This is a genomic window from Pseudoroseomonas cervicalis (assembly GCF_030818485.1).
GTDB classification, from domain to species: domain Bacteria; phylum Pseudomonadota; class Alphaproteobacteria; order Acetobacterales; family Acetobacteraceae; genus Pseudoroseomonas; species Pseudoroseomonas cervicalis_A.
Window position 1 is genome coordinate 3,442,086 of record NZ_JAUTAJ010000004.1, and the last position, 109,754, is coordinate 3,551,839.

A 109,754-nucleotide genomic window follows, 5' to 3' on the forward strand; every position below is an offset into this window, starting at 1 on the left:
GCCCGCCGTGTCCCTGGTCGGCTACCTGCATGCCTATGGCGCCGACGAGATGACCGGCGGCGTCCAGCAGGGCGACGGCCAGGTGGAGACGCTGAACGATGAGATCGCCGCAGCCGAATGGCCGGCCCCGCCGTCGCGCCCCGATCGCATCACCATCGGCGGTCAGCGCTGGACGGTGCAGGGCGCCTGGCCCGTCTATGACGGCGAGCTGCTGATCGGCTGGAAGATCTGGGTCAGGGGGAACGGATGAGCGACATCGTCTTCGAAGCGGTCGAAGCGCTTGTCGACGCCGAGTGGACCGGCACGCCCGTGGCCAAGCCCAACCGAGCCTTCGCCAAGCCGCAAGGGCCATGGATCCGCTTCGAGGTCACCGGCGACATCTTCCAGCAGCAGAGCATCGGCGCCGGCGCCGTGGCGCGCGAGAATCTCTGGCGCGAGACCGGCAGCGTGCTGGTGCACCTCTTCGTGCCGGCCGGTGACGACACCAAGCCTGGCCGGCGGCTCCTGCGCCAGTTCGTCGACCTGCTGGTCGGGCAGGAACTCGGCGCCATCGAATTCACCGACGCCTCGTTCGGAATGGGTCACGCGCCCGAGGATGACGGCAACTGGTGGATCCTGCCGGCTTCGATCGGCTGGACCCGCGACGAATAGGACCCTGCACATGGACAGCCTGATCATCGTGCGCCCCTTCCGCGGGCGCTTTCGGCGTTTCGAGCCCGGCACCGCGAAGGAGCCGAACGCCATCACCGTCGAGGAAGTCGGCAGCGAGGCCGCCGCCGCGCAGCTGCTGAAGGCCGGCTACCTCGCCGAGCCCTCGAAGCCCGCCGAGAAGCGCGCCGCCACGGCCGCCGCGGTCGCCGCCGAGCCGGCCGCCACCCCCAGCACCTGAGGTAGCCCAGCCATGGACACCAGCCGCCTGCGCCTGACCGGCGTCCGCGCCAATGCCGATGGGTCCGCGCCGGCCAGCCCGCGCATGCGGCGCGCCCGGATCACCGGCGAGAACCTGCGGCTTGAGCCGCAGTATGAGGTCTCCGATGAAATCCGGGACGACCGGATGGAGGCCGATCCCGCGCTCTCCGACCTGGCGAATGACGGGACGCTCAACTTCGAGGTGCATTATCCGCCCGATCGCTCGCTGATGAGCGAGTGGCTGCAGTCCGCCTTCTACAACGCGTGGTCGCTGACGCCGCAGCACTACAACGACGGCGTCGAGGATGCCGTCATCACCTCCGTCGCCTCCTCCACCGGCACGGTGACGGTGATCGACGAGAGCGCCGCCGGTGGTTTCGCCGGCACCGCATACAAGGCTGGGCACCTGGTGCTGTTCTCCGGCTTCGACACGACGCCGGCGAACAACGGCATGCGGAAGGTGCTGAGTTCCACGGCCACCTCCGTGGTCTACGGGCCCGATGCCGGCATGTCGCTGGACAACACCCCCGACGCCGAGGCCCGGATGAAGGTCGTGGGCTTCGAGGGCGCAGCGGGCGACATCACCGCGACCAGCACCGGTCTGGGCAGCACCACGCTCGACTTCACCACCCTCGGCCTGGCGGTCGGGCAGTGGATCAAGATCGGCGGCACCGGCTCGGCCTTCCGCTTCACCCCCGAACCGCTGAACGGCTGGGCGCGGATCATCGCCATCTCGGCGAACGCCCTGACCCTGGACAACCTGCCGCCTGGCTGGGCGCCCAGCAGCGGCACGGGCAAGACGATCCGGGTCTGGTTCGGCGACTACATCCGCAACGGAACCACGCAGTTCGCGACGGTGATCGAGCGCGGATTCATGGGGCAGAACCCGCCCAGCTACATCGTCAACCCGGGCATGGTGGTTGGGCAGCTGCAGCTGACGATCGCCGCGCGCCAGAAGCTGACCGGACAGCTGACCTTCCAGGGCATGGATGGCGGCCGGTCCAGCCTGGTCAGCCTCGACGACACCCCCGACCCGGCGCCTGCGGTCGAAACGCACCCGATCATGACCGCCTCGGCGAATTGCGGGCGGATCTTCGAATCCGGCGCGGTGCTGACCCGGCCCAATTTCGTGCGCAGCCTCGGCATCACGCTGAACAACAACACCCGTACGGTGGATGAGGTCGGCACGCTGGGCTCGCCGGATGTGGGTGAGGGCTCGGCCACGGTCGGCGCGACGCTGGAGACCTATTTCGGCGATGGCGCGCTCTACGCCAAGGCGATGGCCGGCACCCCCACGGCCATTTCCGCCCGCGCCATGAAGGCGAACAAGGCCATGGTCTGGACTATGCCACGCCTGACGCTCCGGGGCTTCCCGACCAGCCCGGGGCGGAACCAGGACAGCCTGCTGTCGCTCACCGGAATGGCGAGCCGCGACAGCCTGACCAACTGCCATCTGCAGATGGATCGCCTCGAATACGTCGAGGCCTGACAGCTCCGGCCGCGCAGCCGGAGACGCCGCGCGGCGAGAGGCGGTGGATGCGTCGGGCGTCCACCGCCTTGCCCCCGACAGCCCGACAACCCGACAGGAGAAGATGATGGCCAAGCTGGACAGCCTGCGCGTCAACGCGCGCGCCATGCGCGAGGGCGAGTGGATCGATCTGCCGGAGGGCTTCGACGGCCTGCGGCTGCTGGTGCGCGCCCAGGGCCGCGCCTATCTCGACGGCCGCGCCAAGCTGATGAAGGAGGCGGCCGAGCCCTATGGCGGCAAGGAGGAGCTGATCCCGGAGGAAGTCCTCGACGAGGTCTCCGCCCGCGCCGCCGGCCAGCATCTGCTGATCGATGTCGAGAACCTCCACGGGGCGCACGGCCCGGTGACGGTCGAGCAGTACCGTGACCTCATGATCGAGCCCGATCGGCTGCCGCTGGTGACCGCGGTCTTCATCGCCTCCGGCCAAGTCGGCCGCAAGCTCGACATTGACCAGAAGGTCGCGGAGGGAAACTCCGGGACGTCCTCCGCTGGCGGCTAGACCAGACGGAGGAGACCGCTTCCTGGCTCGCTGATGCCGCGGAGGAGGAGGGCTTCGGGGAGCTGGCCAGCACGGCGCACGCCAAGGTCGCCAGTGGCCCGAAGCTCCTGCCCTGGCTCGCCTGGGTCATGGCCTGCTGGGAGCGGCTGAACCCTGACCGCCACTGGCGGCCGCAGGGAATGGATGTGGCGGCTCCGGGTCGCATCCCCTGGACCGTGGTGCGGGACTGGTGCCAGCACCATGAGTACGGGCCCGACCGGATGGACTTCCTGGACCGGTGCCTGATGGCCATGGACACGGTCTTCATCGAGCATTGGCAGGCGGAGCAGGCGGAAGCCCGCCGGCAGCGCGAGGCGGAAAGGTCGACACCATGAGCGGCACCCGCTTCGAGCGCGACATCAGCCTTTGGCTCGATCGTAACCTGTCAGATCGGGCGCTCTCGAAGCGCCTGGCCGCCTACGCCCGCCGCCGGCTGGATGAGACCATTGCCAGCGGGCAGGGGTCGCGGGCGTACAAGCGCTATGTCGACGGCGTGCTGGGCGCCAGCGAGGACCAGGTCCGGCCGGATGGCCGGATCGTCTACGAGTTCACCTACCTGGCCGACGCCACGGTCTTCGCGCTGGGCTACCTGATGCAGCGCTCGCCGGTAAAGAGCGGCCGCTTCCGCAGCAGCTTCTACCTGGGCATCTCGCGCGGCCAGGGCGGTCGGGCGCAGCGGGAGGTCACCGGCGGCCGCTTCATCCCGGCCGCCACCTTCAACCCGCAGACCATGAGCGCGGATGCCTTCGAGGTGGTGATCGGCAACACCCAGCCTTACAGCCGCAAGGTGGACGTGCAGCTGGTGGGGCTGCGGCGCCTGCGCTTCGAGGTGCCGGCGGGCATGTTTGAGGATGCCGCACGGGCCGTGAATGGCCAGTTCGGCAACAGCGTCCGCGCCCGCCGGGTCTACACCATGCGCTTCCCGGGCCAGTACCGGCTGCAGCAGCCGCAGTACCGCAAGGATGCCCCGCACCGCATCAAGCGGGGCGTGGGCGATTTCGTCGAGAGCCCGGCTCTCATCATCTCGATCCTGTAGGGGCACCCATGGCGCAGCTCGATCAGCTCGGCGTGTCGGCCCGCTTCGAGAATGGCATGTCGGCCGGCGCGAAAGCCGCGGCGGCCGATATGGAGCGGCTGGCGAAGGCTGGCGCTGACGTGGATGGTGCGCTGGCGAAGACCAGCGAGCGGGTTACCCGTGTGGGCGCCACGGCGGAGCAGCTGGCGCGGAAGTTCCTGGAGGCCGAGCGGGCGACGGCGCGCCTCGCTGCGGCCAACCGCGCGACCGCCGGCGCCATGCGCGACAACGATGCGCTGCTGCAGGCCGGCAGGATCAGCCTCGAGCGCCACGCCGAGATCCAGGCCGGCATTCTGGCGCGCCAGGCGGCCGACCAGGAGAAGTACAACCGGAGCATTGCCACCGCGGCAGCCAGCTCAGCCGCCGGCATGGCCGCGCAGGCGGCCGAGATGGAGCGCCTCCGGACCCGGTACGATCCGCTCTACGTCGCTGCGCAGCGTTACGAAAGCGCCCTGCAGGATATTGCGCGTGCGGAACAGGCAGGTATCCTGAGCACGCGCACGGCCGCCCAAGCCCGTGCCGATGCTACCGCGCAGATGCATGGCTTCGCGAACGCTGCGGCCCAGGCCACGCGGGAACAGCAGAACGCCGCAGCGGCACAGGCCGAGTTCAATCGCGTGCTGCAGGTGGGCGGATCCGGGTCCGATCACGCATCCCGCGCTGCTGATGTCGCCGCCTACGGCAACGAGCTGGATCGGCTGCGCGCCAAGTACAATCCGCTTTTCGCGGTCAGCAAGCAGTACGAGGCCACGCTGGAAGAAATCGCCCATGCCGAGAGGGTGGGCGCCATCTCGACGCGCGAGGCGGCGGCGGCTCGCGAGCGCGCCACAGCTTCCTTCGCGGCGGCCACGGCGCCGGTACAGCGCCAGACGCAGCAGGCGGAGGCCACGGTGCGGAGCCTGCGGCTCCAGGCGCATGAGGCCACGAACCTTAGCTACCAGATCCAGGACGTTTTCGTTCAGCTGGCTGGCGGCCAAAACCCGTTCCTGATCATGGCCCAGCAGGGCCCGCAGGCGACCGGCGCCGTCGGCGGTGTGCGGCGCGGCCTCGAGCTGCTGTCCGCCGCCATCACCCCGGTGCGTGCCGCGACGATTGCCCTCACCGCCGCGGCCGCAGCCACGGCGCTCGCCTACAATGCCCAGGAAGGCTCTCTGGTCCGAGTGCAGACCCGCATGCGGGCGACGACGACCGATTACGTTGCCATGGGCCGGGTGATGGAGGCCCAAGCCCGCCGCGCCGCCGCCACGGTGCCGGGCCTGAGCACCGCCAGCGCGCGCAACGCCATGGTCAGCTTCGCCGGCGCCGCGCCGCGCAACAGCGGCTTCGATTTCGCCGACATCACCCGCCAGGCGGCCGACTTCGCCCGCGTGATGGGCACCGATGTGGATGCGGCGGTGGGGCGCTTCACCGAGGGCATGCGGGACCCGGTCGGCCTGGTCGACAGCCTGGCCAAGCAGGGCTTCCCGGGGATGACCGAATCCTTGCGCCTGACGGCTCTGCGCCTGGCCGAGGGCGGTCAGCGCGGCGACGCCTTCACGCTGGTGCTCGGCCGGATCGCCGCGGCGACCTCCGGCGCGGCGCGCACCGGCATGTCCCCGCTGGAATCCGGCCTGGATCGGCTGAGCAAGCGCTTCCGCGACATGTGGGGCGTGGTGGCGGAAGGCCTGGCCGGCGCCGGTGCCGATTTCCTCGACTGGCTGGAGCGCAGTAACGGACGGGTGGAGAACGGTGGGATCTTCGACCCGTCCCTGGGCAACTCGACCGGGCTGAGCCGCATGCTCTTCGGCCACCCGGCGCAGCGCACCGATCCCGCGGCGGTGCCGGCCAACATGCAGCCGGTCATTGCCCAAGCCGCCGGGCAGGCGGGGGTTGATGCTGCGCTGCTGGCCCGCGTGATGACGCTTGGCGAGCGCAGCCGGCAGAATGCGGACGGGACCTGGCCGACCAGCCCTAAGGGCGCCGAGGGCCCTCTGCAGGTCATGCCGGGCACCTTTGCGGAGATGGCGCGCCGCTACAACATCAGCGGCGGGATCAACGACCCTCAGGCCAATGCCACCGCCGGCGCCTACTACCTGCGGGAGATGCTCAACGCCTTCAACGGCGACGTGAAACTCGCCCTGGCCGCCTACAACGCCGGCCCCGGCCGCGTGAACGAGGTGCTTGCCGGCCGCGCGGAGCTGCCTCGGGAGACCGTGGGATACGTCCGCAGGGCAGCGGCTGGCTATTCGGGCACCGGCCTCGGGCCCACTGCGCCGCGGCCGGGCATCGCCTTCCCGACCGGCCTCGATATGTCCGGCGCCGATGCCGGCCGCTCGATCCAGGACGCTGTCCTGGCGCCGGCGGCGTTGGAGCGTCTGCTGCGCCAGGCGCGTGGTGCGGAGCCTCTGCCCGGGCAGAGTGGCACACTGGCCAACCGCCGCGCCGGGCTGATCACGACCATCGGGCAGGCCCAGGACGCCCGCCTGCTGGGCGCGACGGCCGAGGAACAGGAGACGCTGACGGCGGCGGTGCAGCGCTGGCGCGCCGAGCTGGAGGCGGCGAAGACCCCGCACGAGGCCATGCTGCAGCGCCTGCAGCAGCAGAATGCGTCCGCGCAGGAGACCAACCCGACGCTGCGCGCGATGGCTGATGCCATGGCCGAGTATGACCAGGCCATCCGCGCCGCGGGCCAGACGCCGGACCCGGCCGAGCGCCAACGCTACATGGGCGAGGTGCTGCGCGGCCTGCGCGGGCCGGTCAGCCAGGCCATCGCCGACACCCGGCAGCAGGTCGAGGCCGAACAGGCCCTGGCGAATGCCACGATGGAAGGCGCCGCCGCGGTCAGCCGCGCGGAAAACCTGAACCGCGCCCTGGATCTGGCCCGGCGCAGCGGCTACGCGACGGCCACGGCGGAAAGCGACATCGTGAAGGCCCTGGCCAGGGGCTATGACGACCTCACCGCCGCGCAGCAGCGCCGCGTGTCGGCGCAGAGCCTGCAAGGCCAGAACAACCAGATCGAGTACCTGACCGCCGAGCGAGGCCTGCGGGGGCTCAGCAGCCGCGAGCGTGCGCTGGAGCAGGCGGCGCTCCGGCAGCGCCTGGCGATCCAGAACCGTGGCGGCGATCCCGACAGCGGCCGCTCCGAGCTGGAGATCCTGAACGCCAGGACGATTGCCGGCATGGAGTACGATGCCGGTCGCGTGGGGGACGCCTTCGAGAGCGCCTTCGGCAAGGCCACATCGCAGGTGGAAGACTTCCTGGTCACGGGCGGCAAGGCGAGCGATCTGCTGAAGGCCATGGAGCAGGATCTGGCGCGCCTGGCCTACCGCGCCCTGCTGATGAACCCGCTGGAGAAGGCGGCCTCCGGGGTGCTCGGCCAGGCAGGCAACTGGCTGACCAGCCTCTTCGGGCCGACCACGATCACGGGGGTGAACCCCGCCGCCGGCACCTATGGGGCCAGCCCCAATGAGATGGCCCTGGGGGGCATCATGACGTCTGCCGGCGCCGCGCCACTGCAGCGCTACGCCGAGGGCGGCGTGGCCTACTCGCCGCAGATCGCCCTCTTCGGGGAGGCCAGGAAGCCGGAGGCCTATGTGCCGCTGAACGATGGACGCTCCATCCCGGTCACCGTCCAGGGCGGCACCGGTGGGGGGTTGTCGATCTCCCAGACATTCCGGATCGACGCCCGGGGCGCCGATGCTGGAGCGGCAATCCGCATGGAAGCCGTCGCGCGGCGGGTGGCGCGGGAACAGCAGAACCAGTTGATTGCCCAGGTTGGGCGAGGGGGTGCGATGGCCAAGGCCATGGGGCGGCGATAGTGGCGATCCTCCAGTTCCCCACCGGGATCGCGCGCCCGGCGGGCCTCTCCTGGCTGCCGCGGGCCAACACCCAAAGCCATACCAGCCCGCTCGATGGCACCACCCAGACGCTGCAAATGCCGGGCATGCGGTGGGTGGTGACCCTCACCTGGGAGGACCTCAAGCCCGAGCACTGGCGGATCCTGGGCGCCTTCATCGCCCAGCTCGGCGGCCAGGCCGGCCGTTTCACCTATGGTCCATGGCATGCGCCCCGCACCGCGCCGGGCGTCGGCGCGCCCGTGGTCGATGGTGCCGGCCAGGCAGGCGACCTGCTGGTCACCCGCGGCTGGCCGAACTTCACACGGGTCTTCAACACCGGGGACTGGCTGTCCTACCCCGACGCGCAAGGCAGGCCGATGCTGCACCAGGTGGTCGCCAACAGCAGCAGCAACGGCACCGGGCAAGCTGCGACCCGCTTGGCGCCGCCGCTGCGCCGGCCAGGCGCGGACGGCGCGGCCGTCGAGGTGGTCAACCCGGTCGGGGTTTTCATGCTCGCCTCGGACGATGATGGCGAGATCAGATTCCGGAAGCCGGTGCGCGCCTCGACCAGCCTGCAGCTGGTCGAGGCGCTGGTTTAGAGCGGGATTGGCGTGCTGGCCCCGTTCGGGCAGCGGACTGACAGGGTGTAGGTGGTCGTCTTCCGCTGGACCAAGCCCTGGGGCAGGCCCGTGATCGTGGCACGCTCTGCAATGACCGCAGGCTGGCCGCACTGTTCGGCCAGAATGGACCGGACGAAGGCGTGCCGCTGGTCTCGGTCGTTGAGGTCGTAGCCGATATCGAAGCCGGCAAACATATTTACAATCAAAAGCTTGGGGTCGGACGGGTCAGGCATCACGCGGACCCGCCCGCTGCCCAGCTCCATGCCCGACGACATGCCGCCGGTGGGCCCGCATGCGGCCATCGCAAGGCACATCAACAGCGCAGCTCTTCGCACGGCACCCTCCCTGTCAGGGCGCCAACGCTAGCCTTTACCCTGGAGTGGCTCAATGGCCCGAGGAATGACCGCGGCAGCCCGCGCAGCGTCGCAGGGCGAGGTCGTGTCCCGATGTGTGGCGGCCTACCTGGATTTCCCCAGCGCGCCGGTTCGGGTGAATGGCAGCCCCGCCACCATCTTCATCGGCGGGCATGAGTACCTCGGCGTCGGGGCGCTCGGCTCCATCTCCATGGCGGAGGAGGGGGTTGAGCTGCAGGCCTACGGCATGACCTTGCAGCTCTCCGCGATTCCGCGTGACGCGGCCATTGCCAGCCTCGCGGAGGCCTATCAGGGACGGGAGGCGATTGTCTGGGAGGTGCTTTTCGATGCCGCCTGGAAGGTGATTGCGGACCCCATCACGATCTTCCGGGGCCGTATGGACCAGATGAACTTGGCCCTGGGTTCTACGGGTAAGGTCGAGGTGAAGCTGGAAAGCCGGCTGCGTGACTGGGAGCGGCCGCGCCTGCGCCGCTACACCAGCGAGGATCAGCGCCGGGAGCACCCCGCCGATCTGGGTTTCGAGTTCGTCTCGAAGACTACCGAGAAAGAGCTGATCTGGCCGGCGAAGAGCTTCCGCGCATGACCCGCCCCATGCCGACCCGGCCGAGGGTGCAGGACTGGCCGGAGCGCCTGGCGGAGCTGATCGAGGCGCGGCGCGAGATGCCCTTCACCTGGGGGCTGCACGACTGCTGCACCTTCGCGGCCGACGCAGCGGTAGCCCTGACCGGCTCCGATCCCATGGCGCAGTTCCGGGGCCGCTACAGCGACGAGGAAGGCGCGGCCGCCATGGTTGGGCAAGGCGGGCTGGAGGAGAAGGTGGCGGCCGAGCTGGCCGCCTGGGGCGCCCGGGAGATCCGGCCCGCCTTCGCGCAGCGGGGGGATTGGGCCTTGGTCATGGTCGGCAACGACCTGATGAGCGGCGTCGTCATCGGGGCCGAGGTCGCGGTGCCCGGGCCGGATGGCCTCCGCTTCGTGTCTCTGCAAGCAGCGCGCCGCTGCTGGGGAATTTGAGATGCCAGCAGCTATCATTGCGGTCGGCGCTGCGGCTGCGGGCTGGGGTGCTGCGGCTGGCATCCTGGGGGCCGCCGCGGCCGGCACGTTCAGCTTCATGGCCATCGCAACGGTAGTCGGCACCGCAGTGTCCTACGGCCTCTCCGCCGTGTTCGCGGTGAATGGCGAAAAGCGGACCAACAACAGCCAGGACCGCAAGCAGATCATCCGCTCCAGCGTCGAGCCGCGGCAAATCGTCTACGGTCGGGCGCGGGTCTCCGGGCCCATGATCTACGCCTCCAGCTCCGGGCCGGATCTGCGCTACCTGCACCTGGTGATCCCGCTGGCGGGTCATGAGGTCGACCGGATCGGCACGGTCTGGATCAACGATGTCGCCGTGAACGATGGGGATCTGGACGGCGACGGCAACGTGGTGGCCAATGGGCACCAGCTGAACGGGAAGTGCCGCGTCCGGAAATACAGGGGCGACCAGACATCGGCGGATCCCAACTTGGTGGCCGAGAGCACTGATGGATGGTCGTCCAGCCATGTGCTTCGGGGGGTCGCCTACCTCTACCTCCGCCTCGAATACAGCCAGGACGCCTACCCATCAGGCCTGACCGGCATCTCGGCCGAGGTCTTCGGTCGTAAGGTCTATGACCCCCGGACAGGCGCCACGGCCTACAGCACCAACTGGGCGCTTTGCGTGCTCGACTACCTCAAGGCCGATTTCGGCCTGGCCTGCAAGCCGGACGAGGTCGACGAGGGCTCTTTCGCGATCGCGGCCAATGTCAGTGACGAGCTGGTGCAGCTGAATGCGGAGGCCACCGAGTGGCAGTCCCGCTACACGATGGACGGCGCCATCAAGCTCGATGAGACGCCGATGGACATCATCGAGAAGATGATGACGGCCGGCGGCGGTGCGCTGGTCTATGTCCAGGGGCGCTACCAGCTGCACGCCGGAGCCTATGTGGCGCCGACCGACGTGCTGACCGTGTCCGATGTGGCGGGCGATATGGAGATCGTCACCAAGCCCAGCCGCAGCGCCCTGTTCAATTCCGTGAAGGGCACCTTCATCGATCCCGGCCAGTCCTGGCAGTCCAGCGAGTTCCCTGCATTCGAGGCGAGCTTCTACATCGGCCAGGACGGGGAGAAGATCTGGAAGGAGGTCGAATTCCCCTTCACGATCGACGGCACCCGCTGCCAGCGCCTGGCGAAGCAGCTGGTGCTGACCGAGCGTGAAAGCCTGACCATCAGCGTGCCGGTGAAGTACCGCGGCCTGCGCTTCAGCGTCATGCAGAACGTCGCGGTGCAGATGCCGGACCTGGGGTGGAACAACAAGCCGTTCCGCGTGAAGGACTGGACCTTCGATCCGGTGACGGGTGGCGTCAGCCTTGTCCTGCAGGAGGACGGCGCCGGCAGCTATGGCTGGCTCTATGACGATGCGGCCAGCATCCCGCCATCGCCCGACACCGACCTGATCAACCCGCTGAACATCCCGGCGCCGACCAATCTGCAGCTGCAGCCCACCACGGGGATGAATGCCGACGGTGCGGCGGTGCCGGCGCTGCTGGTGACCTGGACGCCCGCGCAGCATGCCTTCGTCACCTCGCACGAGGTGCAGTGGCGGGTGGCGCCGAATGGCCCGTGGAGCAGCGCCGAGGTGCCAGCGCCGACCGCGCGCTATTCCATCATGCCGGTGGTGGTGGGGCAGGCCCTGGATGTGCGGGTGAGGGCGATCGGCGGCATCGTCCGCGGTCCATGGACCGGCATCGCCACGGGAGCAGGCGAGCGTGACACAACGCCGCCAGGGCCGCCTGGTGGTGCGTCCGTCACGGCAGCCATCCAGCAGTTCGTCATCCGCTGGATCAACCCCCCGGACAGCGACCTGGCGAAGGTTGAGGTCTACGAGTCCACCAACGACAGCTTCGGTGACGCCTACAAGCAGGGCGAGAGTACCTCTGACTTCTTCGTCCGGAACGTCGCCGCAGGCTCGACCCGCTGGTTCTGGTTGAGAGCGTTGGATCGCAGTGGGAATGCCTCGCCGGTTGTCTATGCAGGCACGGGAACAGCCCGAGCGACCCAGACGGCCGATATTCAGCCGGGCGCGGTGAGTGGGCTGGACTTTGCCGAATGGGACGGCCCCGGCGTGCGGGATATCACCTTCGGTGATGGCACCTTCCCGCTGCTGACCGTGGTCACCATCAGGGTCTCCGCATCAGGCGACCCCACCAGTGACGGCGGCGAGAACCCGCAGATCACGTACCCCAAGGTGCAGGTCACCTTGCGGCTGGACGGTACGATCGTGGCGGAGGGCGTGATGCCGGCAAGCGGGTCGATCGTGCTGCCTTGGGGCGCGCCTGCGGTTCCGCCCGGGACGCACACACTGAACATCGCGGTCAGCACGATCGGCGGCGCCGTCGTGCACAAGGTCTTCGCACAGATCCAAACCGCCAAGCGGTAACCCCTAGACAATCTGGAGTACCTGCATGTCGGGATCGTTCCCGCCTGGGGCGACGCTGCGCATCCGCAGCGCGCCTGGGCGTGTCCAATTCGGCAACAGCGTCACGCTCTGGCTCGATCTGCGCGACAGCGTAGGACAGCCAATCGACGTGATCGCTGTCGGGATGGCTTACACGCGGCCCGACCTCTCGGATTTCGAGAGCCGGGATGTGCCGCTGGTGCCGACGAAGACCGGTCCAGGCACGTGGTTGGCGACCTTCATCCCAGAGATGCAGGGGACGTTCCGCGTCTGGGCCTTTGTCCCCGGCGGGCCTGCGCAGACCGAAACCACAATCGATGTCATGACGGGAGGCGAGCCTTGAGCGAATCTGTCGCGCAGGTCAATGCCATCAGGTCCATATCCGGTGCGACCGCAGCAAGCGTATCGGAGCAGGTCGCCAGCGAGCGTGTCCCTGAAATCGCTGCCGCGATTCTGCCGGAGGCCGCGGCGGATGCTGTGCGGGTGGCTATCGAGCCCGCGCAGAACGAGATTGAGCAAGCGCGGCAGCAGGTCGCTGGCGATGCCACCGCGGCGGCGGCGAGCATGCATGAGGCACAGCAAGGCGCGCTGGATGCTGCCCTGGCGCGCCAAGCCGCTGAGGCTGCCGCGGCGGCGGTGGTGGACACCGTGGCCAATCCTGCCATCCGCATCCCGACCGTGGCGCAGCTGCTGGAGTACCTTCCGACGCCTCAGGTTGGCGACCGGGTCGAGGTCTATGCTGATCCGCCCTATCCGCTGACAGCGAATCCCGACGGCTCCAACCGCAACGGCTTCTGGCGGTGGAATGGCTTGGCACTGGACTTCGAAGGGCTGTCGGCGAACGCGATCCGTGCGGTGGTGCAGGATGTCGTCAGCACGCTGATGTCGGCGCCCAACGGGCTGCTGGACGCGCCTGATCTGCTGCTGGCCCAGCGCGACGCCATCGGACGCTTGCTGATGGCAGTCAAGCCGGACGCGACATTGCTGGCTAAGCTGGGCATTCAGCCCGGCCAGGGCCTGCGCCTGGACTACCTGCCCAGCGAGCAGGGTACCGTCACGCGCCTCCGGCTCGGCGACGCCGACGGGCGCCTGCCGATCGGCGGTGCTGTGGTCGACGCCACCTATCAGACCGTCGAGGGCGACATCAGCGCCACGGTGGACGCTGCCGGCCGCATGCTCGGCTATCACGACCGAGCGGGTGTGCAGTGGGCCAAATATGGGCTTGATGCCGAGGGCATCAGCGTGACCCATGGCCCTGGCCCGCGGACCAAGATCGCGCTGGGGGCGGATGGCAAGATCCCGCTCGGCAACACCGTGCTGGACAGCACATTTGCGACCGTGGAGGGCGACATCTCCGCGCAGGTGCAGCTGGATGCGCAGGGCCTGCGGCGGGTCATCAGCATCACGGACAAGGATGGCAACGTCTCGGGCCGCTATGCGGGCGGCGCGGTGTCGGCCGAGGTCGAGGCAGCGCGCGGCACGCGGCCCAGCCTGGCGGCTCGGCTCAGCGTCGGCATCATGCCCTCCGGCGCGATCCCGTCCGGCCACATCTATGGCGCCGCCTACCTTCGCGAGACGCGCCAACGACTCATGAAACTGGAGATCGGCGACACGGACGCGGGCGCTCTGCTCACCGTAGCGCTGATCGGTGATTCCTTCACTCAGGCGTCGCCACGCTATTCTGGGCCGCTCATCCAGCGCCTGCGGACGCGCTACGGGAACGCAGGCGCTGGCTGGGTGTCGTTTTCGTGGTCCGGTTCCAGTGTTGGCAGTTCCGCACTGGGAAATATCGTCGACACCGATGTGCCGATCCGCTTTTTCGGATCGCTCTCCAAGCACATCAACGACAGCGAAAGCCCCGACAGCGCGGATCTGCGCATGTCGGTGGACGGCTGCGCGATCGAGGTCGACGTGCCGGCCGGCCAGACGCGCGCGCGTCTCGCGTATCGGGGGACCGGCGGCGTTGCGGCCTCCGTCCGGTATCGCTGGGGTGCGGATGCCTGGACGGTCATCGACATGTCCACGACCACAGGCCCGACCTGGGTGGACTTGCCGCCGCCTCCGGTTGGCGGCGGCACGCTGCGGTACGAGTGGGTGTCTGGATCGACCGTGACCTATGGCCTGGAGCTGCGCAACGCGTCGCCAGGCGTGCGCGGTCACAAACTCGGCGTCAGCGGCAGCTATCTCCAGCAATGGGCAACGATCAATGAGGCCGGATGGGTCACCAATCTGGCGCAGCTGGAGCCGCATCTGGTGACGCTGACGTTCGCGACCAACGATCAGCGTTTTTACTCGCCCGCTGAGTACGCCGGCTACATGCAGACGATGATCAGCCGCATCCGCGCCGCGCGCCCGGCGGCGGACATCCTGATCGTCTCCCCCGAGGCCAACGTCGCCGAGCTCGAGCGGCCGTGGCCTATGGGCGGCTACCGCGACGCCGCGCTGGAGATGGCCGCCGCCAACGGCTGCGCCTGGCTCGATTTGCAGCCGCTGTTTGGGCTCAGCCCCGCAGATTACGCCAGCGGCAGCGCGCGCCCCTGGCTCAATCCTGACGGTACGCACCCTGACCCGCTGACCGGCGGCCGAGCCATCGTCGCCGCGCTCCACCGCCTCCTGACCTCCGCACCCTGAGAGGATCCCCGCATGGCCAATATGCTTTTGCAGACGCTGCCCGGCGTCGCGACCGATACCAGCCTGCCCGTCCTGCGGCGGGATCGCGTCCTCGCCGATGCTCGCGATGGCGTGCTCTGGCTGAACGACATGGCTTATCCCTGGTGCTACTCCGGCCTACCCCCGGCCGATGGCGCGGCGGTCCGTGACATCGCCGAGCGCGGCACGGATGGCTCTCTGGTGATCGGCGCCGGCGCTCCGCCCACCTATGCCGGCGGCGGGCTCGATTTCGATCTCGCGACAGGCCCCGGCCACTATATGCGGGTGCCGCCGCGCGTGGCTGCGGCGCTCTGGTCGGCCGGCGGCTCTGGTTTCGCGGCGACGGCAACGATCGCGAGCGGCGCCGTCACCGCCCTCAATCTGTCCTCGGGCGGCATTGGTGCGGTGGGCGGCTACACCGGGACGCTTCCGCTCCTGCTCTCGGGCGGCGGGGGCAGCGGTGCGGCAGGCACGGCGACGGTGGCCAATGGCGTCGTCACCGGCCTGACGCTCTCGGCCGGCGGCACCGGCTACACCTCCGCGCCGGCCGTCACCCTGCTGGGCCCGCAGTACTACATGGTGATGATGTATGTCCGTCTGCCGCCGCTCGCGCAGTGGCCGACCTCCGGGACGCTGCTGCCCTTCCTCAGCTGGGGCAAGTATAACGTCGCGCCGGACCTCGTCAGCATCGGCATGCTGCAAGGTGCCGGCGGGCTGCTGACGCTGCGCCGCCAAACGGCCATCAACGTGCAATCGGGGCTCAACCTGCAGCCTGTGGCCGGCGATTATGGGGCGGTGGTCCAGATTGCGTTCTGGCGCAACGCTGCTGGGGTGGGCGCCCGTCTCCGCTCCGCCAATGGCACGGTTCTGGCCTCTGGCGCTGTCGGGGCCAACAACGCCGCGGATTTCTCCGCGCTCGCGGGGCGCTTCGGCATCGATCCGGGCGACTGGTGGACCGGGTCGCTGCCGCAGAATCATGGCAACTGGCGCGCCTACCGGCTGATGGTCGAGGATCTGGCCGTGAGCCGGCGCGACCCGGGGACCGTGCTCGACTCCGATTACACGCGCACTATGGCGCGCGGCGTGTTCAGCTGACGCCGCCATGCCTGACAGCCAAGGCGGAGGCCTCAGCGCTATCGGCGCCAAGCCGGCCATGACGGTGGGCCAGCTGGTGACGGGGCTGACGGTGGTGCTGCCGCTGGTGGCCTTCGGGTGGACCGCCTGGTCGAGCATCAGCTCAGCCAACACCCAGGCGATCCAGCTGCAGGAGCGGCAATCTCAGACCCTCCTGCAGCTCAGCAACCAGCTCGCTGAACAGCGGCAGATGACGCATCAATTTGTCGGCCAGGCCGGCGAGATGCGCAGCATGATCGTCGAGCTGCGCACCCAGACGGCTGTCCTGCAGCGCGACAGCGACCGTCAACGCGAGGACACGGACCGGCGGTTTGAGGCGACCCGCCAGTCCATCCAGCAGTTGCGAGACCTGATTGCCCGCATGGCCCTGCAGCCGCGCGGGCAGTCGGACTCTCCACCGATCGCCGACACGGCGCCGCTGCCCAACAGCGACACCGGCCTGGTCTGGCGTCCTGTCCTGCGGCTGCCGCTGGACTGAGTTCCGCGCCCGGCCGGCAGCCGGGCAAATCCTCACATAGGAGGCGCATATGCGCTTTCTCGTGGACCGGCTCCGAGAGCCGGGCACGCTGCGTTCGCTCGCGGTCGTGCTGTTCGGGCTCTGGGGTGTTGCGCCCAGCGACCCGGTGGTCGAAGCGGCCATCCAGATCGGCATCATCCTGCTCGGCCTCGTCTCGGCAGTGATGCCGGAAAAAACTTCGGAAGCGGCCGAAGCGGTGGCCCAGGCGGCCGGCGCGGCACGAGAGACCGCGGCCAAGGCTGCCGTGGCGGCTAGCGAAGCCAAGGCCGCGACCTCTCAGGCCACGCAGCTTGTGGGCAGCGCCCGCGCTCTGGCCGAGGCAGCGAACGTGCGGATGCTGCCGAGCCAGCCCGGGCCGGGCCCGGAGTACATGGGCCGATGACCCTCCTCGCCCGCTTGCTCGCCATTCTGGGTCCAGGGCGGGAGGCCTCACCCGCCGCCAGCACCGCCCCGGCAGCCCAGCCTGTCGCCGCCACTCCGGCGGTCCCTGTCCATGCGGTTGGGGATGCCCCGGCCGCGCCTCCCGAGGTGTCCCCAATGGATCGCTTTCCTGCCCTGATCGAGGGCGTACTCGGCCGCGAGGGCGCCTATTCCAACGATCCAGCCGACCGCGGCGGTGAGACCATGTGGGGCATCACCATCGCCCGCGCCCGCGCCGCCGGCTACAGCGGCCCCATGCGCGACATGCCTCGGGCCACGGCGGTGGAGATTTACCGCCTGTACTACTGGCGGCAGCCGGGCTTCGACCGCATAGAGGAGATCGACCCGCCCCTCGCTGAGCGGCTGCTAGATGCCGGGGTGAACTGCGGCACCGGACGCGCCGGCCAGTGGCTGCAGCGCGCCCTGAACGTGCTCAACAACAGGGGGCGGGACTATGCCGACCTCACGGTTGACGGCGTGTGTGGCGCCATGACGCGGGCCGCACTGTCGGCCTTCATCGCCCGGCGCGGCGCGGAGGGCAGGGCGGTCCTGCTGGAATGTGTGAAGACCTACCAAGGGGCGCACTATCTCGGCCTGGCCGAGGCAGACCAGTCGCAGGAGACCTTTCTATTCGGCTGGATCCGGTCGCGCATCCTGGGGCTGCACTGAAGGCGGTTCGGGTTGTCCGGGCAACCTGCCACCGCTAGATTCCCGTCTCCCGCTGCGTAGGGCGGTGACGCCGGCGTCGCAGAATGGCGGCAGCTAGGCCGGGGTTAGACCGGCGCGCAGCAAGAAAGCCCGCCTCGGCCACAAGCCGAGGCGGGCCTTTTTTGCGTCTGGTCGGCGCACGCTGAGTGGTGGCTTTTCCCCAGCCTTGGGGAAAAGTGTCGGCCTGCGTCCGGCGCCGCCGCCTCAACGTGGGAATTTCCCACGGTTGGGCCCCTCAGGTCTCGCCTCCGAGCCGCCCGCTCCTGGGAGATTCCCAGGTTATGCCGCCAGGCCCGCGCGTCGGATCGCTGAGTATGAGCGCGTTCCGGGAAATCCCGGAACGGAACAAATTCAGCCTGTTAGCGTGAAGCTGGGCGGCGCCGACGAAATCCGTCGACGCTCTGCGGCTGCGCCACCTCGTGGTGGAAATCTCCCACCATGCCGCCCGCGCCGCGCCACGGTGGCGCGCCTAGTAGTTTCCACCCGCATTCCCCTCTATCCGACCTCACCCAAACCAGTATCGCGGTGGCGGAAACTGGCCTTTGTTTTTTCTGTGCCTTCTCAAAATTCCTAATCTGGGGGCCGTGGGTTCGAATCCCGCCGGGGACACCATTAAAATCAATAATTTGGCTGACTCTTTCTGGTCTGCCAGATGCCCTTGCTTCGCGTTGCGGACCCCAGGCGGACCCGCCGAGCGACTGCATCAGGATTGCTGCGTCGCGCCATGCTCGCGTCGGGGAGTGAAACGAAAGAAATCCGACAGCTCCGCGGATCGTACCATGCCGCTGGTGGTGGAGCTTTGACGCGATTTGGCGGTAAATGACGTCTCAGCAGTATCCGATCATCCATCAAGCATCTGCAGTTGATCTGGTGAGGTCATGATATGGAAAATTCCAGTGGTCGACGGATCGGTTGGTGGGGAACTGGTGAAGCGCTGGTATGGATTGCTTTTCGCCATTTCATTGAGGGCGGAAAATGGACCATTCTGGAAGAATTTCGGCCGAATTATGATTGGCGTATTAGGCCCTCGTTGCCCGATAAGCCGGGATTGATTGATATTGATTGGGTGATCACTGCGCCAGAGCTGAAACAAGCCCTCTTGACAGGGCCGGACGGCTTCGAGCCGACGTCAAAGACCGACGCCATGGCCCGGGACGCTGCATTGAGGCTTCTCGACCAGACCGGCTTAGCTGCCGCCGACCTCGTCGAGGCGTTGGAACGTGATCTCAATAAGATTCAGCGAGCAGAGGAGGCCTTGGAGCGCGCGACTTCGCGCCTGATTGCTGCCCTCGACGCAGGATTGGTGCCTGCAAGGGGTCGTCCTGCACTCTCTTATTTGGGTGAGAGCAAGAAGGGCCCGCCTGAGCTCATTGCGCCAGAGAGTTTCGGTGGTGACTTTGCCCTCAGTATAGATATCGAGGGAGACACAATTCCGCCAGTTGATGATTATGAAGGTCTTCATTGGACGGGCGTGGAAATTAAATCAGAAGAACTGATTAGAGAATTTCCGAAAGAAGAATATATTCTGAAAAATAATATAAAAAATAATAATGAATATTCTGAAAATAATAATTCTGATATAATAGAGAAAAATACAAAATCAGATAAGGAAGTTTTTGTCTGGATTCGGGAATGGGCAACCGCTTTTTGCCATGAACGCGGGAGGCCTCCTTTTCGGGACAAAGATGCGGTCGCTGAAGGACGCTTGAAGGGCTTCTCCGCTCGGTCTGTCCAACGGGCCTACAAGAACCTGCCGCCCCAACTGCGCGTGCCACCGCGCAAGCCCAAGCAGTCAGCGAGCACACCGGGAACTGCTCGCTGACTGCTCGCTGACTGCTCGCTGACTGCTCGCTGCACGGCTTCGACGGATTGGCTCATCGGCAATTAGCACTGGCCATGGAGCGCGTGACGCTCCGAAGCCAGAAAGGGCAGCCGATGACACCGAATATGACGCCCAGCTATTTGACTGAGTCTGAGTTCTGTGAGCGCTATCACGTGGCGCCTCGCACCGCGCAGCGGTGGCGGGTCAGCGGCGAGGGCCCTTCCTTTGTCCGGATGGGTCTGCGGCGGATTGCCTACCGGCTGGAGGACTGCGAACGCTGGGCAGCCGAGCGCACTTTCGCCCATCGTGCCGCAGAGTTGGCAGCGCGCCCAAAGCAGCGTAGCAGCCGGGCCGGATCGAGCCGTCATGTCTAACGCGATGCCTCTCGGCCGGCATAGCAGTCTGGCTAGCGAGCGGGCCCACTGCTCGCTGTCATCGACCGAGAAGGTCAGGATCTGGTCGCTGCCAAGCGAAGAGATCTCCCCGGAGGAAGCGCATCAGCTGCCGTTGGGAGCGACCAACGCTGCAATGCTGCGTGGCGGACGGGATGCCAGCCACGAGCCTTCAGACAACGCGTACGCTGAGCTTCTTCTATCGATGAAACTGCGCGAGGCTGGAGAATCTATCCTCGCGGCGGAGGTCGAGCCGGAGGCTGCACCCAATCCTCCATGTCCTCTTTCGAAGGCTGCCGATGGCGGCCAGGCGCAGGGAACTGACGGGAACGCAGGGAACAAGCCTGCTTGTCAAGGATCTCACGGGCCCCATGCCGCGGTTCCGTTGGGGAACGGTTGGGAACGCGACCATGGCGGCTGCAGCTTGACTATAGCGGTGGCGGCTGCAGGCGGATACTTGGCGAAGGTTTGGAGGCAGGATGGTACTTGCCGGCCCTATGACAACGTGCGGTTCTACAACCTCCACCCCCATCCTATCGCGGATCTTGCCTCCCTGGCCGAGACGCTGCGCGGGCTGCTACCCTTGCGCTATGCCTGCGTTCTTCGTGGCGCCACGGTCAACGGCGAGATCATGAAGCAGGTCCGCCGGCTGTTGCATCCGGATCAAAAAACCGGGGAGGCGCCGACCTTGCGCGAGGTTCCTCGCCGTTGGGTTGCGCTGGATCTCGATGGCATTCCGCTGCCGGAGGGTACCGACCCCCGGGACCTTGTGGCGTGCGCCGAGGCGGTTCGTCCTCGTTTGCCGCATGCGTTTCGGGATGCGGCCGCCATCATTGGCGCCACCGCATCGCATGGCATCAAGTCTGGTGCCCGGCTGCGTTGGTGGGCATGGCTTTCGCGGCCAGTCATCGGTGCCGAGCTTGTGCAGTGGTTTGTCGGCTTCCCCGTTGACGCTGCGACCTTCCGGCCGGTTCAGCCGATCTACACGGCGCGGCCCTTTTTCGCTGGTGGACGGGAGGACCCCATTCCCGAGCGCTTGGCGATGCTGCCCGGCGCACGAGAGGTGGTGCAGGTGCCGCTGCCGGCGATGCTGCGGCCGGTCAAGATCGCGGCGCCGGCCGTAGTATCATCTTCAAGAGAATTCCGCGGTGGAGGAGCGGCGGCGCTGCAATATGCGAGGCGAACCCTCGCTGCCGCACCCATTGGCACACGGCACGAAACCGCGAAGCGGATGGCTGCCTTCCTGGCTCATCTCGCCCGCACTGGCGAGGTGAGCGCCGACGATGCTGTGCGCGCCGTAGCTGACGGCATCGAAGCCGCTGGTGAACGCCGTGCCGAAGGCGAGGCATTAGCCCGATGGGCACTGGGCCACATCGGGGGTGGCGCATGAGCAGGTCGGAGCGGCTGGCCGCCCCCCAATCAGCAGGCTTGGCGGTCGGCGAGGACACCATGGAGGATCGTCCGCATCACTTGGTGGCGCCCCCACTCGACGTTGAGGATCCGACGCAGATGACGAAAGGCTCGGCGCCCACGCTGGACGACGGGTTGCCTAGCCTACCGGCCGCCCTAGAGTTGGCTCAGGCTCAGGCTCAGGCTCAGGCTCAGGCTCAGGCTCAGGCTCAGGCTCAGGCTCAGGCTCAGGCTCAGGCTCAGGCTCAGGCTCAGGCTCAGGCTCAGGCTCAGGCTCAGGCTCAGGTCGGTGATCATCATGCCCACTGCGATCCTGCAGAAGTGGCATCGATGCCGGAGAGCGAACTGCCGACAGAGCCGCTGGATCTGCAGGCTGAAATTGCCAGCCTCGCTGCGCTGACACGGCTCGACTACGTCAGTAGGCGTGTCTCGGCCGCCAAGCGCCTTGGCATCAAGCTTGGTGACCTCGACGCCGAGGTGAAGCGTGCTCAGCAAAAGGAACGCGTCGATCGGGCGGCAACTGCCCGCGCGCTGCCGCGGCCTGGCCCGGGCGAGGTTCGCTGGCCGACTGGCATAGAATTCAAGGCGGACGGGCTCTACCTCGATCAGGGCAAGGATGCTGCGCCGATCTGGCTTGCCGCCCCCTTCGACGTTTGGGGCGAGGCCCGCACGCTGAAAGGCTCGGGTTGGAGTTTGGCGATCCGGTGGCGTGATGGGGATGGACGGATGGTGTCCTGGATCATGCCACGCCGCCTCCTCATGGTCGCACCAGGCGAGCTGGAGGCACAGATGATGGATCGGGGGTTGCGGATTGCCGTCGATCCCGGCGCTCGGCTCGCCTTACGGAAGGCCCTGGGCGAGGTGGTGGCAGGAACGATGGTGACGGCGGTAAGCCGTGCGGGATGGCATGCCACGCCCGGCGCGCCGTCGGCCTATATGCTGCCCGATGGCGAGACGATCGGCGAGACAGGCGAGATGCTGATGCTTGCCAGCGTGGGCGAGGAAGCTGTCTTACGCTGCAGCATCGCAGGGACCCTCGCCGGATGGCGAGCCCATGTCGCCGCGAAGGCTGTCGGCAACCCCCTTGCCACGTTTTGCATTGCCTGCGCCTTCGCGGGCCCGTTGCTGCTACCGATGGGCGAAGTCTCTGGCGGTTTCCATCTCTCTGGCGGCAGCAAAGGCGGTAAGACGACGGCATGCCAGGCGGCGGCATCGGTCTGGGGGCCCCCACAAAAGGGCGGAGTGCTGCGGGACTGGAACAGCACCGCCAATGCCGTCGAGGCGATGGCAGAGGAAGCCGGCGACGGTCTGCTGATCCTGGATGAAATTCACCAGGCTGATCCGCAGACCGTGGTCGGCACGATCTATGCCCTGGCAGGCGAAGGCGGCAAATCCAGGTTGAAGGAGGACGCCACCGCCAGGCAGAGACGCACCTGGCGGACCTTTCCTTTGAGCAATGGTGAGGTGGATTTAGCGAATGTCGCGGCGAAAGCCGGTCAGCGCTTGCCGGCAGGCGCTGCCGTGCGGCTGCCATCGCTTCCCATCGAGGGAGGTGGCACTGCATGGCCCAACCTGCACGGTGCGCCCGACTTTCCTGCCTTCATGAAGGACCTCCATGCTGCAATGCGGGCGCATTACGGACATGCGGCCAGGGCCTTCATCGAGCGGCTCAGCAGGGAATGGCCGGCCAGGCCTGAGGCGCTGCGGGCCGAACTGGAAGCAAGCCGTGCCCATTTCATGGCGCTTTTGCCCAAGGACGCTGAGACGCAGGCCCAGGACGTGGCGCGACGCTTCGCCCTCGTCGCTGCTGCCGGCGAGTTGGCAACAGCATGGCAGGTGACTGGATGGCCGTCGGGCGTGGCGAAAGAGGCCGCAGAAGCGCATATGCGGATATGGCTGGCAGCTCGACAGGGCGGTGCCGCGGCAGAAGATGCCGAGGCAGTGGAACGGGTCCGGCGGCTGATTGCCGAGCACGGCGATACGCGGTTCCCCGCCTCTAACGAGGATGGAAGTGCCAGGATCGACGACGCTCGCCCCACACATCGGCGCGCCGGCTTTCGAAAGGTAGTAGGCGGCGAACTTTGCTTCCTGGTGTATGCCGAAATCTGGCGCGAGGAAGTTTTTGCAGGAGCCGATGCAACCGCTGCGGCACGAACCCTCCTACGCCGAGGCTTCCTGGTGCAAGGAGAAGGCGGCAAGCTGCAGCGCAACGAACGTGTGCCGGGCTTTAGCAAGCCGTCCCGCTTCTACGTCATTCGCGCCGCGATCATGTCTGGAGAATGATCTGCCGCACGGTCTCCGTCGCGTTCCCTATGTTCTCTGCTCGATCCCTGGCAGGGGAGCTGGAACAGCCCAAGCGGTTCAAGGCTGTAACCGTGTTCCCTATCGTTCCATCTGCGGCAACTCGGCATGGACCCGAAGGGGTGTGTAGGTTTGCCCCAATAGCAACGGGCAATCGCGGCATGCTAGAATCAACGATCGGCTGCGCAAGAGGTGCGGTACCCATCATCGCTTGGTTGGAAAGGTGCGATCCATGGCGGAGGCGCGGCATACAACACCGGCGAAGAGCCACATGACGCTCTCGGAAGCCAAGGCGCTACCGCGCCGCGGAAGGTCGCCGGTGAAGCCATCAACGGATGATCAGGAGGCGGTCGCACGCCTCTGCGAACTGCTGATCGGCGGCATGAGCATGGGTCAGGCGTGCGCTCGCGCCGACTGTCCCAGCAAAACATCTGTCTATGCTCGAATGGCCTCGGATAGCGCCTTCCGGACGACTATCGCGCGCGCACGCGAGGCGCAGCAGCATGCGATGATCGACGACACCATTGATCTTGCCGACAGTGCTACGCCTGAGAACTGGCAGGTGGTGAAGCTCCGCATCTGGGCACGGCAGTGGCGAGCGGCAAAGCTGGCGCCGAAGACCTATGGGTTATCGGCTCAGTCCCTCTCCCAGGCGGAAGCCAACCCGCTGGCACTGCTCATTCAACAAATGCAGGGACGTGCAATGAAGCCGTGCATCGACGGGGGCGATGAGAAATAATCTGAACATTTCTTATCAAAATGGCCGAGCCCTGAGCATTGGTGGGGCGCATCTCCCGCAAGTTCTCCCGCCGCCAATGCCTGCAGGGCGGTGTGTAAAAAACGGAATTGAGGAAGTAATTGCTCTGACTGGGAGGTAGGCGCTCAGCAGCGTGCTCGCAGTGCCTCCCATAGTTCGCCGGGGCCGAGCAGCGTATGAAGGATCCTGCCCCGGACATTGTCTGAATTGAGGGCCTGCTTGCTCATCGCCTCATGCGCCGACATGGCGTCCATGATTGCGTTCAGCAGTTCCTCACTAAGATTCGGCGAATTGCCGAATTGCTCTTTGGTATTTGCGCTCGCTTGGCTGCGAAGCAATTCCGACTCCAGCATCTTCCCCTTGAGGACCGTGTCGACATAGGCGACCGCGTCGCCCTCGGTGATCTCGCCGTCGAACAGGTCGTTCATCGCCAGGATGATGTCGCGGAGCCGCTGCTTGTGCTTCTCCTGCACCTGTCCGGAGCCCGCCTGCGTCACCGGCGCCAAGGCAGGACCAGCCTCGGCGCCGGCGAGGTTGAGCTTCTGCTGGCCGAGGTCCCGCATCCGATGATGCGTCAGCTTCAGGGTCGAGAGGTCCAGGCCTTCCCGCTCCCGGCCGTAATCCAGCAGCGGCAGCAGCATCTTGGCGAAGAGGTAGAGCTTCTCGTAGTCGGTGTTGCCGTAGTCGAACATTTGGCCAAGGAATTCATAGACCCGGATGTAGCTTCCGAGGTCCCGCTTGAAGAGCACCAGGGCATCCATCTCGTCCTTGGCGGCCTGCCAGGAGGCCGAACGCTCGGGCTCGGACGCGAAGCGCGCCCGGGCCTGCTTGTAGCGAGTCAGTAGCCGGTTGCTGGGCGGGCCGATCGCCGCATCCAGATCGCTTTGCGGCGCCCTCGGATTGACGGCGACGCGGGCGACGCGGCTGACCTCGAACTGGTCATAGTAGCCCGTGGCATCCAGCTTGTTGCGCAGGTCAAGCACGACATTGGGATTGCTGACATCCGCCAACTCGGCCGTGGTGTGATAGAGGCGGAAGGCCTCCAGGATCTTCTCCGGCTCGTTGACGAAGTCGACCACATAGGTGGTGTCCTTCCCCGGATGCGCGCGGTTCAGCCGGGAGAGGGTCTGCACCGCCTGGATGCCGCCCAGCCGCCGATCGACATACATTCCGCAGAGCAGCGGCTGGTCGAAGCCGGTCTGGAACTTGTTGGCGACGACCAGAAGGCTGAACTCGGGCGTGGCGAAAGCATCGCGCAGATCCCGGCCGCGCAGGCCCGGATTCATGCTGGCTTCCGTCAGCGGCTCGGCATCCGTCTCCGGGTCCATGACCTCGCCGGAGAAGGCGACCAGCAGGCCGATGGCATAGCCCTTGCGGGCAATATAGGCCTCCATCGCCTTGGCCCAGCGCACCGCCTCCTTGCGGCTGGCGGTCACCACCATCGCCTTGGCCTTGCCGCCCAGCAGATGCGCCACGTTCTGGCGGAAATGCTCCACCACGATCTCGACGCGCGCCGCGATGTTGTGGGGGTGCAGCCGAACCCAGCCCATGATGCCCTTCTTGGCCTCGCTGGCATCCACCTCCTTTTCGGTCAGCTCCTGCCCGTTATGGGTGAGCTGGAAGGCCAGCTTGTAGGCCGTGTAGTTCTGCAGCACGTCGAGGATGAAGCCCTCCTCAATCGCCTGGCGCATGGCATAGATGTGGAAGGCCTCCGGCAGATTGCCCTTGCCTGCCGGCTGCGAGGGGTCGGGGCGGCGGCCGAACAGCTCCAGCGTCTTGCCCTTGGGCGTGGCGGTGAAGGCGACATAGGTGATGCCGGCATCCTGCCCGGCGCGCGCCGCCATCTTGGCGGCCATGATGTCCTCGGCGTCGAACTCGCCGCCATCCTCCAGCGCCGCCTGCTCCTCGGGGCTGAGGACGGATTTCAGCTCGGCGGCGGCGCGGCCGGTCTGGGAGGAATGCGCCTCGTCCGCGATCACCGCGAAGCGCTTGCCCTTGCTGGCGGAGAGCCGGCGCACCTCGTCCAGCGCGAAGGGGAAGGTCTGGATGGTGCAGACCACGATCTTCTTGCCGGCGGAGAGCGCGGCCGCCAGCTCGCCGCTCTTGGCGCCGCCATCGCCGGTGACGACGGCCACGACACCGATGGTGCGCTCGAAGCTTTCGATCGCCTCGCGCAGCTGCTTGTCCAGCACGGTGCGGTCGGAGACCACCAGCACGGTGTCGAACAGCTTCTTGTTCGTGCCGTCATGCAGGTCGGCCAGGAAATGCGCCGCCCAGGCGATGGAATTGGTCTTGCCCGACCCGGCCGAGTGCTGGATCAGGTATTTGCCGCCCGGTCCATCCTCCAGCACCTGCGCCACCAGCTTCCGCGTGGCGTCGAGCTGATGGTAGCGCGGAAAGATCCAGCCCTTCAGACGCTTCTTGTCGTCCTTCACCGGCACCAGGTAGCGGCCCAGGATCTCCAGCCAGCTGTCGCGCTGCCAGACCTCTTCCCAGAGATAGGCGGTGGGTGCGCCCTGCGGGTTGGGCGGGTTGCCGGCACCCATCTCATGGCCGCGGTTGAAGGGCAGGAAGCGGCTGTTGGCCCCCGCCAGCTGGGTGCACATGGCGACCGCGCTGTTGCTGACGGCGAAATGCACCAGAGCGCCGCCGGGGAAGCTCAGCAGCGGCTCTGTCAGGTTGCGGCCGGGCAGGCGCGGCAGGCGGTCATACTGGTACTGGTTGATCGCATCCGTCACCGACTGGGTGTAGTCGGATTTCAGCTCGGCCGTCGCCACCGGGATGCCGTTGAGGAACAGCACCAGATCCAGGCTGGCCTCGCTGTGCAGCGAGTAGCGCAGCTGCCGCACCACCCGCAGCCGGTTGGCCTGGTAGCGCGCCTGCAGCTCGGCATTCATCCCCAGCGCCGGACGGAACTGGCAGAGCGACAGGCGCTGCCGCAGCCCGACGACATCCAGCCCGTCCCGCAGCAGCACCAGCGTGCCCTGCCTGTCCAGCGCGGCGCGCAGCCGGTCCGCCAGCGTGGCGGCCGCGGCCGGGCCGTGCGTCTTCTCCAGGCTGGCCCAGGCCTCGGGCTGGGTCTGCCGCACCCAGGCCACCAGGTCCTCGGGGAAGAGCGCGCGGGCGCGGTCGTAGCGGCTGGCCGCGCCGTCCTCGTAGAGCCAGCCATGGGTGGCGAGATGGGCGCAGATGCCGTCCTCGAAGGCGATTTCCTTGTGGATGCTCACGGCGCTCCCAACTCCGCCTGAAGGACCTGCAGGGAAAGATTGTTGATGGTGAGCCGCCCCTCCCATACCCCAATGTCGACAGAAGGGCTTGTCAAGCGCTTCGGTAATGCCGACAGCTGCGATAGCTGAACACAATAGCTCTCCAGCCAAGCGTCTCCTTGAGCTACCATAGGTAGTCGGGCGCCTTTTGCTGCAATGGTCAAGACTTGGCCGTCAAACATAAAGGTAGCGACATCTTCTTCCGACGCGCTGCCGGCCAGTGGGCGAAGCTGCTGTGCGGGCATACGAAACCAGTCCCGCTCAACCTTACAACGGGGGCGAGACTCGTAAGCTTTGCGCTCCTGTTCCCAAGGCAGAAGATGCTGCCAGGAGTGTCCCAGCTCAAGCCACAGCGTCGGTTTAGCCGGTTGGAAGCTGCGTCCAACTGCATACGCCAAGAGAGCAATTCCCTGCTCCAGGGATGCCACTTTAAGAGGTGTCTCCAAGCGTATCCTGCTCAGGCTTCGCGTATCCTCGCGGATGCCACTTACAAGAAACACAGGTACAAGATGCCGGTTCACAACCTGCGCTGCTTCAAGCTCTAGGTTTCCGAGGTCGTACCGGTAACCTGGCGCCTGATCTGTCATCGCCAACCAGTCTTCCTCGAAGCCAAGCTTTTCGAAAACTGCACGCATTTCAATGCTCATGTGGTCTCCATATCGGACGCACCGAGCTGTCTTGCTTCCCAATCTTTATAGGTGGTGCCTGTACCTTCGAGGTGCCACGCACTGGGTCCGCTGGTACTGCGGCCGTTGACTACGGCAGCCGCTGCGCTAGGGCTTTTAAAGGCGTAGTTTTGAGTAAAGACACGCAATGCGCCTTGGGGAGCAAGAATACCTGCATTAACCAATTCCGCGTGCAGTGGCGCATAGGAGGCCGTCTGGCCATTCTGCCCAATCCAACTTTCCCGAGCCAAGGATCCTGCTTGCACCACAAACTCCCCATCGATGAGGAGCGCCGTCGCCTTAATGCCATGCCTCGGCGTTTCCAATGTGAATCGCACCGGTGGAAGGGTCTGCATCGAAAATTGCGGCGACTGAAGAGGAACAAATGGGGCTGGGCTATCCAAGATGACCGCAGGCCTGGCGCGCTGGATGAACATGTCCACCCGCACCGCCGGCAGCACGATCAGCAGGTTCTCGAGGAAGGCTTCCATCTTCGCCACATCGGCCTCGCTGAGCGAGGGGCGGGGCGGGCTGGTGCCGTTGTCGAGCGGCACGCGGCCGATGGCGCGGGCCTCGGCGATCAGCCGGGCTTCTAGGTAGCGCACATGCGCCTTGTTGAGCTTGTTGCCGGCGGTGGTGACCAGCACGGCGCTGGTCCACCAATCCTTCGCCGTGTCATGCGCCTTGATGCGGGCGCTGATATCCTCGCCCTCGCCGACATAGGCGCGCGGCTCACCCTCCTGCTCGCCGATCAGCAGATAGATGCCGGCATAGCCAGCTTCCGGGCGCTTCAGCGCGGCGGCGATCTGCGTGCGCGGCGCCATCAGCACATGGCCGGTCCAGTTGAACAGCTCGGCCGTCAGCATGCCGTCCGGCCGGCCGTCGATGTAGTAGAGTTCGAGGGAGCGGCCGGGGGTGGCGGTCATGCGGCGGTCGCCTGCCCGGCGGCTGCATGGTCGCGGACGTCGATCTTGCCGGTGACGGCGGCGGAGATCAGCGCGGCACGGCGTTCTTTCAGCAGGGCGATGGCGCGTTCTGATTCGGCGGTGAGCGTTCCTAGTTCTTGCAGCCTGCCTTCCAAAAACTCAGCTATCGAATCCTGCTCTTGCCTAGGCGGGAAGGCAAAGCGATGAGCGCGTAGCTTTTCAGCGGTGAGGTGATCAATCGTTGTTTGATTGCCGCCGGCGACGAAAACGCCGAGCCGAGTTGCAAGCTCCATCATGAAATATAGGAAGGCTGTCGTATCGCTGTTGCGATCGAGTGGACGCACTCGGTGCAACGCCTTCTGGTAATAGCATTCAGGAATCTCGCCGCGCCAGATGGCGGATCGCCCGACGTAGCTGCCCCCTTCATTCACAAGGAGATCGCCTGATTTAAGTAGGTATCTCTGTCTTGCATCAGGCGGAAAATCCATCAGCGGCAGGTCATCCACATTGATTGCACCCCATTGGACATCAAACACACGTATGTAAGGGCGTAGGTCGTCACCTTGCGCCCTCTCCTCGTTCAACATGCGGCCAAGCTGCACTTCGTATCTGTGCCCAAGTCTGGTGACTTCCCAATGTGCCGGCACCTCCCCCAGCCACTCCACCCCTGAATCCTTCATTGGCATCGTGGGGTCCAGGCCCTTGGTGACGGCCTGGGAGATGACGGCCTGCCGCTTCTCCTTCAGCAGCGCGATCAGCCGCTCCTGCTCGGCCACCAGCGCGTCGATCTTGTCGGTTTCGCGGTCGAGGAAGGAGATGATATTTTGCATCTCATCTTCAGGCGGCAGTGCAACTCGCACATCGAAAAAGTCACCTGTATTGATTCTTAGGAAGGCATTTCCCATACCGCGGCAACGAGTGAACAATTCACCTGCTGCCTGCTCAGTTCGCAATAAATCGCAAATAAATCGTTGTTTTTGCTGATCTATTACTTCAAAAACGGCATAATCAGGGCTAATCATGCCAGAATAGGGCGATAGACCAAAAACCCCGTTCCATGCCTGCATCTTGTTCATGACAAGATGGCCAGGAAGAACAGTTTTGTATTTTCCATAGTTATCAGATTCAGACGCACCTTGAGTTAGGTCGGACCGCCGCACTACCCCCAAGGATTTGGATAATCCAAGTAGTTCAGAATCACCTTCGCCTACACGAACGTCAATTTCTTTAAGCAAAAACTTTAAGCGTTTGATTGTCCAGTGCGTCGGAACTAGCCCCAGCCAATGAGCGCTGCTCTCTTTATAGCTTGCATAAGCTCTAGCATTCATGCTGCCAGCCCCTCGATCATCGCCCGGATCCGGTCCGTCACCCGCTTCAGATCCGCATCGATCTCCGCCAGCGGCCGCGGCGGCTCGAACACATAGAAATGCCGGTTGAAGGGGATTTCGTAGCCCACCTTTGTCTTCTCCGCGTCAATCCAGGCATCCGGCGCGTGCGGCAGCACTTCCCGGGCAAAATAGGCCTCGACCTCCTCCGAGAGGGGAACATTCTCGGTGTCGCGCAGCGCGCTGTCCGGCTGCGGCTTTCCTTTCTGTTTTCCCTTCTGGCCCAGCACCACCTGGCCCGCGGCGTCGCGCAGCGGGCGCTCCACCGTGATCGTGCGGTAGCCGAAGGCCTCGTTGCGGAACAGCCGCGCCATCGGCGCCAACTTCACCGCGCCGCCCTCCGGTGCGACCGGCGGCGCCTCGCCGGCGCGCACCACCACGCGGCTCACCCGGCCTTCGACATCGGTCACCGTGGCCAGCTGCGCCTCCGCCGCCTCGCCGAACAGGCGCGTGACCTCGTCGATCAAATCGTCGCCCATCTGCTTGCGCTTGGAGCCGAGGCTTTTCCGCATCTTGCTCCACATGGCGGAGGCGTCGATCAGCTGCACCAGCCCGCGCCGCCCGGCCGGCTTGCGGTTGGACAGGATCCAGACATAGGTGGCGATGCCGGTGTTGAAGAACATGTCGGTGGGCAAAGCGATGATCGCCTCCACCAGGTCGTTCTCCAGCACATGGCGGCGGATCTCGCTCTCGCCCGAGCCGGCGCCGCCGGTGAACAGCGGCGAGCCGTTCAGCACGATGCCGATGCGGCTGCCGCCCTCCTGGCGCCTGGCGCATCTTGCTCAGCAGGTGCAGCAGGAACAGCAGGGAGCCGTCGGAGATGCGCGGCAGGCCGGGGCCGAAGCGGCCGGCATGGCCGAGCTGCTCGGCCTCCTTGCGCACCTCCTTCTCCACCTTCTTCCACTCCACGCCAAAGGGCGGGTTGGACAGCATGTAGTCGAACTTCTTTCCGGCATGCCCGTCCTCGGACAGGGTGTTGCCGGGCACGATGTTGCCGACATCCTGGCCCTTGATCAGCATGTCCGCCTTGCAGATGGCGTAGCTCTCGTCGTTCAGCTCCTGGCCGAACATGCTCAGCGTGGCCTGCGGGTTGTGCGCCATCAGATGCTCCCCCGCCACCGAGAGCATGCCGCCCGTCCCGGCCGTGGGGTCGTAGATGGTGCGCACGGCGCGGGTGCCGGGGGTCAGGATGTCGCTGTCCTCGATGAACAGCAGGTTGACCATCAGCCGGATGACGTCGCGCGGGGTGAAGTGCTCGCCCGCCGTCTCGTTGGAGATTTCCGCGAATTTGCGGATCAGCTCCTCGAAGGCCAGGCCCATATCGTGGTTGCTGACCTGGTCGGGGTGCAGCGGGAAGGCGGCGAAGCGCTCGGTCACCTGGTAGAGCAGCCCGGCCTTGCGCAGCCGGTCGGTCTGCTCGGTGAAGCGGAAGCGCTCGAAGATGTCGCGGACGGGCGCCGAGAAGCCGCGGATATAGGCGTCCAGATTGGCGCCGAGATTGTCCTGGTCGCCCATCAGGGTCTTCAGGTCGAAGGGCGAGGTGTTGGCGAAGGGCACGCCCGTGATGCGCCGCAGGAAGGCCTCGGGCTCGATCCCCATGGCCGTCTTGGCCTGCGCCTCGGCGAGCACCTTTTCCTTGGTGGGCGCCAGCACGCAGTCGAGGCGGCGCAGCACCGTGAAGGGCAGGATGACCCGGCCGTATTCGGAGGGCTTGTAGTCGCCGCGAAGCAGGTCAGCCACGGACCAGATGAGGGCGGAGAGGGATTGCGACTGGCTCATCTGAACAGACTCATATGGATTATTGGACATTATGCCGCAGCCGGACGGAGCGGAAGCACCCCCCCCCCCCCCGCCTTGCCTGCTTGTCGGCGCTGGGCAGGTTATCGAGGGGCGCGCTGCCGGCGGGGCGCCCCCTTCGCCTGCCGGGCTGCCATCAGTGCGTGCGGTCCGTCCTGATTCGGCCCGGCGATCGCCAGCGCCACCGCATCCGGCTGCTGCCCCGATGGCCACCTTTCCCCCTGCGCCTGCACATGCGCCCCCCAGGCCTCCAGTGCCGCGGTGCGCTCCGGCATGAAGTCGTTGCGCTGATAGACGGCAGCGACGCCGCTGATCGTGCCGCTCGAATGGTTCAGCAGCTTGTCGGCCACATGCGGCGGAAAGCGCTCCCCGGCCAGCCAGGTGACACCAGCTCGGCGAAAGTCATGCAGCACCCAGGGCGGCATCGTCTCGGCCTGGCACCCTGTCACCGTCGCCAGCTGGGCCCGTTCGGCGGCGATCGCCGCGTCGAGAGTCCGCTTCACCCAGCTATGCCCGCTGATGGGTCGCATCCCCTTGGCCGTCGGGCTGCCGAACACGAGCTGGTCAGGGTCGGGAAGCATGGCCGGCGCCCCGCGCGCGAGGTCGAGGACAGTGCGCAACAAAGCCCGTGCCGGCGCGCTGAGCGGCACGACATGCCCGCGGCCATTCTTCGTGCGGCTGCCCGGTTGGGTCCAGACGGATAGGTCGGGCGACACCTCGCGCCACCGCATGCCGCAGACTTCGTCGCGTCGGGCAAGGGTTAGCAGCAGAAAACGCATCGCGGGCCCGTAAGGCGCGGCCATTGTGCCAGCGGCTCGCCAGATTTCACCCACTTCTTGGCCGGAAAGGACTCGCTCGCGGCTACCCGCTCGCTCAGGCATGGGCAGGCCGGCGAAGGGGTTGGTCAACAGTCGGCGCCGTTTCACGGCCCAGCCATAACACGCTGATCCGTAGCGTAAGACGAGCCCGCCGGTCGTCGCCTTGCCGGCCTTGGCCAAACGGTCGATCACGCCCAGCACCGCCGCATGATCCAGCGCCTTAGCGGGCGCTTCGAGATGCGCCTTGAAGGCGTGGCGCAAGGCGCGGGTGGCTTCTGCCCGATAGCTTGCCCGCCGCGTCGCCAGGTGCAACGTCTCCCAATCCTCGATGAGGAGGTCGAGCGTGAAGGCCGCCTCTGTTGCTGTGAGGGCCGCCTCCGCCTTGCGTTTGGCATGATCTGCGGCGCGAGCGGCTCGTTCAGCCGCAGGATCTCCCCCGGCGGCCACTTTGCCAAAGGTCGCCCGCGCGGCGGTACGGGCCTGCTCCACCGTCAAGGCACCCCAGAGGCCAAGCTTCTCTCGCTGCCGCTCGCCCGTCGCCCGGTTGGTCCAGCAGGCGTAGAAGGTTTTCGCCCCCGCGGTCGCCCTGAGCCGCAAGCCCGGAACCTCGACGTCGGAGAGCCAGGCCTCCCGCTTTCCAGGGGGAATGGCAAAGGCAGCGACGGCCTTTTCTGTCAGCTTCGGCATCGGCACCAGCCCTCGATCTGCGGACCCGCTGCGGACCCGGAAAGCGGGTCCGCAATGGCGATTCATAGCGGCTTCAGGCGGTTTGGTAAGAGGGCTGTTTGAGAATCTTGTAGCTATGTGGAGGGTTCTGGCGGTCCGGGGTCCGCAATGGCGAAATCGGACACCCTATTCCTAATCTGGGGGCCGTGGGTTCGAATCCCGCCGGGGACATGCCTTCAGGCAAGCAATCCGTCGACATCATCGGGCATTGCCGGAATTGGCGGCCAGCGGCCCCCGAAGCTGCTGTCGATCGCGCTTCGGCGCCCGCCAATGCCCGGCGGCCGGCCCTGGCCACAGGCTTTCCCTGGCCCGGCAGCGCGGGGCGGAAGCGCGGAATGGCTCGCGCGGAAACCCTGCGGATGCCGGCTTCCCTGCATGCGCCGGCCTGGCGGCACGGCCGGAGGGCGGCGAGCCAGGCGGCCGCCACACCGCAGGCGGTGGACATGGCTGTTGATGCCTCGCCCTCCAAGGCATAGGATGCCGATATGTCGAAGGATGTCAGCCTCGCCCCTGCCGGTCGCGCCACGCCCAACCTGACGGATCGCGCCTATTGGGCCGGGACCATCAAGATGGCGCTCAGCCGGTTCTTCGTGCTGCAGGTGCTGCATGACGGCCCGGCGCATGGCTATGACATCGCGCGCGCCGTGGAGCGGACGACGAAAGGCTGCTGCTCGCCCTCCGAGGGCGCGCTCTATCCGACGCTGCGCGAGTTCGAGCAGGGCGGCTATGTGACCTCCGCCGCCGAAATCGTCTCCGGCCGCGAGCGCAAGGTCTACACCCTGACCGGGAAGGGCCGCGATGCCTTCAGGGTCGGGCTGGAGGCCTGGATGGACGCCACCGCCGCCCTGACCGAGACCGGCCGCGCCGCCGCGGCGCGCGACCAGGGCCAGAAGCGCTGCGGCTGCTGAGCTTCGCTGTGACTGGATGCATCGCCCACCGAGGCATTTGGAAGGGGAGCGCCCGATGAGTTCCTGCTGTCCCGCAAAGCCGCCCCGCGCCCCGGCCGGCCAGGGCCTGCCTGGCCCCGTGGACCTGCCCGTGGCCGTCATCGGCGGCGGCCCGGTCGGCCTGGCCGCGGCGGCGCATCTGCTGCAGCGCGGCCTGCGGCCCGTGGTGCTGGAGGCGGGGGCCTCGGTCGGCACGGCGCCGCTGGACTGGGGACATGTCCGGACCTTCTCGCCCTGGCGGTACAACATCGATGCCGCCTGCCGCGCGCTGCTGGAGCGGCAGGGCTGGAGGGCGCCCGAGGCCGGGGCCTTCCCGACCGGCCGCATGCTGGTCGAGGAGTATCTGGCGCCGCTGGCCGCCCTGCCCGAGATCGCTGCCAGCCTGCGGCTGAACACCCGGGTGACCGGCATCGCCCGGGCGCGCCTGGGCAAGGTGCGCGATGCCGGCCGCGCGCAGCAGCCCTTCGAGCTCCGCTTCGAGGCCGAGGGCCAGGAAGGACGGATGCTGGCGCGCGCCGTCATCGTCGCGACCGGCAGCTGGGGCCATCCGAACCCGGCCGGTGCTTCCGGCCTTCCGGCGCTTGGCGAGCGGCAGGCGGCGGACCGCATCCGCCATGGCATGCCCGATGTGCTCGGCGCCGAGCGCGGCCGCTATGCGGGCAAGCGGGTGCTGGTCGTGGGCTCGGGCCATTCGGCCATCGGCACGCTGATCGACCTCTCCCTCCTCGCCACGCAGGCGCCCGGCACGCGGATCCTCTGGGCGGCCCGGAGCGCCGAGCTGACGCGCGCCTATGGCGGCGGCGCGGCCGACCAGCTGCCGGAGCGGGGGGCGCTGGGCCAGCGGTTGCGGCGCCTGGTCGAGACGAGGGCCGTGGCGCTTCTCGCGCCCTTCCCGGTCGATGCGGTGCGCCGCGGCGCCGACGGCGCGCTGCGGGTCGCGAGCCTGGAAGGCGCGGTGGCGGAGGCCGACGAGATGGTGGTGGCCACGGGCCTGCGGCCGGACCTCGGCATTCTCGGCGAACTTCGTCTCGACCTGGATCCGGCCCTGGATTGCCCGCGCGCGCTGGCTCCGCTGATCGATCCGAACCTGCACTCCTGCGGCACGGTCCGTCCGCATGGCGCCTTCGAGCTGCAGCAGCCGGATGGTGGGCTGTTCCTGGCGGGCATGGCCAGCTATGGCCGGGCGCCGACCTTCCTGATGGCGACCGGCTATGAGCAGGTGCGCTCGATCGCCGCCTTCCTGGCAGGCGACCTGGACGCGGCGCGCCGTGTCGAGCTGGACCTGCCGCAGACCGGGGTCTGCAGCAGCGACCGGGCAGGGCCGGATGGCCCGGGCGCCGGCACCGCCGGCTGCTGCGCCCCCGCGCCCCCCGAGGCCGCCGGCTGTCCGGCCCCGCCGACCCCGCCTGACCGGTCATCCTGCCGCGGGACCGCCAGCCGGGACGCGAAGCCTGCCGTGGAAGCCGCTGGATGAGCCAGGCCGCTTCGCCGGCAGCGGCCGCTCCCCCTGACCCGGCGGCAGGCCGCAGCCGGCTCACGGTCGTCTCCGCCATCGGCATCGGCCAGATTCTGGCCTGGGGGTCCTCCTACTACCTGCTCGCGGTGCTGGCCGGTCCGATCGCCGCCGACACCGGCTGGCCGCTGACCTGGATCATGGGGGCGCTGTCGCTGGGCATGCTGGTCTCCGGCCTGGTGTCGCCGCGCATCGGCCGCCTGATCGAGCTGCGCGGCGGCCGCCCTGTCCTGGCCGCCAGCGCCGTGCTGCTCGCCGCGGGCCTGCTCCTGCTCGGGCTGGCGCCGAGCCTGCCGGTCTTCATGCTGGCCTGGGTCATTCTGGGGCTGGCCATGGGCGCCGGGCTCTACGATCCCGCCTTCTCCAGCCTGGGGCGGCTCTATGGCGAGCAGGCCCGCTCCGCCATCACCCAGGTCACCCTGTTCGGCGGCTTCGCCAGCACGGTCTGCTGGCCGCTCAGCGCCCTGCTGGCCGAGCAGTTCGGCTGGCGCGGCGCCTGCCTGACCTACGCCGCCATCCATCTGACGATCGGATTGCCGCTCTACCTGTTCGGCGTCCCGCGCGAGGCCGCCAGGCCCGCCGCCCCCGCCAGGGCCGCCGCGGCGCCCCTCCGGGTGCAGGCCAGCCAGCGCTATGCCTTCGTCATGCTCGCCGCGGGCTTCACCCTGGCGGCCGTCATCATGACGGTGCTCTCGGTCCATCTGCTGGCGCTGCTGCAGTCGCAGGGCCTGGCGCTGGCCGCGGCGGTGGCGCTGGGCACGCTGATCGGCCCGGCGCAGGTCGGCGCCCGCATCCTGGAGATGGTCCTCGGCAGGAAGGCGCATCCGATCTGGAGCCTGGTGGCCTCGGCCGTGCTGGTGGCGCTGGGCCTTGGCATGCTGGTCGGCGCGCCCGGTGTCGTCGCGGCGGGCATCGTCCTGTACGGCATGGGCAGCGGCATCCGCTCCATCGCCCGCGGCACGGTGCCCCTGGCCCTGTTCGGCAGGGAAGGCTACGCCGTGCTGATGGGGCGGATCGCCATGCCGACGCTGATCGCCCAGGCCGCATCGCCCTTCCTGGGCGCCTGGCTGCTGGACGGGTTCGGCGCCCCGGCCACGCTGGCCGTGCTGTGCGGCGCCGCGGTGCTCAACATCCTGATGGTGCTGGCGCTGCTGCCGGTGGCGCTTCGCCGCCGGTAGCGGAGCTGCCGGCCTGCAGGTCAATGCCGGCCATCGCCGGGTCGGGGCCGGCGCTCACAGGAACCCGCAATCCCGCAGGAAGATCCCTGTTCTGGGGCCAGGGCGGTATCGGCCAATCGGAGGCGCCTGGTCCGGCCCCTGCCGGGGCCACCGGGGATCATCGTCAGCGGCGCTTCGACCACCTGCGGAGACATCCGCCTCCTCGGTCACGGCCCCGATCGGCGATTCATGCGCTGTCGCGGCTGCATCAGGACTTTCTCGCCCAGCCAAGGCAAGAAGCTGTCCACGGCCGGCTGTGCCCTATCCCGCGGCGCCTGAGGCACGCGCCAGATCCTTTCGGCCGACCTTCTCCGCCCGTTCCTTCCGCTCGCTGTAGCGGTCGGTCAGATGCGCCGAGACATCGCGCGTCAGCAGGGTGAATTTCACCAACTCCTCCATCACGTCGACGACGCGGTCATAGAGCGGACCCGGCCGCATCCGGCCCGCCTCGTCGAACTGCTCATAGGCCTTCGGCACCGAGGATTGGTTGGGGATGGTCACCATCCGCATCCAGCGGCCGAGCAGGCGCAGCGTGTTGACCGAGTTGAAGCTCTGGCTGCCGCCGGAGACCTGCATCACCGCCAGGGTGCGCCCCTGGGTCGGGCGGATCCCGCGGCTCTCCAGGGGCAGCCAGTCGATCTGGTTCTTCATGATGCCGGTGATGGCGCCGTGCCGCTCCGGGCTGCACCAGACCTGGCCCTCGGACCACAAGGACAGCGCGCGGAGCTCGGCGACCTTCGCGTGATCCGCGGGCACGCTGTCCGCCGCCGGCAGATCGCGCGGGTCGAAGACCTGCGTCTCGGCGCCGAGGCGGCGCAGGATGCGCTCGGCCTCCAGCGTCAGGAGGCGGCTGTAGGACCGTTCGCGCAGCGAGCCGTAGAGCAGCAGGATGCGCGGCGCGTGCTGGCTGGCGCCGGGAATGCCGAGCCGCGCGCGATCCGGCCCTGGCAGCAGCGCGTCGGCGATGTTGGGCAGCGAGAGGTCGAGGGTCATCAGCGTCTCCTCTGCGTCAGGACCGGATGGCGGGCGCGGGCGGTCGCCGCCGTCACGGCGCCACCACCGGCAGCCAGAGCGCCAGGGCGGCCAGCACGGCCAGCAGCACCGGTGGCGTGATGACCAGGCCGACCCGCATGTATTGTCCCCAGGTGATGGTGGTGCCCTTGCGCGCCAGCACATGCAGCCAGAGCAGCGTCGCCAGGCTGCCGATCGGGGTGAATTTGGGGCCGAGGTCGCAGCCGATGACATTGGCGTAGATCATCGCCTCGCGGATGGCGGGCGGGATGCCCTGCGCCTGCTCGATGGCCAGGGCGCCGATCAGCACGCTGGGCATGTTGTTCATCACCGAGGAGATCAGCGCGGCGCCGATGCCGGTGCCGAGGGTGGCGGCCCAGAGGCCATGCCCGGCCAGCCAGACCAGCGCCTGCGCCAGATGGTCGGTCAGCCCGGCATTCCGCAGCCCATAGACCACCAGGTACATGCCGAGCGAGAAGATGACGATCTGCCAGGGCGCATCGCCCAGCACCTTGCGGACGGAGACGACGGCGCCGCTGCCGCCGCGGTGCCAGCGGCCGGCCAGCACCAGCAGCGCGAGGGCCGCGGCGCCGGTCACCGCGGCCACTGGTACGCCCAGCGGCGCCAGGACGAAATAGGCCAGCAGCAGCACCGCCAGCAGCGGAAAGGCGGCGCGGAAGACAAGAGGGTCGCGGATGGCGGTGGCGGGCCGCTCCAGCTGGTCGAGCCGGTAGCGGGCGGGCAGGTCGCGCCCGTAATAGGCCCAGAGCACGGCGAGCGTCGCGCCCAGCGCCACCAGATTGACCGGCGCCATGACTGCGGCATAGCGGTCGAAGCCGATGCCGAAATAATTGGCCGAGACGATGTTGACCAGGTTCGAGATCACCAGCGGCAGGCTGGTGGTGTCGGCCACGAAGCCGCAGGCGACGATGAAGGCGAGCGTGGCGCCCGCGGAGAAGTTCAGGCGCAGCAGGATGGCCATGACGATCGGCGTCAGCAGCAGGGCGGCCCCGTCATTGGCGAAGAAGGCGGCGATGACCGCGCCGAGCACCACCACCAGCGGGAACAGCCGCCGCCCATTGCCGCCGCCCCAGCGCGCGACATGCAGCGCCGCCCACTGGAAGAATCCCGCCTCGTCCAGCAGCAGCGAGATGATGATCAGCGCGACGAAGGTGAAGGTGGCGTCCCAGACGATGTCCCAGACCACCGGCACGTCGGCCCAGCCGATGACGCCGGTGAGCAGCGCCAGGCCCGCGCCGCCGAGCGCCGACCAGCCGATGCCGAGGCCGCGCGGCTGCCAGATGACCAGGACAAGCGTGAAGACGAAGATGGCCAGGGCCAGCATGGAGGCTTCTCTCGGGCGTCAGGGCGTGGCGGCGCCACCGCCGCCCGGGGGCGGCCGGCGGCGCGGCTCATCGCCGCCAGGATGGGGGAGGGGCGGGGGCCGGTTTCAGATCAGGCGGCGGCCTTGCTCGTCGACGACCTTCTCGCCGTCCTCCTTGGCGAAGGCGGCGCGCTGCGGCTGCGGCAGGATGTCCAGCACCGCCTCGGATGGCCTGCAGAGCTTCACGCCGAGCGGCGTCACCACGATGGGCCGGTTGATGAGGATGGGATGCGCCATCATCGCGTCGAGCAGCTGCTCCTCGGTCAGCGACGGGTCGCCAAGGCCGAGTTCCTCGTAGGGCGTGCCCTTCTGGCGCAGAAGCTCGCGCGTCGGGATGCCCATGCGCCGGATCAGCTCGGCCAGCCTCTCCCGGCTCGGCGGGGTCCGCAGATATTCAATGACTTCGGGTTCCTCGCCGCTGTTGCGGATCAGGGCCAGGGTGTTGCGGGACGTCCCGCAGGCCGGGTTGTGGTAGATGGTCACGTCGGGCATGGGGCGGCCTTCTCGGGCGGGCAGCAGGGAAGCAGGTCGGCGATGAGGGGCTGGCACAGATCGGCGCGGCCGCCGCAGCAATCCCTGACCAGGAACAGCATCATGCCGCGCAGGCGGCCCAGATCGGCGCGATAGACGATGGACCGGCTGTGTCGCTCGGCGCGAAGCAGCCCGGCGCGGGCCAGCACGGCCAGATGGGTCGACATGGTGTTCTGCGGAACATCGAGCTGCCGGGCGACCTCGCCAGCGGCGAGCCCGTCCGGCTCGTGCCGCACCAGCAGGCGGAAGGTCTGCAGCCGCGTGCCTTGCGACAGGGCGGACAGGCAGGCCAGCGCTTCAATATCATCCATATATCGAGTATGGTGGATATATGATCGCTGTCAAGCCGGGCAATGTCGTTCCGGCCGATCGGACCATGGAAGGCCGCGGGCATCCCCCAGGGCGGAAGGAGCCGCCGTCCCAGGGATCGCAGCGCTGCCGATCCCCATGTCCCGGGCCCGGCCGGGGGGGCTGGCGGCGCAGGGGCCATTGTCCAGCCCCGGCGCCGGCGCCGCTATCGGGCCTTGCCCGGGTTGCGCTAGGACATCCCGCGATGCCCCTATGGCTGGCCGCCATGGCCAAACCCGGCTCAGGCATCGGGCCGCGAGGATGACATGATGAGCTCCCCTGAACTGAACCGCCTGATCGAAGCGCTGCGGCAGCCCGCCCTGCGGGACGGGCTGGGCGCCGAGCTGCAGCGCTGCGGCAGCGCGGAGGAGGCCGCGGCGGTGCTGCGGCGCGCCGGCTACGACATCTCCGCGCGGGAGCTGGAGGAGGCCGCCGCCGAATTGTCCGACCAGGCGCTGGACCAGGTCGGCGGCGCGGGGCTGTTCTCCGGCTGGGTGCGCGAGGGCGTCTCGGTCTGGGATGTGCGCCGGGGCGGCTGAGGCCCCGCCAGCGCGCCCGGGCGCGGCCCCCGCCCGCCGCCTCCCTCAGGGCGCGATCGAGGAGGCGCCGGCGGCGGCGATATCCTCCTCGCTCATGCCGCGCCGCCAATGCGAGAAGGCGACGCAGCGCCCGGCGGGCAGCCCCGCCTCCTGCAGCAGGTGGCGGCGCAGCGCGCGGAAGGCGGCGAATTCCGCGCCGATCCAGCAGAACGCCTCCTCCCGCGCCTCCGGCAGGGCCAGGCCGCGCGCCGCCTCCAGCAGCAGGCGCGTGCTGCCCGGCGCGGCGCCGTCGCGGTGCAGCCAGCGGATCTCGACGCCCGGCGGGTGGCGCAGCGGCTGTTCCTCCGCCGGCCCCGCGATCTCGATCAGCGCCACGCCGCGGGCCGTGGCGGGCATGCCCTCCAGGATGCGGGCGATGCCGGGCAGGCCGGTCTCGTCGCCGGCCAGCAGCGACCAGGCGGCCGGCCGCGGGCCCTGCGCCGCCGGGCCGAGCAGCCCCACCACATCGCCCGGCGCCGCCCGGGCCAGCCAGCGCATCCCCGGCCCGTCGCCGCCATGCCGCACGAAGTCGATCTCCAGCCGGCCGGCCGCCGCGTCGATGCGGCGGATGGTGTAGATGCGCGAGGCCAGCCGGCCCGAGCCCGGCCACACCACGCGCCCGCCATCATCCAGCATCGGCCATTCCGGGGTGGCGGCGCCGCCGGCCTGGAACAGCAGCCGGCAATGCAGCTGGTCCGGCGTGTCGTAGCGGGCCAGGTCCTCGCCGCCGAAGCGGATGCGGCGCAGGCCGGGCGTGACGTCGTGGATCTGCCGCACGGTCAGGATGCGCAGATCCGGCGGCAGCACGGCGCCGGCGGCATCGCCGGTCCAGGCGATGGCCAGCCGCTCCTCCCGCGCGACGAAGTCGATCAGGCTGGTCAGGTCGTGCTTCAGCCGGTTGAAGGCGGCGCCATCCGGCGCCTCGACGCCGAGCTCCAGCCGGTCCGGCCCCGGGCGCAGCCATCCCGTCCCGCCGAGCGGCGAGGCGATGGCATGGCCCCCGGGACCTGGCTGCAGCGTCAGGTGATGCGCCGCCAGCGAGGCCAGGATGCGATCGAGATAGGCGGCGATGCGGGGGAAGGGGATGCTGGCGCGGGCGCGCAGGAGGGGCATGGCGAAGTTCCAGGGGCAGGGGGGCGGGTCCGGGATCAGGCGAGGCTCACCCAGAGCGGGCCGGGCAGGGGCCGCGCCAGGAAACGCGTGTTGATCAGGCCGAGCGTCTCGCCGGGGTCGAGGTCGCGGAACAGCGCGGGGTGCAGCCAGCCGGCCGCGGCCTCGACGAAGAGCAGGTTGAGCGGGCGGATGGCGACCAGCCCGCTCCAGATGCCATGCACCCGGCGGTCGCGGATGGCGGGCAGCGGCGCCAGGCCCGGCCGGGCGGCCAGGCGGCGCAGCCCGTCCTGCGCCGGGCCGGGCGGCAGGCCGGGGCCGATGGCGGGGCGCATCATGGGCGCATAGGCGCCGCCGGTGGCGATATAGACCTCGGGCGCCTCGGCGATCAGCTGCTCGGGCGAGAGCCTGGCGAACCAGCGCGCCGCCGCCGCCTCGGGCGGGCGGCCGCCGGCGAGCGCCAGCAGCGCGCCCCAGATGCGGCTGCCGGCGGCCCAGCAGCATTCGTCATAGGTCGATTGCAGCTCCAGATAGGCGCGGCGCGGCGCGACGCCGGCGAGCCGCGCGGCGATGCGCGCCAGCCGCGCCCGGACGAAGCCGAGATAGGCCTCCGCCTGCGCCTCGGCGCCGAGCAGCGTGCCCCACATCGCCAGCGAACGTTCCAGCGCCGCCATCGGGCCGAGCGCGTCGCCCGCGGCATCGGGCTGGTTGGCATCGGCGCTGCTGAACACGGCCGGGATGCCGGCGACGGCCAGCTGGCGCAGCAGGCTGCCCCCGGCCAGATCCGGCTCGGCCTGGGCGGTGGCCACCACCAGATCCGGCGCCAGGGCCAGGAGGCTCTCCAGCGAGCGGGATTCGGGCGTGGCGCCGCCGACCACCGGCAGGCTGCCGCCGCCGGGGCGGGCCGCGTAGCTCTGGCGCAGCGCCTCGCTGTCCAGCAGCTCCGCCCCCGCCCAGCCGGCGACCAGGCTGGCGGGATCGGGGTGCAGCAGCGCCATGCTCATGATGTCGCGCGCATCCAGCAGCAGGATGCGGCGCGGCGGGCGCGGCAGCGCCACCCGCCGGCCGAGCATGTCGGTGACCGACAGCCCGTCCCGCGGCGCGGCGGCGAGGAGGGCGGGCGCTGCCAGCAGCGCGGCGAGCTGGCGGCGGCCGAGCCGCCGGGCGGGCGCGCTCACCAGCGGTAGCGCAGGCCGCCCAGGACCCGCGCGCCATTGCCGTACTGGCAGTAATAGGTGGAGCTGCAGCTGGCGTAGTAGTCGCGGTCGAACAGGTTGGTGACGTTCAGCGTCGCCTGCGCACCGGCCAGGGCGGGGGCGAGCTTGCCCAGCTCGTAGCGCGCCGCCAGGTCGACCAGCGTGTAGCCGCCGGCGCGCACCGTGTTGGCGTCGTCGCCATAGCTGCTGCCGACGACGCGCAGCCCGGCGCCGAGCGTCAGCCCGTCCAGCGCGCCCTCCTCGATGCCGTAGCTGGCCCAGACCGAGCCGTAATAATCCGGTGCCGCCTGCGGCCGCTTGCCCAGCGCGGCGCTGTTGGTGGAGCGCGTCACCTCGGTGTCCAGCAGCGTCAGGCTGCCGATCAGCTCCAGCCCGCGGGCGATGCGGCCGCGCGCCTCCAGCTCCACCCCGCGCGAGCGGATCTCGCCCTGCTGCACCTGGAAGCCGGGGATGGCGCCGGGGGTCAGCCCGTTCTCCTGCCGGATCTCGAACAGCGCGGCGGTGAGCATCGCGTTGATGAAGGAGGGCTCGTATTTGACACCGGCCTCCCATTGCCGCCCCTCGGTCGGGCGGAAGGCGCGGCCGGCGGCGTCCACGCCCACCACCGGCTCGAAGGAGGTGGCGTAGCTGACATAGGGGGAGAGGCCGTTGTCGAAGCGGTAGAGCAGCCCGGCGCGGTAGCTGGGCGAACGGCTCGACTGGTCGCTGCTGGTGCCGGCCAGGCGGTTGTCGGTGCGCTGCTCGGTCCAGTCATGCCGCGCGCCGAGCAGCAGGCGGAAATTCCCGAGGCTCATCTGGTCCTGCAGATAGACGCCCAGCTGCTGCAGCGTCTGCCGGCTGTCGATGATGCGCGTCAGCGCGCCGACGGGAAGGCCGTAGCGCGGCGCGGTGACGTCGAGCGAGGCGGCGGTGCCGTAGCGATACTCCCAGGAGCTGACCGAGCGCTGCAGGTCGAAGCCGAGCAGCGCGCGGTGCGCCACCGCGCCGGTGGTGAAATCGATCTGCGCGCTGTTGTCGGCGGCGATGCCGTCCACCTGCTCCAGCGAGCGCAGCGCCTGGCGCGGCATCAGCCCGGCGGCGCTGACGGGGCCGGCCATCTGCAGGCTCTGGAAATCGAGGTCGATCGCCGAGTAGCGCAGCTTCGAGGTGACGCTGACGGCCTCGTTCACGCGGTGCTCCAGCGTGTAGCCCAGCGCGTATTGCGTGCGGTCGTAGCGGTCGAAGGACGGGTCGCCGACATTCAGCCTGCGGTCCAGGTAGCGGCCGATCCCCGGCGCGGCCAGGCCGCGGGCGTAGATCGAGTTGAAATAGCCGCCCTCGGGATCGTGCTGGTAGAAGCCCTGCAGGGTCAGCCGCGTCGCGGCGCTGGGCTGCCAGGCGATCGCCGGCGCGATGGCGATGCGCTGCTCCTCGACCTTGTCATACTGCGTGTCGGCGCGGCGGCCGATGCCGCTGACGCTGTATTGCCAGACGCCCTCGGCATCGAGCGCGCCCTGGCTGGTCAGCCCCGCCTGCGCCCGGCCATGGCTGCCGGCCTCGAGCCGCACCTCGTTATAGGGGCGGGCGCTGGGGGCGCGGCTGATCTGGTTGACCAGCCCGCCCGGATTGGTCTGGCCATACAGCACCGCGGCCGGGCCGCGCAGCACGTCGAGGCTGTCGATCAGGAAGGGATCGATGGCGGGCAGGGCGAAGGCCTGGCCGCGCGGCAGCCGCAGCCCGTCCAGGAAATCCACCACATTGGTCGAGGTGCCGAAGCCGCCGAAGCCGCGCATGAAAATACTGTCGTAGCGCGAGGTGGTCTCGATGCCGGCCAGCACGCCCGGGGTATAGGCCAGCGCGTCGCGGCCGCTCTGCGCGTTCTGGTCGTCCAGCTGCCGGCGGGTGACAGTGCTGACCGAATGCGGGGTTTCCGCCGCCGGGCTGTCGGTCTTGGTGGCGCTGGTCGTGCTGCCTTCCAGATAGCTTTCGCCGGTGCGGCCGCGCAGGCCTTCCACCGCGATCTCCGGCAGCAGGATCGGCGCCGCCGGCGCCTGTTGTGCCCGGGCCGTGGCGGCGAGCGCCACCATGGCCACCGATGCCAGCAGCATGGCGCGCCGCTGCGCGCCCCTTGCTTCGCTCATTCCCTGCCTTCTCCGCTCCCGCCGATCGCGCGGGCGATTCATGCGAATGGTTATCATTCGCGAGTCGGGGGCGGCTTATACGGTAAACGGGACAGGTGCGTCCAGTTTTTCCATATTGACCACGGCAAGCGGCTGACGGGAAGCCTCCGGCATGGGAGAGGCGCCGGACGGGGCCGCCCGCGGCCGGCGGCGCAGGGAAGGAGCGATGCATGGGGAGGATGTGCCGGGGCAGGCCGGGCGGGATGGCGGGCCGGGCGACGGGCCGGGGCGTCGCCGCCGCGCGGGCCCGATGAGCGGCCAGCCCGCCCCGCGCGCCCGCACCGGCCGCCCCTCCAAGGGCGAGGCCGCCGAGATGTCCGGCCGGATCATCGACGCCGCGGCGCAGCTCTTCGCCAGCCAGGGCTTCACCGCCACCTCGATGGAGCAGGTGGCGGCCGCCTGCAATGCCGGCAAGGACACGCTGTATCGCCGCTTCCCCTCCAAGGCCGCGCTGTTCGGCGCGGTGCTGGAGCGGCTGCGCGCGCGCGTCCTGCTGCGGCTGCGGACCGAGATCGCGCCGCCCGGCCCCGGCACCCCCGCCCTGGCGCGGCTGCGGCAGCTGGCGCGGCTGTTCCTCACCCTCAACCTGGATGCCGAGCTGCTGGCCTATCGCCGCATCGCCTTCACCGAGGGCATGGTGTTCGGCGCCGAGCGCCAGGCGGCGGAGGCCGCCGACCCGATCCTGGAGGAGCTGGTGCGCGCGGTGGCCGAGGCGCAGCGCGACGGGGCGCTGCGGGCCGGCCCGCCGCAGCCGCTGGCGCAGCACCTGCTGCACAGCATCGTCTACGGGCCGACCAATGAGGCGATGCTGGGCCGCGCGACCTACGCCACCGAGGCCGCGCAGGAGCGCTATTTCGCGCAGATGTGGGAGCTGTTCCTGCATGGCGCGGCCGGGCGGGGATAGCGCGCGCCGGCAGGGGATGCCGAAGGGGGCGCCCGCGGGGCGGGCGGGGCGCGGCGGCGCGCCGGCTCAGGCCAGCGCGCCCTCCAGCAGCGCCGCGAAGGCGTCGATCGCCTCCTCCCGGCTGTAGCGGCCCTGCACCAGCGCCGCCGCCAGCGCCTCGCCCGCCGCCACCAGCCCGACGCAGCGCCGCGCCAGAGCCGCCTCAGGCTGCGCCGCATGCGGCTGCAGCACGGCCACGAACATCCGCGCGCAATGGTCCTGCAGCTCCTGCAGCACCGCCGCCTTCTCCTCGCTGCCGGCGAGTGCCGCGCCCACCGCGTGGAACTCGCCCGTGGTGTCGGCGGCGCAGTCGATGAAGGCCTCGGCCAGCAGGCGCAGCGTCTCGGCACGGCCGCGCGGGGCCGCGCGCATGGCGTCGCGGAAGCCGTTCACCCGCTCCAGGTCGATCATCCGGTACAGCTCGATCAGCAGGGCCGAGCGGGTGCCGAAATGGTCATAGGCCACCGGCTTCGACACCCCGGCGCGCGCCGCCAGATGGCCGAGCGTCAGCCGGTCCGCCCCCTCCTCGCGGATGATCGCCAGCGCCGTCTCCAGCAGCTGCCGGTGCCGCGCCGCCTGGGACAGCCGGCGCCGCGGCGCGGCGGGTGCTTCGCTCAGGGACATGTCAGCGTCCACCTTGAAACCTACCAATGGTAGCTTAGTTGGGTCTGCAGCACCCGGCCTGTTAGCCGAAGCGGAGGACCCCCATCAATGACGCCCGCCCCCATCCCGCCAGATCCCATCCTGCTGGTCGGCGGCTCCGGCGCCGTCGGGCGCTGGACCGCCCGCCACCTGCGCCAGGCGCATCCGGACCTGCCGATCCTGCTCGGCGGCCGCGACCTGGCCAGGGCGCGCGACGCCGCCGCCGCCATCGGCGGGGCGGAGGCGGTGGCGGTCGACCTCGCGGCCGCCGATCTCGGCCTGGGCGGGCGGGCGGTCGGCGCCGTGGCGGTGCTGTTCGCCGATCCGCGCCTGGCCACGCTGCGCTTCGCCCAGGCGCGCGGCGTGCCGCATCTCAGCATCTCGCTCGGCCTGTTCGAGATCGGGCCGGAGATCGCCCTGCACACCCACCGGCCGCAGGCTTCGGCGGTGGTGCTGGGCACCGAATGGCTGGTCGGCGCCACCACCCTGCCGGTGCTGAGGCTGGCGCAGCGCTTCGGCCGGCTGGAGCGGGTGATGATCGGCGCGCTGCTGGATGAGCAGGACGGCGCCGGCCCGGCGGGCGATGCCGATTTCAGCCGGCAGAACGCCGTCATGCCGGCGGCGCTGTACCGCCGCGACGGCGCCTTCGCCTGGCACCATGGCGAGGCCCTGGAAACGAGCTTCCGCGCCGCCGATGGCACGGAGGTCGCGGCCATGGCCTTCTCGGTCAATGACGTGATCGGGCTGGCGGCGGCGACCGGGGTGCCGGATCTCGATTTCCGCCTGGCCATCGGCACCAGCTCCAGCCGCCGCCGTGGCGGGCCCGCCTCCACCGAGATCATCCTGGAGCTGGAGGGAGAGGACCCTCAGGGCCGCCCGCTGCGCAGCCGCCATGCGGTGATCCACCCGGAGGGGCAGATGCCGCTGACCGGGCTCGGCGTGGCGCTGCTGCTGGAGCGTCTGGCCGGGCTGGATGGCAGGCCGGCGACGCCGCCCGGCCTCTACCTGCCCTATCAGCTGCTGGAGCCGGAGCGCTATTTCGCGCGCTTCGACGCGATCGGCGGCCAGCTCGTCGATCTCGGTGCCGCATGAGCCTCGCCGCCGCGATCCGCGCCGGCGATGCGGCGCGGGCCCTCGACCTGCTGCGCGCCGGCGCGGCGCTGGAGGCGCGCGACCCGGAGGGGCTGACCCCGCTGATGATCGCCGCCGGGCTCGGCCATTACCACCTGGCCGAGACCTTGCTGGCCGCCGGCGCCGACCCGCGCGCCATCGAGCCGCGCATGGGCGCCACCGCCCTGCACAAGGCGGCGCAATCGGGCGATCCGGACATCGCCGCGCTGCTGCTGCGGCATGGCGCCTTCATCGACCAGCAGACGCCGGGCCTCGGCAACACGGCGCTGATCGACGCCGTGCTGCACGGGCAGGCGGCGGTGGTGCGGGTGCTGCTGCGGCAGGGCGCGCGGACCGGCATCGCCAATCACTGGGGGCAGACGGCGCGCGGCCTCGCCGCTGCCAGCGGGCAGACGGCGCTGCTGGCCTTGCTGGAGGAACAGGAAAACACGCTGGCCGCGTCCGTCGCCGCGCAGCCGCTGGCCGCCGCTGCCAAAGCCGGAGACGAGGCGGCGGTGGCGCGGCTGATCGAGGCCGGCGCGCCGCCCGATGCCAGCCTGCCGGTGACCGGCAGCGTGGACGACCGCTACACGCCGCTCGGCCTCGCCGCGCGCGAGGGGCATGTCGGGATCGCGCGGATGCTGCTGCAGGCGGGCGCCGATCCGCGGCGCCTGATCGGGCTGATGGGTGGCATGGCGCTGCATGACGCCGCCTATTTCGGCCATGCCGGCATCGTCCGGCTGCTGGCCGGGCATGCGGCGGCGCAGGGCCTGGCGCTGGCCGGGCGCGATGTGCAGGGCGCCTATAATGGCATGACCGCGCTGCACGACGCCGTCTGGCAGGGCCATGCCGAAGTGGCGCGCGCGCTGCTCGAGGCCGGCGCGCGGCGCGACCTGCGCGACCATACCGGCCGCACCCCGCGCGAGCTGGCGCTGCGCCAGGGACAGCACGACCTCGCCGCGCTGCTGGCCGAGGATCGTGATGCCACGCCTGCGCAAGACGCGACGGAAGAAAACAGGGAAACGCCATGACCGACAGCATCCGACCGCAGCCCTTCGCCTTCCCCGATGCCGCTCTGGCCGATCTGCGCGAACGCCTGGCCCGCACCCGCTGGCCGGATGCGGAGACGGTGCCGGATTGGAGCCAGGGGGTGAAGCTCGACCGGCTGCGCGCCCTGATGGAGTATTGGCGCAACGGCTATGATTGGCGCGCCGGCGAGGCGCGGCTGAACGCGCTGAACCCGTCCACCACCACCATCGACGGGCTCGACATCCATTTCCTGCACCGGCCCTCGCCCGAGCCCGATGCGCTGCCGCTGGTGCTGACGCATGGCTGGTCCAGCTCGGTGGTGGAATATCTGGCGGTGGCGCCGCTGCTGGCCGATCCGCGCGCCCATGGCGGCGATCCGGCCGATGCCTTCCATGTCGTGCTGCCGACCCTGCCGAATTTCGGCCTGTCCTCGGCGACCGCCGACTGGTCGCCGGAGCGTGTGGCGCGCCTCTGGGTCGAGCTGATGCGCCGGCTCGGCTATGAGCGCTTCGTCGCGCAGGGCGGCGATTGGGGCTATGCGGTGACCAACGCGCTGGGCGGCATCGGCGCGCCGGCGGTGCGCGGCGTGCATTTCAGCATGTTCCCGATCTTCGAAGGCATGCAGCCGCAGGATGCGCAGGAGGAGAAGGCGCTGCGCCGGCTGCGCCACTTCGCCGAGCATGAGAATGGCTACCAGCTGCAGCAGATCCAGAGCCCGCAGACCATCGGCTACGCCCTGGCCGATTCCCCGGTCGGCCAGGCCGCCTGGCTCTATGAGCTGATCGAGAAATACACCGATGGCGACGCCGAGGAATTGATCGGCCGCGACGCGCTGCTCGACACCATCAGCCTCTACTGGCTGAGCAACACCGCCGCCAGCTCGGCGCGCATCTACTGGCAGAGCATGCGCCGCTTCCGCGAGCACGAGATCGCCGTGCCGGTCGGCTACAGCCAGTTCCCGCGCGACATCCACGAGACCAGCCGCCGCTGGGTGCAGGAACGCTACCCGACGCTCGCCTACTACAACGAGGTGCCGAAGGGCGGGCATTACCCGGCCTGGGAAGTGCCGCAGCTGTTTGCCGGGGAGCTGCGCGCCTGCTTCCGCAAGCTGCGCGCAGGGCCGGCCTGAGCCGCCCTCAGCCCGGCTGCGCCGCGATCAGCCGGCGCACCCGCTCGGCATCGGCGGCGGAGGCGGGGTTGTAGACCACCATGCCGAGTTCCGGCCGGCCATCGACGGCGAAGGCGGAGAATTCCAGCTCCAGCAGCCCGGCCACCGGGTGGCGGATGCGCTTCAGCCCCTCGCCCGCCGCGACCACCTCCTGGTCCTGCCAGAGGGCGGCGAATTCCGCGCTGGTCTGCTGCAATTCCTCGACCAGGCGCGCCGCCTCGGCGCTGGCCGCGGCGCCGGCGCGGGCGAGATCGGCGCGGAAGGCGCCGACGATGAAGCGCGCCACGCTCTGCCAATCCGCCTGTTTGTCGCGCATCCGCGCCGGGCCGAACATCAGCCGCAGGATGTTGCGCTGCTCGCGCGGCAGCCGCGCGTAATCGGTCAGCAGCGCGGCGGCGGCGCGGTTCCAGGCGACCACGTCCCACAGCGCCGTCTTGATGATCGCCGCGCTGGTCTCCATCGAATCCAGCACGCGCTGCAGCCGCGGCGTCACCCCCTCCACCGGGCGGTAGCGCACCGTGGGCGGCCGGCCGAGGCCCAGCATGAACAGATGCTCGCGCTCCGGCTCGGTCAGCATCAGCCCGCGCGCCAGCCGGTCCAGCACATCGGCCGAGGGCGCGCCGCCGCGGCCCTGCTCCAGCCAGGTGTACCAGGTGGGGCTGATGCTGGCGCGCTGCGCTACCTCCTCCCGCCGCAGGCCGGGGGTGCGGCGGCGCTCGGCGGGAAAGCCGAAGGCCGCCGGGTCCAGCCGCCGGCGCCGGTCGCGCAGATAGCGCCCCAGCCGGTTCTCCTCCGCCATCGCCCCCTCCGCGCCGGGTAGGCATCATACCAGGATAAGGTCACTACTTTAACAGGATACGGGGCCGGGGATAGGGCTGTCGCGCCAAGCGACAGAGGACATTCCCATGCGCATCTTCCTGACCGGCGCCACCGGCTTCATCGGCGCGCGCATCCTCCCCGAATTGCAGGCGGCCGGGCACCGGGTGCTGGGCCTGACCCGGTCCGAGGCCGGCGCCGCCCGGCTGCGCGCCGCCGGCGCCGAGCCGCATTTCGGCGATATCGACGATCCGGACAGCCTGCGCGACGGCGTGGCGCGCTCGGATGCCGTCATCCACACCGCCTTCGACCACGACTTCACGAACTATGTGGAGAATTGCCAACGCGACGACCGGGCGATCCGCGCCATGGGCGCGGCGCTGCTGGGCTCCGACCGGCCGCTGGTCATCACCTCGGCGACGCCGATGGGCATGAAGGATGGCGCCCCGGCGGTGGAGGATCATTTCGACACGGGCCACCGCACTCCGCGCGTCGCCTCCGAACTGGCGGCGCAGGCGGTGCTGGAGCAGGGGGTGAATGTCTCGGTGGTGCGCCTCTCGCAGATCCATGACAGGCGCAGGCAGGGGCTGGTGACCGAGATGATCGCCCTGGCGCGGCGCAGCGGCGTCTCGGCGCAGCTGGGCGCGGGGCGGAATGGCTGGTCGGCGGCGCATGTCTCCGACACCGCCCGGCTCTACCGCCTGGCGCTGGAGGCGGCGCGGCCCGGCGCCCGCTACCATGCCACGGCGGAGGAAACCGTGCCCTTCCACGCCATCGCCGCCACGATCGGGCAGCGCCTCGGCCTGCCCGTGGTGTCGCTGGAGGGCGAGGCGGCGGCGGCGCATTTCGGCTGGCTGTCGCTCTTCGCCGGCCGCGACATGGCGGCCTCCAGCGCGCTCACCCGGGCGGCGCTGGGCTGGCAGCCGACGGGGCCGGATCTGCTCTCCGACCTCGCCGCGCTGGAGCTGGAGGAGGCCTGAAGGTCAGCGGCCGGGGCCCCGGCCCGGGCCCCGGGCGCGCTGCACCGCGCGCAGCGCGTCGATGAAGGCGCGCAGCGCCGCCGGCACATGCCGCCGCCCCGGATAGTACAGCACCAGGCCGGGGATCGGCGGGCACCAGGCCTCCAGCACCGGGACCAGCCGCCCCTCGCGCAGGGCGTCCGCCGCGAAGGGCTCCGGCACATAGGCGATGCCGAGCCCGTCCGAGGCCGCCCGCACCATCAGATCATTGTCGTCGAGCGTCAGGCTGCCCGGCACGTCGAGCGCGATGTCCTGGCCGTGCCGGCTGAACTCCCAGCGATAGCGCTTGCCGCTGGGCAGGCGCTGGCGGATGCAGCGATGGTGCCGCAGATCCTCCGGCGCCGCGATCGGCGGCTGGGCCGCCAGATAGCTTGGCGCGGCGACGGCCAGGAAGCGCACCTCGCCGCCCAGCGGCACCGCGATCATGTCGGCCGGCACCGATTCCGCCAGCCGCACCCCGGCATCGAAGCCGTGCTCGACGATGTCGACCAGCCGCCCCTCCGACACCAGGTCCAGCTCCACCGCCGGGTGGCGCGCCAGGAAATCCGGCACGACATGGCGCAGCAGCCAGGCGGCGCCGCTGCGATTGGCGTTGATGCGCAACGGGCCGGCGGGCGCCGCACCCGCCTCGGCCAGCCCGTCCAGCGCGGCGTCCAGCTCGCGCAGCACCGGCTCCAGCCGCTCCAGCAGCCGCGCCCCGGCCTCGGTGGGGGAGACGCTGCGGGTGGTCCGGTGCAGCAGCCGCAGCCCCAGCGACTGCTCCAGCCCGCCCAGCGCGTGGCTGAGGGCGGAGCGCGAGACACCCAGCGTGTCCGCCGCCTTGCGGAAGCTGCGCTGGCGGGCGATGGCGGAGAAGGCGGCCAGCTCGTTCAGGGTCGGTCGCGGCATTGGTGAAATCTCCTCACCGCCCCATGCCGCACTGGATGGGTTATCCGGTCAATGGCCGGATGCCATCTGCGGCAGCGACAGCGCAAGGAGATCATCATGTCCCGCATCTGGTTCATCACCGGCGCCTCCTCCGGCCTCGGCCGCGAGATGGCGGAGCAGCTGCTGGAACGCGGCGAGCGCGTGGCCGGCACCGCCCGCCGCCCACAGGCGCTCGAGGATCTGCAGCGGCGCCATGGCGCGGCGCTGCTGCCGCTCTTCCTCGACCTCGCCGAGCCGGAGAGCATCGGCCGCGCGGTGGCCGAGGCGCTGCGCCATTTCGGCCGGATCGACGTGGTGGTCAGCAATGCCGGCTACGGGCTGTTCGGTGCCGCCGAGGAGGTGACCGAGGCGCAGATCGAGCGGCAGATGGCGACCAACCTGCTGGGCTCGATCCGGCTGGTGCGCGCCGTGCTGCCGGTGCTGCGCGCCCAGGGCGGCGGCCGCATCCTGCAGGTCTCGTCGGAGGGCGGGCAGATCGCCTATCCGAGCTTCAGCCTCTATCACGCCAGCAAATGGGGCATCGAGGGCTTCCTGGAATCGGTGGCGCAGGAGGTGGCGCCCTTCGGCATCGATATCATCATCGCCGAGCCGGGGCCGACCGGCACCGGCTTCGGCGCGGCGCTGGACCAGGCGGCGCCGATGGAGGTCTATGCCGGCACTCCGGCCGGCGCGGTGCGCCGCGCCATCGCCGAGGGCAGCTTCGAGATCCGCGGCGATGCGGCGCGCACCGCCCGCGCCATGCTCGACGCCGCCATGGCGGCGGAGCCGCCGCTGCGCCTGGCACTCGGCAGCACCGCCTATGCCAGCATCGAGGCGGCGCTGGAGCGCCGGCTGGCGGCGCTGCGCGCGCAGCGCGCCATCGCCTTCTCCGCCGACCGGGCGGCGGAGGCTCAGGGCACCGTATAGGCCGAGCAATCCGGCAGCGGCGTGTCGGGGCGATAGGCGCCGGACGCCGCCTCGTAGCGGAACTGCCGGGTGACGCTGCAGCGCGCATCGCGCTCGCGCACCAGATCGGCCTGGCGCAGCGGGCGCATCGCCGTCGAATCCGCCTCGCGCGAGACGCCGCGCGGGAAGGCCCAGGCCTCACTGCTGTAGCGCAGCGCCGGGCGCCCCTCGCTGCGCCCGGGGGCCAGCGACAGGGTGGCGGAGAAGCCGTATTCGTCATGGCAGGCGCCGCGGCGGCGGCGCTGATCGCGCTCGTCGAAACAGGCGCGGATCAGCAGCGCGCCGCGCAGCGGCACTTCCAGCACCGGCTTCGGGCCGGCGCTGCCGCCTGCGGGGATATGGAACAGCAGCAGCGTGCTGCCGCTGCCGCCGCCGCCGGAATAGGCGCTGCGCTCCTCCCGCTGCACCCCGGCCAGGGCGCCGCCCTCGGCCAGCAGGATCAGGGCGGGCCAGGGGGTGTAGGAAGGCTCGCCAAAGCCGGATTCCGCCTCCGGCGCGGGCGGCGCGGCCTCGCCCGCCGCGCCCGGCCCGGCCTGCTGCAGCACCGGCCGGACCTCCCCGGCCTCGTCCGGTTCGGAGAGGGTGACGCACCAGCGCCCATCCCGGGTGCAGCCGCCGGGCTGCCCGGCCGTGGCCGGCAGCAGCGGCAGCAGCCGGTCGCCCTCCGGCGCCGCGACGCGCAGCGGCGCCGGGCCGGCGGCGAGCGCCTGGGCCGCGAGCAGGGCGGCGAGCAGCGGGCTGGGCATCGGGCGGATCCTCCCTCGGGCGATGGTCCGCCCTCTCTACACCCTGGCCGGGCGCCGGCCAGGGCCCTGGCGCGGCCGCGCGCGGCTGTGATGGCCGCCGCCGCCGGGCGGGCCGGCGCGGGGCGCCATTGCCAGGGCAGGGTCGCGCCCCTAATGCAGGGGGACGGTCCCGGCGGGGGGCGATCCCCCGCCTCCCGGCATGCTGCGCCGGGCCTTCCCGGCCGGGCCACCCCCATGGAGAGACCCGATGGCCAGGAAGCCCAGCCGAGCCCCGGCCAACCCGGCCACCGCGCCGATCCGCACCCGCCCCGCGCTGCAGCGCCTGGCCGAGCTGGCCAGCAAGCCCTCGCCCCCCGACCGGCTGCGCCGCGAGGTGGAGACCATGGTGCGGGCCTGGGCGGAGGGCGCCAGCGAGGAGCGCCGCGCCGAACTGCAGGAGCGGCTGGAGGAGATGCAGGGCGAGCTGGCCGCCGGCATCGAATCCGCCACCGAGATGATGGACGAGATCGAGGCCGAGGATCAGGCCGGCCGGCGCCACGCCACCGCCGCGCTGGCGGCGCTGCAGGCGGCGCATGACGCGCTGCGCGAAGCGCGGGCCGGGCTGCGCTAGGCCGCGCCGTCACAGGCCGGAGAGGCCGGCCGCGTCACGCCAGCGTGTTTCTGCTCACTGTTCAATTCCGGCCTATAGCGGGGCGGACCGGATCGTGAGGAGACGCCGCGCGTGAGAAGCATCGCCCTGTTCGCCGCCTGCCTGCTGGCCCTCACCGGGGCCGCCAGGGCGCAGCCCGCCGCGCCGAACCCGGTGCGGGAGATGCTGGAACAGCTGCCCGCCCTGGTGGCGGACAACCCGGCGCCGGTGCAGGCGCGCTTCCTGGATGTGGCGGTGCTGCTCTCGCTCGGCCCGGTGGAGGGGGCGGACAGCGTGCTGCGCCGCGTCGGGCCGGTGGCGGAGATGGTGCCGCTGCGCGCCCTGGGCAGCGCCGGCCTGGCGGAGTGGGAAGAGGCCGCCGGCACGAAGCTGGCCGGGCTGCGCAGCCTGGCCATGGTGGATGAGGTCGCGGTGCTCTGGCGGCTGCGCGACGCGGCGGGGGCGGAGGCGGTGATGGCGCGGCTGCGCCAGGCCGGCTTCACCGAGGTCGAGCCCGGGCTGCTCGCCGATCCCGGCCCGATCAACGTGATGCAGCGGATGCGCAATCCCTGGCGCGGCCTGCGCTCCGGCCCCTCGCATGTGCAGCGGCAGGGCGACCGGCTGGTGCAGGCGGCCGGGCTGCAGGCGGTGCAGCAGCTCTCCGGCCCCGGCGAGGGGCCGAGTGCCGCGGCCGCCACCGCGCCCCGCCTGGCGCTGGCCGGGCTGGACGCGCAGCGCGGCGCGGGGCGCATCGTGCAGGCGGTGCTGTTCTCCCCGTCGCTGACGCTGCAGGCCGGCGACCCGGCCCAGGCGCTGGGCCTGCAGGGCGCCGCGCCGCGGGCGGCGCCGGGCGAGGGTCTGCCGCCCTATCGCCAGGGCCTGCTGGCCGATCTGGACGAGGCCGGCCGGCCGGTGCTGGTGATCGCCCTGGCCTATCCGGATTGCGCCCTGGCCGAGGCGGCGATCGCCCGCTTCCGCGCCGGCTGGGAGGGCTGGGCCACGCCCGGCGCCCCGGCCCCGCTGCCGGCGGCGATCACCGGCCGGACGGTGGCGGGGGAGGGCGGCTGCGCCGCCGCGCTGCGCATCGCCGCGGGGACGGCCCAGGGGACGGCGCCGGGCGCCGCCAACCCGGCGCTGGACCGGCTGTGGCAGGCGCTGCAGCGGCGCGACCCGACGCCGCTCGACATCCGCTGAGCGGCGCCCCGCTTGAACCCTCTTCCGGGCGGCGTGGCGCACCCCTTATAGGCGCGGCATGGGGCGCCGTTCCGATCACAGCCGCGACGAGCTGAGGCAGATGCTGGTGGCCGAGGGCCACCGGCACATGGCCGAGGTCGGCTTCGCCCGCTTCTCGGCGCGCGAGGTGGCCAAGCGCATCGGCTATTCCGTCGGCACCGTCTACAATGTCTTCGGCAGCCACGACGCCTTCCTGCTGGCCGTCAACACGCGCAGCTTCCGGCTCTGGACCGGCTTCCTGCGCGCGGCGCTGGAGCGCGGCGGCGAGGACCGCATCGCCACCCTGGTCCAGGGCTATTTCGATTTCGCCCGGGACAACCGGCATTGCTGGCGGGCGATCCATGAGCACCACCTGCCGCCCGACTGGGCGATGCCGGAGGAGCAGGACTGGCTGCGCGGCGAGCTGACCGAGCTGGTGGTGGCCGAACTGCTGCGGGTGCTGCCGCCCGCCGCGGCGGCAGCGGCGCCGCGCCTGGCGCGCTCGCTGATCGCCATCGTGCACGGGCATTGCGTCTTCGATCTGAATGGCAGCTTCCGGCTGATGGGGCAGGAGGAGCCGGTGGCGCTGGCGCTGGAGCGGGTGCGCGACTGCCTGGCCATGGCCGGGGCTCCCCTCGGTGTCCCCATGGGTGTTCCCGGCGGTGCCCCCGGCGGCGGCGCCTGAGGGCGCGGCGGAAATTGGCCGGTGTCGAATTTTTGCGTTGAGCGGGGGCGGGGCGGGTGTTAGCGGCCTGAAGCGCCGTGCCCGATCCGGGCCCGGCGCCAGGAGGATCGAGCCATGACCCGCGCCGCCCTTTGCCCCGCCCTGCCGGCCGCGCCGCGATGAGCCCGTCCCTGTCGCGCTGGCTGATCAGCGCCGCCTTCGGCCTGCTGGCCGGCTGGGCGCTGGGCGGGCTGGCGGTGCCGGCGCTGAGCGCGCTGCTGGCGCTGTTCTCCCCCGGCGCCGGCGGGCCGGACGGGCCGGATCTGTCGGGGCCGCTGGTGCCGGCGCTGGTCGTGCTGGTGCAGATCGCGGTCGCCACGCTGGTCACCCTCTGGCTGGCGCGCATGGCCGAGACACGGCGCCGGCTCGGCTGGGGCTGCGTGCTGCTGGGCGCCGCCGCGCTGCTCTACGGGCCGGTCATGCTGGTGGTCACCGGCGCGCTGGGCAAGATGCTGAACCCGGGCGCCGATCGCGACGGGGCCACCGCCGCCTTCTTCGTCACGCTGCTGAGCCTGCCCTATCTGCTGCTCGGCCTGGTGCTGCTGGCGGGGGGCTGGGTGCTGCTGCGCCGCAGCCGCGCCGCTGCACCCCCCGCCGGGCCCGGCGCGCCGCGCCTGGGGTGAGGCGGCTCAGGCGGGCGGCAGGCCGGTCGGGATGCCGGCCCGCCCCTTGCCATCCGCCGGCAGCCCCCAGGGGGCGATGCACTCCGCGATGGTCGCCGCCAGCAGCGCATAGCTGCGCTGCCGCGGCGAGCTGCTGCGCCAGGCCAGGGTCAGCTCGCGCACCGGCGCGCCGGAGGCGAGCGGCCGGGCCACCACCAGCGTCTCCCGCAGCACGTCGGAGCGGACATAGAGCGCCGGCAGCAGGGTGATGCCCATGCCGGTCGCCACCATCAGCCGCAGCGTGTCCAGGGTGGTGCCGGCATAATCCTGCGCGTGCCGGGCGCCCACCCGCTCGCACAGCGCGGCGATCGGGTCGTGCAGCCGGTGGCCGCGCTCCATGGTCAGGATGGTCTCGCCGGCCAGCTGCCCGGGCTCGATCAGCGCCTGCCGCGCCAGCCGGTGCTCGGCCGGCAGCACCACATGCAGCGGCTCGCGCAGCAGCAGGGCCGAGGCGATGTCGGGATGGCGCGGCGCGTCGGGCAGCAGCAGCGCCTCATGCGTGCCATCGGCCAGCTTGTCGGGCAGCGCCTCGCGCCGGTCCTCCCGCACCTGGATGCGCAGATGCGGGAAGGCCCGGCGCAGCGCCGGCATGGCGACCGAGAGCACATAGGCGCCCACCGTCTGCACCACGCCGAGCGGCAGCTGGCCCTGCAGCGCCTCCGGGTCGTCGCGGCGGGCGATCTCGCGCATATGCTCGATCTCGGCCAGCACGCCGCGGGCGCGGCGGGCGATCTCGGCGCCGACGGGCGTCAGCAGCACGCGCGCCCGGTTGCGCTCCACCAGCAGCGCGCCGAGCCGCTCCTCCATCTCCTTCACCTGCATGCTCAGCGTCGGCTGGGTGACGTGGCACAGCTCGGCGGCGCGGCTGAAGCTCAGCGTGTCGGCGATGGCGACGAGATAGCGCAGCTGCTGCAGGCGGGGCATGCGCCCTTATAGAGTCCGTCTATGGGCCGGGCCAGGATTTCCGATTTCTCCCGCGCGAGGCGGCGTGCCAGACCCTCAGGCCACGCTTTTGTCCAGCCCGGGAGATGCGATTGACCCTCGCCGCCCTGCTCGCCACGGCCTTCCTGGCCGCCGCGGCGACGCGCCCGCTGCTGCTGCGCTGGCCGCGCCGGGGCAGCCTGGCGGTGGCCGCGCTGCCGGCGGCGCTGTTCCTGGCCTTCGCCCTGCAGGGCGCGGCGCCGGTCGAGCAGTCGGTCGACTGGGTGCCCTCGCTCGGCGTCGCGCTGACGCTGCGGCTGGACGGGTTCTCGCGCCTCTTCGCGCTGCTGATCACCGGCATCGGCACGCTGGTCGTGCTCTATGCGGCGGCCTATTTCGCCGACAGGCCGCAGCCCAAGGGCGCCAGCTTCATCGCGCTGATCATGCTGTTCATGGCGGCGATGCTGGGCTGCGTGCTGTCGGACAGCCTGATCGGCCTCTATGTCTTCTGGGAGCTGACCAGCCTGGTCTCCTTCCTGCTGATCGGCTTCGACTCGCACAAGCCGGAGGCGCGCAAGGCGGCGCTGCAATCGCTGATCGTCACCGCCGGCGGCGGGCTGGCGCTGTTCGCCGGCATCCTGCTGATCGGCATGGAGCTCGGCAGCTTCTCGCTCGCCGCCATCGCGACGCGCGGGCCGGAGCTGGCGGCCTCGCCGCTGGCGCCGGCCATCCTGGCGCTGGTGCTGCTCGGCGCCTTCACCAAATCGGCGCAGCTGCCGTTCCATTTCTGGCTGCCCAACGCCATGGCGGCGCCGAGCCCGGCCTCGGCCTATCTGCACTCGGCCACCATGGTGAAGCTCGGCGTCTATCTGCTGGCGCGGCTGGACCAGCCCTTCTCCGCCATGCCGGCCTTCGGGCCGCTGCTGCTGGGCTTCGGCGGCGCGACCCTGCTGGTGGCCTCGCTGCGCGCCCTGTCGCGCTCCGGCTACAAGGCGGTGCTGGCGCAGTCCACGGTCGGTTCGCTCGGCCTGCTGGTGCTGCTGATCGGGCTGGAGGGCGCGCTGGCCGCCACCGCCATGGTCGGCTTCCTGCTGGCGCATGCGCTGTACAAGGCGGCGCTGTTCTTCTGCGCCGGCACGGCGATCCACGCCACCGGCCGCACCGATCTGCGCGAGATCAACGGCCTCGGCCGCGCCCTGCCGGTGACGGCGCTGGCGGCGGGCTTCTCCGCCTTCGCCATGGCCGGGCTGCCGCCTTCCTTCAGCTTCATCGCCAAGGAATATGTCTTCGAGAGCCAGCTGGCCGGCGGCGCCGGCTGGGCGGTGATCGCCGTCACCCTGCTCGGCAGCGCCGTTTTCGTCGCCATCGCGCTGATCGTCTCGCTGCGGCCCTTCCTGCTCGGCCGGGCGCGGGCGGTCGCGCACCATCATGGCGAGAGCCCCGGCCTGTTCATCGGCCCGCTGCTGCTCGGCCTGCTCGGCCTGGTCTTCGGCCTGGCGCCGGGGCTGGTGGCGGAGAGCCTGGTGGCGCCGGCCGTCGCCGCGCTGACCGGCGGCGCGGCGCCGCCCTCCTCCCCGGCGCTCTGGCATGGCTGGACCCCGATGCTGGGGCTGAGCGCGGCGGCGGTGGCGCTGGGCGTCTGCCTCTATCTGGCCTGGCCCTGGCTGCTGCTGCGCCTGTCGCACAGCCGGGTTCTGGACCGGCTGCTGGGCGATGCCGGCTATCACCGCCTCTTCGGCGGGCTGCTGGCGCTGGCCGCCCGGTCGACGCGGCTGCTGCAGAATGGCGACCAGCACCGCTACACCGCCATCACCCTGGCCGCGACCCTGGCGGTGATCGGCAGCGGGCTGGCGCTGGGCCGGCCGGGCTGGGGCTTCGCAGGGTCGCTGGCCGGCTTCAGCCTGACCGAGACCATCCTTCTGGCCCTGATGGTGGCGGGCGCCCTGGCCGCCGCCGCCGCGCGCTCGCTGATCCGCGCCGTGGTCGGCGTCGGCGTGGTGGGCTTCGGCTCGGCGCTGATCTTCCTGCTGAATGGCGCGCCCGACCTGGCGCTGACCCAGTTCTCGGTCGAGGTGCTGGTGACCGTGATCCTGACCGCGCTGCTGCTGCGGCTGCCGTCGCTGGTCCGCTCCACCCGCAGCGCCGGCGAGCGGCGTGTCGACCTGCTGCTGGCCACCGGTTTCGGCGCGGTCGTCTTCGCCAGCCTGGCGACGCTGTCGGCGCTGCCGCTGGACCGCCGGCTGAGCGATTTCTTCGCCGCCGCCAGCTATGCCGACGCCTATGGGCGCAATGTCGTCAACGTCATCCTGGTGGATTTCCGCGCCATCGACACGCTGGGGGAGAGTGCGGTGATCGCCTTCGCCGCCATGGCGGTGTGGGGGCTGCTGCGCCGCCGGGCGAGGGGCGCCGCATGAACTCGCTGATCTTCTCCGCCCTCGCCCGGCCGCTCTGCGCGCTGATGCTCGGCGTGTCGCTGTTCATCCTCTATCGCGGGCACAATGAGCCGGGCGGCGGCTTCATCGGCGGGCTGGTCGCCGCCTCGGGCTTCGCGCTGCTGGCGCTGGCGGATGGCATCCGCGCCGCGCGCCGCGCCCTGCGCGTGCATCCGGTGGTGCTGCTGGGCATGGGCCTCGGCTGCGGCCTGCTGAGCGGCCTGCCCGGGCTGCTCTCGCATGGTTCCTTCCTGACGCATTGGTGGTTCCATTCGGGCGGCCTGCATATCGGCACCACGCTGCTTTTCGACATCGGCGTCTATCTCGCCGTGGTCGGCGGCGTGATGGCCTTCGTGCTGCGCTTCTACGAGGAGGAGCAGGAGGCATGAGCCTGGTCCATGCGCTCGCCATCGCCCTGCTCGCGGGGTGCGGCATCTACATGATCCTGTCGCGCCACATGCTGCGCATCATCCTCGGCATCGCCCTGCTCTCGGCCGCGGTCAATCTGGTGATCTTCCAGGCCGGGCGGATCGGCGCGCGCCTGCCGCCGGTGATCCCTGAGGGCGAGGCGGTGCTGGCCCCGGCGGCGGCCAACCCGCTGCCGCAGGCGCTGATCCTGACCGCCATCGTCATCGGCTTCGCGCTGGTCGCCTTCCTCGCCGCCATCGCGCTGCAGGCGCAGCGCTCGATCGGCACGCTGGATCATGCCCGGCTCGACCTCGCCGAGCGCCGCGGCACGCCCTTCGACACGGAGCGGGAGCGGTGAGCGGCCTGCTCGCGCAAGGCGCCGTGCTGTGGCCGGTCGCCATCCCGCTGGCCACCGCGGCGGCCACCGCGCTGGCCTGGAACCACCGCCCCGTGCAGCGCGTGCTGTCGGGGGCGGGGGCGGCGCTGATGCTGCTGGCCGCCTTGATGCTGCTCGGGCAGGTGCAGGCGGAGGGCATCCAGGCGATCCGCTTCGGCAATTGGGCGCCGCCCTTCGGCGTGGTCTTCGTGGCCGACCGGCTGGGCGCGGCGATGGCCGCCATCACCGGCATCATGGCGCTGGCCACCTGGGTCTTCGGCCTGGCCGATATCCGCGCGCGGGAGGCGCGGGCCGGTTTCCACCCGCTGTTCCACGGCATGCTGGCCGGGGTGAATGGCGCCTTCCTCACCGGCGATATCTTCAACCTCTATGTCTGGTTCGAGGTGATGCTGATCACGGCGATGGGGCTGCTGGTCATCGGCCGCACCCGCGCCCAGCTCGACGGCGTGCTGAAATACGCCGTGCTGAACCTGCTCTCGACGCTGTTCTTCCTGGCCGCCGTCGCGCTGCTCTACGGCGTCACCGGCACGCTGAACATGGCCGATCTGGCGCTGCTGCTGCCGCGCGCCGAGCCCTCGGTCGCGCTCAGCGTCTCGGCGCTGCTGCTGCTCTGCGGCTTCGGCATCAAGGCGGGGTACTTCCCGCTGTTCTTCTGGCTGCCGGCCTCCTACCACACCGCCTCGGTCACCGTCTCGGCGGTGTTCGCGGGGCTGCTGACCAAGGTCGGCGTCTATGCCTGCTTCCGGGTCTTCACGCTGGTCTTCAGCGTGGAGCACAACGGAGTTCGCGAGATCCTGGCGGTGATGGCCGCCGGCACCATGGTGTTCGGCGTGTTCGGCGCCGCCGTGCAATGGGATGTGCGGCGCATCCTGGCCTTCCACATCGTCAGCCAGATCGGCTACATGCTGCTGGGTCTCGCGCTGGCCACGCCGCTGGCGCTGGCGGGCGGCATTTTCTATGTCGTCCACCACATCATCGTGAAAGCGAACCTGTTCTTCATCGCCGGCGCCATCCACCGCGCCGGCGGCAGTTTCGATGTGCGGCGGAGCGGCGGCCTGCTGCGCCGCTCGCCGCTGCTGGCGGTGCTGTTCCTGGTGCCGGCGCTGTCGCTGGGCGGCATTCCGCCGCTCTCCGGCTTCTGGGCGAAATTCATGGTGGTCGACGCCGCGCTGAAGGATGCGGCCTTCTGGCTGGCCGGCGCGGCGCTGTTCACCGGCCTGCTGACGCTCTACTCCATGACCAAGATCTGGACCGAGGCCTTCTGGAAGGAGCCGGTGCTGCCGCGCGCCCAGGCGCGCGCCGTGCCGCCGCCGATGCTGGCGGCGATCGGCGCCCTGGCCGCGCTGACCGTGCTGATCGGCCTCCATGCCGAGCCCTTTATCCGCTTCGCCCAGGCGGCGGCGGCGGAACTCGCCGACCCGCGCGCCTATATCGCCGCCGTGCTGGGGCCGGCCGCCGTGGCGGAGCTGGCCCCATGAGGCCCGCCCTGTCCGCGCGCCTCGGCAGCGCCCTCATGCTGGCACTGGTCTTCCTGCGCGAGCTGGCGCTGTCCTGCGTCGCCGTGGCCGCCGCCGCCTTCGCGCGGCAGCCGCGCACCGCGCCGGCGATCCTGGCGGTGCCGATCGATCTGCGCAGCGATCTCGGCATCGCCATGCTGGCGAACCTCACCACGCTGACGCCCGGCACCTGCTCGCTGCATGTCAGCGCGGACCGGCGCCTGCTCTACATCCATGTGCTCGATGCGCGCGACCCCGATGCGGTGGTGGCCGGCATCCAGACCGCCTTCGCCGCGCGCATCCGGAGGATCGAGGGATGATCGCCACGCTCGACGCCTGGGCCACGGGGCTGTCCGCCGCGCTGATCCTGTTCCTGATGCTGCCGCTCGGCATGGCGGTGTGGCGCATGCTGCGCGGGCCGGGCTATGCCGACCGCTTCGTGGCGGTGGATATGCTGGCGGGCATCGCCATCGGCATCGCCGCGCTGACCGCCTCCGCCACCGGGCGGCGCGAATTCCTCGACGTCGCCTTCGGCATCGGGCTGATCGGCTTCGTCGCCACCTGCGCCTTCTCCGCCTTTCTCGAGCGCAAGGGGCGGGGGCGGTGATGGACGTCGCCCTGACCCTGCTGGCGCTGCTGCTGAAGCTGGCGGGCGCCGCCTTCCTGCTGGCCGCGGCGCTTGGCGTGCTGCGCTTCGCCGACCCGTTCCAGCGCATGCATGCGGCGACCAAGGCGGGCACGCTGGGGGCCGGGCTGGTGGTGCTGGGCAGCGTGCTGACGCTGGGCAGCCTGTCGGCCCTGCTGATGGGCGGGCTGACGCTGCTCTTCCTGCTCGCCACCATCCCGATCGCCGGGCATCTGCTGGGGCGCGCCGCCTATGTCTCCGGCGCCGTCATGGCGGAGGGGGAGGATGCGCTGGCGGGTGTGCTGCCGCGCGCCGGCCAGCCGCTGGAGCAGCGGCTGCGCCAGGCCGCGGAGGGCCCGGCGCCCGAGGCCGCCGGCCCGCCGGCCTAGCGCCAGGTGAACAGCGTGTCGCGCCCGCCGCCGGCGACGCCGTCCAGCTGATCCTCCGACAGCGCGCCCGGCTGGATGCGCAGCGTCTCCAGCGCTTCGGCCGGGATGGCATAGCCATGCCGCGCCAGGATCGCCGCCGCCTCGGCGCTGTCCTTCGCCGCCTTCAGCGCGCCGAGCAGGCCGGCATGCTCGGCCGGGGCGGCGCGCAGCGCCTCCTGCAGGCGGGTGAGTTCGGATTGGCTCATCGGGCAGCTCCCTCGGCGGATGCGGAATGGGCGGGGCCGTGGCGAAGCCCGCCCCGCCCTTCCATTCTACAGCCTGGCCATTGGCGCCGCTGCGCGCCGCATCTCGGAAACGCGCGGGATCGTCTCGATTCGGCAAGAAGATCGCGCCCAGGATCCGGCCGCCCCTGCTCCCCCCACCCTGGGCAAGCCGCGCCGGGCGGGACACAATCGCCGCCGAGGCCCGGCCGACCACAGGACCGGGCGCAGAGGGCGGAAACAGATCTTGAGCTCCCCGGTATGGGTCAGCGCGCTGGCCGCGACCCTTTTCGTGCAGACCGTCAGCTCCTTCTCCAGCCTGGCCATCCCGCTGCTGGGCCCGCCGCTGATGGCCCGCGCCGGGCTGGCGCCCGAGAGCATCGGCCTGGTCTCCGCCCTGACCTCGGCCGGCATCTGCTGGTCGCTGGCCTGTGGCGGGCCGATGCTGGCGCATCACGGCCCGGTGCGGACGCTGCAGATCGGCCTGGCCTGCATGGCGCTGGGGCTGTTCCTGCTGTCGCAGCCGCTCGGCCTGCTGGGGCTGCTGGGCGCGCTGGCGGTGGGCTTCGGGCTCGGCCCCAACACCCCGGCCGGCAGCCAGATCCTGATCCGCCACGCGCCGCCGCAGCACCGCACGCTGATCTTCTCCATCAAGCAGGCCGGGGTGCCGCTGGGCGGCGCGCTGGCCGGGCTGCTGGTGGCGCCGCTGGTGCTGGCGCAGGGCCTGACGGTGACGCTCGGCCTGGTCATCGCGGTGACGCTGGTGACCATCCTGCTGGTGCAGCCCTTCCGCCGCCGGCTGGACCGCGACCATGCGCCGCCGGATGACAACAGGGGCCGTGTCGGCTGGGCGCGGGCGCTGCTCTCGCCGGCGGCGCTGGCCAGCTCGGTCCGCACGCTGCGCGCGCATCCCTCCCTGCCGGTGCTGACCGCGCTCGGCGCCTCCTTCTCGGTGATGCAGGCCTGCCTGACCGCCTTCACCGCCACCTATGTGGTCACCCGCCATGGCGCCTCGCTGGCCGAGGCCGGGCGGATCGTCGCGGTGATGCAGGGCGCCAGCATGCTGGGGCGCATCGTCATGGGCTGGGTGGCGGACCGGCGCGGCCGGGCGATGCGCATGCTGGCGCTGCAGGCCGTGGCCTCGGCCCTGGCGGTGGCGCTGCTGGTGCTGGCGGGCGATCGCGGCCCCTGGGCCCTGTATCTTTGCGCCGGGCTGGCGGGCTTCATCGCCATCGGCTGGAACGGCGTGCACATCGCCGAGCTGGCGCGTGTGGCGCCGCTGCAGCTGGTCAGCGACGTCACCTCGGCCGCCAGCCTGTTCGGTTTCGTGGGTTCGATCTGCGGGCCGCTGCTCTTCGCCCTGCTGGTGGCGTGGAGTGGCAGCTACGGCCTGGCCTTCCTGGTGATGGCGGCGCAGCTGGCGCTGTGCGGCCTGGCCTGCCTGGTGCTGGCGCCGCGCGCCGGCAAGGACGGCGCGGCGCGCTGAGCCGGGCCGCTCAGCCGCTTGGCGCGGCCAGCGCCTCGGCCAGCTGCGCCAGCCCGGCGGGCAGGGCGCGGTGCGGTGGCAGGCCGGTGCGGCGCATCTGCGCCGCCAGCCAATGCGCATGCACCAGCCGCACCCGCACCGGCATGGCGGGCAGGCCCAGCAGCTGCGCCAGGGCGGTGCGGTGCCGACCGCCCAGCAGACGCAGCACCTCGCCGCCCGGGCCGATGGCCACCCCCACCTCCGCCTCCCGCCGCGCCGCGCCGGCGCCGCGCAGCCGGTGCCCCGCCTCCGGCGCCAGCGCGGCGCGGGGGCGGTAGCCCTCCTGCCGCAGCCGGTCGCGCAGCGCGGCGTAATGCGCGAAATAGGCGTCGATCAGCCCCGGGCTGGCCAGCGCCACGCCATTGCGCCGCTCCGGCTGGCCCGCCGCGGCGCGGCGCAGCATGTAGCGGTAGATCTCGCTCTCCGGCAGCGGGCGGGCGGGGTCGCATAGCGCCGCCATCTCCAGATGCACCACGCTGCTGGGCAGAGGCTCGCCGGCCCCGGACCAGTCGCCGGCATCGAGGAAACGCTGCGCCAGGCGGAAGGCGCGCCGCCCGTCGCTGACCACGTCCAGCAGCTGCCATTCCAGCCGGCCGGGCGGCACGCGCAGCAGCAGCGAGGCGCCGAAATAGCGCTCGGCCAGCTCCAGGCTGGGGGAGGGGGCGGCGGGGTTATCGAGCAGCGCGCGCAGCGAGCGCGCCAGGCGCCGCTCGAACAGCGGCGGCAAGCCGCCGAGCGGCGCGGCGAGGCGCAGCAGCCGCCCTTCCAGCCCCCGCCAGGGCGCCACCTTCGCCTGCTCCGGCCCGGTCAGCGGGCGGTAGCGCGGCAGGGCGGGGCCATCGGGCAAGGCGAGGGGGATCATCCCCCCGAGATGCGGCAATTCCGCCGCCCGCGCCAGGGGTGGCGGCCGCCAGCCCGCGGCGAAAGGCGGCGGGCGGGATCAGACCCGCCGCTGATCCTCGCCCAGCGGCTCGGGCAGGTCGTCATCGGCGTCCTGATAGGCGGCGGCCAGGCGGTCGGCCGGGCCGGCCAGCTGCTGGGCCAGGAAGCCGGAGGTGGAGGACAGCAGCAGCAGGGCCAGGAGCTGCATGCGGATCGCTCCGCGGCGGAAGCGCCTGGCCAAGCTCGGCATCGTGCTCGGGGTGGGGCTCGGTTCGCTCATGGCGAGTCAATTCATTTCGTGCCCGGTGGCTTCACCCGGCCGCTACACGATCACGCTAGGGATCGGGCAGGGCGGGACCGGTTCCGAAAGCTAGACTGCCAGAGCGGTCTCCTGCGAAGCAAGCATGAAGGCGTTGCGCTCCCCCGGCACCGGCGCCCAGCGCGAGGTGAGGCCGAGCACCGTCTCGGCGCCGCCCAGATACATCACCCCATCCGGCGCCAGGCGCAGCGCCAGCGCGTCCAGCACCCGCTCCTTGGTCGGCGGGTCGAAATAGATCAGCACGTTGCGGCAGAAGATCACGTCGAAGCGGCCGAGCGCGCGGTGGTCGGCCAGCAGGTTGCGCTCCTCGAAGCGGGTCATGGCGCGCAGCTCGGGGGCGATGCGCCATTTGCCGCCCTCCTGCCTGAAATGCTTGATCAGCATCTGCACCGGCAGGCCGCGCTGCACCTCGAACTGGGTGAACAGGCCCTCCCGGGCACGCTCCACCACCTCGCGCGACAGGTCGGTGCCGAGGATCTCGGCCTGCAGGCCCAGCTCGCGCAGCAGGATGGCGGTGGAATAGGCCTCCTGCCCCGTCGAGCAGGCGGCGGACCAGATGCGCAGCCGGTGGCCGGGCGGCCGCGCCGCCTGCAGCTGCGGCAGCACCCGCTTCAGATGCTCGAAGGGCTTGCCGTCGCGGAAGAAGCTGCTCTCATTGACCGTCAGCGCCTCGGTCACGTCGCGCGCCAGGGCCTCGGCGCGGGCATCGCGCAGCTTGAGCGCCAGCATGTCGAGGCTGGGCAGCGCCTCGCGCCGCAGGATCGGGCCGAGCCGCGCCTCCAGCATGTAATCCTTGTCGGGCGTCAGGACGATGCCGGCGCGCGCCTTCACCAGGGCGGCGATCGCGGCAAAGCTCTCGGCGTTCATGCCAGTTCTCCGGCAGGGGTCGGGCCGGCCGCGCCGGTCGCCACGGCGCGGCACGGCAGGGCGTGTCGCGGTGTGGCCCGGACCGCGATGCGGGGCGGGGTCGAACGGGAAGGCCGGCCGGGGCCGGCGGGCAGGGTGGCGGTCAGGATCCCGCCGTTTCCGGCAGCAGGCCGAGCTGCACCAGCTTGCCGGCCAGGATGGCGTCGTCGAAGGGCTTCATGATGTATTCCTGCGCCCCGGCGCCGAGCGCCATCAGGATGCGCTCGAAATCATTCTCGGTGGTGCAGAGCACGACCACCGGCTCCTCCGCGCCGAATTCGGCGCGCGCGGCCTTGAGGAATTCCAGCCCGTCCATGACCGGCATGTTCCAGTCGAGCAGCACCAGGCGGGGCAGCTCCTCGCGGCAGGCGAACAGCGCCTCCTGGCCGTCAGCGGCCTCGCGCACCACGGCGCCGTGCCGTTCCAGCATGCGGCGCGCCACCTTGCGCACCACACGGCTGTCATCCACCACCAGGCAGGTCAGCGCCTCGTCCACACCCCACTCCATTGGCTGTCGGGCGCACCGGGGCGAGCCGGCGCAGCCTTGTTTCACCCCAGGGACGTTTCCGGCTTATTAATCCTTCTTTCAGCCTTTCCGCGCTGCCCATGAAAAAGGGGCGCCGCAGCGCCCCCGTTCCGGCTTGCCCATGGCCGGGCCTTGGTCGGCCGCCATCTCCACAGGACGGCGGCAGCCCGAAAGAATCATTCCAGCTCGTGGGAGAGGGCGATCAGGTCCCTGGTGTGCGGATGATGGGCCTCGCCCTCGCGCAGCTGGCCTTCGGTCAGCGTCTCGACGATGCGGCCGCCCTGCATCACGGCGAGCCTTTCGCAGAGATGCGCGATGACCGCCAGATTGTGCGAGACCAGGATGCAGGTGAGCTGCCGCGCCTGGCGCAGATCGGCCAGCAGGTTCAGCACCTCCGCCTGCACCGAGACATCGAGCGCGCTGGTCGGCTCGTCCAGCAGCAGCACCGAGGGGTCGGCGATCAGCGCGCGGGCGATCGCCACGCGCTGGCGCTGCCCGCCCGAGAGTTGGTGCGGGTAGCGGAAGCGCGCCGTGCGCGGCAGCGCCACCTCCTCCAGCGCCCGGGTGATGCGCTGTTCGGCATCGGCGATGCCATGCACCTCCAGCGGCTCGGACAGGATGCGGTCCACCGTCTGGCGCGGATGCAGCGAGCCATAGGGGTCCTGGAACACCATCTGCACGGTCTTGAAGAAGGCGCGGTCGCGCTTCGGGCCGAGCGGCCGGCCGGCCACCGCCATGCCGCCATCCCAGCCGCCATTCAGCCCGGCGATGGTGCGCAGCACGGTGGACTTGCCCGAGCCGCTTTCGCCCACCAGCCCGAAGGTCTCCCCCGCCTCGACGCGGAAGGAGACGTCGCGCACCACATGGTTGGCGCCGAAATGGACGTTGAGGTGCTCGATCTCGATCATCGGCGCGGCTCCAGCCAGGCGGGGTCGCGGGTCAGGGTCGGCAGCCGCTCGCGGCGGACCGACAGGCTCGGCATGCAGTCCAGCAGGCCGCGGGTATAGGCGTGGCTCGCGCGGTGCAGGTCGCGCGCCGGCAGCTCCTCCATCACCTGGCCGGCATACATGACAACGACGCGGTCGCAGAAGCGGCTGACCAGCGGCAGATCGTGGCTGATCAGCATCAGCCCCATGCCGCGGGCCGAGACCAGATCCTCGATCAGCTTCAGGATCTCGGCCTGCACGCTGGCATCCAGCGCGCTGGTCGGCTCGTCGGCGATCAGCAGGTCCGGGTTGGGGGCCAGCATCATGGCGATCATGACGCGCTGGCCCATGCCGCCCGAGACCTCGTGCGGGTAGCTCTCCAGCACCCGCTTCGGGTCGCGGATCTTGACCTGCTCCAGCAGGGTCAGCGCGGCCTCGCGCGCCTCGCGCTGGCCGCCTTTGTTATGGGCGAGCCAGGCCTCGGAAATCTGCCGGCCGACCGTCATCACCGGGTTCAGGCTGTATTTCGGGTCCTGCATGATCAGCCCGATGCGGCCGCCGCGCAGGCTGCGCATCTGCCGTTCGCTCGCCGCCTGCACATCGATGCCGTCGAAGCGCAGCGCCTCGGCGCGGACGCGTGCCGCCTGGGGCAGCAGCCGCATCAGCGCGCGGCCGGTCACCGATTTGCCGGAGCCGCTTTCGCCGACAATGCCGAGCTTCTCACGGCCCATACTGAAAGAAATACCGCGCACGGCGGGGTTGAAGCCGGACGGCGTCGGGAAATCGACGCGCAAATCGCGGATCTCAACGAGAGAACTCATGCCACGCGCTCCTTGCCGTGGGGAAGGCTCTGCCTTCCCCACACCCCATCCGCCGGGGTGGCAGGGCCACCCCGGACCCCGCCAACTGTCAGAAAAATCATCGCTGCTTGGGGTCCAGAACGTCGCGCAGCCCGTCGCCCAGCAGGTTGAAGGCGAGGCTGGCGGTGAAGATGGCGACACCCGGAATCACCGGCACCCACCACTGCTCCAGGATGAAGCGCCGCGCCGTCGCGATCATCGTGCCCCATTCCGGAATCGGCGGCTGCGCGCCGAGGCCGAGGAAGCCGAGGCCGGCAGCCGTCAGGATGATCGAGGACATGTCGAGCGTGACGCGCACGGTGAGCGAGGGCAGGCACATCGGCGCCACATGCTTCCAGATGATGCGCCAGGGCGCCGCACCCGTCATGCGCACGGCGGCGATGTAGTCGGTGTTGCGGATGGTCAGCGTCTCGGCCCGCGCCAGCCGCGCATAGGGCGGCCAGGCGGTCAGCGCGATGGCGATGACGGCGCTCTCGACCCCGGGCTTCATCGCGGCGACGAAGGCCAGCGCCAGGATCAGCCGCGGAAAGGCCAGGAACACATCGGTCACGCGCATCAGCACGCGGTCCCAGAAGCCCCCGGCATAGCCGGCGACGCAGCCGATGATCAGGCCGAGCGGCGCCACCAGCACCACCACGGACACCACCATGCCGAGCGTCACCCGCCCGCCATAGACCAGACGCGACCAGGTGTCGCGCCCCAGCTCGTCGGTGCCGAGCCAATGCGCGGCGGAGGGCGGGGCGAGGCGGTTGGCCAGGTTCTGCACGCCGGGGTCGTGGGTGGCCAGCAGCGGCGCGGCCAGCGCCATCACCAGCATCAGCAGCACGATGGCCAGGCCGGCGACCGCCAGCCAGTTGCGGCGGAAGGCCAGCCAGAGCTGGTAGCGCCGGCCCCAGCGCGCCTGGGCGCGCGAGCCGGGCGTGTCGGAAAGCAGCCAGTCGCGGGTGGAGGTGGTCTCGGACATCACTTCACCCGCGGGTCGAGCAGGCGGTAGAGCAGATCGGCCATCAGGTTCAGCACCACATAGATCAGCCCGATCACCAGCGTCGCGCCCAGCACCGCGTTCATGTCGGCATTCAGCAGCGACACGGTCAGGTACTGGCCAAGGCCGGGCCAGGCGAAGATCGTCTCGGTCAGCACCGCGCCCTCCAGCAGCCCCGCATAGGTCATGGCCAGCACGGTGACGAGCGGCACGGCGGTGTTGCGGAAGGCATGGCCCCAGACGATGCGGAAGCGCGACAGCCCCTTGGCGCGGGCGGTGGTGACGTATTCGCTCTTCAGCTCGGCCAGCATGAAGGCGCGCGTCATGCGCGCGATATAGGCGAGGGAGAAGAAGGCCAGCACGCCGGCGGGCTGCGCCAGGTGCCACAGCGCGTCCTGGAACGCCGCCCAGTCGCCGGCCAGCAGCGCGTCCAGCGTCAGGATGCCGGTGCGCTCATCCACCATGCCCTCGAAATAGATGCCCTGGCGGCCGGGGCCCGGGGCGATCTCCAGCGTCGCGTAGAACAGCAGCAGCGAGATCAGGCCGAGCACGAAGACCGGCAGCGAATGCCCGGCCAGGCAGAACAGCCGCACGCCCTGGTCGATCCAGCTGCCCTGCCGCGTCGCCGCCCAGACGCCGAGCGGCACGCCGATGGCCACCGCGATGATGATGGCCACCGTGGCGAGTTCGAAGGTGGCGGGGAAGAAGCGGATGATGTCCTGGGTGACGGGGTTCGACGTCATCACCGAACGGCCGAGGTCGCCGCTGGCGATCTGGCCGAGATATTTCCAGAACTGGATGTAGAGCGGCTGGTCGAGGCCGAGCGCCAGCCGGGTCTGCTCCACCACATCCTGCGGCGCGCGGTCGCCCACGATGGCCAGCACCGGGTCGATCGGCACCACGCGCCCGATCAGGAAGGTGACGAGGACCAGGCCGAACAGGGTGATGGGCACGCTGGCCGCGGTGGCGGACAGGGCCTGCAGGCGCAGCCGCGCCGCCGAGGGCCGGGCCCGCCCCCCGGACGGCGGCGCCGCCCGGGGAGAGGTGGTTTCGCTCATGCCTTGGTGATGGCCTTGTAGAAGTGGCGGTCGTTCATCGGACCCATGTCGAAGCCGCGCACGCCGGCGCGGCTGACGGCGATCTCGATCTCCTGCAGCATGATGACGAAGGGCGAGTGCTGCTGGTGGTCCTTCTGCAGCTGCACATACATCTCGGCCCGCTTCGCCGCATCCGTCTCCTTCAGCGCCGCGAGCGTCCGGGCGGACAGCTCGGGGATCTCCCAGCTGGCGCGCCAGGCCAGCGTCCGGTTGCGGGCGTTGTCGCTGTTGTCGGTGTTGATGCTGAACGCCTCGGCATTGCTGTGCGGGTCGAAATAGTCCGAGCCCCAGCGCACCATGGCGATGTCATGCGTGCGGGCGCGGGTCTTGGTGATGACGGCGCGCTGCTCGCCCGGCAGCATGCGCAGCCGGATGCCGATCTCGGCCAGATTGGCCTGGATCGCCTGGGCGATGTCGGCGAAGGGCGCGGCCGAGGTGTAGTCGAAGGAGACCTCGAAGCCATTGCCCAGCCCCGCCTTCTCCAGCAGGGCCTTGGCCTCGGCGACATTGCGCTTGAAGGGCTGGTCGGTCACCGCGCCGGGGAAGCCGGCCGGCAGGAAGGCCTGGTGCACCGCATAGGTGGTCGGCACGATGGCCTTCTGGATGCCCTCATAGTCGAGCGCCAGCTTGATCGCCTGGCGCACCTCGGGCTTGGCCAGGTTCGGGTTCTTCTGGTTCAGCGACAGGTACATCAGGCTGGCCTTGCGGGCCGACTGCACCGTGTAGGCCGGGTTGCCCTCGAGCTGGCGGATCTGGTCGGCGCCGAGGTTGCGGACGATGTCGTAATCGCCCTTGGTCAGGCCGAGCAGCTGCGCCGAGGGGTCGGCGACATGGCGCATGATGATGCGCTTGATCTGCGGCGCGACATTGCTGTGCGGGTTCGCCTCCAGCACCACGCTCTCGCTGGCGCGCCACTGGCGGATGGCATAGCTGCCGGAGCCCGCCGAATTCTGCTTCAGCCAGGCATTGCCGAGATCATCGCCCTGGGCGCGGGCGGTGACCACCGCCTTCTCGACCACCGAGCCCACCGCGGCGGAGAGGCAGTAGAGCAGGAAGGTCGGCGCCGTCGGCTCGGCCGTCTGCAGCACCACGGTGCGCGGGCCGGTGGCGCGGATGCGCTCGGCCACATTGTCCTTGGTGAAGCCGAACTGGTTGATGATGAAGGCCGGCGCCTTGTTCAGCAGCACCGCGCGGGAGAGGGAGAAGGCCACGTCCTCGGCCGTCACCGGCTGGCCGGAGGCGAATTTCGGCCCCTCGCGCAGGGTGAAGGTGAAGGTCTTGCTCTCATCCGAGACCTCCCACTTCTCGGCCAGCTCGCCGGTGATCTCGGAGGGGTTGGAATTCGGCGTGGTCACCAGCTTCTGGTAGACATTCGCCGCCAGCTCGGAGGCGGTGTACTCGAACGCCTCATGCGGGTCGCAGGTGATGATGTCATCGATCTGCTTGGCGAAGACCAGCACGCCCGGCGGGGTCTGGGCGGCGGCGCCCGACAGCGCGGCCGGGAGCGAGGCGGCGGCGGCCGAGGCCAGCAGCAGCGTGCGACGTGTCAGCATGGGTTCGGAACCTCTCCTGCAACTGCCCCCGGTGTAGCGCGCGGGACGGGGCCGCGCCACGGGTCAAGACGGGGTTCGCAGGGGGAGTTCGCAGTGTGGGACAGCGGAGAATGGCGAAGTCGCAGCCCGGTCGCCCGGCCTGCCGCGCCGCATCATGACAGATTCTTAATCCTGGAAGGTGACGCGCAGCTCGCCTGGCGCCTGTTGCAGCCGCGCCGCGTGGCGGGTGGCCAGCCAGAGCGCGAAGGCGGCGCGCGCCGCCGCGCCGCCCATCAGGTCGGCCGCCTCGGGCCGGGCGGCGGGGGCGGGCAGGGGCTCGCCCTGGTGGCTCAGCACCAGGGTCACCACGCCCTCGCCGCTCCTCGCCAGCACCTCGGCCTCGGAAAGGCCGCGATCGGCCAGCAGCTCGCCGGCCTCGACCAGGAAATCCTGCACCCGCTCCATGGTGGCGCGCCGCGCGCCCCAGGCGCCGCCCATGGCCTGGGCGCGGCGCTCCGCCTCCAGATGCAGCCGGGCGTCGAGCGGCAGGGTGAAGCGGACCTCCCGCCGCACCAGGGGCAGGGTCGCCAGATGCATGACGAAGCAGGTCAGCGCCCCGAAGGTCAGCGCCGAGGCCAGCGCCGGCAGATGCGCGCGGAACGGCCCCGGGGCGATCAGCACGGCGAAGCCCATGATCAGCCCGAGCCCCACCACCAGGGAGCGGCGGATGTCGAGCATGCGCACCGTGATCAGCTGGCAGCCCGTCGCGATCATGAAGCAGGCGACATAGAGCAGCATGGCCGCCTTCACCGGCGGCGGGATCAGGATGAACAGCGCCGCCAGCCGCGGCGAGAAGGCCAGCGGCAGCAGCAGCGCCGCCCCCACCCAGATGATGCGCAGCGACAGGGTGCGGTTGGCGATGGAGAGCCCCACGCAGGCCGAGGACGGCCCCGGCGCCATGCCGCCGATGCCGCCCGTGAGCGCCAGCGCCACGCCATGCGCCAGCAGGCCGCGGCGCAGCGGCGGGCCGTCCGGCTTCTCCCACCCGCCATCGGCGGCGCGCTGGAAGGCCACGAGATTGCCGAGGATGGTGGCCTTGGCCGGCAATGTCGCGAAGACGAAGGCGAGCGCCAGCCCGGCGGAGAGCCCGTCGAAGCGCGGCACCATGGGGGTGGGCCAGGCGAACCAGGGATTGGCCGCCAGCACGGCGGCCGCATCCGCCGCCGTGTAGCCGAGGGGCAGGGAGAGCAGGATGCCGAACGCAGCGCCGATCAGCATGCCATAGGGGGCGAGCCGCCCGCCGCGCAGCGCCACCCCGGCCATCACCAGGAAGGCCAGCAGCGCCAGCAGGATGTCCCAGGGGCTGTCGGTGTCGAAGCGGCGCTGCAGCACCTGCAGCTGGTCCAGCATCACCGGCAGCAGGGTGACGCCGAGCAGGAAGACGACGACCCCCGCCATCTCGGTGGGCACCAGCGCCTCGGGCCGGCGGATCAGGAAGCTCGCCGCGATGGCGAAGAGCCCGGCCAGCAGCAGCAGCGCGCCGGCCTGGGCCGGGCCCAGCCCGGCGCCGGCGGCCAGCAGATAGGCGCCCATCATCACCGGGGTGGGGATGGAGGGCATCTGGTAGCCGGCGCCGAGCGGCCCGCGCGTCAGCGCCTGCAGCCCCTGCAGCAGGATGAAGCCCAGGATGGAGAGGGCGATGAAATTGGCCGCCTCCCGCGCCTGCAGCCCAAAGGCGGTGGCGGCGACCACCGGCAGCACCAGGTAGATGGCCTGGATGGCGATGTGCTGCGCCGCCAGGCCCAGCGCGGCGGGCAGGGGCAGGCGGTCCTCCACCGCGGCGACAACGCCCTCGGGGCGGCTGCGCGGGCGGTCCTGCCGGCGGGACAGGCTCACCGGCGCCGTCCGGCGGGGCGCGCTGCGGCGGGCAGGAGCATGGGGCTGGATTCTCCGGCGGATCGTTCCGTCGGTGTAGCCCGGGGCCGCCCGCCGCGCCACGGGGCGGCCGGCCTGGCGCTTTCCCTCTGGCGGGCCATGGCGCCGCGTGGCATCCGCGCCGCATGGAACACTGGCAGGGCTTCGAGCCGCCTTCCCGCGCCGCCGCCTGGCAGGAGAGCTACCCCGCGCCGATGCCGGATGGCCGGGCGCTGCGTCTGCCGCTGCGCGATTACGGCGCCATCGCCGTCACCGGCTTCATCGCCAACCAGGCGGCGTTTGCCGTGCTGCGCCCGATGGTGGGCTGGATGGCGGCGGCGGCGCGGCCGCTGGGCGCCGAGCTGGTGGTCGGGCTGCCGACGCTGGGCCATGTCTTCGGCGGCGCGGTGGCCGAGGCGCTGGGCCACCCGAACTGGGTCGCCCCCGGCTATTCCCGCAAGAAATGGTACGATCCGGCGCTGTCGGTGCCGACCTCCTCCTCCACCGCGCCGGATGCGCGGCGGATGTGGCTGGACCCCAGGCTGCTGCCGCGGCTGGCCGGCCGGCGCGTGCTGCTGGTGGACGACGTGATCAGCACCGGCAGTTCGGCGCTGGCCGGGCTGTCGCTGCTGCGGCTGGCGGGTGTGGAGCCGGTCGGGCTGTGCGTGGCCATGGCGCAGGGCGATCGCTGGCGCCCCGACTGGCCGGAGGCGATTCCGGTCGCCGCCGCCTTCGCCACGCCGCTGTTCCGCCGCGCGGGGACCGGCTGGGTCCCCGACCCCGCAACCCTGCCCCGAGATCTCCTGTTGCCCCCCGCTTCGACGGGCCCCTGAAAAACTGATAGAAAAAAGAAGGGGGCGCGGGGGAATTCATTCCCCCGCTCTTTTTCGTGTGGATTGCCGAGGTCGTTCTGATGTCCCGTCTCTGGCTGGCGCTGGGTGCGTTGAGTGGTTTCCTGGCCGTGGCCCTGTCGGCCTGGGCCGCGCATGGTCTGGCCCCGGTGCTGGAGCCCGTGGACGCCGCGCGGGTGCAGAATGCGCTGACCATGCAGGGCTGGCACGCGCTGGCGCTGCTGGCCGCCGGCCTGCTGGCCGAGCGCCGCGCCAACTGGCTGCCGCATTTGGCCGGCGCCTGTTTTGCCGTCGGCAGCCTGGCGTTCTGCGGCGCCGTCTGGTGGCTGGTGCTGCAGGGCGAATCGCTCGGCCGCGTGGCGCCGCTGGGCGGCACGGCGCTGATGGCGGGCTGGCTGATCCTGGGCGTGGCGGGGCTGACCCGCCCGCGCGCCGCATGATCCGCGCCGCCTATCTGGCCCATGAGGGGTTCGAGCGCGAGGTGGAGGAGGAGCTGCGCCGCGCCGGCGTGGCGATCGCCCGCTGGCACGGCCCCTTGGCGCTGACCGAGGCGCCGCCGGTGCCCTCCGCCTGGGCGCTGGATGTGTGGACCGACCCGCGCGAGATCCCGGTGCCCTCGATCAAGGGCGCGGCCGCGGCGCTGCGGGCGATCCAGCGCAACTGGTCGCTGGAGCCGGTGCTGCACCACCGCCGCGCGGCGCTGATCGAGGCGGCGCTGCCGCCCTTGAAGGGAAAGGCGCTGCGCTTCCCCGAGGCGGCGCCGACCGGGCATCTGGGCGGCTGGACGTTGCTCTCGCCCGAGCTGATGCTGGCCAGCCCGACCAAGACCAGCCCCTTCCTGCGCGGCGCGGTGCGCTTCGAGGAGGATCGCGAGGGGCCGCCCAGCCGCGCCTATCTGAAGCTGTGGGAGGCGCTGACCCGGCTCGGCCGCTGGCCGGGGCCGGGGGAGACGGTGCTGGATCTCGGCGCCGCGCCGGGCGGCTGGACATGGGCGCTGGCGCAGCTGGGCTGCCAGGTGGTCGCCGTGGACAAGGCGCAGATGGATCCGGGCGTCGCCGCCCTGCCGAATGTGACGATCCGCACCGAGAGCGCCTTCGGCCTGGAGCCGGAGCGCGAGGCGGCGGTGGACTGGCTGTTCAGCGACATCATCTGCTACCCGGCGCGGCTGCTCGGCCTGGTGCAGCGCTGGCGGGAAGCGGGGCGGGCGCGGAATTTCGTCTGCACCATCAAGTTCCAGGGCGAGACCGACCATGAGACGGCCGCCGCCTTCGCCGCCATACCGGGCGCGCGGGTGTTCCATGGCGCGCACAACAAGCATGAGCTGATGTTCTGCCTGCTGCAGGCCGACCCGCCCGGCTGAGGCCGAAGCCCGGCGCCTGCCCCAGGGCCGCGCAGGGGCGGCCCGGGCGCTCCCCGGCGCCGTCCTGCCGGCCGCGCAAACAGGCAGAAAGCCGCCGCCCCGCCCCAGGTTCCGTCATGTCTTTATGACTGGACTTGCCCGGCCCCGGCGGCCAGGGACAGGGGCGATGCAGATCCACCGCTCCCCAGCCCTTGCCTGGCTGCGCCTCCTCCCGGTCCTGCTGATCGGCCTCTGGCTCGGCAGCGCCGCCGCCCATGCGCAGGGCCGCCCGGCCTCCTCCGCCAACCCGGCCCCCGTCGCCTCGGTCGACGATCTGGTGCGGCTGCTGGAGGATGATGCCGGCCGCGCCGCGCTGATCGCCCGGCTGCGCGCCGCCGGCCCCGCCGCCACCGCCCTGCCGCCGGAGCCCGAGCCCACCTTCGCCCGGCAGCTGGCCGAGTACAGCCAGGCGGTGGCCGAGCAGGCGGCGGCCGCGGCCGGCCATCTGGCGGCGCTGGGGCGCGGGCTGGGGCAGCTGGCCGGCGGCGCCGTGGCGGCGGATGAGGCCTTCTGGGCCGGCGCCTTCACCATCGGCCTGCTGGCCGCGGTGGTGCTGGGCGGCTACGCGCTGCTGCGGCTCCTGGCGCGGCCGCTGCTGCGCGCGCTGGACCGCCGCGCCGCTTCGCACCGCCCGGCCTGGCGGGTGCTGTTCGTGCCGCTGGCCTTCCTGGTGCGGCTGGCGGCGCTGCTGCTGGCCTGGGCCGGCGGCTATCTCTTCGCGCTCTCCTACGGCACCACCGGGCTGATCGCGGTGCACCAGACCCTGCTGCTGAACGCCTTCCTGGCGGTGGAGGGCAGCCGGGTGCTGATCCGCACCCTGTTCATGCCGGGCCGCCCCGGGCTGCGCCCGCTGCCGCTGGGCGAGGAGGGGGCGCGCGCCTGGTCCTTCTGGCTTGGCCTCGCGGCGCTGCTGATCGGCACCACCATGATGCTGCTGGCGCCGGTGCTGAACGCCAATGCCTCGCCGGCGGCGGCGGCCTCGCTGCGGCTGGTGGTGATGCTGACGGTGCTGGTGCTGGGCATCCTGGCGGTGCTGCGGCACCGCCGCGCCGGGCGCCACTGGGTGGAGGCGCGGCGCGACCGGCGCGGCCTGCGCGCGCTGGGCCGCGCCTGGACCGCCTTCGGCCATGTCTGGCACCTGCTGGCCATCCTCTACATGGTGGTGCTGTTCCTGGCCTGGGTCGCCAACCCGGCGCGAGGCGATGGGCTTCATGCTGCTGTCGACGCTGCGCTCGCTGGCCGTGCTGGCGGTGGCGGCGCTGCTGCTGAAGCAGATCCGCCGCTGGCTGGCCGGCGGGCTCAGCCTGCCCGAGGCGGTGACGGAGCGGCTGCCGCTGCTGGAGCACCGGCTGAACCGGCTGATCCCGGCGATCCAGCAGGCGCTGCGGGTGGCGGTGCTGGTGGCGGTGGCGCTCGGCCTGTTCTGGGCCTGGCGGATCTTCGACCTGCCGGGCTGGGTGGAGACGCAGGCCGGCCGCAGGACGCTGGGCGCGCTGGTCTCGGCCGGGCTGATCCTGCTGTTCGGCATCGCCGCGCATCTCGCCCTCTCCTCCTGGGTCGAGTACCGGCTGAACCCGAATTACGGCACGGTGCCGACGCCGCGCGAGCGCACCCTGCTGGCGCTGTTCCGCAACGCCGCCACCATCGCGCTGATCGTCATGGTGGCGATGCTGGCGCTGTCCGAGCTGGGGGTGAATATCGGCCCGCTGCTGGCCGGCGCCGGCGTGGTCGGCCTGGCGATCGGCTTCGGCGCCCAGCGCCTGGTGCAGGACATCATCACCGGCGTGTTCATCCAGCTGGAGAACGCGATGAACGAGGGCGATGTGGTCGCCGCCGGCGGCGTCTCCGGCGTGGTGGAGAAGCTGACCATCCGCTCGGTCTCGATCCGCGACGGCAATGGCACGCTGCACGTCATCCCCTTCTCCTCGGTGACGACGGTGGCCAACATGATGAAGGATTTCGGCTTCCACGTGGCCGATATCGGCGTCGCCTACCGGGAGAGCATCCCCGAGGTGAAGGCGGCGATGCAGGAGGCCTTCGAGCGGCTGCAGCAGACCGAGCATGGCGCCTTCATCATCGGGCCGCTCGACATGCAGGGCATCACCAGCTTCGGCAATTCGGCGATCATGCTGCGCGCCCGCATCAAGACGCTGGCCGGCAAGCATTGGGGCGCCGGCCGCGCCTATAGCGAGATCCTGAAGGAGGTGTTCGACGCCCGCGGCATCGAGATGCCCTTCCCGCATGTCACGCTCTACATGGGCCAGGACAAGGAGGGGAAGGCGCCGCCTTTGCGCATCCTGGACGAGACGCCAGGGGCGCGGCCGGGCCAGGGGCCGCTGCCGCGGGGCGGCGCGGGGCCGGAGGGCGGGATGCCGGAGGGCGAGGTGCCGGAGGGCGAGGTGCCGGATGGCCGCGCCGCCGCGCCGCAGGCCGGGGCCAGCCAGGCGGGGATCAGCCAGGCCGGGATCAGCCAGGCGGGGGCCGGGCAGGGCGCCGCCCGCTGAGGCGGCGCGGCGCGCGGGCGGTGCCGGCCAGGGCCTGACCGACCGGCTCCGCCGCCCCGCTCGCGCTCCAGGCGGCGGCGATGATCGCCCGGCCGGGGCCAGGCCCGTCTGGGGCCGCGGAGCGGCTGCGCTGAGGCGGGCGGCTGCGCCCGCCCCCTCAGCGCAGCAGCAGCAGGGCGCAGGCGGCCAGCAGGACCGCCCATTGCACCAGCATCGCCGGCGCCCGCAGCGTGTATTGCAGCGCCGAGCCCTCCGCCGCCAGCATGCCCGGCGGATGCGCCAGCCGCGCCGCCAGCAGCGCCAGCAGCAGGGCGTGCACCAGCCAGGGCGCGGCGCCGCCGGCCTCGGCCAGGCCCAGCAGCAGCAGGGTCAGCGGCACATATTCGGCGAAATTGGCCTGGATGCGGATCAGCCGCCGCAGCCGCTCCTGCCCGGCATCGCCGTGATGCGCGTTCCAGCGCGCCCGCCCGGCCGAGACGGCAAAGGACAGCGCCAGGAACAGCAGGCCCAGCAGCGCGCCATAGAAGGCGGTGAGGGTGGGGAAAGGCATGGCGGTCGCTCCCTCTCGGCCCCGGCGCCGGCGGCGCGGCCATAGCGGAGCCTAGGCCGGGCGGGGCGCCGCCGCCATGGCCTCGCCGCGCCCGGCGATCGCGGCAACCGGAGCCGGGGCGCGGGCGTTTTCGCCCCGTGGCGGAGGGCTGCGGATGCACAGGGCGTGGTGGCTGATCCGGCAGACCGTGCTGGGCTTCATCGAGGATGACGCGCTGAGCCGCGGCGCGGCCATCGCCTTCTACACCGTCACCTCCCTGGCGCCGGTGCTGATCATCGCCATCGCCATCGCCGGCAGCGTCTTCGGCGAGGAGGCGGCGCGCGGCGCCATCGTCGACCAGCTGGGCGGGCTGATGGGCGCGGCCGGGGCGGAGCTGGTGCAGAGCATCATCGTCAGCGCCTCCAACCCCACCTCCGGCCTGCTGGCCAGCGTGTTCGGCGTTGTCACCCTGCTGCTGACGGCCAGCGGCGTGTTCGGCGAGATCCAGTCCAGCCTGAACCAGATCTGGCGCGCCGAGCCGCGCACCAGCGTCTCCCGCCTGCTGCAGGCGCGGGCGGCGAGCCTCGGCCTGGTGGCGACGCTGGGTTTCCTGCTGCTGGTCTCGCTGGTGGTCAGCGCGGCGCTGCATGCGCTGGGCCAGGCGCTGGACGGAAGGCTGCCGGCCGTCGCATTGGCGGTGCGGCTGGCCAATGTGCTGATCTCCTTTGCGCTGGTCGCCCTGCTGTTCGCGGCGATCTACAAGATCCTGCCCGACCGCAAGCTGGAATGGCGCGACGTGATCGTCGGCGCCATCGCCACCACCCTGCTGTTCAACCTCGGCAAGACGCTGATCGGGCTGTATCTCGGCAGCAGCGCCATCGGCACCACCTATGGCGCCGCCGGCTCGGCGGTGATCGTGCTGCTGTGGATCTACTATTCGGCGCAGATCTTCCTGCTCGGCGCCGAATTCACCAAGGCCTGGGCGATGCACCGCGATTCGCGGCGCTGGGAGGCGGCGCGGCGGCGCGAGGCGGCGGCGCCCGCTGCGGCGGCCGAGGATGTGCCGGAACGCCCGCCGATCGGCCTGCCGCCGGCCACCTCCTGAGGCGGTTCTTGCCCCTTCCCATCCCGGGGCCGGGCCGATAGGGCAGGGGCATGGCTTTTCCCGATTCCCGGACCCCGCGCCGATGAGGCGGCGCCCCTCCTCTCCCCGGCTGCCGCGCGGCGCCGGCCGCCGTGCCGGCCCCTGGGCGGCCGTCGCCCTCGTGGTGGCCGGCCTCCTCGGCGCCGGCCAGGTCACCGAGGCCGATTGGATGCGCCTCGGCACCAGCCTGTGGCGCGCCATCACCGCCCCCGAGACGCGCGAGGCGCCGCGCCGCGCCGCGCCGCCGGCCGAGCCCTTCTCCGGCCGGCCGCGGGTGATCGATGGCGACACGCTGGATGTCGCCGGCATCCGCGTGCGCATGCAGGGCATCGACGCCTTCGAGAGCGACCAGCAATGCAGCCGCCGCGGCGGCGGCCGCTTCGCCTGCGGCGCCGAGGCACGCGACCGGCTGGCCGCGCTGATCGACGGGCGCGAGATCACCTGCACCCCGGATGGCACGCAGACGCATGGCCGCTCGGTCGCCGTCTGCACGGTGCGGCAGGGCGGGCAGGAGATCGACCTGAACGCCGCCATGGTGCGCTCCGGCCTCGCCTTCGACTGCCCGCGCTATTCGCGCGGCCGCTACGCGGAGGCGGAGGCGGAGGCCAAGGAACAGGGCGCCGGCGCCTGGGGCGGGCGCTTCGCCTATCCCTGGTCGCATCGCGACCGTTCGGGGGCCTGCGGGCGGTGAGGGGGCGGCGCGCCCTGGCCCGGCTGTGGCCGCGCCGCTGGTGGGCGCGGCTCGGCCTCGGGCTGCTGCTGGGGCCGCCGCTGCTGATCCTGCTCTTCCGCTTCGTCCCCGTGCCGGTGACGCCGCTGATGCTGCTGCGCGCCGCCCAGGGGCATGGCATCGAGCAGCACTGGGTGGCCTATGACGCGATCGACCGCGCCCTGCCGCGCGCGGTGATCGCGGCCGAGGATAATGGCTTCTGCGGCCAGTGGTTCGGCTTCGACTTCCCGGCCCTGCGCGGCGAGATCGCGGCGCTGCTGGAGGGCGACCGGCCGCGGGGGGCCAGCACCATCACCATGCAGCTGGCCAAGAACCTGTTCCTGTGGCCGGGGCGCGACCCGCTGCGCAAGCTGCTGGAGGCCTGGCTGACGCCGCAGATTTCCCTGCTTTGGCCGAAGCGGCGGATCCTCGAGGTCTATCTGAACATCGTCGAGTTCGGCCCGGGCCTCTATGGCGCGGAGGCGGCCTCGCGCGCCTTCTGGGGGCGCAGCGCGGCGGATCTCTCGGCCGGGCAGGCGGCGCTGCTGGCGGTGGTGCTGCCGCTGCCGCTGGAATGGTCGGCCGCCGCGCCGGGCCCCTATGTGCGGGAACGGGCGGCGCTGATCCAGCGCCGGGTCGGGCAGCTGGGCGGCGCGCTGGACTGCGCCGGCTAGCTCAGGCCGTCGCCGTCGGGTGGGGGGCGATGACCGGGCCGGTGCCGCGCGCCAGGCGCAGCAGCGGCCGCTCCACCAGCCGGTGGAAGAGCAAGCCGGCGGCGGTGATGCCGGCGGCCAGCAGCGCCAGCAGCGCCCAGCCGGGCAGCAGCGCGGGCAGGTGCAGCGCCAGGGCCAGCCGCGCCAGCAGGCTGTAGGCCAGGAGATGCGTCAGATAGAGGCTGTAGGAGGCCTCGCCCAGCATCAGCAGCGGGCGGGGCAGGCGCAGCGGCGCCGCTGCCTCCCGCGCCGCCAGCCCGGCGATGAGGGCGCCGCTGGCCAGGCCATAGGCCAGGATGAAGCCCTGCGGCGGCAGCGCCGAACCGCCGGTGGCCGCCTGCAGCACGTCCAGCCCGGCGGTAAGGGCGAAGAGGCCGCCGCCCGCCGCGGCGAGGGCCAGCGGCCGGCGCGGCGGGGCGTGGCGCACCGCCCAGGCGGCCAGCACGCCGATCAGGAATTCCACATGGCGCAGCTCGAACAGCACATCGGCCAGGGCGCCGATGCCCCGGGGCAGCAGCAGCGACAGCGCCACCCAGGCCAGGCCCAGCGCCAGCCCGGCGCGCGGCGCCAGGATGGCCAGGGCGAAGAGCAGGTAGAACAGCATCTCATGCACCAGCGTCCAGGCCACGCCGAGCAGCAGGGGCTGGCCCGGCAGCAGCAGCAGCGAGGCGGCGAACTGCCCCGGCGGCAGCCCCGGCCCCGCCGCCGCCAGCCCGGCATAGAGCAGGGTGACGACCCAATAGGCCGGATAGACGCGGCTGATGCGCTTGCGCAGATAGGGCAGCACCCGCCCGGGCCGGCCGAGATCGCCGGCATGCCCATGCATGATGATGAAGCCGCTGAGCACGAAGAAGAAGTCGAGCCCGGCATAGCCGAAGGCGAAGGCGGCGCCGACCGGGCGCTGGCCGAACATGTTCTGGAAGGCGGTGTCGCTGATGTGGAACAGCATCACCAGCAAGGCGGCGATGCCGCGTCCGGCGTCCAGCACGGGCAGTCGTCGGGCGGGGAGCAGGGGCGGCATGGACGGCTCGGCACAGGGGTCACCGCAGCGTTACCGCGATTCCGGCCGGCTGTGAAACGAATTGCGGGCCCGGGCGGGGGCGGGCGCCCTGGCGGCGCGGCGCTGTCCGGCCGGGCCGCGCGCCGAGGCGTGGCCGGCCCCGATGCCCGCACGCCTCAGCCAGCAGGATGGCGGTCACCCCGGAGGACCGCTTCCCCAACAGAGGGCGGCCGCCTGGGAAGGAGCCCGCCTTTCCAGCGGACAGCGGCAGCCCGAAAAAGAGTCCCGCCTTTCCACCAGACGGCGGCAGCCTGAAAAAAAATCAAAAATGCGGGCGGGCGAGGCCGGTGGCGAGGGCGGCTTCGGCGCGGCGCAGGTCGGTCGGCGTCGAGAGGTGGAACCAGGCGCCGTCATGCACCAGGCCGTAGAGGCGCTCGGCCTCGATGGCGCGCTGCCACAGCGTCATCATGCCGAAGCGGCCCTCGGGCGCGTCCTGGAACAGGCGCGGATGGACGATCTGCACCCCGGCATAGACGTAGGGGGCGATCTCGCGCTCCTTCGGCCGGCGGGCGCGGCCGAGCGGGTCGAGCAGGAAATCGCCGCGGCCGACCTCGCTCTCCACCAGGGCGGAGCGGACCAGCAGCAGCAGCGCGTCCATCTTGTCGGATTCGAAGCGCTCGGCCAGGCGCTCCAGCGTCGGCCGCGGGCCGTCCAGCCAGAAGGCGTCGCCATTGACCACCAGGAAGGGGTCCTCGCCCAGCAGCGGCAGGGCGTCGCGCACGCCGCCGCCGGTCTCCTGCACCTCCTCCTCGCGCAGCACGCGGGGCGGGTTGGCGCGGGCGGCGCAGACCGCCTCGACCTGCTCGGGGAACCAATGGGCGTTGACCACGATGTTGCCGATGCCGCCCGCCTCCACCCGGTCCAGCGCGTGGTCGAGCAGGGTGCGGCCGGCCAGCGGCAGCAGCGGCTTCGGCGTCGCCTCGGTGAGCGGCCGCATGCGGGTGCCGAGGCCGGCGGCCAGCACCATGGCGGAGGAGAGGGTGATCACGCGGCGGGGGTCCTTCAGGAGAGGCCGTCGGGGTTGCGCCGCTGTGCGGCCGGCACATGGCGGTCGAGGAAGGCGGCGAGCGGCGCCGTCGCCGGGTGTTGCAAGGCGCGCGCCAGCAGCGCCCAGCAGCGCGGGCCATGCGCCAGATAGGCCGGCTTGCCGTCGCGCCGCGCCAGCCGCACCCAGAGGGCGGCAACGCGCAGATGCCGCTGCGCCGCCATGGCGGCGAGCGCGGCGTGGAAGTCTTCCGGTCGCAGTTCCGGCCGCAGCGCCAGGTAGCGCGCCAGCGCGGCCTCCCGCACCGCCGGGGCGACGTCGCGCCGCGCATCCTCCAGCAGGCTGACCAGGTCATAGGCGGGGTGGCCCAGCCCGGCATCCTGGAAGTCGAGGATGCCGGTGCGGCGCGGCCCGGCGCGCCCGGGCAGGCGGATCAGGTTGGCCGGGAAATAGTCGCGATGGACAAAGCCGCCCGCGCCGGCGAAGGGCGCCAGCATGGCCCGCATCGCCGCCTGGAACTCGGCGCGGACGTCTTCCGGCGGCGCGGCGCCGAGGGCCGCCGGCCACCACCAGCCCAGAAAGGTGTCGGCCGCCGTCGCCGCCATGCGCTCGGCCTCCCAGAGCGGCAGGCCAGGGGGCGGCGGGGTGCGGTGCAGGGCGGCGAGCGTCTCCGCCGCCTCCAGATAGAGCGGCAGCGGATCGGCCCCGGCATCGAGCAGGGTGGCGTGGGTGTCGGCGCCGAAATCCTCGACCAGCAGCAGCCCGTCCGGCACCTCCTCGGCCAGGATCAGCGGCGCGGAGAGGCCGGCGCCGGAGATGTGCTGCGCCAGGCCGATGAAGGGCAGGATGTCCTGCGCCGGCGTCAGGCCGACTCGGCCGGCCTCGGCGCAATCCATCAGCAGGGCCGGGCGCGGCCCGCCGGCCAGGCGGGTGTAGCGGCGATGGCCGGCATCCTGCGGCAGCGGCAGGCGCGAAGCCGCGGCGTAGCCATGCCGGGCGAGGAAGGCGTCCACCTTGCTGGCAGGGGGGCTCGGGCTGGCGGGGTCGGGCGACGAGGTCATGCTGAAGCGGGGTGGTGACGCAGCCGGCGCCGCTTGCCAAGCACCGATTGCGCAGGCGCGAGATCCGGTGGCGTCACAGCCCGGCGGCCCCCGGCCGCGTCACAGCCCGGCCAGGGCGGGCAGCCGGTCCTCCCAGCCGGAGAGGCTGGCCTGTCGCGCCTCGCCCTCGGCATCGGGGCGGAGCGTGATGCGCAGCGCGTCCTCCGGCGTCAGCCAGCCCAGCCGGTCCGGCCATTCGACCAGCACGATGCCCTCGCGCGCCTCCTCCCAGCCCAGCTCCTCCAGCTCGTCGGGGCCGGAGAGGCGGTAGAGGTCGTAATGCGCGGCCGGGCCCTGCGGCAGCTCATAGCCCTGCACCAGGGTGAAGCTGGGGGAGGGCACCTCCAGCCCCGGATCGCCGGCGGCGGCGCGCAGGAAGGCGCGGCAGAAGGCGGATTTGCCGGCGCCGAGCGGCCCCTCCAGCAGCAGCGCGTCGCCGGGCCGGGCCAGCGCCGCGGCGCGTGCCGCCAGCGCCTCGGTGGCGGCGAGATCGGGGAGGGTCAGGTGCAGCGTGTCGGCCATCGCGGGCGCAATCTGCCCGCGCGGCGGGGGGCTCCACAAGCGCCCGCCTGGGCCGGGCTTCGCCGGGGCTTTGCGGGCGGCTTCGCCGGGGGCTTTGCCCAGGGACGGCAAAGCCTCTATGCACCGGCTCCAGACGCGAAGGGACACTTGCCCATGCCTGACCACTCGCCCGCCCCCCATGTCGCGGTGGAGGCCGATGTCGCCATCATCGGCGCCGGCCCGACCGGGCTGTTCGCGGTGTTCGAATGCGGCATGCTGCGCATGAAATGCGTGGTGATCGACACGCTGGAGGCGATCGGCGGGCAATGCGCCGCGCTCTATCCGGAGAAGCCGATCTACGACATCCCCGCCCATCCGGCGATCGCCGGGGCGGAGCTGATCGCGCGGCTGGAGGAGCAGGCGGCGCCCTTCGCCCCGATCTACCTGCTGGGCCGCCGGGTCGATGCGCTGGCGCAGCGCCCGGAGGGCGGCTTCGAGCTGCGCACCAGCCGTGACGAGGTGGTGCGCGCCAAGGCGGTGATCCTGGCCGCCGGCGCCGGCGCCTTCGGCCCCAACCGGCCGCCGCTGAACGATTTGCCGGCCTATGAGGCCAGCGGCGCCGTGCGCTACCTGGTGGCGCGGCGCGAGGAGTTCCGCAACAAGCGGGTGGTGATCGCCGGCGGCGGCGATTCGGCGGTGGATTGGGCGCTGAGCCTGAAGGACATCGCCGCCAAGGTGACGGTGGTGCATCGCCGCCCGAAATTCCGCGCCGCGCCCGAGAGTGTCGCGCAGATGGAGGCCGCCGCCGCGCGCGGCGAGATCGACCTGGCCATCCCCTACCAGCTGCACAGCCTGCGCGGCGAGGGCGGCGAACTGTCCGAGGTGGTGCTGGCCACGCTGAAGGGCGAGGAGCGCGCGGTGCCGGCCGACCATCTGCTGGCCTTTTTCGGCCTGTCGATGGAGCTGGGCCCGATCGCCGAATGGGGGCTGGGGCTGGAGCGCAGCCATGTCACCGTCGAGCCCTCCACCTGCATGACCAGCCTGGACGGGGTGCACGCCATTGGTGACATCGCGACCTATCCGGGCAAGCTGAAGCTGATCCTGCAGGGCTTCGCCGAGGCGGCGATGGCGGCGCATGCCATCCATCCGCGCGTCTTCCCGGGCGAGGCGCTGCATTTCGAGTACAGCACCTCGAAGGGCGTGCCGCTGGGCTGACAGCGGCAGGCCGCGCAACCACAGGAAGGAAACCCGCCATGGCTGAGGGCCGGCTGTTCATCGGCACCAAGATGTATTCCTCCTGGTCGCTGCGCGGCTGGCTCGCCGTGCAGCTGGCCGGGCTGGCGGTGGAGGAGGTGGTGATCCCGCTGGCCGGCGGCGCCACCGCGGCGGTGAAGGAGGCGACGCCCTCCGGCACCGTGCCCTATCTGGAGCATCGCGGCGCCCGCATCTGGGAAAGCCTGGCGATCCTGGAATACTGCGCCGAGATCGCCCCTGGCCTGTGGCCCGCCGACAGGGCGCAGCGCGCGGCGGCGCGCAGCATCGCCTCCGAGATGCATGCCGGCTTCCGCGGCCTGCGCATGGCCATGCCGATGACCATCCTGAACCGCTTCCCCGGACAGGGCCGCACGCCGGAGGCGCTGGCCGACATCGCCCGCATCGAGGCGATCTGGCAGGCGGCGCTGCGCGATTCGGGCGGCCCCTTCCTGTTCGGCGCCGAGCTGACCGGCGCCGACATCATGTTCGCCCCCGTCGCCTGCCGCTTCCTGACCTGGGAGCCGGACCTCACGCCGCTCAGCCGCGGCTATGTGGCGGCGCTGCGGGCGCATCCGCTGATGGCCCGCTGGTATGCCGAGGCCGCCGCCGAGCCCGAGGCCTGGAAACTGCCGAAGTATGAGCAGGTGGGGGACGTGGCATGAGCGGCGCCGAAAGCCTGGACCATGTCGGGGTCTGCACGCGCGACGGGCCGGCCCTCTGGGCGGCCTATGAGCGGCTGGGCTTCGCGCTGACGCCGGTCGCCCGGCAATCCGGCCGCCGCAGCCCCGACGCGCCGGTCGAGCCCTTCGCCACCGGCAATCGCTGCGCCATGCTGCGCCAGGGCTATATCGAACTGCTGGCGATCCTCGACCCCGGCCTGTTCGCCAACCGGCTGGACGTGTTCCTCGACCGCTATGTCGGCATGCACATCCTGGCCTTCGGCATGGCGGATGCGGCGCTGGAGCTGGAGCGGCTGCGCCGGGCCGGCATCGACCTGCCGGGCGTCGCGCATCTGGAGCGCCCGGTGGACGATCCGGAGGGGCCGCGCGCCCGCTTCTCCCGCCTGCCGCTGCCGGATGCGCCGGAGGGGCGGCTGCAGCTGATCCAGCACCTGACGCCGGAGCTGCTGTGGCAGGAGCGCTGGCTGGAGCACCCGAACCGCGCCGTGGCGCTGGAGGGGGCGATCCTGGTCGCCCCGGACGCCGCCGCCAGCGCCGCCGCCCTGTCGCGGCTGACCGGCGCGGCGCTGGAGCCCGACCCCGCCGGCGGCTATGCGCTGCGCCTGCCCCAGGGCGGCGTGCGCATCCTGCCGCCCGAGGCGCTGGGGGCCGTGCTGCCGGGGGTGGAGGCGCCGACGCTGCCCTTCCTGGCCGGCTATGTCATCCGCACCGATGACGGCAATGCCGCCATCCGCGCGCGCCTCGGCGAGGCGCTGCAGCCGGTGCCTGGCGGGCTGATGGTGCCGCCCGCCTTGGCCGGCGGCGCAGCCCTGGTCTTCGCCGCATGAGCGAATCCGGCGCGGGCGCGGCGCCGCAGGCGGTGGCCATCGGCCGCTCGCTGCGCACCTATTATGCCGAGGGGCGGGCGGCGCGGCTGGACGCCTTCCTCGGCCGCTTCATCGGCCCCGGCGAGATCGGCTTCGACATCGGCGCGCATGTCGGCGACCGCACGGCGAGCTTCCGCCGCCTCGGCGCCCGGGCGGTGGCGGTGGAGCCGCAGCCGAAGCTCGCCCGGCTGCTGCGCCTGCTGTTCCGCCGCGACCCGGAGGTCGCGGTGCTGAACCTGCTTTGCGGCAGCCAGAAGGGCACCGGGCGGCTGCATCTGAACTCCGCCAACCCGACCATCGCCACGGCGTCGGAGGCCTTCATCAAGGCCGCCGCCCAGGCCGAGGGCTGGCGCGACCAGGTCTGGGATGGCGCCGTGTCGCTGCCGGTGACCACGCTGGACGCGCTGGCCGACGAGCATGGCACGCCGCATTTCATCAAGCTGGATGTCGAGGGCTATGAGGCCTCGGTGCTGGCGGGGCTGTCGGAGCCGGTGCGCTCGCTCTCCTTCGAGTTCACCACGCTGCAGCGGCGCGTCGCGCTGGATTCGCTGCGCATGCTGGAGGGGCTCGGCGATTACGAGTTCAACGCCTGCGTCGGCGAGGAGCACCGCTTCGTGCTGCCGAGCCCGGTGCATGCCGGCACCCTGGCGCGCTGGCTGGAGGCGCTGCCGGATACGGTGAATTCCGGCGACATCTACGCCTCGCTCGAGCCGCAGCGCGTCACCGCCTGATGTTCCGCCGTCCGGGGCCGCCTTGCGCGGCGCCGGGCGCTTCCCGCCGGGGCAGGCGCTGCCCCGGCCCTTCCTGGCCCGGTCCCGCATGACGCTGTCCGCCTTCCTCAACCATCTGGGCTTCGCGGCGCTGCTGGCGCTGTTCTCGGCCGCGCTGGTGCGGCTGATGATCGCCTTCCCGATCCTCGACCACCCCGACCACCGCAAGGCGCACACCAGGCCGACGCCGAAGGGGGGCGGGGTCGGCATCGTCTGCGCCTTCATCCTCGGCATGGTGGTGCTCTACCAGGTGGCGCAATTCGCCCGCATGGCGGATCAGCGCTTCGTCGGCGTGATCCTGGCGGCGGTGGCCATCGGCATCGTGGCGCTGCTCGACGACATGCGGGATTTCCGCTTCGTGGTGAAGCTGGCGGCGCAGGCGCTGGCGGCGCTGGTCGCCATCTTCAGCGGGCTGGTGGTGGACCGGCTGGCCATTCCCTGGGCCGGCATCGTGCCGCTGGGCCTGGCCGGCAGCCTGCTGACGCTGTTCTGGATCGTCGCCTGCACCAATGCGGTGAACTTCATGGACGGGCTGGACGGGCTGGTCGGCGGCACGCTGCTGGTCACCTGCGCCGGGCTCGGGCTGATCGCGGTGCAGGAGGGGGGCTGGTTCATCTACGCCGCCTGCCTGATCCTCGGCGCCGGCATATTGGGCTTCCTGCCCTTCAACCTGAACCCGGCGCGCATCTTCATGGGCGATGTCGGCAGCCAGTTCCTGGGCTTCATGCTGGCGGTGCTGGGGGTGGCCGCGGCGCGGCTGGATGTCGCGCAGCTTTCCTTCCTGCTGGTGCCGCTGCTGCTCTTCGCGCTGCTCTTCGACACCGGCTTCACCATCCTGCGCCGCGCCTGGATGGGCGAGCGGATCAGCGCGCCGCACCGCACCCATCTCTACCAGATGGCGCAGCGCAGCGGCCTCTCCGCCCGGCGGGTCGCCGCCATCCATTGGGGCTTCGCCGCCTTCCAGGTGGCGCTGGCGCTGCTCTTCCTGCGGCTGCCGCCGGCGCTGAAGCCGCTGGTGGTGCTGCCGCCGCTGGCGCTGCAGCTGCTCTGGCTGGCCTATGTGGCGGCGCGGGCGCGCCGCGCCGGGCTCAGCTGGAAGGCGGGGTGACCACCTCCATCTGCATCATGCCGGCCTCCCCCACCCATTGCTCGGAGCGCCAGATGCCGCCCGAGAGCGGGTCGGCCCAGTAGCGGTTGGTGAAGCTGGCGCCGGCGCCGTGGCAGCGCTCGCTGACCAGCAGCGCTTGGCCCTGCGGCGCGGCGCTGAGGCGGCAGTTCAGCGCGACGCCGAAGCGCATGCCCTCCGGCCGCCGGCCGCTATCCGTCAGGTCGAGCTGCCGGCGCAGCGTGGCCGGGCGGGCGGCCAGCGAGAGCGGCTCCTCCAGCGGGTCCGGCCCGTCCAGCCGGCTGGCGGCGATCCATTGCTTCAGCCCGGCGGTGGCGGTGATGCGCGCCCCCTCCGTCGCCACCACCAGCCCGCCCTGGCTGCGCCACAGCCGGGTCTCGCCGCTCTGCTGGATCAGCAGCGCGATGGCCCGGCCCCCCTGCCAGGACAGGCGCAGGCTCGGCGTATCGTCCTCGCTGGCGGCCAGCTCGGGCAGCGGGTCGGGCCGCTCCTCGCGCGGCGGCCCGTCCGGCCAGAGACTGCCCAGGCCGCAGCCACCCAGCAGCAGGGGCAGGGCCAGCAGAAGGGGAAGCGGCGGGATGGTTCTCATCACGGAACCGTTATAATCCTCCTGCCCCCCGCCTGTCAGCCATGCCGGACCCGTTCGGGGTCGGGCGCCGCTGTGGCGCGGCCCGGCGCCTGCAGCACCAGCAGCAGCACGGCCAGGCCGATGCCGATCCAGTGCGGCGCCGGGATCGCCTCCGGCAGCAAGGCGGGGAAGACCATCAGCAGCCCGGCCAGCAGGAAGCCCGCCCGCTCCGCCGGCCGCAGCGCGCGGCGCGCCACGCCCTGGCAGCCGGCGGCGAGCGCCGCCAGCCCGGCGGCGGCCAAGAAGACCTGCCAGGCGACATCGCCCCAGCCCATGCCGGGGGCGAAGGCCAGCAGCAGGCCGACACCTTCCGGATCGGTGACGAAGACGAAGGGCAGCACGAAGGCCGGCAGGGTGTATTTCCAGGCCTGCAGCGTGGTGCGGTAGGGACCCGCGCCGGTGATCGCCGCCGCGGCGAAGGGCGACAGCGCCGTGGGCGGAGACACTTCGGAGAGCACGGCGTAATAGAAAACAAACATATGCGCGGCGTAGTCCGGCACGCCGAGCTTCATCAGCGCCGGCGCCGCGACGACGGCCGAGATGATGTAGCTGGCGGTGACCGGCACGGCGAGGCCCACGATCCAGACGATCAGCGCGGTGTAGAGGGCGGTCACCACCAGCGACCCGCCCGCCGCCTGGATGGCGATCTCGGAGAATTTCAGCCCGAGCCCGGTCAGCGTGATGCAGCCCACGATGATGCCGGCCGAGGCGCAGGTGGCGGCGATGCCCACCGCCTGGATGGCGCCCGAGGCCAGGGCGTCGATCAGCCGCGACGGCGTCATCGCCGTCTCCCGCCGCAGCCAGGACAGCACCACGGCGACGCCCATGGCGTAGAGCACGGCCAGCGTCGCGCTGTAGCCCAGCGCCATGAAGATGATGATCGCGATGAGGGAGGAGAAGTGGAAGCCGTAGCGCCGCACCAGCGCGCCGGCCGGCGTCACCGCCATGGATTCGGCCGGGCCGGCGGGGCCGAGGCGGCGCTGGTCCAGCTCCACCATGAAGAGCAGCGAGGCGTAGTAGAGCAGGGTCGGGATCACCGCCATGCGCAGCACGTCGAGATAGCCGATCTTGAGATACTCGGCGATCAGGAAGGCCGCCGCCCCCAGCACCGGGGGCGAGATGATGGCGCCCAGGCCCCCCGCCGCCAGCAGCCCGCCGGCATCATCGGCGCGGTAGCCGACACGCTTCATCATCGGCCAGGCGACGGTGCCGAGTGTCACGGTGGTGGCGACGCCGGAACCCGAGGGGCCGCCCAGCAGGAAGGAGGAGAGCACCACGGTGCGCCCGGCGCTGGAGGGCCGCCCGCCGGTCAGCGCGAAGCTGAAATCGACGAAGAACTTGCCCGCGCCGCTGGCCTGCAGGATGGCGCCATAGAGGGTGAACAGGATGATCAGCGTGGCCGAGACATCCACCGCCGTGCCGTAGATGCCGTCCAGCGTGATGGTCAGATGCGGGATCAGCCGCGCCGCGTCATAGCCGCGATGCGCCCAGGGCGCCGGCAGGTGGTTGCCGTAGAAGGCGTAGAGCAGGAAGGCCAGCGCCACCGCCGGCATGATCCAGCCGGTGGCGCGCCGCGTCGCCTCCAGCACCAGCGCCACCAGCAGCCAGCCCACCACCAGATCCATCGGCTCGGGGAAGACATAGCGGTCCAGCAGGTCGTCGCCGCCGGCGATCAGGTACCAGGTGCAGTACAGCCCGGCCGCCAGCAGCACCACATCCCAGGGCATCAGCCGGTTGCGGAAGCGGCGCGCGGCGGGGAACAGCACAAAGGCCAGGGCGAGCGCGAAGCCCACATGCACGAAGCGCAGCGTGGTGGTGGGCACGATGTCCCAGGCGGCCCAGAGATGGAACAGGCTCATCGCCACCGCGATGAGGGTGACGGCATGCCGCGCCCAGCCCATGAAGCGGTTCTGGACGCCCTCCTCCTCCTCGATCAGCGCCTCGACGCGGGCGGCGGTGTCCTGGTCCAGCGCGCCCTCGGGGATCTCGGGCGGCAGCATATGGCCGGTGGTGTGCAGCGGCCGGGCCGGACGGGCCTCCGGCTCCGGCGTCGGGCGGGTCATGCCAGCTTCGCGCCGCGGGCGTTCCAGAAGGCCTCAGCCGCGCGGTGCCAGGGGATGCCGGCGGCGGCGCTCTTCTGCGCCTCCAGGGTGAAGTTGCGCCCCTCCGCATGCACCCGCGCCAGCTCCTCGCGGCCGTCCCAGGCGGTGCGCAGCAGCTCCTCCACCTGGGAATCGGCCATGTCCTCGCGCACCGCCAGGATGTTGGCCACCGACATCTGTTTGTTGTCGGTCTTCTGGCCCGGATAGGTGCCGGCCGGGATCACCTCGGGGAAATAGACCGGGCCGTATTTCTCGACGATCTTCGGGATGAACTGGTCGTGGTCGATCATCTGGATCTGCACGCCGGGCGAGGCGCCGAGATCGGTGATGGCGCTGGTCGGCACGCCGGAGACGAAGAAATAGGCGTCGAGCTTGCCATCCTTCACCGCATTGGTGCTCTCGGCCGGCGAGAGCCGCTCGCGCGCGCGGAAATCCTTGTCGCGGTCGAGGCCGGCGGCCTCGATCAGGCGGAAGGCCATCACCTCGGTGGCGCTGCCCGGGGCGCCGGTGGAGATGCGCTTGCCGCGCAGCCCCTCGATCGTGGTGACGCCGCTCGCCGCGGTGGTCACCGCCTGCATGCGGTTGGTGTAGAGCACGGCGATGGCGCGCGCCGGCACGGGGCGGGTGCGGAAGCGGTCATTGCCGCGCACCGCATCCACCGCCGCATCCACCTGGGAGAAGGCGAGATCCGCCCGCCCGGCGCCCAGCAGCTGCAGATTGGCGACCGACCCGCCGGTCACCTCCACCGTCGCCGACAGGCCGGAGACCTGGCGGGAGAGCAGGTTCGCCAGCCCCCCGCCCAGCGGATAATAGACGCCGCCCGTGGTGCCGGTGGCGATGGAGAGCTGCCGCGCCTGGGCGCGGGCGCGGCCGGGGATCAGGGCGGGCAGGGAAAGCGTGGCGAGCAGGCCGCGCCGCGTCAGGCCGAACATGGAACCTCCCAGGTTTTTCATTCTTGGACCGGAAGCTTAGACCGCGCCCGCCTTGCTGCGGAAGCGCGGCGTGGGCCGCGGATTTTTTTGCGGAGTTGATACGGATCAAGGTCGGCGCCCGCGGGCGGGGGCAGAGTGGGCGCACCGCAGAGGAGGCGACCATGAGCCCGCTGACCGCCAAGGACCTGATGACGCCCGATGTCGTCACCGTGCCGCCGGAGACGCCGGTCCTGGCCATCGCCCAGCTGCTGGCCGATCGCGGCATCTCCGCCGTGCCGGTGCTGGGGGCGGATGGCGCGGTGCTCGGCATCGTCACCGAGGCCGACCTGATCCGCCGCCTGGCCGGGCATGACCAGCCGATGAGCCTGATGCGCCAGCTCTTCGCCGATCTCGACCGCATGGCCGAGCGCTATGCCAGCACCCATGGCGCGACGGCCGCCGATGTGATGACCCTCGGCGCCATCTCGGTCGGGCCCGCGACCCCGGTCTCCGCCATCGCCGAGCTGATGGAGCAGAAGCATATCCGGCGTGTGCTGGTGGTCGAGCAGGGCCGGCTGCGCGGCGTGGTCAGCCGGGCTGATCTGCTGCGCGCCCTGGTCGCGCCGCCGGTGGAGGCGGGCGACTATTCCGATGAGCGGCTGCGCCGCGCCGTGCTGGCCGCGATCAAACGCGAGCCCTGGGCGGAGACCTTCTTCACCCTGGTCGACGTCAAGGCCGGCGTGGTCGAGCTGCATGGCTTCAGCCGCAGCCCCGCCGTGCAGCGCGGCCTGAAGGTGCTGGCCGAACAGATTCCCGGCGTGAAGGGCGTGGTCGACAAGACCCAGCCCTTGCCGACCCATCTCTTCGCCGCGGCCTGAGGCCAAGGCGAGAGCGGGGAGGCCGGGGGGAAGGGGCATCCTCCCGGTCTCACCAACCCGTCCACGGCCCGGACCTGCCGAATTCCCGCCCGGCAGGCCGGGCCGTCACGGGGCCTTCCATGGGGCGACCATGGCGCCCGGGCCGGGGCGGTTCCCCGGCGGGCGAACAGCACGGCGCCGGGGGCGGCGAGGCCCCGGCGCCTTTTTCCATGCCCCTGGCCCGCTCAGCGCCCGGCGAAGACCGGGCGGCGCTTCTCCAGGAAGGCCTGCACGGCGTTCCGGAAATCCTCGGTCTCGGTGTAGCGGCCGGCCTCGGCCAGCGTCTCGGGCGGGATCGGCAGCGGCCCGCGCAGCGCGCGCAGCGCCTGCTTGTGGAAGCGGTTGGACAGCGGCGCGCCCTCGCAGATCCGCGCCGCCAGCGCCTCGGCCTCGGCGAACACCGCCCCATCGGGCACGCAGCGGTTCAGCAGGCCGAGCGCCCTGGCCTCCTTTCCCTCCAGCACCCGCCCCTCGATCAGCAGCTCGCAGGCCACCGGATAGCCGACGATGCCGAGCAGCAAATCCAGCGCCGCATGCGGGTACCAGATGCCGAGCTTGCGGGCCGGGATGCCGATCCGCGCGCCCTCTCCACCCACGCGGAAATCGCAGGCGGTGGCCAGCGCCGCGCCGCCGCCCATGCACCAGCCGGCGATGGCGGCGACCACCGGATGGGTGCAGTCGCGGATGGCGGCGATGGCGCCACCCAGCCCCCCGGCATAGCGCGCATCCTTCTCCCGCCCGCCATGATCCTGGCCGAAGCGGCCGATATCGGCGCCGGCGCAGAAGGCCTCCTCGCCGGCGCCGCGCAGGATGACGCAGCCCAGCGAGGCATCGGCCGAGAGCTCGGTGAAGATCTCCGCCATCGCCTCCCACATGGGCAGGTCCAGGCAGTTGCGTTTCTCGATGCGGTCGATCACCACCGTGGCGACCGGACCCGTGCGGCTGACGCGCAGATGGGGGTTCGGCATGGTCCCGGAACGGTGCGGGCGGGGCGCCGCCCTGTCAATCGCCGCGCCGCGCAACCGGCCGCGAGGCCGCAACCGCACCGGGTGCGCCCGGGTTCTCCTGCCGACAGAAGTGGAGGACCCCATGCACAGCGACCGCAACGAGGACGAGATGCGCATGAAGGTGCGCGAGATGGTCTCGGGCATCGGCACCGCCATCATGACCACGATCGACGAGCAGGGGCGCCTGCGCGGCCGCCCGATGCGCGGCATCGGCCCCGACCAGGATGGCCGCACCCTGTGGTTCTTCACCCGGCTGGACAGCCCGAAAGTGGCCGAGCTGAAGACCGATTCGCGCGTGCTGCTCGGCTATGCCGATGTGAAGAGCCAGGATTATGTCTCGCTCTCCGGCCGCGCCCGCATCGTCACCGATACCGCCAAGAAGAAGGAACTCTGGGCCGAGCCGATGCGCACCTGGCTGCCGGAAGGGCCGGAAGGCGCGGATGTCGGGCTGATCGCGGTCGAGATCGAAGGCGCGGAATACTGGGATGGCGTCTCCTCGACGCTGCGCTTCGCCTTCGGCTACGCCAAGGCTCTCGCCACGGGCGAGCCGGCGCACACCGGCGAGAATGCCAAGGTGGCGTTCCGCTAAAACAGATTGAGGGGGCTTTGCCCCCTCAAACTCCCCCAGCAGGGGACAGGGTCCCCTGCACCCGCCATCAGCGGGTCGGCTTCGGCGGGGTCACCGCGTAATCATAGAAGCCCTTGCCGGCCTTGCGGCCGAGCCAGCCGGCTTCGACATATTTCACCAGCAAGGGCGAGGGGCGGTACTTGCTGTCGCCCATGCCTTCATGCAGCACGCGCATGATCGCCAGGCAGGTGTCCAGGCCGATGAAATCGCCCAGCTCCAGCGGCCCCATCGGGTGGTTGGCGCCGAGCTTCATGGCGGCGTCGATGGAGCGCACATCGCCCACCCCTTCCTGCAGCGCCTGCACCGCCTCGTTGATCATCGGGATCAGCACGCGGTTGACGATGAAGGCCGGATAGTCCTGCGCCACCGCCGTGGTCTTGCCCATGCGCTCGGCGAGCGCGGCGACGGCGGCGAAGGTCTCCTCCGAAGTCGCGATGCCGCGGATGATCTCGACGAGCTTCATCACCGGCACCGGGTTCATGAAGTGCATGCCGATGAAGCGTTCCGGCCGGTCACTCGCCGCCGCCAGCCGGGTGATGGGGATGGAGGAGGTGTTGGAGGCCAGGATCGCCTCCGGCTTCAGCAGCGCCGAGACCGATTTGAAGATGGCGAGCTTGGTCTCCTCGCGCTCCGTCGCCGCCTCGATGACGATGTCGCACTGGGCGAGCGCCGCCATCTCGGTCCCCGTGCTGATCCGCGCCAGCGCCGCATCCTTGGCCGTGGCGTCGAGCCCGCCCTTGGCCACCTGCCGGTCCATGTTCTTGGCGATGGTGGCCAGCGCCTTTTCCAGCGCGGCCGGGTTCACATCGACCAGCACCACCGGCAGACCGGCGAGGGCTGCGACATGGGCGATGCCATTGCCCATCTGCCCGGCGCCGATGACGCCGACCGACTGGATATCCGCCACGAGATCTCTCCTGGAAGGGGGCGCCAACTGAAGGCGGGGTCCGGGTGGACCCTGTCCCCCCGGCCTTTACTCTTTACTTGCCGAGCTCGGTCTCGAGCTCGGGCAGGATCTTGAACAGGTCGCCGACCAGGCCGTAATCGGCCACCTGGAAGATCGGCGCCTCCTCGTCCTTGTTGATGGCGACGATGACCTTGCTGTCCTTCATGCCGGCCAGGTGCTGGATGGCGCCCGAGATGCCGACGGCGATGTAGAGCTCCGGCGCGACGATCTTGCCGGTCTGCCCCACCTGGTGGTCATTCGGCGCGTAGCCCGCATCGACCGCGGCGCGGGAGGCGCCGACGGCGGCGCCGAGCTTGTCGGCCACCCGCTCGATGATGGCGAAGTTCTCGGCCGAGCCGAGGGCGCGGCCGCCGGAGACGACGATGCGGGCGGCGGTCAGTTCCGGGCGTTCGCTCTGCGCGATCTCGGCGCCGACGAAGCTGGAGATGGCCGGGTCGGCGGCGCCGGGCGCCGGCTCGATGGCGGCCGAGCCGCCCTCGGCCGCGACCGGGTCGAAGGAGGCGGCGCGCACCGTCATCACCTTCTTGGCGTCGGCCGTCTTCACGGTGGCCAGCGCGTTGCCGGCATAGATGAAGCGGCGGAAGGTGTCCGGGCTCTCGACGCCGGCGATGTCGGTGATGATCTGCACATCCAGCAGTGCTGCGGCGCGCGGCAGGATGTTCTTGCCCATGGCGCTGCCCGGGGCCAGCAGGTGGCTGTAGTTCGGCGCCAGCGCCACCAGCAGCGCGGCGGCGGGCTCGGCCAGGCCGTGCTCATAGGCCGGGCCCTCGGCGGTGATCACCTTGGTGACGCCATCGAGCTTCGCCGCGGCGGCGGCGGCCTCGGCACCGCCGAGCACCAGGACATGCACCTCGGCATCGATCTGCCTGGCCGCGGCGACGGTGCTGCGGGTGGGCTGGCTGACGGTCGCGCCGCTGCGGTCGGCAAGGACGAGGACGGCCATGGTCAGATCACCTTCGCTTCGGTCTTCAGCTTGGACACCAGCTCGGCCACCGAGCCCACCTTGACGCCGGCCTGACGCTTCGGCGGCTCCTCGACCTTCAGCACGGTCAGGCGCGGGGTGACGTCGACGCCGAGATCGCCCGGCTTCATCGTCTCCAGCGGCTTTTTCCGAGCTTTCATGATGTTCGGCAGGGACGCGTAGCGGGGCTCGTTGAGGCGCAGATCGGTGGTGACGATCGCCGGCAGCTTGAGGCTGACCGTCTCCAGCCCGCCATCGACCTCGCGCGTGACCTTGGCGCTCTGCCCGTCCAGCTCGACCTTGCTGGCGAAGGTGCCCTGGGCCCAGCCGAGCAGCGCGGCGAGCGCCTGGCCGGTGGCGTTCATGTCGTCATCGATGGCCTGCTTGCCCATGATGACGAGGCCCGGCTGCTCGCGCTCGACGATCGCCTTCAGCAGCTTGGCGACGCCGAGCGGCTCGGTGCCCTCGGCCTCGATCAGGATGCCGCGATCGGCGCCCATGGCCAGCGCGGTGCGCAGCTGTTCCTGCGCCTGGGCCGGGCCGATGGAGACGGCGACGATCTCGGTGGCCGCGCCCTTCTCCTTCAGCCGGACCGCTTCCTCGACCGCGATCTCGTCGAAGGGGTTCATCGACATCTTGACGTTGGCGGTCTCGACGCCGGTGCCGTCCGCCTTGACGCGGACCTTCACATTGTAATCCACCACCCGCTTGACGGGGACGAGGAGCTTCATCGCCTGGCCGTGTCCTGCTTTTCTCGGTTCCGGTCCGGGGCCGCCCGCGCATGGGGGCCCCGCAGCCCCGAAAGGGGCCATTGTGCAGTTGCGGCGGCGAGCCTAGGCGCGCCGTGAGGCGGAGGCAAGGTGAGGGGGGTCAGCCCCGGCCCATGCTCAGCATCAGCAGGACAAACAGCAGCAGCGACAGGCCCTGCAGCCCGACGCGCCAGCGCATCAGCCGGTTGGAGCGGGCGCCATTGTCGTCGCCGCGCGCCAGGCCGAGCATGCCGGCCAGCATGACGCCCAGCGTGCCGAGCATGGCCAGGCCGAGCAGGATGGAGAGGAAGGTCTGCATGGTCGCCAGTTAGCGCGGTTTGGCCGCGCCGCAAGCGGGGCCGGGGGGTGGCGGGGCGGAAGCTGTCCATTGTTTCATCTTCCGGACGGCCGCCCGGCGGCGCGCCCGGTCCGGCTGGCGCGCTGGTGACGGAGCGGTTGCAAAAGAGGGGCTTGACCGTTGGGGGGCGCCTGGGCTTCCGCTGCGCGCCATGCGCTTCCTGCCCCTCCTGCTGCTGGTGCTGAGCTGGAGCCTGCCGGCTTTCGCCCAGACCCCTCCCGCCAATGGCGCCCCCCCGGCCGGCCAGGCCGCGCCGCTGCCCGCCGGGGAGGCGCAGCGCCTGCTCGGCCTGCTGCGCGACGATGCGCGGCGCGCCGAGCTGCTGCGCACGCTGGAGGCGCTCTCCGCCGCCGAGCGCGCGGCGCCCCGCCCGGCGCCCGCGCAGGGGCAGGCCCCCGCAGCGGCGCCGGCCGCCCCGGCTGCGGGCCAGCCCGCCCCGGCCAATGGCGCCGCCCCGCCCGCCAATGGCACCCCCGCCCCCGCCGCCACGGCCGGCGCGGCGGTGGAGCAGCTGCTGGCGCCCAACACGCTGGGCGGGCAGATCCTGCTCGGCGCCTCGCAGCGCCTGTCCTGGCTGTCCGAGCAGATGGTGCGCGCGGCCGAGGCGGTGACCGACCTGCCCTCGCTGCTCGCCTGGTCCTCGGCCGCGGCGCGCGACCCGGTGACGCAGCGGCGCATCGCCGACGCGTCGTGGAAGCTGCTGCTGCTGTTCGGCCTGGGCGTGCTGGCGGAATGGACCGCCTGGCGGGCGCTGCACCGGCCGCGCCGGCGGCTGGATGCCAGCGTGCCGGCCGCCCCGCTGCGCGGCTGGGCCAGGCTGCGCCGGGTGCCGGCGGTGCTGGGCCGGCTGCTGCTGGACCTGCTGCCGATCGCCGCCTTCGCCGTGGTGTCCTACGGGCTGATCCCGGCGCTGCAGCCGCTGCCGACCACGCAGCTGGTGCTGCTGACCGCCAACAACGCCTATATCGCCTGCCGCCTGCTGATGGCGCTCGGCCGCATGCTGTTCTCGCCCGCCAGCGCGCATCTGCGGGTGCTGCCCTGCGCCGACCTGACGGCGGCCTATGTCACGGTCTGGCTGCGCCGGCTGGTGGTGGTGCTGGTCTCCGGCTACGCCATCGCCGAGGCCGGGCTGCTCTTCGGCCTGCCCTGGGGCGCCTATGACGCCATCCTGCGCATGGTGCTGCTGGTCATCTCGGTCTTTCTCGGCATCATCGTGCTGCAGAACCGGGTGGCGGTGGCCAGCTTCCTGCGCGCGCCCCCGCTGAAGGAGGGCGACCAGCCCAATGCCGGCCGCCGCGCGCTGCGCCGCTTCCGCGACTGGCTGGCCGAGGTCTGGCACATCCTGGCCATTCTCTACCTGCTGGCGCTGTGGGGGGTCTGGGCGCTGGAGATCCGCGACGGCTTCTCCCGCCTGCTGCGCGCCAGCCTGCTGACGCTGCTGGTGCTGACGGTCGCCAAGGGGCTCGACATCCTGCTGCGCCGGGCGCTGGCGGGCAGCTTCCGCATCTCGATGGACCTGGCCGGGCGCTACCCGGCGCTGGAGCAGCGCGCCAACCGCTATGTGCCGCTGCTGAAGGGCAGCGTCTCCGCCGTGCTGACGGTGCTGACGGTGCTGACGCTGATGGAGGTCTGGGGGGTGCGCTCCTTCGCCTGGTTCGCCCCCGGCGCGCTGGGCAGCCAGCTGCTGCACTCCCTGGTCTCGGTGGGCTTCACCGCCGCCATCGCCGTGCTGGTGTGGGAGACGGCGAATGCCGCCATCCAGCGGCATCTCGACCGCCTCTCCCGCGATGCCGAGGCGGCGCGCAGCGCCCGCGTGCGCACGCTGGTGCCGATGCTGCGCACCACGCTGCTGATCGTCATCCTGCTGTTCGTCGCCTTCAACCTGCTCACCGAGCTCGGCGTGAACGTGGCGCCGCTGCTGGCCGGTGCCGGTGTCATCGGCCTGGCGCTCGGCTTCGGTTCGCAGAAGCTGGTGCAGGACGTCATCACCGGCGTGTTCCTGCTGTTCGAGGACGCGATGGCGGTGGGCGATGTCGTCAATCTCGGCGGCAAGAGCGGCGTGGTCGAGAAGCTGTCGATCCGCTCCATCACGCTGCGCGACATCGATGGCAGCGTGCACATCATCCCCTTCAGCACGGTGACCGCCGTCACCAACATGACGCGCGACTTCTCCTTCGCCGTGCTGGATGTGCAGGTGGCCTATCGCGAGGACACCGACCGCGTGGTCGAGCTGCTGCAGGGCCTGTGCCAGGAGATGCGATCGGAGGCCAAATGGGGCCTGGTGATCCGCGACGAGATGGAGGTGCTGGGCGTCAACCAGCTCTCGCCGGACGGGCCGGTGATCCGGGTGCGCATCAAGACCGAGCCGATCCAGCGCTGGAACGTGCTGCGCGAGATGAACCGCCGCATCAAGCAGCGCTTCGACGAGATGGGCATCGAGATCCCGGCGGCGCGGCAGAAGCTGGTCTTCGAGGGCGGCGCGCCGGGGCCCCTGGCCCCCGGGGCAGCCCCGGGCGCGACCCCGGGCGGCGCCCCGCCCGCGGGCCCCGCCCAGCCGGGCGGCCAGCCGGCGACGCAGCCGAGCTGAGGCACGGCCGGGTCCGGGGGAGCGGGTCGCGGTGCCCGCGCAGCGGCCCGGCCCCGCGTGGCCCGGCCCGCCCTGTCCGGTCCGCCATGTCCGGCCCGCGGCCCCGGCATGCTTGCCATCGGCGCGTGGATGGTCCTATCCTCCATCCATGCGCCGCATTCGGACCATCCGGATCATCATTAGCGGCCCGGCCGCCTGAGCGCCCTGCGGGGGGCAGCGGCCGGGACAAGCCCCGCGCGCCTGCTTCCCTTCCGCTCAGATCCGGAATCTTTACCAATGTCCGATTGCGCTTCCTTCACGGTGGCCCGCTTCACCGTCCTGGCCGATTCCTATCCCGGCCTGCTCTCCCGCGTGCTCGAACCCTTCGCCAAGCGCGACCTGACGCCCGACCGCCTGCGCGCCCAGCGCGAGGGCGAGTATCTGCGCGTCGAGATCGGCCTGGACGCCATGCCGGTCGAGATGCTGCATCTGGTGGCCGGCAATCTGGGCCAGATCGTCGGCGTGCTGCGGGTCGAGGCCATGGAGGGCCGGCATATCCGCCTGGCCGCCTGAGCCGCCGGGCCAGGCCCGGCCGCCGGTTTGACCCCCCGGAGGGCGGCGCCCTAGACTGCGCCGCCTGCCCGGGAAGCCCTGATGACCTGCCCTGCCGCCCCGTCCGCCTCTCGCCGGGGCCGCGCATGACCGCCTGGCTCACCCATCCCTGGGTCATCCTGGCCTGCGCCATCGTCGCCGAGGTGATCGCCACCTCGGCCCTCAAGGCCTCCGACGGCTTCACCCGGCTGCTGCCCTCCATCCTGGTGGTGGCGGGCTATGGCGTGGCCTTCTTCTGCCTGTCCCTGACGCTGCGCAGCATGCCGGTGGGGCTGGTCTACGCCCTGTGGTCGGGCATCGGCATCGTGCTGGTCTCGATCGCCGGCCTGGTGATCTACGGCCAGCGCCTGGACGCCCCGGCGCTGATCGGCATCGCCCTGATCATGGCCGGCGTGCTGACCATCAATCTCTTTTCCAAGTCCCACTGATTTTTTTGTCAGCTGCCGGTCCGGGCCGGGACGGGAGGGGCTGCACCCGGGCCGGACGCCTGGGCCCGGGGGAGGGTCTGCTCGGCGCGGCGCGGTGAACCCGGCGCGCCACCATGCCAGCAGCGCCACAGCCGAGCGCAGAAGCCCGCCTCTCAACCCGCTTGCGGCAGCCTGACAGAATTAAGCCTGCTTCAGCTCGATGAGGCTGCGGCGGATCTTGCGGCCGCGGCGGATGCGGTCCTCGATGAAGCCGGCCTCGCCCCAGCGCACGGCGCGGCCCAGGGCGTGCGCGTCCTCGGAGAAGCGCGCCAGCATTTCCAGCAGCGCCTCGCGGTTGTTGAGGAAGACGTCGCGCCACATGTCGACATCGCTCGCCGCGATGCGGGTGAAGTCGCGGAAGCCGGACGCCGCGAATTTCAGCACCTGCTCGCGCGTCTCCTGCGCCAGATCATCCGCCGTGGAGCAGATGGTGAAGGCGATCATGTGCGGCAGGTGGGAGACAATGGCGACCACCTTGTCATGCGTCGCCGGGTCCATCGTCTCGATCATGGCGCCGGCGCGGCGCCACAGCTCGGCGATCCTCTCCTGGGCCGCGGCGTCGCCGCCCTCGACCGGGGTCAGGATGACGTAGCGGCCCTGGAACAGGCTGGCGAAGCCGGCATCGGGGCCGGAATGCTCGGTGCCGGCCATCGGGTGGGCGGGCACCAGATGCACGCCCGGCGGCAGCAGCGGCAGCAGGTCGCGCAGCACCGAGCCCTTGGTGGAGCCCACATCGCTCAGCACGCAGCCCGGCGCCAGATGCGGCGCGATCTGCGCCATCACCGTGCCGAAGCGGCCGACCGGGGTGCAGAGGATGACCGCGTCGCAGCCCTCGACCGCCTTGGCCGGGTCGGTCTCCACCACATCGGCCAGGCCCAGCTCGCGCACCCGCGCGGCCACGGCCTCGCTGGTGTCGCAGGCCACGAGCGTGCCGGCGATGTCGCCGCGCTCGCGCGCCAGCCTTGCCAGGGAGGAGCCGATCAGGCCGAGCCCGATCAGGCAAAGCCGCCGGAAGAGCGGCTCAGCCATGGGCCGTGGCGGGCACGGGGGCGCCGATGGCGTCGATCACCATCTGGCATTCCTCGGCGGTGCCGATGGTGATGCGCAGGCAATGCGGCAGGCCATAGCCGCCCATGCCGCGCACGATCAGCCCGCGCGACTTCAGGGTCGCATCGGCGGCCTTGGCGCCCTCGGGCGAGCCGAAATCGACCAGGATGAAATTCGTCTGGCTCGGCCAGACATCATGGCCGGCCGCCTGCAGCGCCGCGACCATGCGGCCGCGCCACGCGGTGTTGTGGGCGACACACTTCTCGATCCAGCCCGGCTCGGCCAGCGCCGCCACGGCCGCGGCCTGGGAGGCGCTGGCGACGTTGAAGGGCCCGCGCACCCGGTTCAGCACGTCGATGATGTCGGGGGCCGCATAGCCCCAGCCCACCCGCATGCCGCCCAGGCCGAAGATCTTGCTGAAGGTGCGCAGCATGATGGTGTTGCCGGCCGCATCCACCAGCGCCTCGCCGGCATCATAGCCGGGGGTGGTGACGTATTCGGCATAGGCGCTGTCCAGCACCAGCAGCACATCGTCGCGCAGCCCGGCCCGCAGGCGCGCCAGCTCCTCATTCGGCAGCAGCGTGCCGGTCGGGTTGTTCGGGTTGGTCAGGAAGACGATGCGGGTGCGCGGGCCGGCCGCGGCCAGGATGCCGTCGATATCGGCCTTCATGCCGCCGCCCTCGGCCGGGATCTCGGCCACCTTCAGCACCCGCGCGCCGGAGGCGCGGCCGGTGATGTCGTACATCATGAAGCCATAGGCCGACATGATGACTTCCGTGCCCTCGCCGGCATAGGCGGTGCAGAGCAGGGTGATCAGCTCGTCCGAGCCATTGCCGCAGATGATCCGCGCCGGGTCGAGGCCGAAGCGCGCGCCGATCGCCTCGCGCAGCTCCTTCGCGTTGCCGTCGGGGTAGCGATGCGCCTCGCGGGCCGCCTGCACGATCGCCTCGATCGCGGCGGGCGGCGGGCCGAAGGCCCCCTCATTGGAGGAGAGCTTGATGATCCGGTTCACCCCCGGCAGCTTCGACTCGCCGCCGACATAGGGGTCGATCGACAGGATGGAGGGGCGCGGCGGGACGGTCATCGGGTCACTTCTTCCGGCTCGGGCTCGGCATAGGCGCCGAGGATCTGCAGGCGGGGGAAGGGCAGGGCGGCCAGGCGCGGGTCGCCCTCCTCGAGCAGCCCCTCCACCTCGGCCAGCGCCATCGGGTTGGGCAGGTCGCGGCGCATCACCCAGCGCGGCGGCAGGCCGGCGCCGGCCAGCAGCGTGGTGATGCGGGCGCGCGACATCTCCGGCTCCGGCTCGATGCGCAGCAGGCTGCGGTCGCGCCCGGTGGCGTCCGCCATCAGCGGCGCCACGGCGAAGGCGGCCGGCTCCTGGTCGCGCGGGGCCAGGAAGGGCAGGGCGGCGACGATGCGCAGCCGCGGCGTGTCGAGCTGCGTCCACCAGGCGAGCTCCGGCCGCTCCCCCTCCTGCGGTGCCGGCAGCACGGCGACGGCGGCCTCGCCATTGGCGACGCTGGCCAGCACGCGCGACGGCGTCGGGTGCAGCTTCAGCGGCGTCAGCAGGCCGAAATGCTCGCGCGCCAGCCGGGCCACCAGCTCGGCCCCGGCCTCGCCCTGCACGCCGGCCTGGGCCGCCACGCTGAAATTGCCCTGCTGGGCGAGGGAGGAGGCGATGATCTCCCGCCACAGCCGGATGATGGCCGGGCGGGCCAGCGCGCCCTGGTTGCGGGCCAGCAGGCGGCGCAGGATCAGCGCCTCCCGCCCGGGGCGGAAGGTGGCCGCGCCGCCCTTCACCCGCTGCGACGCCATATGGGCGACCAGATCGGCCCGGCGCATCAGCAGGTCGTGCAGCGCGTCGTCGATCCGGTCGATCTCGGCGCGCAGGGTGGCCAGGTCGGGGGGAGGGAGGTCGGGCATGGCGTCGGGCCAGCAATAAAGCGGCGCGGCCCCGCCGCCAAGCCATCCAGGCGCCGCCGCGGCACGGCGCGGCGAAGCGGCGGTGGATTTGTGGCAGGGACGCGCCTATTCCTGGCCGCCCGATGAGCGAGGCGAAGCCCCACCATGCGCAAGCCATGCCCGAGCCGGCCGTGACGATCGAGCCCAACCCCATCGCCCCCGGCCCCACCGCCCCCGACCTGACCGCCGAGGTCGCGCATCAGCGCGCCCATTTCCCGGATGGCCTGGCGCTGGATTGCGGCGCCGTGGTCGCGCCGCTGGATGTCGCCTACCGCACCTATGGCACGCTGAACGCCGCGCGCAGCAATGCCGTGCTGGTCTGCCACGCCCTGACCGGCGACCAGTACCTGGCCGAGCGCCATCCCGTCACCGGCCGCCCGGGCTGGTGGGAGGCGGTGGTGGGCCCCGGCAAGCCGATCGACACCGAGCGCTTCTTCGTCATCTGCGCCAATGTGCTGGGCGGCTGCATGGGCAGCACCGGCCCGCGCGAGAAGCGCCCCGACGCCACCGGCGCCCTGACCGAGGAGCTGTGGGGCATCGATTTCCCCAACATCACCATCCGCGACATGGTGCGCGCCCAGCACAAGCTGGTGCGCGAGCATCTGGGGGTGGAGCGGCTGCTGGCGGTGGTCGGCGGCTCGATGGGCGGCATGCAGGCGCTGGAATGGGCGGCG

110 protein-coding genes and 1 pseudogene (2 of these 111 cut by a window edge) are annotated in these 109,754 nt (G+C 71.0%); 62 read left to right on the forward strand and 49 right to left on the reverse strand.

Translation table 11 applies throughout. The features are described 5' to 3' along the window. The 9 genes from QE401_RS20170 to QE401_RS20210 all read left to right on the forward strand — a co-directional run. Positions 1-250, forward strand: partial view of a hypothetical protein gene (locus QE401_RS20170; protein WP_307139885.1) — the 3' portion only. It extends 77 nt beyond the left edge of the window; the window shows 250 of its 327 coding nt (coding positions 78-327); its start codon lies off the left edge, out of view; its stop codon occupies positions 248-250. After that, complete coding sequence (locus QE401_RS20175; protein WP_307139886.1) at positions 247-651, forward strand: phage tail terminator-like protein; 405 nt, start codon at positions 247-249, stop codon at positions 649-651. Before QE401_RS20170 ends, QE401_RS20175 begins: the two co-directional genes overlap by 4 nt. 10 nt (positions 652-661) lie before the next feature. Further along, complete coding sequence (locus QE401_RS20180; RefSeq protein WP_307139887.1) at positions 662-889, forward strand: hypothetical protein; 228 nt, start codon at positions 662-664, stop codon at positions 887-889. A 12-nt stretch (positions 890-901) separates the two neighbouring features. Next, positions 902-2,398: a phage tail tube protein gene (locus QE401_RS20185; protein WP_307139888.1), complete on the forward strand. Its 1,497-nt coding sequence runs from the start codon at positions 902-904 to the stop codon at positions 2,396-2,398. A gap of 106 nt (positions 2,399-2,504) precedes the next feature. Continuing rightward, positions 2,505-2,936, forward strand: a complete 432-nt coding sequence (locus tag QE401_RS20190; protein ID WP_307139889.1) for a hypothetical protein — start codon at positions 2,505-2,507, stop codon at positions 2,934-2,936. 185 nt (positions 2,937-3,121) lie between these two features. Next, the gene (locus QE401_RS20195) at positions 3,122-3,310 is read left to right on the forward strand and encodes a hypothetical protein (protein ID WP_307139890.1); all 189 of its coding nucleotides are present in this window, start codon (positions 3,122-3,124) and stop codon (positions 3,308-3,310) included. Beyond that, positions 3,307-4,011, forward strand: coding sequence for a hypothetical protein (locus QE401_RS20200; RefSeq protein ID WP_307139891.1), 705 nt, complete (start codon positions 3,307-3,309; stop codon positions 4,009-4,011). Before QE401_RS20195 ends, QE401_RS20200 begins: the two co-directional genes overlap by 4 nt. A gap of 8 nt (positions 4,012-4,019) precedes the next feature. Beyond that, complete coding sequence (locus QE401_RS20205; RefSeq protein WP_307139892.1) at positions 4,020-7,847, forward strand: phage tail length tape measure family protein; 3,828 nt, start codon at positions 4,020-4,022, stop codon at positions 7,845-7,847. Next, positions 7,847-8,464 (forward strand): hypothetical protein, encoded by a 618-nt coding sequence (locus QE401_RS20210; protein WP_307139893.1) that lies wholly within the window; start codon positions 7,847-7,849, stop codon positions 8,462-8,464. The genes QE401_RS20205 and QE401_RS20210 overlap by 1 nt, the downstream gene beginning before the upstream one ends. Here QE401_RS20210 and QE401_RS20215 read toward each other — a convergent pair. Next, positions 8,461-8,799, reverse strand: coding sequence for a hypothetical protein (locus tag QE401_RS20215; RefSeq protein WP_307139894.1), 339 nt, complete (start codon positions 8,797-8,799; stop codon positions 8,461-8,463). The genes QE401_RS20210 and QE401_RS20215 overlap by 4 nt on opposite strands. Positions 8,800-8,935: 136 nt before the next feature. Between QE401_RS20215 and QE401_RS20220 the strand changes: the two genes are divergently transcribed. The 11 genes from QE401_RS20220 to QE401_RS20270 all read left to right on the forward strand — a co-directional run bounded on the left by QE401_RS20220 (position 8,936) and on the right by QE401_RS20270 (position 21,363). After that, positions 8,936-9,442 (forward strand): hypothetical protein, encoded by a 507-nt coding sequence (locus QE401_RS20220; protein ID WP_307139895.1) that lies wholly within the window; start codon positions 8,936-8,938, stop codon positions 9,440-9,442. Next, positions 9,439-9,870, forward strand: coding sequence for a DUF6950 family protein (locus QE401_RS20225; protein WP_307139896.1), 432 nt, complete (start codon positions 9,439-9,441; stop codon positions 9,868-9,870). Before QE401_RS20220 ends, QE401_RS20225 begins: the two co-directional genes overlap by 4 nt. A 1-nt stretch (position 9,871) precedes the next feature. Continuing rightward, positions 9,872-12,313, forward strand: a complete 2,442-nt coding sequence (locus QE401_RS20230) for a phage tail protein (protein WP_307139897.1) — start codon at positions 9,872-9,874, stop codon at positions 12,311-12,313. Positions 12,314-12,338: 25 nt separating this feature from the next. Beyond that, positions 12,339-12,674, forward strand: a complete 336-nt coding sequence (locus tag QE401_RS20235) for a hypothetical protein (protein WP_307139898.1) — start codon at positions 12,339-12,341, stop codon at positions 12,672-12,674. Then, positions 12,671-14,962: an SGNH/GDSL hydrolase family protein gene (locus tag QE401_RS20240; RefSeq protein WP_307139899.1), complete on the forward strand. Its 2,292-nt coding sequence runs from the start codon at positions 12,671-12,673 to the stop codon at positions 14,960-14,962. The genes QE401_RS20235 and QE401_RS20240 overlap by 4 nt, the downstream gene beginning before the upstream one ends. A 12-nt stretch (positions 14,963-14,974) precedes the next feature. After that, complete coding sequence (locus tag QE401_RS20245; RefSeq protein ID WP_307139900.1) at positions 14,975-16,075, forward strand: hypothetical protein; 1,101 nt, start codon at positions 14,975-14,977, stop codon at positions 16,073-16,075. Positions 16,076-16,082: 7 nt separating this feature from the next. Next, entirely contained in the window at positions 16,083-16,592 is a 510-nt protein-coding gene (locus QE401_RS20250; RefSeq protein WP_307139901.1) for a hypothetical protein, read from the forward strand. A 49-nt stretch (positions 16,593-16,641) separates the two neighbouring features. Next, the gene (locus tag QE401_RS20255) at positions 16,642-17,013 is read left to right on the forward strand and encodes a hypothetical protein (protein WP_307136721.1); all 372 of its coding nucleotides are present in this window, start codon (positions 16,642-16,644) and stop codon (positions 17,011-17,013) included. A 155-nt stretch (positions 17,014-17,168) separates the two neighbouring features. Beyond that, positions 17,169-17,720: a glycoside hydrolase family 108 protein gene (locus QE401_RS20260; RefSeq protein WP_307139902.1), complete on the forward strand. Its 552-nt coding sequence runs from the start codon at positions 17,169-17,171 to the stop codon at positions 17,718-17,720. Between the two features lie 922 nt (positions 17,721-18,642). Further along, positions 18,643-19,581, forward strand: a complete 939-nt coding sequence (locus QE401_RS20265) for a hypothetical protein (RefSeq protein ID WP_307139903.1) — start codon at positions 18,643-18,645, stop codon at positions 19,579-19,581. Positions 19,582-20,430: 849 nt separating this feature from the next. Then, positions 20,431-21,363 (forward strand): hypothetical protein, encoded by a 933-nt coding sequence (locus QE401_RS20270; protein WP_307139904.1) that lies wholly within the window; start codon positions 20,431-20,433, stop codon positions 21,361-21,363. A 176-nt stretch (positions 21,364-21,539) separates the two neighbouring features. On the opposite strand, the gene QE401_RS20275 is transcribed toward QE401_RS20270, so the two are convergent. Further along, entirely contained in the window at positions 21,540-21,683 is a 144-nt protein-coding gene (locus QE401_RS20275; protein ID WP_307139905.1) for a hypothetical protein, read from the reverse strand. 30 nt (positions 21,684-21,713) lie between these two features. Between QE401_RS20275 and QE401_RS20280 the strand changes: the two genes are divergently transcribed. Continuing rightward, positions 21,714-23,666, forward strand: coding sequence for a DUF927 domain-containing protein (locus QE401_RS20280; protein WP_307139906.1), 1,953 nt, complete (start codon positions 21,714-21,716; stop codon positions 23,664-23,666). Positions 23,667-23,955: 289 nt separating this feature from the next. Next, complete coding sequence (locus QE401_RS20285; RefSeq protein ID WP_307139907.1) at positions 23,956-24,423, forward strand: terminase small subunit-like protein; 468 nt, start codon at positions 23,956-23,958, stop codon at positions 24,421-24,423. A 143-nt stretch (positions 24,424-24,566) separates the two neighbouring features. Here the strand turns inward: QE401_RS20285 and QE401_RS20290 are convergent, their stop codons facing one another. The 7 genes and pseudogenes from QE401_RS20290 to QE401_RS20320 form a co-directional block, all read right to left on the reverse strand. After that, positions 24,567-27,668 (reverse strand): type I restriction endonuclease subunit R, encoded by a 3,102-nt coding sequence (locus QE401_RS20290; RefSeq protein ID WP_307139908.1) that lies wholly within the window; start codon positions 27,666-27,668, stop codon positions 24,567-24,569. After that, the gene (locus QE401_RS20295) at positions 27,665-28,354 is read right to left on the reverse strand and encodes a hypothetical protein (protein WP_307139909.1); all 690 of its coding nucleotides are present in this window, start codon (positions 28,352-28,354) and stop codon (positions 27,665-27,667) included. The genes QE401_RS20290 and QE401_RS20295 overlap by 4 nt, the downstream gene beginning before the upstream one ends. Continuing rightward, the gene (locus QE401_RS20300) at positions 28,351-29,298 is read right to left on the reverse strand and encodes a GIY-YIG nuclease family protein (protein ID WP_307139910.1); all 948 of its coding nucleotides are present in this window, start codon (positions 29,296-29,298) and stop codon (positions 28,351-28,353) included. The genes QE401_RS20295 and QE401_RS20300 overlap by 4 nt, the downstream gene beginning before the upstream one ends. Beyond that, a complete protein-coding gene (locus tag QE401_RS20305) occupies positions 29,295-30,626 on the reverse strand; it encodes a restriction endonuclease subunit S (RefSeq protein WP_307139911.1) in 1,332 nt (443 codons plus the stop codon). Before QE401_RS20305 ends, QE401_RS20300 begins: the two co-directional genes overlap by 4 nt. Continuing rightward, entirely contained in the window at positions 30,623-31,420 is a 798-nt protein-coding gene (locus QE401_RS20310; RefSeq protein WP_307139912.1) for an HsdM family class I SAM-dependent methyltransferase, read from the reverse strand. Before QE401_RS20310 ends, QE401_RS20305 begins: the two co-directional genes overlap by 4 nt. 91 nt (positions 31,421-31,511) lie before the next feature. Then, positions 31,512-32,492: pseudogene (locus QE401_RS20315) on the reverse strand (type I restriction-modification system subunit M); the annotation flags it as partial. Between the two features lie 71 nt (positions 32,493-32,563). Next, positions 32,564-33,985 (reverse strand): tyrosine-type recombinase/integrase, encoded by a 1,422-nt coding sequence (locus QE401_RS20320; RefSeq protein ID WP_307139913.1) that lies wholly within the window; start codon positions 33,983-33,985, stop codon positions 32,564-32,566. 524 nt (positions 33,986-34,509) lie between these two features. Here QE401_RS20320 and QE401_RS20325 point away from each other — a divergent pair. From QE401_RS20325 to QE401_RS20335, 3 genes are all read left to right on the forward strand, one after another. Next, complete coding sequence (locus QE401_RS20325) at positions 34,510-34,932, forward strand: PadR family transcriptional regulator (RefSeq protein WP_307139914.1); 423 nt, start codon at positions 34,510-34,512, stop codon at positions 34,930-34,932. A gap of 118 nt (positions 34,933-35,050) precedes the next feature. Beyond that, complete coding sequence (locus tag QE401_RS20330; RefSeq protein WP_307139915.1) at positions 35,051-36,445, forward strand: FAD-dependent oxidoreductase; 1,395 nt, start codon at positions 35,051-35,053, stop codon at positions 36,443-36,445. After that, on the forward strand, positions 36,442-37,662 hold the full coding sequence (locus tag QE401_RS20335; RefSeq protein WP_307139916.1) for an MFS transporter: 1,221 nt from the start codon (positions 36,442-36,444) through the stop codon (positions 37,660-37,662). The genes QE401_RS20330 and QE401_RS20335 overlap by 4 nt, the downstream gene beginning before the upstream one ends. 300 nt (positions 37,663-37,962) lie before the next feature. On the opposite strand, the gene arsH is transcribed toward QE401_RS20335, so the two are convergent. The 4 genes from arsH to QE401_RS20355 all read right to left on the reverse strand — a co-directional run bounded on the left by arsH (position 37,963) and on the right by QE401_RS20355 (position 40,938). After that, positions 37,963-38,694, reverse strand: coding sequence for an arsenical resistance protein ArsH (gene arsH, locus QE401_RS20340; RefSeq protein WP_307139917.1), 732 nt, complete (start codon positions 38,692-38,694; stop codon positions 37,963-37,965). 52 nt (positions 38,695-38,746) lie between these two features. After that, positions 38,747-40,057, reverse strand: coding sequence for an arsenic transporter (locus QE401_RS20345; RefSeq protein WP_307139918.1), 1,311 nt, complete (start codon positions 40,055-40,057; stop codon positions 38,747-38,749). A gap of 105 nt (positions 40,058-40,162) precedes the next feature. After that, positions 40,163-40,588, reverse strand: coding sequence for an arsenate reductase (glutaredoxin) (gene arsC, locus QE401_RS20350; protein WP_307139919.1), 426 nt, complete (start codon positions 40,586-40,588; stop codon positions 40,163-40,165). After that, positions 40,576-40,938 carry an ArsR/SmtB family transcription factor gene (locus QE401_RS20355; RefSeq protein ID WP_307139920.1) on the reverse strand — a complete coding sequence of 121 codons (363 nt, stop codon included), beginning with the start codon at positions 40,936-40,938 and terminating at the stop codon, positions 40,576-40,578. The genes arsC and QE401_RS20355 overlap by 13 nt, the downstream gene beginning before the upstream one ends. A gap of 306 nt (positions 40,939-41,244) precedes the next feature. Here QE401_RS20355 and QE401_RS20360 point away from each other — a divergent pair, with 306 nt between their 5' ends. Next, positions 41,245-41,514, forward strand: a complete 270-nt coding sequence (locus QE401_RS20360; protein ID WP_307139921.1) for a Nif11-like leader peptide family natural product precursor — start codon at positions 41,245-41,247, stop codon at positions 41,512-41,514. A 45-nt stretch (positions 41,515-41,559) separates the two neighbouring features. On the opposite strand, the gene QE401_RS20365 is transcribed toward QE401_RS20360, so the two are convergent. From QE401_RS20365 to QE401_RS20375, 3 genes are read right to left on the reverse strand one after another with little or no spacing between them, the layout of a single operon-like run. Continuing rightward, positions 41,560-42,666, reverse strand: a complete 1,107-nt coding sequence (locus QE401_RS20365) for a siderophore-interacting protein (RefSeq protein ID WP_307139922.1) — start codon at positions 42,664-42,666, stop codon at positions 41,560-41,562. 35 nt (positions 42,667-42,701) lie between these two features. Continuing rightward, entirely contained in the window at positions 42,702-43,841 is a 1,140-nt protein-coding gene (locus tag QE401_RS20370; RefSeq protein ID WP_307139923.1) for an ABC transporter substrate-binding protein, read from the reverse strand. Further along, positions 43,838-46,000 (reverse strand): TonB-dependent siderophore receptor, encoded by a 2,163-nt coding sequence (locus QE401_RS20375; protein WP_307139924.1) that lies wholly within the window; start codon positions 45,998-46,000, stop codon positions 43,838-43,840. Before QE401_RS20375 ends, QE401_RS20370 begins: the two co-directional genes overlap by 4 nt. 205 nt (positions 46,001-46,205) lie before the next feature. Here QE401_RS20375 and QE401_RS20380 point away from each other — a divergent pair, with 205 nt between their 5' ends. Then, entirely contained in the window at positions 46,206-46,943 is a 738-nt protein-coding gene (locus QE401_RS20380) for a TetR/AcrR family transcriptional regulator (RefSeq protein ID WP_307139926.1), read from the forward strand. 66 nt (positions 46,944-47,009) lie between these two features. Here QE401_RS20380 and QE401_RS20385 read toward each other — a convergent pair whose 3' ends face one another. Next, positions 47,010-47,606, reverse strand: coding sequence for a TetR/AcrR family transcriptional regulator (locus QE401_RS20385; protein ID WP_307139927.1), 597 nt, complete (start codon positions 47,604-47,606; stop codon positions 47,010-47,012). A gap of 87 nt (positions 47,607-47,693) precedes the next feature. Between QE401_RS20385 and QE401_RS20390 the strand changes: the two genes are divergently transcribed. The 3 genes from QE401_RS20390 to QE401_RS20400 are packed head-to-tail and all read left to right on the forward strand — an operon-like array spanning position 47,694 to position 50,892. Further along, positions 47,694-48,716 carry a hypothetical protein gene (locus QE401_RS20390; protein WP_307139928.1) on the forward strand — a complete coding sequence of 341 codons (1,023 nt, stop codon included), beginning with the start codon at positions 47,694-47,696 and terminating at the stop codon, positions 48,714-48,716. After that, positions 48,713-49,765, forward strand: coding sequence for an ankyrin repeat domain-containing protein (locus QE401_RS20395; protein WP_307139929.1), 1,053 nt, complete (start codon positions 48,713-48,715; stop codon positions 49,763-49,765). Before QE401_RS20390 ends, QE401_RS20395 begins: the two co-directional genes overlap by 4 nt. Further along, a complete protein-coding gene (locus QE401_RS20400) occupies positions 49,762-50,892 on the forward strand; it encodes an epoxide hydrolase family protein (RefSeq protein WP_307139930.1) in 1,131 nt (376 codons plus the stop codon). The genes QE401_RS20395 and QE401_RS20400 overlap by 4 nt, the downstream gene beginning before the upstream one ends. A 7-nt stretch (positions 50,893-50,899) precedes the next feature. Here QE401_RS20400 and QE401_RS20405 read toward each other — a convergent pair whose 3' ends face one another. Then, positions 50,900-51,730, reverse strand: a complete 831-nt coding sequence (locus tag QE401_RS20405) for a helix-turn-helix transcriptional regulator (RefSeq protein ID WP_307139931.1) — start codon at positions 51,728-51,730, stop codon at positions 50,900-50,902. A gap of 106 nt (positions 51,731-51,836) precedes the next feature. Between QE401_RS20405 and QE401_RS20410 the strand changes: the two genes are divergently transcribed. Further along, positions 51,837-52,727 (forward strand): SDR family oxidoreductase, encoded by an 891-nt coding sequence (locus tag QE401_RS20410; RefSeq protein ID WP_307139932.1) that lies wholly within the window; start codon positions 51,837-51,839, stop codon positions 52,725-52,727. Between the two features lie 3 nt (positions 52,728-52,730). Here the strand turns inward: QE401_RS20410 and QE401_RS20415 are convergent, their stop codons facing one another. Further along, positions 52,731-53,654, reverse strand: coding sequence for a LysR family transcriptional regulator (locus QE401_RS20415; protein ID WP_307139933.1), 924 nt, complete (start codon positions 53,652-53,654; stop codon positions 52,731-52,733). A gap of 96 nt (positions 53,655-53,750) precedes the next feature. Between QE401_RS20415 and QE401_RS20420 the strand changes: the two genes are divergently transcribed. After that, a complete protein-coding gene (locus QE401_RS20420) occupies positions 53,751-54,599 on the forward strand; it encodes an SDR family oxidoreductase (RefSeq protein WP_307139934.1) in 849 nt (282 codons plus the stop codon). On the opposite strand, the gene QE401_RS20425 is transcribed toward QE401_RS20420, so the two are convergent. Continuing rightward, positions 54,584-55,384 carry a hypothetical protein gene (locus QE401_RS20425; protein WP_307139935.1) on the reverse strand — a complete coding sequence of 267 codons (801 nt, stop codon included), beginning with the start codon at positions 55,382-55,384 and terminating at the stop codon, positions 54,584-54,586. The two genes, QE401_RS20420 and QE401_RS20425, sit on opposite strands and share 16 nt — an antisense overlap. Before the next feature lie 247 nt (positions 55,385-55,631). On the opposite strand from QE401_RS20425, the gene QE401_RS20430 reads away from it, so the two are divergent. From QE401_RS20430 to QE401_RS20445, 4 genes are all read left to right on the forward strand, one after another. Further along, positions 55,632-55,994, forward strand: coding sequence for a hypothetical protein (locus tag QE401_RS20430; RefSeq protein WP_307139936.1), 363 nt, complete (start codon positions 55,632-55,634; stop codon positions 55,992-55,994). A gap of 111 nt (positions 55,995-56,105) precedes the next feature. Further along, positions 56,106-57,206, forward strand: coding sequence for a hypothetical protein (locus QE401_RS20435; RefSeq protein ID WP_307139937.1), 1,101 nt, complete (start codon positions 56,106-56,108; stop codon positions 57,204-57,206). Positions 57,207-57,264: 58 nt separating this feature from the next. Then, positions 57,265-57,909: a TetR/AcrR family transcriptional regulator gene (locus tag QE401_RS20440; RefSeq protein WP_307139938.1), complete on the forward strand. Its 645-nt coding sequence runs from the start codon at positions 57,265-57,267 to the stop codon at positions 57,907-57,909. Positions 57,910-58,067: 158 nt separating this feature from the next. After that, on the forward strand, positions 58,068-58,571 hold the full coding sequence (locus QE401_RS20445) for a hypothetical protein (RefSeq protein WP_307139939.1): 504 nt from the start codon (positions 58,068-58,070) through the stop codon (positions 58,569-58,571). 6 nt (positions 58,572-58,577) lie between these two features. Here QE401_RS20445 and QE401_RS20450 read toward each other — a convergent pair whose 3' ends face one another. Further along, complete coding sequence (locus QE401_RS20450) at positions 58,578-59,534, reverse strand: hydrogen peroxide-inducible genes activator (RefSeq protein WP_307139940.1); 957 nt, start codon at positions 59,532-59,534, stop codon at positions 58,578-58,580. A gap of 110 nt (positions 59,535-59,644) precedes the next feature. On the opposite strand from QE401_RS20450, the gene mbhE reads away from it, so the two are divergent. Genes mbhE through mnhG form a run of 7 tightly spaced genes read left to right on the forward strand, consistent with a single transcriptional unit; the run spans position 59,645 to position 65,278 of the window. Further along, entirely contained in the window at positions 59,645-61,945 is a 2,301-nt protein-coding gene (gene mbhE / locus QE401_RS20455; protein WP_307139941.1) for a hydrogen gas-evolving membrane-bound hydrogenase subunit E, read from the forward strand. Then, entirely contained in the window at positions 61,942-62,352 is a 411-nt protein-coding gene (locus QE401_RS20460) for an MnhB domain-containing protein (RefSeq protein ID WP_307139942.1), read from the forward strand. The genes mbhE and QE401_RS20460 overlap by 4 nt, the downstream gene beginning before the upstream one ends. After that, positions 62,349-62,729, forward strand: coding sequence for an NADH-quinone oxidoreductase subunit K (locus QE401_RS20465; RefSeq protein WP_307139943.1), 381 nt, complete (start codon positions 62,349-62,351; stop codon positions 62,727-62,729). The genes QE401_RS20460 and QE401_RS20465 overlap by 4 nt, the downstream gene beginning before the upstream one ends. Further along, the gene (locus QE401_RS20470; protein WP_307139944.1) at positions 62,726-64,246 is read left to right on the forward strand and encodes a Na+/H+ antiporter subunit D; all 1,521 of its coding nucleotides are present in this window, start codon (positions 62,726-62,728) and stop codon (positions 64,244-64,246) included. The genes QE401_RS20465 and QE401_RS20470 overlap by 4 nt, the downstream gene beginning before the upstream one ends. Beyond that, complete coding sequence (locus QE401_RS20475) at positions 64,243-64,584, forward strand: Na+/H+ antiporter subunit E (protein ID WP_307139945.1); 342 nt, start codon at positions 64,243-64,245, stop codon at positions 64,582-64,584. The genes QE401_RS20470 and QE401_RS20475 overlap by 4 nt, the downstream gene beginning before the upstream one ends. After that, on the forward strand, positions 64,581-64,871 hold the full coding sequence (locus QE401_RS20480) for an MrpF/PhaF family protein (protein ID WP_307139946.1): 291 nt from the start codon (positions 64,581-64,583) through the stop codon (positions 64,869-64,871). The genes QE401_RS20475 and QE401_RS20480 overlap by 4 nt, the downstream gene beginning before the upstream one ends. Continuing rightward, positions 64,871-65,278: a monovalent cation/H(+) antiporter subunit G gene (gene mnhG / locus QE401_RS20485; RefSeq protein ID WP_307139947.1), complete on the forward strand. Its 408-nt coding sequence runs from the start codon at positions 64,871-64,873 to the stop codon at positions 65,276-65,278. Before QE401_RS20480 ends, mnhG begins: the two co-directional genes overlap by 1 nt. Here mnhG and QE401_RS20490 read toward each other — a convergent pair. Further along, on the reverse strand, positions 65,275-65,523 hold the full coding sequence (locus QE401_RS20490; RefSeq protein ID WP_307139948.1) for a hypothetical protein: 249 nt from the start codon (positions 65,521-65,523) through the stop codon (positions 65,275-65,277). The genes mnhG and QE401_RS20490 overlap by 4 nt on opposite strands. Before the next feature lie 262 nt (positions 65,524-65,785). Here QE401_RS20490 and QE401_RS20495 point away from each other — a divergent pair, with 262 nt between their 5' ends. Beyond that, on the forward strand, positions 65,786-67,024 hold the full coding sequence (locus QE401_RS20495) for an MFS transporter (RefSeq protein WP_307139949.1): 1,239 nt from the start codon (positions 65,786-65,788) through the stop codon (positions 67,022-67,024). A 10-nt stretch (positions 67,025-67,034) separates the two neighbouring features. Here QE401_RS20495 and QE401_RS20500 read toward each other — a convergent pair whose 3' ends face one another. The 10 genes from QE401_RS20500 to QE401_RS20545 form a co-directional block, all read right to left on the reverse strand. After that, on the reverse strand, positions 67,035-67,910 hold the full coding sequence (locus QE401_RS20500) for a hypothetical protein (protein WP_307139950.1): 876 nt from the start codon (positions 67,908-67,910) through the stop codon (positions 67,035-67,037). Positions 67,911-68,003: 93 nt separating this feature from the next. Next, complete coding sequence (locus QE401_RS20505) at positions 68,004-68,153, reverse strand: hypothetical protein (RefSeq protein WP_307139951.1); 150 nt, start codon at positions 68,151-68,153, stop codon at positions 68,004-68,006. Between the two features lie 162 nt (positions 68,154-68,315). Next, positions 68,316-69,131, reverse strand: coding sequence for a CheR family methyltransferase (locus QE401_RS20510; protein WP_307139952.1), 816 nt, complete (start codon positions 69,129-69,131; stop codon positions 68,316-68,318). Positions 69,132-69,273: 142 nt separating this feature from the next. Beyond that, positions 69,274-69,666, reverse strand: coding sequence for a response regulator (locus QE401_RS20515; RefSeq protein ID WP_475638094.1), 393 nt, complete (start codon positions 69,664-69,666; stop codon positions 69,274-69,276). Positions 69,667-69,872: 206 nt separating this feature from the next. After that, positions 69,873-70,604 carry an ABC transporter ATP-binding protein gene (locus QE401_RS20520; protein ID WP_307139954.1) on the reverse strand — a complete coding sequence of 244 codons (732 nt, stop codon included), beginning with the start codon at positions 70,602-70,604 and terminating at the stop codon, positions 69,873-69,875. Further along, a complete protein-coding gene (locus QE401_RS20525; RefSeq protein ID WP_307139955.1) occupies positions 70,601-71,443 on the reverse strand; it encodes an ABC transporter ATP-binding protein in 843 nt (280 codons plus the stop codon). The genes QE401_RS20520 and QE401_RS20525 overlap by 4 nt, the downstream gene beginning before the upstream one ends. A gap of 97 nt (positions 71,444-71,540) precedes the next feature. After that, positions 71,541-72,446, reverse strand: a complete 906-nt coding sequence (locus QE401_RS20530; protein WP_307139956.1) for an ABC transporter permease — start codon at positions 72,444-72,446, stop codon at positions 71,541-71,543. Then, positions 72,446-73,522: an ABC transporter permease gene (locus tag QE401_RS20535; RefSeq protein WP_307139957.1), complete on the reverse strand. Its 1,077-nt coding sequence runs from the start codon at positions 73,520-73,522 to the stop codon at positions 72,446-72,448. The genes QE401_RS20530 and QE401_RS20535 overlap by 1 nt, the downstream gene beginning before the upstream one ends. Then, a complete protein-coding gene (locus tag QE401_RS20540; RefSeq protein ID WP_307139958.1) occupies positions 73,519-75,114 on the reverse strand; it encodes an ABC transporter substrate-binding protein in 1,596 nt (531 codons plus the stop codon). The genes QE401_RS20535 and QE401_RS20540 overlap by 4 nt, the downstream gene beginning before the upstream one ends. Before the next feature lie 165 nt (positions 75,115-75,279). Next, entirely contained in the window at positions 75,280-76,989 is a 1,710-nt protein-coding gene (locus tag QE401_RS20545) for a solute carrier family 23 protein (RefSeq protein ID WP_307139959.1), read from the reverse strand. 164 nt (positions 76,990-77,153) lie between these two features. Between QE401_RS20545 and QE401_RS20550 the strand changes: the two genes are divergently transcribed. The 3 genes from QE401_RS20550 to QE401_RS20560 all read left to right on the forward strand — a co-directional run bounded on the left by QE401_RS20550 (position 77,154) and on the right by QE401_RS20560 (position 79,218). After that, positions 77,154-77,840, forward strand: coding sequence for a phosphoribosyltransferase (locus tag QE401_RS20550; protein ID WP_307139960.1), 687 nt, complete (start codon positions 77,154-77,156; stop codon positions 77,838-77,840). A gap of 80 nt (positions 77,841-77,920) precedes the next feature. Beyond that, positions 77,921-78,298 (forward strand): DUF423 domain-containing protein, encoded by a 378-nt coding sequence (locus QE401_RS20555; protein ID WP_307139961.1) that lies wholly within the window; start codon positions 77,921-77,923, stop codon positions 78,296-78,298. Continuing rightward, positions 78,295-79,218, forward strand: coding sequence for an SAM-dependent methyltransferase (locus QE401_RS20560; RefSeq protein ID WP_307139962.1), 924 nt, complete (start codon positions 78,295-78,297; stop codon positions 79,216-79,218). Before QE401_RS20555 ends, QE401_RS20560 begins: the two co-directional genes overlap by 4 nt. 765 nt (positions 79,219-79,983) lie before the next feature. On the opposite strand, the gene QE401_RS20565 is transcribed toward QE401_RS20560, so the two are convergent. Further along, a complete protein-coding gene (locus tag QE401_RS20565; RefSeq protein ID WP_307139963.1) occupies positions 79,984-80,280 on the reverse strand; it encodes a hypothetical protein in 297 nt (98 codons plus the stop codon). A 188-nt stretch (positions 80,281-80,468) separates the two neighbouring features. Between QE401_RS20565 and QE401_RS20570 the strand changes: the two genes are divergently transcribed. Further along, positions 80,469-81,761, forward strand: a complete 1,293-nt coding sequence (locus QE401_RS20570; RefSeq protein WP_307139964.1) for a mechanosensitive ion channel domain-containing protein — start codon at positions 80,469-80,471, stop codon at positions 81,759-81,761. Between the two features lie 157 nt (positions 81,762-81,918). On the opposite strand, the gene QE401_RS20575 is transcribed toward QE401_RS20570, so the two are convergent. Then, positions 81,919-82,311 carry an MAPEG family protein gene (locus QE401_RS20575; RefSeq protein WP_307139965.1) on the reverse strand — a complete coding sequence of 131 codons (393 nt, stop codon included), beginning with the start codon at positions 82,309-82,311 and terminating at the stop codon, positions 81,919-81,921. 154 nt (positions 82,312-82,465) lie between these two features. Between QE401_RS20575 and QE401_RS20580 the strand changes: the two genes are divergently transcribed. The 3 genes from QE401_RS20580 to mtgA all read left to right on the forward strand — a co-directional run bounded on the left by QE401_RS20580 (position 82,466) and on the right by mtgA (position 84,817). Continuing rightward, the gene (locus tag QE401_RS20580) at positions 82,466-83,395 is read left to right on the forward strand and encodes a YihY/virulence factor BrkB family protein (RefSeq protein WP_307139966.1); all 930 of its coding nucleotides are present in this window, start codon (positions 82,466-82,468) and stop codon (positions 83,393-83,395) included. 82 nt (positions 83,396-83,477) lie between these two features. Then, the gene (locus QE401_RS20585) at positions 83,478-84,125 is read left to right on the forward strand and encodes a thermonuclease family protein (RefSeq protein ID WP_307139967.1); all 648 of its coding nucleotides are present in this window, start codon (positions 83,478-83,480) and stop codon (positions 84,123-84,125) included. After that, positions 84,122-84,817 (forward strand): monofunctional biosynthetic peptidoglycan transglycosylase, encoded by a 696-nt coding sequence (gene mtgA, locus QE401_RS20590; protein ID WP_307139968.1) that lies wholly within the window; start codon positions 84,122-84,124, stop codon positions 84,815-84,817. Before QE401_RS20585 ends, mtgA begins: the two co-directional genes overlap by 4 nt. A gap of 1 nt (position 84,818) precedes the next feature. Here mtgA and QE401_RS20595 read toward each other — a convergent pair whose 3' ends face one another. The 4 genes from QE401_RS20595 to tsaE form a co-directional block, all read right to left on the reverse strand. Further along, positions 84,819-85,877, reverse strand: a complete 1,059-nt coding sequence (locus QE401_RS20595) for an acyltransferase family protein (RefSeq protein WP_307139969.1) — start codon at positions 85,875-85,877, stop codon at positions 84,819-84,821. Between the two features lie 301 nt (positions 85,878-86,178). Further along, positions 86,179-86,904, reverse strand: a complete 726-nt coding sequence (locus QE401_RS20600) for a nucleotidyltransferase family protein (RefSeq protein ID WP_307139970.1) — start codon at positions 86,902-86,904, stop codon at positions 86,179-86,181. 14 nt (positions 86,905-86,918) lie between these two features. Further along, on the reverse strand, positions 86,919-87,962 hold the full coding sequence (locus tag QE401_RS20605) for an aminoglycoside phosphotransferase family protein (protein WP_307139971.1): 1,044 nt from the start codon (positions 87,960-87,962) through the stop codon (positions 86,919-86,921). Positions 87,963-88,061: 99 nt separating this feature from the next. Continuing rightward, positions 88,062-88,523 (reverse strand): tRNA (adenosine(37)-N6)-threonylcarbamoyltransferase complex ATPase subunit type 1 TsaE, encoded by a 462-nt coding sequence (tsaE, locus tag QE401_RS20610; protein WP_307139972.1) that lies wholly within the window; start codon positions 88,521-88,523, stop codon positions 88,062-88,064. Positions 88,524-88,676: 153 nt separating this feature from the next. On the opposite strand from tsaE, the gene QE401_RS20615 reads away from it, so the two are divergent. From QE401_RS20615 to QE401_RS20635, 5 genes are all read left to right on the forward strand, one after another. Further along, positions 88,677-89,717, forward strand: a complete 1,041-nt coding sequence (locus QE401_RS20615; protein WP_307139973.1) for an NAD(P)/FAD-dependent oxidoreductase — start codon at positions 88,677-88,679, stop codon at positions 89,715-89,717. Between the two features lie 38 nt (positions 89,718-89,755). Then, positions 89,756-90,418 (forward strand): glutathione S-transferase N-terminal domain-containing protein, encoded by a 663-nt coding sequence (locus QE401_RS20620; protein ID WP_307139975.1) that lies wholly within the window; start codon positions 89,756-89,758, stop codon positions 90,416-90,418. Next, on the forward strand, positions 90,415-91,263 hold the full coding sequence (locus tag QE401_RS20625; protein WP_307139976.1) for a VOC family protein: 849 nt from the start codon (positions 90,415-90,417) through the stop codon (positions 91,261-91,263). The genes QE401_RS20620 and QE401_RS20625 overlap by 4 nt, the downstream gene beginning before the upstream one ends. Next, entirely contained in the window at positions 91,260-92,033 is a 774-nt protein-coding gene (locus QE401_RS20630) for an FkbM family methyltransferase (protein ID WP_307139977.1), read from the forward strand. Before QE401_RS20625 ends, QE401_RS20630 begins: the two co-directional genes overlap by 4 nt. Positions 92,034-92,121: 88 nt before the next feature. Beyond that, positions 92,122-93,180: a glycosyltransferase family 4 protein gene (locus QE401_RS20635; protein ID WP_307139978.1), complete on the forward strand. Its 1,059-nt coding sequence runs from the start codon at positions 92,122-92,124 to the stop codon at positions 93,178-93,180. On the opposite strand, the gene QE401_RS20640 is transcribed toward QE401_RS20635, so the two are convergent. From QE401_RS20640 to QE401_RS20650, 3 genes are read right to left on the reverse strand one after another with little or no spacing between them, the layout of a single operon-like run. After that, positions 93,161-93,787: a YjbF family lipoprotein gene (locus QE401_RS20640; RefSeq protein ID WP_307139979.1), complete on the reverse strand. Its 627-nt coding sequence runs from the start codon at positions 93,785-93,787 to the stop codon at positions 93,161-93,163. The two genes, QE401_RS20635 and QE401_RS20640, sit on opposite strands and share 20 nt — an antisense overlap. A 35-nt stretch (positions 93,788-93,822) precedes the next feature. Continuing rightward, positions 93,823-95,889, reverse strand: coding sequence for a TRAP transporter permease (locus QE401_RS20645; RefSeq protein ID WP_307139980.1), 2,067 nt, complete (start codon positions 95,887-95,889; stop codon positions 93,823-93,825). Then, positions 95,886-96,860 carry a TAXI family TRAP transporter solute-binding subunit gene (locus tag QE401_RS20650; protein ID WP_307139981.1) on the reverse strand — a complete coding sequence of 325 codons (975 nt, stop codon included), beginning with the start codon at positions 96,858-96,860 and terminating at the stop codon, positions 95,886-95,888. Before QE401_RS20650 ends, QE401_RS20645 begins: the two co-directional genes overlap by 4 nt. Before the next feature lie 161 nt (positions 96,861-97,021). Between QE401_RS20650 and QE401_RS20655 the strand changes: the two genes are divergently transcribed. Next, complete coding sequence (locus tag QE401_RS20655; protein WP_307139982.1) at positions 97,022-97,717, forward strand: CBS domain-containing protein; 696 nt, start codon at positions 97,022-97,024, stop codon at positions 97,715-97,717. Between the two features lie 224 nt (positions 97,718-97,941). Here QE401_RS20655 and QE401_RS20660 read toward each other — a convergent pair whose 3' ends face one another. Further along, positions 97,942-98,724, reverse strand: a complete 783-nt coding sequence (locus QE401_RS20660; protein ID WP_307139983.1) for an enoyl-CoA hydratase/isomerase family protein — start codon at positions 98,722-98,724, stop codon at positions 97,942-97,944. A 121-nt stretch (positions 98,725-98,845) separates the two neighbouring features. Here QE401_RS20660 and QE401_RS20665 point away from each other — a divergent pair, with 121 nt between their 5' ends. After that, positions 98,846-99,352 carry a pyridoxamine 5'-phosphate oxidase family protein gene (locus tag QE401_RS20665; RefSeq protein WP_307139984.1) on the forward strand — a complete coding sequence of 169 codons (507 nt, stop codon included), beginning with the start codon at positions 98,846-98,848 and terminating at the stop codon, positions 99,350-99,352. Between the two features lie 67 nt (positions 99,353-99,419). On the opposite strand, the gene QE401_RS20670 is transcribed toward QE401_RS20665, so the two are convergent. The 4 genes from QE401_RS20670 to QE401_RS20685 form a co-directional block, all read right to left on the reverse strand. Further along, on the reverse strand, positions 99,420-100,298 hold the full coding sequence (locus QE401_RS20670; protein WP_307139986.1) for a 3-hydroxybutyryl-CoA dehydrogenase: 879 nt from the start codon (positions 100,296-100,298) through the stop codon (positions 99,420-99,422). A gap of 73 nt (positions 100,299-100,371) precedes the next feature. Next, a complete protein-coding gene (locus tag QE401_RS20675; protein WP_307139987.1) occupies positions 100,372-101,301 on the reverse strand; it encodes an electron transfer flavoprotein subunit alpha/FixB family protein in 930 nt (309 codons plus the stop codon). A gap of 2 nt (positions 101,302-101,303) precedes the next feature. Next, on the reverse strand, positions 101,304-102,050 hold the full coding sequence (locus tag QE401_RS20680) for an electron transfer flavoprotein subunit beta/FixA family protein (RefSeq protein ID WP_307139988.1): 747 nt from the start codon (positions 102,048-102,050) through the stop codon (positions 101,304-101,306). Positions 102,051-102,189: 139 nt separating this feature from the next. Then, entirely contained in the window at positions 102,190-102,387 is a 198-nt protein-coding gene (locus tag QE401_RS20685) for a twin transmembrane helix small protein (RefSeq protein WP_307139989.1), read from the reverse strand. A 190-nt stretch (positions 102,388-102,577) separates the two neighbouring features. Between QE401_RS20685 and QE401_RS20690 the strand changes: the two genes are divergently transcribed. The 3 genes from QE401_RS20690 to QE401_RS20700 all read left to right on the forward strand — a co-directional run bounded on the left by QE401_RS20690 (position 102,578) and on the right by QE401_RS20700 (position 106,032). Continuing rightward, positions 102,578-105,013, forward strand: a complete 2,436-nt coding sequence (locus QE401_RS20690; protein ID WP_307139990.1) for a mechanosensitive ion channel domain-containing protein — start codon at positions 102,578-102,580, stop codon at positions 105,011-105,013. A gap of 276 nt (positions 105,014-105,289) precedes the next feature. After that, positions 105,290-105,565 carry a hypothetical protein gene (locus tag QE401_RS20695; protein WP_307139991.1) on the forward strand — a complete coding sequence of 92 codons (276 nt, stop codon included), beginning with the start codon at positions 105,290-105,292 and terminating at the stop codon, positions 105,563-105,565. A 125-nt stretch (positions 105,566-105,690) separates the two neighbouring features. Then, positions 105,691-106,032, forward strand: coding sequence for a DMT family transporter (locus QE401_RS20700; protein WP_307139992.1), 342 nt, complete (start codon positions 105,691-105,693; stop codon positions 106,030-106,032). Between the two features lie 180 nt (positions 106,033-106,212). Here QE401_RS20700 and QE401_RS20705 read toward each other — a convergent pair whose 3' ends face one another. The 3 genes from QE401_RS20705 to QE401_RS20715 are packed head-to-tail and all read right to left on the reverse strand — an operon-like array spanning position 106,213 to position 109,041. Further along, complete coding sequence (locus QE401_RS20705) at positions 106,213-107,100, reverse strand: prephenate/arogenate dehydrogenase family protein (protein WP_307139993.1); 888 nt, start codon at positions 107,098-107,100, stop codon at positions 106,213-106,215. After that, on the reverse strand, positions 107,093-108,202 hold the full coding sequence (gene hisC, locus QE401_RS20710) for a histidinol-phosphate transaminase (RefSeq protein ID WP_307139994.1): 1,110 nt from the start codon (positions 108,200-108,202) through the stop codon (positions 107,093-107,095). Before hisC ends, QE401_RS20705 begins: the two co-directional genes overlap by 8 nt. Continuing rightward, positions 108,199-109,041 carry a chorismate mutase gene (locus QE401_RS20715; protein ID WP_307139995.1) on the reverse strand — a complete coding sequence of 281 codons (843 nt, stop codon included), beginning with the start codon at positions 109,039-109,041 and terminating at the stop codon, positions 108,199-108,201. Before QE401_RS20715 ends, hisC begins: the two co-directional genes overlap by 4 nt. Positions 109,042-109,196: 155 nt before the next feature. Between QE401_RS20715 and metX the strand changes: the two genes are divergently transcribed. Next, a protein-coding gene (gene metX, locus QE401_RS20720; protein WP_307139996.1) for a homoserine O-acetyltransferase MetX crosses the window boundary here: on the forward strand, positions 109,197-109,754 show its beginning. 648 nt of this gene lie beyond the right edge of the window; the window shows 558 of its 1,206 coding nt (coding positions 1-558); it begins with the start codon at positions 109,197-109,199; its stop codon lies off the right edge, out of view.

Coding starts and splice junctions, on each gene's coding strand:
- QE401_RS20175 (WP_307139886.1), top strand. CDS start 247: ATGAGCGACATCGTCTTCGAAGCGGTCGAAGCGCTTGTCGACGCCGAG.
- QE401_RS20180 (WP_307139887.1), top strand. CDS start 662: ATGGACAGCCTGATCATCGTGCGCCCCTTCCGCGGGCGCTTTCGGCGT.
- QE401_RS20185 (WP_307139888.1), top strand. CDS start 902: ATGGACACCAGCCGCCTGCGCCTGACCGGCGTCCGCGCCAATGCCGAT.
- QE401_RS20190 (WP_307139889.1), top strand. CDS start 2,505: ATGGCCAAGCTGGACAGCCTGCGCGTCAACGCGCGCGCCATGCGCGAG.
- QE401_RS20200 (WP_307139891.1), top strand. CDS start 3,307: ATGAGCGGCACCCGCTTCGAGCGCGACATCAGCCTTTGGCTCGATCGT.
- QE401_RS20205 (WP_307139892.1), top strand. CDS start 4,020: ATGGCGCAGCTCGATCAGCTCGGCGTGTCGGCCCGCTTCGAGAATGGC.
- QE401_RS20215 (WP_307139894.1), bottom strand. CDS start 8,799: ATGTGCCTTGCGATGGCCGCATGCGGGCCCACCGGCGGCATGTCGTCG.
- QE401_RS20225 (WP_307139896.1), top strand. CDS start 9,439: ATGACCCGCCCCATGCCGACCCGGCCGAGGGTGCAGGACTGGCCGGAG.
- QE401_RS20230 (WP_307139897.1), top strand. CDS start 9,872: ATGCCAGCAGCTATCATTGCGGTCGGCGCTGCGGCTGCGGGCTGGGGT.
- QE401_RS20235 (WP_307139898.1), top strand. CDS start 12,339: ATGTCGGGATCGTTCCCGCCTGGGGCGACGCTGCGCATCCGCAGCGCG.
- QE401_RS20245 (WP_307139900.1), top strand. CDS start 14,975: ATGGCCAATATGCTTTTGCAGACGCTGCCCGGCGTCGCGACCGATACC.
- QE401_RS20250 (WP_307139901.1), top strand. CDS start 16,083: ATGCCTGACAGCCAAGGCGGAGGCCTCAGCGCTATCGGCGCCAAGCCG.
- QE401_RS20255 (WP_307136721.1), top strand. CDS start 16,642: ATGCGCTTTCTCGTGGACCGGCTCCGAGAGCCGGGCACGCTGCGTTCG.
- QE401_RS20260 (WP_307139902.1), top strand. CDS start 17,169: ATGGATCGCTTTCCTGCCCTGATCGAGGGCGTACTCGGCCGCGAGGGC.
- QE401_RS20265 (WP_307139903.1), top strand. CDS start 18,643: ATGGAAAATTCCAGTGGTCGACGGATCGGTTGGTGGGGAACTGGTGAA.
- QE401_RS20275 (WP_307139905.1), bottom strand. CDS start 21,683: ATGATGATCACCGACCTGAGCCTGAGCCTGAGCCTGAGCCTGAGCCTG.
- QE401_RS20280 (WP_307139906.1), top strand. CDS start 21,714: ATGCCGGAGAGCGAACTGCCGACAGAGCCGCTGGATCTGCAGGCTGAA.
- QE401_RS20285 (WP_307139907.1), top strand. CDS start 23,956: ATGACGCTCTCGGAAGCCAAGGCGCTACCGCGCCGCGGAAGGTCGCCG.
- QE401_RS20295 (WP_307139909.1), bottom strand. CDS start 28,354: ATGAGCATTGAAATGCGTGCAGTTTTCGAAAAGCTTGGCTTCGAGGAA.
- QE401_RS20300 (WP_307139910.1), bottom strand. CDS start 29,298: ATGACCGCCACCCCCGGCCGCTCCCTCGAACTCTACTACATCGACGGC.
- QE401_RS20305 (WP_307139911.1), bottom strand. CDS start 30,626: ATGAATGCTAGAGCTTATGCAAGCTATAAAGAGAGCAGCGCTCATTGG.
- QE401_RS20320 (WP_307139913.1), bottom strand. CDS start 33,985: ATGCCGAAGCTGACAGAAAAGGCCGTCGCTGCCTTTGCCATTCCCCCT.
- QE401_RS20325 (WP_307139914.1), top strand. CDS start 34,510: ATGTCGAAGGATGTCAGCCTCGCCCCTGCCGGTCGCGCCACGCCCAAC.
- QE401_RS20335 (WP_307139916.1), top strand. CDS start 36,442: ATGAGCCAGGCCGCTTCGCCGGCAGCGGCCGCTCCCCCTGACCCGGCG.
- arsH (WP_307139917.1), bottom strand. CDS start 38,694: ATGACCCTCGACCTCTCGCTGCCCAACATCGCCGACGCGCTGCTGCCA.
- QE401_RS20345 (WP_307139918.1), bottom strand. CDS start 40,057: ATGCTGGCCCTGGCCATCTTCGTCTTCACGCTTGTCCTGGTCATCTGG.
- arsC (WP_307139919.1), bottom strand. CDS start 40,588: ATGCCCGACGTGACCATCTACCACAACCCGGCCTGCGGGACGTCCCGC.
- QE401_RS20355 (WP_307139920.1), bottom strand. CDS start 40,938: ATGGATGATATTGAAGCGCTGGCCTGCCTGTCCGCCCTGTCGCAAGGC.
- QE401_RS20360 (WP_307139921.1), top strand. CDS start 41,245: ATGAGCTCCCCTGAACTGAACCGCCTGATCGAAGCGCTGCGGCAGCCC.
- QE401_RS20365 (WP_307139922.1), bottom strand. CDS start 42,666: ATGCCCCTCCTGCGCGCCCGCGCCAGCATCCCCTTCCCCCGCATCGCC.
- QE401_RS20375 (WP_307139924.1), bottom strand. CDS start 46,000: ATGAGCGAAGCAAGGGGCGCGCAGCGGCGCGCCATGCTGCTGGCATCG.
- QE401_RS20380 (WP_307139926.1), top strand. CDS start 46,206: ATGCATGGGGAGGATGTGCCGGGGCAGGCCGGGCGGGATGGCGGGCCG.
- QE401_RS20385 (WP_307139927.1), bottom strand. CDS start 47,606: ATGTCCCTGAGCGAAGCACCCGCCGCGCCGCGGCGCCGGCTGTCCCAG.
- QE401_RS20390 (WP_307139928.1), top strand. CDS start 47,694: ATGACGCCCGCCCCCATCCCGCCAGATCCCATCCTGCTGGTCGGCGGC.
- QE401_RS20395 (WP_307139929.1), top strand. CDS start 48,713: ATGAGCCTCGCCGCCGCGATCCGCGCCGGCGATGCGGCGCGGGCCCTC.
- QE401_RS20400 (WP_307139930.1), top strand. CDS start 49,762: ATGACCGACAGCATCCGACCGCAGCCCTTCGCCTTCCCCGATGCCGCT.
- QE401_RS20405 (WP_307139931.1), bottom strand. CDS start 51,730: ATGGCGGAGGAGAACCGGCTGGGGCGCTATCTGCGCGACCGGCGCCGG.
- QE401_RS20410 (WP_307139932.1), top strand. CDS start 51,837: ATGCGCATCTTCCTGACCGGCGCCACCGGCTTCATCGGCGCGCGCATC.
- QE401_RS20415 (WP_307139933.1), bottom strand. CDS start 53,654: ATGCCGCGACCGACCCTGAACGAGCTGGCCGCCTTCTCCGCCATCGCC.
- QE401_RS20420 (WP_307139934.1), top strand. CDS start 53,751: ATGTCCCGCATCTGGTTCATCACCGGCGCCTCCTCCGGCCTCGGCCGC.
- QE401_RS20425 (WP_307139935.1), bottom strand. CDS start 55,384: ATGCCCAGCCCGCTGCTCGCCGCCCTGCTCGCGGCCCAGGCGCTCGCC.
- QE401_RS20430 (WP_307139936.1), top strand. CDS start 55,632: ATGGCCAGGAAGCCCAGCCGAGCCCCGGCCAACCCGGCCACCGCGCCG.
- QE401_RS20440 (WP_307139938.1), top strand. CDS start 57,265: ATGGGGCGCCGTTCCGATCACAGCCGCGACGAGCTGAGGCAGATGCTG.
- QE401_RS20445 (WP_307139939.1), top strand. CDS start 58,068: ATGAGCCCGTCCCTGTCGCGCTGGCTGATCAGCGCCGCCTTCGGCCTG.
- QE401_RS20450 (WP_307139940.1), bottom strand. CDS start 59,534: ATGCCCCGCCTGCAGCAGCTGCGCTATCTCGTCGCCATCGCCGACACG.
- QE401_RS20460 (WP_307139942.1), top strand. CDS start 61,942: ATGAACTCGCTGATCTTCTCCGCCCTCGCCCGGCCGCTCTGCGCGCTG.
- QE401_RS20465 (WP_307139943.1), top strand. CDS start 62,349: ATGAGCCTGGTCCATGCGCTCGCCATCGCCCTGCTCGCGGGGTGCGGC.
- QE401_RS20475 (WP_307139945.1), top strand. CDS start 64,243: ATGAGGCCCGCCCTGTCCGCGCGCCTCGGCAGCGCCCTCATGCTGGCA.
- QE401_RS20480 (WP_307139946.1), top strand. CDS start 64,581: ATGATCGCCACGCTCGACGCCTGGGCCACGGGGCTGTCCGCCGCGCTG.
- mnhG (WP_307139947.1), top strand. CDS start 64,871: ATGGACGTCGCCCTGACCCTGCTGGCGCTGCTGCTGAAGCTGGCGGGC.
- QE401_RS20490 (WP_307139948.1), bottom strand. CDS start 65,523: ATGAGCCAATCCGAACTCACCCGCCTGCAGGAGGCGCTGCGCGCCGCC.
- QE401_RS20505 (WP_307139951.1), bottom strand. CDS start 68,153: ATGCAGCTCCTGGCCCTGCTGCTGCTGTCCTCCACCTCCGGCTTCCTG.
- QE401_RS20510 (WP_307139952.1), bottom strand. CDS start 69,131: ATGAACGCCGAGAGCTTTGCCGCGATCGCCGCCCTGGTGAAGGCGCGC.
- QE401_RS20520 (WP_307139954.1), bottom strand. CDS start 70,604: ATGATCGAGATCGAGCACCTCAACGTCCATTTCGGCGCCAACCATGTG.
- QE401_RS20525 (WP_307139955.1), bottom strand. CDS start 71,443: ATGAGTTCTCTCGTTGAGATCCGCGATTTGCGCGTCGATTTCCCGACG.
- QE401_RS20530 (WP_307139956.1), bottom strand. CDS start 72,446: ATGTCCGAGACCACCTCCACCCGCGACTGGCTGCTTTCCGACACGCCC.
- QE401_RS20535 (WP_307139957.1), bottom strand. CDS start 73,522: ATGAGCGAAACCACCTCTCCCCGGGCGGCGCCGCCGTCCGGGGGGCGG.
- QE401_RS20540 (WP_307139958.1), bottom strand. CDS start 75,114: ATGCTGACACGTCGCACGCTGCTGCTGGCCTCGGCCGCCGCCGCCTCG.
- QE401_RS20550 (WP_307139960.1), top strand. CDS start 77,154: ATGGAACACTGGCAGGGCTTCGAGCCGCCTTCCCGCGCCGCCGCCTGG.
- QE401_RS20555 (WP_307139961.1), top strand. CDS start 77,921: ATGTCCCGTCTCTGGCTGGCGCTGGGTGCGTTGAGTGGTTTCCTGGCC.
- QE401_RS20560 (WP_307139962.1), top strand. CDS start 78,295: ATGATCCGCGCCGCCTATCTGGCCCATGAGGGGTTCGAGCGCGAGGTG.
- QE401_RS20565 (WP_307139963.1), bottom strand. CDS start 80,280: ATGCCCAGCACCAGCACCGTCAGCATCACCACCAGCCGCAGCGAGGCC.
- QE401_RS20570 (WP_307139964.1), top strand. CDS start 80,469: ATGCTGCTGTCGACGCTGCGCTCGCTGGCCGTGCTGGCGGTGGCGGCG.
- QE401_RS20575 (WP_307139965.1), bottom strand. CDS start 82,311: ATGCCTTTCCCCACCCTCACCGCCTTCTATGGCGCGCTGCTGGGCCTG.
- QE401_RS20580 (WP_307139966.1), top strand. CDS start 82,466: ATGCACAGGGCGTGGTGGCTGATCCGGCAGACCGTGCTGGGCTTCATC.
- QE401_RS20585 (WP_307139967.1), top strand. CDS start 83,478: ATGAGGCGGCGCCCCTCCTCTCCCCGGCTGCCGCGCGGCGCCGGCCGC.
- QE401_RS20595 (WP_307139969.1), bottom strand. CDS start 85,877: ATGCCGCCCCTGCTCCCCGCCCGACGACTGCCCGTGCTGGACGCCGGA.
- QE401_RS20605 (WP_307139971.1), bottom strand. CDS start 87,962: ATGACCTCGTCGCCCGACCCCGCCAGCCCGAGCCCCCCTGCCAGCAAG.
- tsaE (WP_307139972.1), bottom strand. CDS start 88,523: ATGGCCGACACGCTGCACCTGACCCTCCCCGATCTCGCCGCCACCGAG.
- QE401_RS20615 (WP_307139973.1), top strand. CDS start 88,677: ATGCCTGACCACTCGCCCGCCCCCCATGTCGCGGTGGAGGCCGATGTC.
- QE401_RS20620 (WP_307139975.1), top strand. CDS start 89,756: ATGGCTGAGGGCCGGCTGTTCATCGGCACCAAGATGTATTCCTCCTGG.
- QE401_RS20625 (WP_307139976.1), top strand. CDS start 90,415: ATGAGCGGCGCCGAAAGCCTGGACCATGTCGGGGTCTGCACGCGCGAC.
- QE401_RS20630 (WP_307139977.1), top strand. CDS start 91,260: ATGAGCGAATCCGGCGCGGGCGCGGCGCCGCAGGCGGTGGCCATCGGC.
- QE401_RS20635 (WP_307139978.1), top strand. CDS start 92,122: ATGACGCTGTCCGCCTTCCTCAACCATCTGGGCTTCGCGGCGCTGCTG.
- QE401_RS20640 (WP_307139979.1), bottom strand. CDS start 93,787: ATGAGAACCATCCCGCCGCTTCCCCTTCTGCTGGCCCTGCCCCTGCTG.
- QE401_RS20645 (WP_307139980.1), bottom strand. CDS start 95,889: ATGACCCGCCCGACGCCGGAGCCGGAGGCCCGTCCGGCCCGGCCGCTG.
- QE401_RS20650 (WP_307139981.1), bottom strand. CDS start 96,860: ATGTTCGGCCTGACGCGGCGCGGCCTGCTCGCCACGCTTTCCCTGCCC.
- QE401_RS20655 (WP_307139982.1), top strand. CDS start 97,022: ATGAGCCCGCTGACCGCCAAGGACCTGATGACGCCCGATGTCGTCACC.
- QE401_RS20660 (WP_307139983.1), bottom strand. CDS start 98,724: ATGCCGAACCCCCATCTGCGCGTCAGCCGCACGGGTCCGGTCGCCACG.
- QE401_RS20665 (WP_307139984.1), top strand. CDS start 98,846: ATGCACAGCGACCGCAACGAGGACGAGATGCGCATGAAGGTGCGCGAG.
- QE401_RS20675 (WP_307139987.1), bottom strand. CDS start 101,301: ATGGCCGTCCTCGTCCTTGCCGACCGCAGCGGCGCGACCGTCAGCCAG.
- QE401_RS20680 (WP_307139988.1), bottom strand. CDS start 102,050: ATGAAGCTCCTCGTCCCCGTCAAGCGGGTGGTGGATTACAATGTGAAG.
- QE401_RS20685 (WP_307139989.1), bottom strand. CDS start 102,387: ATGCAGACCTTCCTCTCCATCCTGCTCGGCCTGGCCATGCTCGGCACG.
- QE401_RS20690 (WP_307139990.1), top strand. CDS start 102,578: ATGCGCTTCCTGCCCCTCCTGCTGCTGGTGCTGAGCTGGAGCCTGCCG.
- QE401_RS20695 (WP_307139991.1), top strand. CDS start 105,290: ATGTCCGATTGCGCTTCCTTCACGGTGGCCCGCTTCACCGTCCTGGCC.
- QE401_RS20700 (WP_307139992.1), top strand. CDS start 105,691: ATGACCGCCTGGCTCACCCATCCCTGGGTCATCCTGGCCTGCGCCATC.
- QE401_RS20705 (WP_307139993.1), bottom strand. CDS start 107,100: ATGGCTGAGCCGCTCTTCCGGCGGCTTTGCCTGATCGGGCTCGGCCTG.
- hisC (WP_307139994.1), bottom strand. CDS start 108,202: ATGACCGTCCCGCCGCGCCCCTCCATCCTGTCGATCGACCCCTATGTC.
- QE401_RS20715 (WP_307139995.1), bottom strand. CDS start 109,041: ATGCCCGACCTCCCTCCCCCCGACCTGGCCACCCTGCGCGCCGAGATC.